Consider the following 115,343-nt stretch of genomic DNA (forward strand, 5'->3'; position numbering starts at 1 on the left):
AACACAGCACTCTGCAAATTCGTAAGAAGACGTATAGGGTGTGACGCCTGCCCGGTGCTGGAAGGTTAATTGATGGGGTTATCCTTAGGGAGAAGCTCTTGATCGAAGCCCCAGTAAACGGCGGCCGTAACTATAACGGTCCTAAGGTAGCGAAATTCCTTGTCGGGTAAGTTCCGACCTGCACGAATGGCGTAACGATGGCCACACTGTCTCCACCCGAGACTCAGTGAAATTGAAATCGCTGTGAAGATGCAGTGTACCCGCGGCTAGACGGAAAGACCCCGTGAACCTTTACTATAGTTTTGCACTGGACTTTGATGATAACTGTGTAGGATAGGTGGGAGGCTTTGAAGTATGAACGCTAGTTCATATGGAGCCGACCTTGAAATACCACCCTGTTATTATTGAGGTTCTAACTTGGTCCCCTAATCGGGGATGAGGACAGTGTATGATGGGTAGTTTGACTGGGGCGGTCTCCTCCCAAAGAGTAACGGAGGAGCACAAAGGTACCCTCGGTACGGTCGGACATCGTACCAAGAGTGTAAAGGCATAAGGGTGCTTGACTGCGAGAGCGACGGCTCGAGCAGGAACGAAAGTTGGTCTTAGTGATCCGGTGGTTCTGTATGGAAGGGCCATCGCTCAACGGATAAAAGGTACTCCGGGGATAACAGGCTGATACCGCCCAAGAGTTCATATCGACGGCGGTGTTTGGCACCTCGATGTCGGCTCATCACATCCTGGGGCTGAAGCAGGTCCCAAGGGTATGGCTGTTCGCCATTTAAAGTGGTACGCGAGCTGGGTTTAGAACGTCGTGAGACAGTTCGGTCCCTATCTGCCGTGGGCGTAGGAAAATTGAGAGGAGCTGCTCCTAGTACGAGAGGACCGGAGTGGACGAACCTCTGGTGTACCGGTTGTGACGCCAGTCGCATCGCCGGGTAGCTAAGTTCGGACGGGATAACCGCTGAAAGCATCTAAGCGGGAAGCCTCCCTCAAGATGAGTTTTCCCATGAAGCCCGTTGAAGACTACGACGTTGATAGGCAAGGTGTGGAAGCGCAGTAATGTGTGAAGCTAACTTGTACTAATTGGCTGATTGTCTTGACCATATAATCTGAGTTGCTTTGGGAACAAAGCACTACAGAATAGCGAGTGTTACGAAGCGCAAAAAAAAGCGCACTCTTTATTTACCTAATGCGAAATTGCGGTATAATGGCTGCAATGAGCATAAAACGAGTTTTCCTGGCGACAATAGCGGTCTGGAACCACCTGAATCCATCTCGAACTCAGAAGTGAAACAGACATGCGCCAATGATAGTGTGAGGTCTCCTCATGTGAAAGTAGGTCATCGCCAGGGTTTTATTAAGAACAGAGAAGCGGCTTTTAGCCGCTTTTTTTGTTTCTGAACCATCAAAAAATCAACACCAACACAATTTAATTCCTTTTGACACCACACGGCGCGACAATGACGCGTAGGTTAGCCATGGCCCAACATCGATATCCCATACGGCACATAGCCCCATATGGTTGCACACACAACGCAATTAAAATAAAATCTGGGTCATAAGGAAAACCTGGTTACAAACAACCAGGCCACCTTTTGCCAATAATCCAAAACCTCCGTCATGGCAAACGCAGTGAAGCAAGCCAGAGTACGGTACCTCAAGCTATCTGCAATATCAGGGCGCAAGTTATATTGATTTAACACCAAGCCCAGACAGAAAAAAAACCTGGCTGCAAGCAACCAGGCTAGATTGGCTCAAAAGCACTAATTAATAATAATCAATAGTAGTAGTCGTCACATCAATAGGCCCTTGACGATAGGGAAATACCATAACAGGTTCTACAACAGGAGTAACAGCGACTTGCCTATAGGCAACAACTTGGGTACAACAACAACCAGACATAAATATCACAGCCCCCAGCAGAACAATCCATTTCATTATTAGCCCCTATTTCTATTATTAATCAAAGTGTAGATTAATTAATCATTTGTCGCCAATTAGGATTGTGATTTTTTTATCAAAACAACACGGGTTTCCTGCTTCCGGATCATTTTGAATCCGTATATACTCATCATCTTGATATCGACAGCAATTCAACAGGACGTTAGGATGTTAGATAGAGCCAGTGTAGTTGATGAACAATTTATTAAACGGGTACGGCAAGCAGATTTCCCCATACCCAACAGCTCAATTAGCTTAGAAACGGCCGAGTTAGATAAAAAGAGCGCCATCGAGTTGTTTGACTCTCAAATTAAATCACGCTTACTCGATTTAATTGCCAGACAGCTTAAAGAAAAGGGTTTATCTTTTTATACCATTGGTAGCAGTGGACATGAAGGAAATGCGGTTTTTGGCCAGGTTTTCCGACCAGAGGATATGGCTTTTTTACATTACCGTAGCGGTGCCTTCTATCTACAACGATCGAAACAAGTAAAAGGCATCGATGGAGTTAAAGACGTTTTACTATCCCTAGTTGCAGCTTCTAACGATCCAATTTCCGGTGGACGACATAAAGTATTTGGCTCAGTACCCCTAAATGTTCCTCCCCAAACGTCAACAATAGCATCACATTTACCCAAAGCTTTAGGCGCTGCCTTATCAATTAAACGTGCGAAAGAGTTAGGAATAGAAAGCCATTTAGATCCCGATTCAGTTATTCTTTGCTCCTTCGGTGATGCCTCCGCAAACCATGCAACAGCGCAAACTACCTTGAACGCCTGCTCCTGGATTGCCCAACAAAATTATCCACTACCGATCGTGTTTATTTGTGAAGATAATGGCATAGGTATCTCCGTACCAACCCCCGCGAATTGGATTGAACAATCAATTAATTCGCGCCCAGGATTAAATTACATCGCCTGCGACGGCCTAAACCTTGCTGATATTTATGCGAAAGCACAAGAAGCAGAATACTTGGCGCGCTATAAAAAACAACCCGTATTCTTACACATGCGCTGTGTACGCTTATTAGGTCATGCCGGATCAGATATTGAGTCACAATATTTATCCCAAGAGCAAATAGAATTTACAGAATCTCATGATCCCTTATTACATACTGCAGGAATGCTCTTTCGTGAAGGCTGGATGAGTTTAGATGGAATCATCAGTCTTTATGAAAGCAATAAGCATTTAATTGAAGCAAAAGCAGCTGAAGCAATTAGCCAACCAAAAATGGATAGTGCCGAAGCAATCATGGCTTCCATTGTTCCTAAAATCACAGTAAAGCCAAAGCATGCGATGCCAAATGAAGTTACTCGTGCGGCAGTATTTGCTAATGCTTATCCGCAATTGAAGCAAAAGCGTAACCTCTGCCAGCATATTAATTTTGCACTCACTGATTTGATGATGCAGTATCCGAATATGGTGGTTTTTGGTGAAGATGTTGGTAAGAAGGGTGGGGTATATCGCGTCACCGCTGATTTGCAATTTCGTTTCGGTAAACGCCGCGTCTTTGACACCATCCTCGATGAAACTACAATTTTAGGTACAGCAATTGGTATGGCTCATAATGGCTTTATCCCAGTTCCTGAAATCCAATTTTTAGCTTACCTGCATAACGCAGAAGATCAGTTGCGTGGAGAAGCATCGACACTGTCCTTTTTCTCTAGTGGCCAATACCAAAACCCTATGGTGATCCGTATTGCCTCACTAGCTTACCAAAAAGGATTTGGCGGCCATTTCCATAATGACAACTCAATTGCTGTATTACGTGATCTACCTGGCGTGATTGTTGCATGTCCTTCCAACGGCCCAGATGCCGCTAAAATGCTCCGTACCTGCATGCGCCTAGCTCAGGAAGAAGGCCGAGTAGTAGTATTTTTAGAGCCAATCGCACTGTATATGACCAAGGATTTACATCAAACGGGTGATAATGGTTGGTTGTTTGACTATCCTCAACCCCATGAAATGATTGCACCTGGAGAAGTTGGCAGCCAGGGTGACGGTTCTACGGTGATTTTAACTTACGCCAACGGCTACTATTTATCATGTCAAGCAGCAAAAGTCTTAAAAGATGAACATAACATAGACGTAAAAATTGTGGATATACGCTGGCTTAGTCCTTTACCTGCTGAGGCTATTGTAAAAGAAGTCGCTCAAGCAAAACAGGTACTCATTGTCGATGAAGGCCGCCAAAGTGGTTCTATCAGTGAAGGCTTGATTACCTTACTAGTAGAAAAAGCATCATCGAGTTTGCAAATCAAACGAATTACCGGTAAAGATTGTTTTATTCCATTGGGAACTGCTTGGCAATATTTATTACCAAGTAAAGAAAGTATTATTGAAGCGGTAATCGCCTTACAGTCAGAGAAAAGGGAGATAGAAATTGGACGACTTGTTGTTTCTTGATGAACAATTGCGAGATGACGAACGAATGATACGCGACAGCGTAGCTCGTTTTGTTACTAACGATGTAGTGCCTTTAATGGCTGAATCCTATGAACAGGGATATTTTCCACGTGAACTGATTCACAAGTCTGCAGAATTAGGTTTATTAGGACTGACTTTGCCGGCAGAATATGGCGGGGCAGAAGCATCCTATGTTTCTTATGGTTTGGTATGCCAGGAATTAGAAAAAGGTGATAGTGGTTTACGTAGTTTTGTTTCAGTACAAAGCTCCCTATGCATGTATCCAATTTTCCGTTATGGCAGTGAAGAACAAAGAGTACGTTATTTACCAGGAATGGCCACAGGCGAAATTATCGGCTGTTTCGGTTTAACTGAGCCTGATGCCGGTTCTGATCCATCAAGCATGCGCACCAACGCTAAAAAAGAAAATGGTGGTTGGCGTTTAAATGGCGCAAAAATGTGGATTACCAATGCACCAATCGCAGACATTGCTATTGTGTGGGCTAAAACAGATGCGGGTATCCGTGGATTTATCGTGGATACTAAATCTGAAGGGGTACGTTGCCCAGAAATTAAATTAAAGATGTCCTTACGTGCTTCAATTACAGGCGAGTTAGTTTTCGATAATGTATTTGTTCCAGATGAAAACTTACTTCCTGGCACAGAAAAAGGTTTGGGAGCCGCTTTAAGTTGTTTAAGCCAGGCTCGTTATGGCATCGCTTGGGGAGCAATGGGTGCGGCAATGGCATGCTTTGACATTACCCGCGACTACCTTTTAGAGCGTAAGCAATTTAATAAGCCTCTAGCTTCGTTCCAGATCATTCAAAAAGACCTGGCAGATATGTATACTGAAATTATCAAGGCACAATGCCTGAATTTACAGATAGGTCGTTTGAAAGAAGAGCAGCGCGAAACACCAGTAATGATTTCATTAGCAAAAGGGAATTCTTGTCGCGAGGCATTGAAAATTGCCAGAAAATGCAGGAATCTATTAGGAGCTAATGGAATTAGTCTTGAGTATCATGTTATACGGCATATGCTTAATTTAGAATCAGTCTTTACCTATGAGGGTACGGATAACGTCCATACCTTAGTGCTAGGGAAGCATATTACGGGAATTAATGCTTTTGGTTAAACGTAACTATTCAGCATTACGACTCAATGATCCCTTCTCCCTTTTTTGGGAGAGGGGAGGCATAAGTGAATAGTTGTATTTAATTGTTCTAAGCAGCCATTCCTGCATGTTTAATTGCAACTTACAGGGAGTATCACTATGTCAAAAATGATTTTAAAAAAAGCCTTAATCTTAAGTTTATTTTCATTAAGTATGTCATCGGTACAAGCAGATCAGAACAAAGACCTTTTAGTAAACCGATGCCATGATTTGGCAAAAATAGTTAAGTCATTAGTGGTAAGCCAACACAATCCTACCTGTGTTGATAAGCTAGCATTCGCTGCCAACCAAATGAATGGCGCAGCAACGTTGATTGCGGATGATTCTGCAGAACAGGCAAAACAAATAATCGTAAATGCAATAAAAGATTTACAGTTTGCCGAGCTAACTGGATGCAGCCATTACATTCAAATTTCGCATTCAAAACTAGAAGCCAACAAGTTAAGACATCTGCTTTAACAGAGCAACAATCCTGCTTGAGGTGTTTAAAGTTGAATTTAAACCTTGTCTCAACACCTCAACTACTTGTTATTTTCCCCAGACTTAGTTATCATTTGGGCCAATCGGGGCGTAGCGCAGCCTGGTAGCGTACTAGCATGGGGTGCTAGTGGTCGAAGGTTCAAATCCTTCCGTCCCGACCATCAATCCCCATTTAGAATCAGCAAGTTGCATCTTCTTAGTTAAACCCCTTAAAAATAAAAAATTCTGCTAGGTGTACTTCTGGGTGTACTTTGGTATTTTTATATTGTTACTTTGTATTTATTAATATTGGTGTAGAGCCAACTAATTTAGATGTGTCGGTTAGTGTAATCCCACCATAAATAGCTTCTTTTTTATTTGTTAAATAAGCCCACAATCTATCACCGTATGAAAAATGCCACCATTCTCTAGGATAATTAACAAATTCCTGTGTGCACATAATGTCTAAAAGGATTTGTCTGTTTCTGGTTGCCTCTTCTGAGATTTTTAATGAGTAGGTGTCACAGATATCTGGATCTACTATATTCCAATCTTTGATTGCCATACCAAAGTCAATTAAGTTTCCGCTCTTATCAATCACCTCAATATCGATCGCGCCACCAGTACTATGGGGAGGAATGTTTGTAGTGCCGTTTAAAAAACGAACAGGAGCGACTAACAAGCTCGTTTGCTTAAAAAGCTCTTCTTCAGATAGATCTGTCTTTTTCAATTTTAAGCTGTTATAGAGCGAATCAAATAATATCTTTTGAACATTTAAACTTCTTAATCCTTCATAAACTCTAAATTTCCAATCATTAGGTAGCTCTTTTTGTGCTAGGCATAATTTTTCATAAACTGTTTTTCTTATTTTTGTATAATCGTGTTGGGTTAATGGAGTATCGGGAGGAGGACCGTAAGTAAGTTCATCTTGTTCTTTGAGATCGATCAGAGGTTCATTATTCTCACAAATGGAGATACTGTTTATTTCTTTTTCATTAATAATTAATTTATTTTGCACTTTACTTCATTCTTCCTAGCTTATGGATTGGCATTATAGAAATATTTAATTTATGTCTCAATATAATCAGATACTTTAAATACTCTTTGTTAAGAGGACAAAATGGTCAAACATCAATGATGAAACGCGCAAAAGATATTTGTTAAATACCTATAGAGTATTGCTTACCAGGGCCAGGCCGGGAATGGTGATTTTTTGTTCCAAAGGGCGATCAGAATGATGAAATAAGATTGCCGGAATTTTGAGGGTTTAAATTAATTAATTGATTAAAGTATTCCTGGATAGTTTCTTGCACATTATTTTTAAAATCATTCAAATTCATATTGAGTTTTGTTGGTTCAACAAGCAAATTAAATTCATTTCCAGTAAGATCGCAGATTAAATAGTGTATGCTTTTACTTTTGGCATCCCCATAAAAAGAAGTTCTTGTATCCATATTTTTCTCCAAGAGTTAAATATAGTTTAGAGCAAAAATTGAGCATTTTGCTGAGAGGTTTATGAATTAAGTTCCTAAGAAGGGCTTAATGATAAAAAACAAGGGTAAATTCGAAATGTATCTTGAATCCGATAAAATAATTTTCTCACCCTCCGACCTGACCCAATTTATGGATAGCCCTTTCGCATCATGGATGGAGCACTTAGCAATCACACATCAAGACTTATTGCCTGCGCCTGATAAAAATGATGAATTACTCGGTGTGTTACATGATATGGGTAATCAGCATGAGTCAGAAATTTTGGAGGGATTTGAAGCGAGCGGATTAACTGTAGCCAATTTAGATAAACGAACAGATTCATATCAGGCTACTTTGGAGGCAATGAAAAAAGGCGTCGATATCATTTATCAGGCTCATTTGGAATTGCTGCCGTTCAGAGGATATGCAGATTTTTTGGTTAAAGTTGAAGGTAAAAGCGTTTTTGGGAATTATTGTTATGAAGTTTGGGATACCAAGTTAGCCAAATCTGTTAAACCGTATTTTCTCGTGCAATTATGTTGTTATGCCGAAATGCTTGAAGCAATGCAACATAGTAGCGCTGAGCATATTACTGTAGTCTTGGGCAACAAAGAACAAAAGCGGTTCAGGATTAATGATTATTTTTATTTCTACAAGAATCTTAAACATAAGTTTTTGTCTGAGCACCAACATTTTGAGCCAAATAAATGCCCAGATCCAGCTTCATCAAGAAGTTGGGGAAGATGGGGGGCCTATGCAGAGAGTCTTCTATTAGAAGTGGATCACTTGATTCAGGTCGCGACCATTACCTCAGGGCAAATTAAGAAATTAAATAAAGCGGGCATCAAGACAATGACTGCTTTGGCCGAAGCAACCGTCAACAATGTAAAAGGCATAAAACCAGAACTATTTGAGCGCTTAAAAGCCCAAGCCAAAATCCAAAAAGAGAGTATTGGAAAGGAAATACCGGCCTACCAGTTAATTCGTAATGATGATGGAACCAAGCAAGGTTTATCTTTATTACCCCCACTCTCCCCAAATGATATCTTTTTTGATATCGAAGGCTTTCCGCTTGAAGACGGGGGGTTGGAGTATCTTTGGGGTGTGACCTATTTTGACGATAACAATCAGCGTCAATACATGGATTTTTGGGCACATAACCGAGATCAGGAAAAAGAGAGTTTTAGAGCATTTATCGAATGGGCTTATCAACGATGGCAGCAGGATTCTTCCATGCACATTTATCATTATGCTAGCTACGAAATTACAGCCTGTAGAAAACTAATGGGCAGATACGGGGTATGTGAGTATGAAGTGGATCAATTGCTACGCAATGAAGTATTTGTTGATTTATATAAAATAGTAAAAGGTGCGTTGCTAATTGGTGAACCACGTTATTCGATTAAAAATGTTGAGCATTTATATCGTGCTAAAAGGGATACAGAGGTAGGTTCTGGAGGGGATTCAGTTGTTGTTTACGAACGATGGCGAGAAAATCCTGATGGCGATACCTGGCAAACATCCAAAATATTAAATGATATCCGTTCTTATAATATTGATGATTGTAATTCTACCCAGGAATTAGTGGTCTGGTTAAGAGACAAGCAGCAATCCAACGGTATTCATTTTCTGGGTAAAACAGAGTTAGTCGAGTCTGAAATTGAAGAAGAAACTAATGAGGGCATTAAACTTCGAGATAACTTATTGGCACAAGCCTCACAATTAAAAGAGGCAGGACATGAACAACTAGCAAAAATTAATACGGTGATGGCATGGTCAATTGAATTTCATAGACGTGAATCAAAACCTGTATTTTGGCGTTTGTTTGACAGATTAGGGCTAAGCCATGAAGAATTACTTGATGATATTGATTGCCTGGCTTTTTGTTATAGAACTGAAAAACTGCCTTATAAGCCAACGCCTAAAGCCCATAATTTGGTTTATGAATATTCGTTTGATCCAGATCAGGAATTTAAGGGCAACTCAAAAGACTATTATTTGTTGGGTAAAGAAGCACCGAATGGTAAAAATATAAAAGCGACTTTTAATGCTGAAGGGAGTGATTTGGAGCATGGGATCATTGCGTTGCAAATAAAAGATGAACCTGATAGTCCTCTTACCTTGATTCCAAATGAATATGTTAATCCTAAACCAATACCACAAGCAATTACAAAACAGGCAAAGGCTCTTATAACAGGAAAACTTGAGCAAACAGCTATAATTGATTTTCTAGGTAAATCAGCCCCGAGAATCAAAGGCTACCTTTCAGGCCAAGCAATCGCTCCCAGCCATGCTCCGAAACAACGCTTAAATGAAATCATTCAGGCGGTTATTAATCTGGATAACAGCTATCTGACGATACAAGGACCACCCGGGGCAGGTAAAACATATACAGGGAAACATTTAATTGCAGAGTTAGTCAAACGAGGTAAAAAAGTAGGTATCTCTTCTAACAGCCATAAAGCCATAAATAATTTATTGATTAGCACAGCCAAATACTGCCATGAAGAAGGAATTCCAGGATATTTTGCTTGTACACGCAATACTGAAGAAGCCATTGATGATTTGAAAATTAATGTACTGGATAATAATAACATTGCGGGCTTTATTCAGGCTGGCTGTGTTGTCGGAACTACTGCTTGGGGCTTTGCCAGAGATGATCTTGAAAATGCCTTTGACTATCTCTTTATTGATGAAGCAGGGCAAGTTAGCGTTGCAAATTTGATAGCCATGAGCCGGTCAACCTCCAATATCATCTTAATGGGTGATCAGATGCAATTGGGGCAACCTTCACAAGGAAGTCATCCAGAAGACAGTGGCTTATCAATTCTGGATTATCTGTTGCATTCGACCCCAACTATACCTGATGACATGGGAGTCTTTTTAGGAACAACCTATCGTATGCACTCGGCTGTTAATCGGTTTATCAGTGAGGCTATTTATGAAGGGAAACTGGAAACCGATCCTGAAAACGATAAGCAATTGATCACTATCCCTGTCGGGTACAATGGTTTGTTGAGTAAGGAAGCAGGAATAATTGCTGTACCTGTGATGCACGAAGGCAATACGCAAGCCAGTGATGAAGAAGTGGAACAAATTGTTGCGTTGGCTCATGAGTTATTGGGAAGGACTTTTAGAGATAAGGACGATAAACAAAGATTAATAGATTGGAACGATATACTTTTCGTTGCTCCTTACAATTATCAAGTCAATAAACTTAGAGCAGCCCTTGGAGATAAGGCCAGAGTGGGAAGTGTGGACAAGTTCCAGGGGCAAGAGGCGCCCGTTGTCATTCTAAGCATGTGTGCAAGTAGTGCCAACGAATCGCCTCGCGGTTTAAGTTTTTTATTTGACAAGAATCGCATTAATGTCGCTGTATCAAGGGCGCAATGTATGGCGGTTATTGTTTATGCTCCGGCTTTGTTGGAGTATGTACCGGGAAATATCGAACAAATCTCTATGATGAACATGTTTTGTCAGTTGGTGAATGATTACTGAGTAGTAAAAGCCTCTTTACAGAGGCTATCGGTATTAGCTATGGGGTGGGATTATATAGGACGTGTACGAGGAATCACTCAGTATGATGCAGGAGGCGAATTTTATGCGATTAAAACGGTGTTTTCACAGGCCACGAATAAAGCACGTTACTTAGGATTTTGGGCTATCGCGAAAACCAATGTCCTCCTTCATCATGTGGTCCTTTACAAAGGAACGCCTAAAGGGCGTTATCAAATGACCAAAACGAAAAAACCTGCCCAAGGCAAGGACTCTAGGAAATACAGTGCCTCATGGAGAGAACCTTGGTTCCTTGTGACGTCTTTAGAGGAAGTTAAAGAACACCCTAATCTCGCTCGCATTAAATACACACGAAGAATGACCATTGAAGAAAGCTTTAGAGATACTAAGTCGACTCGATTTGGCTTTAGCTTCGATAACAACATCACCTTCAAACCAGAACGATATACAGTTTGGTTACTACTCGCGGCCATTGCTAGCCTCATTGCCTGGATTACGGGGGCTTCAGCGGAGAAATTAAAATTACATTATGATTTTCAAGCAAACTCTTATAAACATCGGAGGGTCTTGTCTTTCTTTTATCTAGGATGCCAGCTGATTAGGAAAAAAATAAACGTTGAGACTCATTGGGAGATAATTTTAGAGGAGCATAATACATGCTCCTCTTAATTAAAACGAGTCGATACCTCAGGCCATGGGCCCGACCTACTTATTCTATTGTTGTTATGGTAAAATTAATTGCTAAATGGATAAATAAAGCGCTTTCTGGATATGCCTAAATTATTACGTACTCAGCTTGACGAAATTTTACTAGATTATGAACAAATTGCTCACCAAGATCCTTATCAATTAAGGTTAAAAATTCCAGCAAAGGAAATATGGCGTTTTTTCATTGATGGGTGGAAGCAGGAAAAGGGGCGGAATTTAAGCGAGCATCCAGTTTTTTTGTTATCACCCCTATATGCCTTTTTTCAACGTAACTCTCTTTCATGCACTATTCAACACTGCTTAAAACAAGGGCATCTATTATCAAGTGCTTTGGGCAAGTTATTGGATAGTAGAAAGTGGATTTTAAGTGAGAAAGAAAAAGAACAATTTAAATTAAGAGATCTTGTAAATTTAGACAAAGCTTGGATTCCTTTTGAGCGCAATGAACCTGGTTATTTAAAAGGGAGCGGCCAAGGATTTGCAAGTATATTTGCACTATCTACTCCGTTGACTCTCTCCTTTATTAAAAACCTACATGCCTTGGCTGTTGGTAATGTTTTAAATACCAATTATGAGCATAATGAGGGAATAAATGAGTTTAGAACCACTTCATTCGTTTCATATCGTTTAGTTAATTCAAATACTAGCCGTGCAGGTTTATATGAGTTTATAAATGCCATTGCAAGTGATACGACGGAATTAAATGAATTATCTATTTTATGTAATGGAGAAAAATGTAGCTTTAAATTAAACGTAAAATCCTTAGCTCTTATTGAACAATTCTCTCATGAACTAATTGCTCCACCTGATGATGTACTCCAAAATGTTTTTATTTTTGTAGATTCTTTGGATGGGGAGGCAGATAATTTTCATGAGGTTTTACCGCTGATAAAAAAATTAATTAGCGCAAAAAATAGAAAGCAATTAGTTCAGTACTTAAAGGATGAAATACTAAGCGGTAAAGCAACATTTTCCCAAGCCAGTACCCAACATAAAGATCCTAATGAGGTTTTGAATGAACGGATGCAAAGTTTAATTGATGTATATCAAATTCAAATTAGTGTAACGGAAGATCCAATTATGAAATTAATGGCCATCATTAATTTCATTCAATCTTGTGAACAGCTGCATCCATTTAGGGATGGAAATTGTAGAACTTTCTGTATGTTATTGTTAAATCATCTGTTAATGAAGAATGGATTTCCCCCTGCAATATTAGATGATCCCAATAAATTCGATTTATGTGGAAGAAATGAGCTTCTACATTTGGTCTTAGATGGAATGCAAAATACATTAACTTTGATAAACACTGGTTCTTTATATAAGGTAAGTACAGATAAGGTATTGCGTTATTTAGAAACGGAGGACTATTTAGCCCCAATCAGTTCCTACTTTAATGAAGTGGTGGCTGCGGAAGAGCTATCAAGGCAAACTATGCCTCAATATTTAGAGAGAGCTCAATTAACCGTCCTCCAGCCCTGATTCGATGAGATGTATAATTTTGACTTCGTAATCAATGGCTGTAGACATAAGAGGATGGAGTCGAACACATAAATTGGATAATAAATAGTCAATATGTTGGTATTGTAGTCCTTGGTGTTTGGTTGAATATTGCTTGAAAGAGATCCTAATGGTTGATATTACAGGTATTATATTATTGAAGATAAGGGAGTTTTAATAACCCCGGAATTTTTTAATCTTAGGGTAAGTGTCCTACCTAACCTGCAATTATAAGTACCTTATTGAACGAGTTTCATTTTCAATGATTAACGGTTTGATTTTGCAAATATATTGTACTCTATGGTATATTTCAGCTATTTTTCGCTGATTAGACTCATTTAAGCCTAAAATAACGAAAGATTTTCTTCAAAATTACGCCTTTTAAACATAATCATAATGCAATTTGGCCTGTGGGCTGTGCATGACTTTGGATATACTCAATGGAAATCAAAGTAAATTTTCTCGATAATTTAAGACTCGAAGCCAAGTTCGATGATTTTACCGTCATCGCCGATCAACCTATTCGCTATAAAGGTGATGGCTCCGCTCCGAGTCCATTTGATTATTTTTTAGCGTCATCAGCCCTTTGTGCTGCTTACTTTATTAAGGTGTATTGTAAGGCTCGTGATATTTCCACTGAGAACATTCGTTTATCGCAAAACAATATTGTTGATCCTGAGGATCGCTATAATCAAATCTTCCAAATTCAAGTTGAGTTGCCTGATGGTATTTCAGAAAAAGACCGGGAAGGAATTTTACGCTCTATCGACCGCTGTACGGTAAAAAAAGTAGTACAAACTGGCCCAGAATTTAAAATCGAAACCGTTGATGATCTGAGCGCTGATGCGAATGCGATGTTGATGGACCGGCCAGAAGGTGATGCGAACACGTTTATTTTAGGTAAAGACTTGCCGCTTGAACAAACCATTAAAAACATGACCGCCATGTTAGCCGACCTGGGCATGAAGATAGAAGTTTCTTCATGGCGCAACATCGTACCTAATGTATGGTCTTTACATGTTCGTGATGCTGCTTCTCCTATCTGTTTCACTAATGGCAAAGGCGCAACCAAAGAAAGTGCGCTATGTTCTGCATTAGGTGAATTTATTGAGCGCTTAAATAATAACTTTTTCTATAACGATCAATTCTTTGGTGTAGAAATAGCCAACAGCGAATTTGTTCATTATCCTAATGAAAAGTGGTTTGCATTAGAAGAAGACGATGCGCTGCCAGCGGGCATTTTGGATGACTATTGCCTCGATATTTACAACCCAGATAATGAATTAAACGGCTCACACCTGATTGATACTAACTCAGGCAATAAAGCGCGTGGTATTTGTGCCATTCCCTATACCCGTAAGTCTGATGGTGAAACGGTCTATTTCCCATCAAACCTGATTGAAAATTTATTCTTAAGTAATGGGATGAGTGCGGGTAACAATCTGCATGAAGCTCATGTTCAGTGTTTATCAGAAATCTTTGAGCGCGCTGTCAAACGCCAAATCATCGAGCAAGAACTGGTCTTACCTGATGTGCCAATGAGTGTACTCGAAAAATACCCTCGTATTCTGGCGGGCATTAAAGGCCTAGAAGAGCAGGGCTTTCCGCTTCTGGTGAAAGACGCGTCATTGGGCGGACAATTCCCAGTGATGTGTGTCACCCTGATGAACCCTAGAACTGGTGGTGTATTAGCTTCTTTTGGTGCTCATCCAAGCTTTGAAGTGGCATTGGAGCGTAGTCTTACGGAGCTGATGCAAGGCCGCAGTTTTGAAGGTTTAAACGATGTTCCCAAGCCAACATTTAATAGCATGGCCGTTACTGAACCTGAAAATTTTGTTGAGCACTTTATCGATTCTACAGGAGTGATTTCTTGGCGTTTCTTTAGTAGTGTAAGCGACTATGAGTTCTGTGAATGGGACTTCTCTGGTACTAGTGAAGAAGAAGCAAATGAGCTATTTGGTATTTTAGAGTCTATGGGGAAAGAAGTGTATGTGGCTAATCTCTCTGATTTAGGTGCCTCAGCATGTCGTATTTTAGTGCCTGACTATTCAGAAGTTTATCCGGTTGAAGATCTGATTTTGGACAACACAAATAAAGCGCTAATGTATCGTGAAGACATTTTAAATTTGCACTCATTAAGCACCAAAGAGCTAGAAAATTTAGTTACTCGCTTGGAAGAAAGTCAGTTGGATAACTATATCGATATTGGCACCTTGATTGGTATTGTGTTTGATGAAAATACTGCCTGGGGCAAGCTAACTATTATCGAACTTAAAATCCTGATTTATCTCGCACTTGGTGCCCATGAGGATGCTATTGGATTAGTTGAGGAGTATTTACAATATAACGACAATACGGTCAAACGCGGCTTGTTTTATCAAGCGATAAATGCAGTACTTGAAGTCACTTTAGATGAAGACCTTGAGCTTGCGCACTTTATCGAAAGTTTCAATCGCATGTTTGGTGCCGAAGTGATGGAAAATGTGGTTGGTTCAGTCACAGGTACAGTACGCTTTTACGGCCTAACTAAGACAAGCATGGCTCTTGAGGGGATAGAGCCTCATTTACGACTGATTGAAAGTTATAAGAAGTTACACCAATCGCGTAACATTCGAGCGAGAGTCTAATCGCGGGTAGGGGCTTTTAGCCCGTATTTTATGCGTTAGGAATGTCGGGCCATGGGCTCGACGACCTACACGCGTTAAGAATTTAAAGGATTTTATAGATGGTTTTTTTTAAAGTAGAGCAAACGACCAAGTGCCGAACATTATGTCCTTGATATTCCTGCGATAGAGCAGGGTTCTCGTGCAGACAAATACCTTAAGTCACAGTTGATGTACCTCAAGACAGAATTTCTCGATAAAATGCATAGAGCTGCTTATGATAAAGTGCCTTTGGGTAATACTTTTATCGATGATGAGGATTGTTCAACGTCAACTTTGGGTATGTAAGGAATAATTCAGCGACCTACTTAAAAATTTTAAGAAAATCCATTAGATTGAGCGAATGTGATATTATGATCGTAGTTAGGGCCCCTGGGCTGATATTTTCTCAAGTTTAAAAATTGCATAAAATGACAAAATTAAAACAAAACAATCTCCTCTCATTACCTAACAATGTCCTTTTAGACATTCTCAATTACTTCGGGCAAGAACCTCTTGGTAATCAGCATGGGAAAACATCAGAAGCAATGCGCTCTCAACTTGCTGTATATAGTGCAAATAAAGCATTACATCAGTTATCTCATAGCATTTATGGCGTTAGATCGCGGCAATACTCCCTATCAAAAAACAATTTAATGCTGTTTAAATCGTTTCACGATGACATTGACCAAGAAGAGCTTAAATCACAACAACGTAAAATAATCTTTGATAACAAATTATCAAAACATAGTGCAGCACTGAACTCTTTATATACCAAACTAGCCTGTTCTAATGTAATCGCATTAGCCGCTTTTTTTGGGGCGGCACAATATGATAGAGAGCTGGCTTGGTTGATACTTACACTGTGTTTATTGGTATCTGTTTTGAGTTGTATTACAATTTGTTTAGCTCCTCCTTCTTTAAAAATCGCCAAAAAAACGTTTCATTTTTTAGAGGACAGAGAATTGTGCGCTAGAAAAGAAAGAGAGTTTAATTTGCGGCATGAGGTATTTCGAAAGGAAGAAGAACTTGAAACCCAGTGTCAGCATTTAATTCATAATTAGAAGTGAATGTAGCAACAGTCTTGAATTAAACCTAGCTTAATCTCTGCTAATGTCGCGGGCCCCTTTAATACCGTAATTGATTTAAAAATTTTTTAGAACCATTAGTCGAGTTCAGTATGATAAACTCACCCCAGCATTCAATAAATGATTGCATGTCACTGGGTAAGAAATGTCAAGCCCAGGGCCCGGCCTACGTTATCTTTAATTATTAATAATAGATTTCGGTCAAATTTTATTTAAATTGTCTATACTTAAACGCAATAAACCCTGCTTCCCTAGAAAGTTTGCTTTTTGTTGGTATGTGTTTTAGAGGTTTGGATGAACGAGTATTCCTATTATAATAGTTCCCTTAAAATAAATTATGCCGAGGGGCCTAATCATGGGGTTCCCATCTTATTACTTCATGGTGCTACACATCGTTGGCAATCCTTCACACCCATAACAGCTGATTTATGTGTGTATTTTCATGTGTATGCCATGGATTTTCGAGGCCATGGTAAATCGCAAAAGCGAGCTGCCGGTTATGCATTAGAGGATCATTTGGAAGACACCCAATCATTTATTCAAGGAGTAACAAAAGAGCCTACAGTGTTAATCGGTCATTCATTAGGAGCAATGGTGGGAAGTATGCTTGCTGCCGCTCAACCTCATCTTGTGAAAGCGCTTATTCTTATCGATCCCCCTTTGAATTTAAGTTATCTTCGCCAGTTAACAATGGGATTTAAAGATCAAATTAATATGCTCATTCAAGGACTTCGATTGGTTAATTTTGGATTGCCGATCGAGCACTTTATTCCCGAACATGTGAGGCACTGCGATCCGGATATGCTTTCAGCAATGACTCATGAATTTGATGAAACCTTTAAGCATTACAATATAAATGAATTAGTTAAACAAATAATGTGCCCCACGCTGTTACTTTATGGCAGCTCTGCTCTTGGAAGTTTAATTTCTGCCAATGAGGTTGGAGAATTACTTACAATTAAACCTGATATAGTACCTATACACATTGAAAATGCCGGGCATTCACCCATTCGCCAGGATAAAGAAACAACCTTAAACGCTATAATGCAGTTCATGGAAGATAAAAATATAACTCCATTAAAAGTAAAAGGAAAAACTTAAAGTTTAGATTTAAACCTTGTTTGAAAAATTTAGAAATAAACTGATACCAATTTTGGCACCAGTTTGAAATTTAAGAAAATACCTTATCTCAACATGTGATTATTCTATACAACAAGCAATTGGCTTCAAATCAGAGTAGGGAGCTTTGGGTAGAAACTCATTTGTATAGCATTGCGATAAAGCAAAATTTTTATCAATGATATTCAAATGCTGAGTATAACGTCCTACCTTATCCCAGTCTCTTTCTACGTTGTGTAATGTACGTGAGAAAAAGGGAAGGGTATGAGTAAAAATCTTTTGATGCATTGGGGTACGTAATTGTGGTTTTGCTTGACACAATAACTCATAGGCTTCATCGGGCTGTTCCGTGGTAAATGCTGCTCCTCGTTGAGTTGCTCTTAGAAATCCTTGTACTAATTCAGGTTGTTGCAGTGTCTGTTCTGGAATAATAAATTGAATCGAGCAAAAGCAACAGCATCCAAGTCCGGCCAACTGATCAAGGCGCAAAAACACGGTTTCCCCTTTTCTTTGCTCTAACTCAATACGTTGAAAATTAATAAATCCAATGCCTGTATCAATAATATCGCGACAAATCGCATCAGTCACATTCATACCGATTCGAATGGTTTGATAACTTGTGGGCTCAATACCAGCCAGTTGTGCCAGATCATCAATAATTTTCTTACCAAATTCACCAATGTAACCAACCCGTTTACCAACAATATCGTGAAATGAATTAATGCCACTTGATTTCAGTGCAATCAATCCTGTTGGCGGCTCATCAAGTAAGGTGCCAATGGATGTCACGGGATATCCTTTTGCCTTTGCGGCAACGGTATGAATCATGGCTTTTACACCAAAATCAACAGTTCCTAAACCAACAAGCTCCGTCACATCGCTAGGATCTGCTGGCTCTAAAATAGCAAGTTTAATGTTTTCCTCTGAATAAAAACCAAGTTGATGTGCCACAAAAATTGGTGTGTGATAAGGATTAGCGTACCAATTTAATAATAAAGTGGTTCTTGTAGATAAATGAGATGACATAGCCATAGCTCCTCTATAAATGTGAATAATTCCGGAGATGGCAAAAGGGATCCCTGCCCCATAAAGTAGCGGAACACGGATTTATTGAGGGCGTCCTTACGCTGATATGACTCAGATCAAGTTCGACGGGTAATTCTCAGTCGGTTTCCCGACACCCCGCGCCATCTAAAAAGCAAAGTCATGCTATATTTAAATTTTTTATTTGTCAAAGCATGTTTGAGGCAGGGAAAACGCACAGAGCATTTAAACTATTTTTATGTAGCAACTGCCCTGAATTTTAATTCAAGACAGTTGCTACACTTCGTCTTTAACTTCAGTGGAAGTCTATATCAGCATGCTCACCGTTTGCCAGCCGTAATAGTTCTTTTTAACAATGTGGTGCAAAACAGTTCCCTCGCCCTTGGGGAGAGGGGGAAAAGGAGAGGAACTATGCATGTTTTTTATTGCGTTTGTGGTTACAATATCTAACTTCTTGCCCATTACGTGAGAGCGTCTAAATGTTAGCTGATCCTAATCTATGTGGAAAATACAGGCATTATAAAAACGAAAAATTATACGAAGTCATTGGCCAAGCTCGTCATAGTGAAACAGAGGAGGAGATGATAGTGTACAAGGCACTTTATCATTGTGATGAATTTGGGGAAAATCAGCTTTGGGTTCGTCCTATGCAAATGTTTTTTGAGAATGTCGTTCATAATGGGAAAACAGTTCCTCGATTTCAACGAATAGAATAAATGACAAATACTTTTTCCAACAAAAAGGGGGGGCGGATGCCATAATGAATCTATTGGATTTTGGTGAGCGCGATGAGAAAAGTCAGGTCATGGGCCCGACCTACACTAGCATTGGTCATAAATAGCAATCCAGATTAGTATGATCGCCATTATAGACTATAATGATAGTAAGATGCATTATCGAGAGAAATGTTATGGCTAAACAACCACCTCAATCTAACGTAGATAACCTCCATGCACCTGTTGATACTGCGGGAAAGGCCGGCCGTTTGTATAATAATACACAACTAGGTAGTCCTATTGATACAGTTGAGGAGTTTGATGCACAACTTCATAACCTTGGACCATTAGATTCTAAGACGGAAGTAGCAGGCTTGGATCATGATGAGCCAGAGCAACGCTCTACGAACAAACCTAGATAGGTGGGCTGAGCATTTCATCTTACTTTTTTCGCTATTCATGAGTTATCCTTAGCCAGCTTCCAATCGGAAGTTGGATTAATTTCCTCTTAATTAAAATTAAGCCCAGACATCAATCAAGCTTGATGCAGTAAAGCCGTGCCAGCCAGATTTAGGAGGTATGGACAAAACCTGGTCTATACTTACTGTATATTAATTGAACATGGCTTATTATGCCGAACTTAAGAGCTCTTAATGATAAATTAAAAAGCGAATTTGCAATAAAACATCCTCCACCTGAGTTTACTTTGGAAGAGATGCAACTTATGGACGAAGTTGCCGCCCAATGGAGAGATCGGTTTAATAAAATAAGCTTTTCGGGACGTGATGCAATTATGCTTGGTTTTTTTAGAAGCCCGGAGTTTAAGCAATTGTGCGAGTCTCCTGGCTTAATAAAAAAGCTCATCGCAGCTGAGAGTAATTTGAATCACTTAGATGATACTGCCTACCCACGAATTCAAAGTGGCAGTATCAATTTGACTTTGGGGTCTATTCTAAAATTCGGTTTACCTATGGCGGCTAGTACTGACTATTTACGTATTGGTACGGAAAATATAGATAAGGGCATACTGAATAATCATCCTGACCCCGCAAATGCTCGGTTAGGGTTGGCAGTCAATAGAGAAAAACGATACCAGGAAAATACACTGCCAGCTTTGCAAGCAATAGCTAACGAGGTAAACATCAGCCATGAGTTTGCTCAAGAGGAGTCTCAGCCTGAGTGGAAGAAAAATCTTGCAGGACGTTGGGGAGCTATCTGCGGTTCTTTATTACCATTAAACGATACAATGAAAGGCCAAGTAATCAATGTTCCCGGCTATGCAAATAGCTCGATGATTGATCAGGCTCATTGGTGGATGAGCAAGACACTGGGTGCCGCCGATGGCAATTCAAAAGTGCCCGTTAATCGCTTTTTCATAGAACAAAAGAATGAATCTGAATGTTATGCAGGCCCGCCAATAAAAGAATGTACTGAAGCATGCTTTATACCGAGTAAATATAAAAATTTAAATGCATTAACCGCTCATTTTTTAAATGAGCATCTTTTATTAGATGAGTGGTTTGGCCATATGGTGACGGATCGTGCTCACCTTGAATCATTAATTTTTGCAGAATATCCTGAATATGTTTTTTCGGATGGTTCCAAATATAAAATGCGAGATATCATCGGCGCTTTATGTGAAAAGGCTCAAGCAAATCCAGAGCAATATAAAGATGCTATAGATCAGTTGAATTTACGATTAGGCCGAGTAGAGGACCATTTAGCCACACTAAATGTCCCTTTGTTAAATGTCCAGGCAGAAGTATTGCAGCAATATCATCTTAAAGCGAAGGCGGAGCCCTCTCTTGCTGGTGCCGCACGAGAAGTGTCTTTAGTCGTACAAGGTCAAGCGAATACCTCTAGCAAAGCACTTGTAATCTCTGAGGAGCAGGCTTCTGGTATCTTAGCAAGCATCACATCTATATTTAACGCTTTTGGCAAAGCAGTACAAGCTGCCTGGGAATCAATGAAAGAGTTTGCTTTTGGTTCAGAGAATGACAGAGGATCCAAATTATGACGCAATTCAATATGGTGAATACTCAAGTTACTGATAATCCAAATACCCAACGACTTATGCTCTTACTTGATGCGGTGAAACCACTTTTGAACGATCTACGAATAATTCTTACTACCTCGAAAAGTTTGCATTCAAAATATCAGCACGAGCTAAATCATTTAAATTTATACTTAAAAATGAGTAATGCTAAAGAACCTGAGCTGAGTGAGAAAGAATTAGATGAATGGGTTAACCATATTGGTTCCATCTTAGAACGCATTGGAAATATTATGGTTGAAATTTCACATGATAAAGAAGAAAGCACACTCTATCTTGAAACTGGCATAATAAGAAAACTTCAAGAAATAGCTCAAAAACTGGTGCAGTTAGTTTCTGAGTAAATTTATGTACTCTGGATAACACTCTATGCCAAGGTAGCAGATTTCGATGGTAAATGATTTGAGCGGGATTTCTGTGCATAATTAGTTCTTTTGGTGTGTTATGATAGCAAAAAAAGTGTTTGATTTTTGGAAAAAAAATGGCGCAAAATTTAATCACGGTTGACGATTTTTACCATAGGTCAGGTCATTGTTACATTAAAGACCACAAGAGTATTATTTTGGAGTCTAATGAAATGATGGCTGTTCGTACGAACTTTTCAAGTCTCTCCGAGATTATCGGCTTAAAAGATATTGATATTGCACTTAATCCGAATGATGCGAATAAATGGCATGAAAATGATAAATTAGCCTTATGGAAAGGTCAGCCACAGATTTTTTTGGAGCATATGGAGTTGGTACCCAATCGCGCAGGATTTTCTTCTATTCAAACCGGGTTAAGTTATAAGTCGCCTTATTATTCTCGTTCGGGTAAGGTTATTGGTGTGATTGGGATTTCTTTTTTTCAAGAGGATTTAAAAGACTTAGCCTCTTGGGATGACCAGCCTTTATTGCGGTCTGTTTTATCAATGACGGCACACCATTTTAATTTGTTTGAACCCTCACAAAACACGCCTCAATTGTCTCAACTTTCTACTCAACAAAAAGCGGTTTTTGAGTTCACTATTCAGGGTAAAACAACAAAAGAAATTGCGATGCTCATGAGTTTATCAGTTAGAACAGTGGAACATTACATCGAGATTATTAAAAACAAATTGGAATGTGAGCGCAAAAAAGATTTTTATAATTTTTTAAATCATCCTCCGTTGCACTCGTAAGAGCACATTACGAGAACTCAATGAAATATGCATGTTTGTTTTTGTTGAGGATGCTTCGGCGAGGGGCTTCCTGATGTAGACGCAGCCATTATTAATCCACTTCTCTCCCAAGAATTTGCTATTAATGAAGCAATTGGTTTCGTTCCTTCGATCTTTATAGGAGAAAGTAATGTGATCATTTCTGCAGATAGTTCCAATTTGGCACCTATTTTTGCAAAATTAAGCTCAATGATTGTCGTTTGACTCTCCTCGGCCGCTGTTATAATTTCTGCACGTAAATTATCACCAAGCGTCCACGAGGACATGTTATTTAGCTTATATCGATGTGTATTAAAAAATTGTATCAAACTTCATGAAGTCATGAAAATAGGCTGGGAGTTTGGTAAAAGTAATCACATAAGTTACTTATTTAATTAACTTATGTTGTAAATTTTTCTCTCGCAAGCACGTTTTGTATCACCAGGAGTGTTTGATTTGGGTATTGTTGTTGGACAAAATAAGGTCTTTTAGATAAAGTATCGGGCTTTATTCGATTAGTACCACTATAAGGGATTTACATGCCTCGAATATCACAAAATCCTTATTACCATAAGATTTATATCCCTCAGACTAAAAAAAATTCATATTATTTTAGAAACATGAATTCACAGGCTCAAAGTCGTAAGCTGAATCAAGAGCACAAGCAAGCGCAACAGAGATTTGAGCTTTTAAATGAATTTGTATGGGTGAAACAATTTTCATTATTTGATCAGCTCGCTTTATTTAACCGTTATCCTCGCAATGCGGTAGAGTATTTAATTTTTCTTAGTCTAGTGTGTCTTCTTGGTCGTTTACCTACTTCCGAAGCAAGTTCAGACATCCCTCAAGAGAAGTTTAATAACTATAAAACGCTTAAACTAGGTACTGTGCAACAATTTAATATGGCGGTATCTCTGGTGGATTCAGCATCAGTGCTGACTCCTGCTCAGCACTATCATGTCTGCTCTAGTGCGCTATTAGGTTATGAGGTTTATGGTTATTCTTTAGCCCCGGCTTATTTGAAGCATTGTGTTTTAAGCCTATCTAACATTAGAAGCTCTTTAAACGTTATTGGACCCTATGTGGGGTTTGGTAAGTTTATCGCTGATTATCGAAGTGCGTATGAGGAAGGTGTGGCCACAACCGATCTATTTCAGTATGCAGGGGCTTTGTTTGAGCTGGAAGCAGATCGACGTAAGCCTACATTTAGCACTCTTGATCCGTTGTTATATATTAAAAGCTCAATACAGTTTATGTATACGAGGCTAAGTGAACAATCAAGACGTGAATTAGATGAGCATTATCAGCCTGCTCTCATGCGATTACATGATCGACATGCAGTTTATGATCTCCCGCACAATATAGAAAGTTACACCTCAAAGCCATGGGGAAGTCTTGCTCAGTATAAGGCTGCTTTAAGGTTGAGTTCCCTGTTAACAGTATCGCGGGTTCCGCGCGAATTACAGGAAGGTGTTTGCGGCATAATCGAGATTGGCAAAATACATAATCACATTGATAAGATTAAGAATGTCGGGGATCCTCTTTTTTCTACTCTCGAGCGTTTTCCATTGCGTGCAGGTGACTATGCAATTGCTCATTGCCCCTCAATCTTTTTAGAATATTATCGGACTGTGCAGGCGCATTTAAGAAACCCTAAGACGCAAATTCACTATGGCCTTTTTGTGTATACGGTAGGGGAGTTAGATAAAGCGCTAACTCTTGATGAGCGACTTCTAGCTAGTTCAATTTTTACCTTCACAGAATGGATGGATTTGGAGTTAAAGAACTCAGGAAAAAGTTTTGTTGGGGATACCTTCATTAAATTTGCAACGCGCTATTTAAACCAATATGGAGAGCACGTTCATAAATTTGATTTTGAGTTGCCAAAATTACAGCAACAATTTGAGTTAGTTAAAGCGAAGTATTCGGATAATATCACTAGTGATGCAGCAAAGGCTGCATATACCACTTTGTTTGTGTCTCTTTTGGTGATTTTTGTGGCTTATTGGCGTAGGCAAAATAATATTGAGCCCAACAAAAAAAATGAGCAAAGAATAAAAGTTCGTCCTGAGAAAAAGGTAGAAAAAAAACGGAAGATGTCACGCATAGAAGATACTGCGCAAATTATAGTTGAAGAGGAGCATATTGATGCTTCAACTTTATTAAGAGACATTGATGCAAACCTTAAAGAAATTGAGCGTCTAATAAAATGTGATACTTTTAACGATGAAGAATTAAATAGAAAACACGTTGTTCTTAAGAAGCGCCAAGAACAAATACTTTCTTTAAAAGATGCTCTAGAAGCGCATGAAGAACTAAATAAGCTTAGCCTTGCAGCCTATCAAAGCAGATTTGACGCTTTGGTAATCGACAGTCAGTTTATCTCAAAATTTGAGCAATGGGCTAAAAAAATAAGTAATCATTCCGCTCGTGTTAGCCAAAAAGAAAGAGAGGCAGAGCTTCAAGAAAAATCGGATAAGCAAGCAGAAACCTATGCCAATAATCAACGGTCTTGGCGCGAGGGACATAATTCTACGCGAGCCAGGACTAGTCCAAAAGAAGATACTGTAACGCGGGGATCAGCGAGGGCTTTGGTTGCAACCTCATCAGCAGCGACCAGCCCAATTCCAAGCTCTATGCGAGAGAAAGTAGATCTAAGCCCTAGCTTTTTTAGACCGCGTCGTCCTTCGGAACCGACCTTTAGTTTTGCAGAATTATTTCCTGTACGCCCTGATATGATTTATCTGCAAAATGCGCGTAGATCCCTTGAGTGTATGCATGTTTTATGTGCTCAAGAGAAGCAGGACCTTTCACAGAAACAAGTGCAGTTGGGGCTTTTATATAATTTAATGCGTTTCCACCATGTGCTTGGGATTTTTCAGCGTAGATATTTTATCCGTAATTTACCGATTGATGCTGAGACAGCTTATACCATTCGCAATATGATCCGACATGGTTATTTTATAGAGGAATACAATGATTTGCTTGTTCCTTATGCAACGGCTTTGTACAAGACTTTTTATACACATTTAGTCGCAGCTATCGAAAAGGGTACGTCATTGGTTTTTCCCTCTTTGAAATATGCTGAGGCTCTGCCTTTTGCAGAGATTCGCAATGAAGATATTAGAGCTTATCAGCAAAACTCAGCGCTGATAATTGAGGATATTAGGGCTAGCCTAAAGATTATGGGTGCTTTATATAAATTTAGAGCTGCAATTCTATTTGATGAGGATATCTCTCTTCATAGCGCAATTAAAATGCTTATTAATATCATTGGTGAAAATCTAAAGTTAGCGAAAAAAACGGATATTTTCGATATGCCAGAATGGAAGTGTTTTAATAGGAAGCAAAGAGATATTTTGTTAAAAACAAAGCATTACGCCAATTTAATTGGCCATCACTTTGATAAAGAAGGTGAAGCTATAAAAGAGCAGCAAGCCCAACCAAGTACGATAAGTGATGAGCCTGAAGAGCATATATTTGAGGAAATTACGTTACCTCAGTTAGAGGAGATTGCGCAAATGGCAATGAGTTTAATGGAGGCATTTATTCCAGAAATGGATACAGATGAACGCAAGGGGCCATCTTTTGCTAGTTAGCAAATAGGCTGGGCTGCTGCAGTACGGCCTACATACTCCATAAGCCAGTTATGGAAATTTATACCCATAGGTTAGCTAAATCCTACCCTGTAACTCGGATTTCGTTGTTAATGTTTTCTCATCTTGAATACGATCTAAAAATAAATAACCATTCAGATGGTCAATTTCATGTTGCAGGATTCTCGCCTCTAAGCCATGCGCTTTTTTGCAAATGAAGTTTCCATTGATATCTAAACCAAAATATTCAATTTCCATTGCTCTTGGTACTTGCCCCATGACTTCACCGCAATTGAGACAGCCCTCATAACCAGTTTGAATTTCCTCTGACAAAATATTTAAGGAGGGGTTTATTAGTGCTGTATCCGGTATTGAGTATTCCAGGTTTTGACGTTTTGTATAGGCGGTGCTAAATACAATAACACGTCTACTGATACCTATTTGAGGAGCCGCGACCCCTACAGCACATTGCTCTTTCATGATAAGAAACATGTCCTGAACTAATTCGTTTAGCCATACACTCCCAAATTCTGATTTTAGAATAGGCTCAGCAACTTGTCTTAAAACAGGATCATTTTTGTCCAATAACTGCTTCATAATTCACTCGGCCCTTAATAAATAAAACTACTCCAAAGCCCTGCCTTTTTATACACTAATAGCGTGCGTTAAAAGACATAACAAGCGCTCATTATGTGCTTTTGTTTATCGATATCCATATTGCTTCTTAGCACATTTCTTTATTGTAGTTTTTTATCTTAATGGAAATTTGGAAAAAAAGCAGTGATTCATTTTTTTTGGACTTTTTTCCTCAAAATTGAAGCAAAAAATAATTTTTAAAAAACTTTGAGTAGTTAATCAACCCTTAAGCTTAAGTGTTTTACACTAATGAAAAGCCAAGAGGAGAAATACTATGTCAAACAAAAAACTAACTGAACGTTTGAATCATGAACTTGACGAGCTAGGTGTTCCATCCTTGATGACTGAGCGGGTGCAAGTATGCTCTAAATTATTTGAACTGCCTAAGTTTAAAATAGAGGCTTTATTAAATGGTGTAGTTGCTTTAGATGCTTATGCCATGAAAAAAATTGCTGATGAACTTGAGGTCAGTTTTGATTGGTTATGTGGTAAGTCCAAGCATAAAACAGAACACTAAAAATTATTATATTGTCCCTAATGGTCTTGATTTTTTAATGTGAAAATCAGGCCATTAGAGCTTAAGTTTGCTAATGTAACGCACGAAGCCTGTTTTATTAAGAAATACACTATACTTATAGGATAACCTTAATGGACAGGAGGTTTGGCATGACTCGTGCAGCGGCCCGCACAATGGTTCATTCTAGTGTGAGGGAAGATAAAAATTTAATTTATCATTATGCTGAAGTTTATGGCGTGCGCATTTTTTATTGTGAAGCGGGCGACAAAAACAAACCGACCTTATTACTTCCACATGGTTTTCCAACTTCCTCTCATCAATATCGCCAATTAATTCCTTTATTGTCAGCTCACTTTCATATTATTGCTCCAGATTTTCCTGGATTTGATTTTACTGAGGTACCTAATAAGAGGGAGTAGATTAATACTTTTGATATCTGGCAGGTACGCTTAAGGATAATTAATGAGTAAAGTAAATATTGTTATAGGTAATGAGCAAATCAAACCAGGACAGCAGAAAACAGTTTTTTTGCCTTTACCTAAGTTATATGATTGGACTCCCATGAGCTTACCAATACACGTTATTAATGGTGTAGAAGAGGGGCCTGCACTTTGTGTGACGGCTGCCATCCATGGTGATGAGATAAATGGTGTAGAAATCATTAGGCGCCTTTTACATAAAAAAGGTTTGAAACGCATCAAAGGCAGCATCATTGCTATTCCTATCGTTAATGTTTATGGTTTTTTATACCAAGAACGTTATTTAATGGACCGCAGGGATTTAAATCGCTCTTTTCCTGGAGGTCCTAAGGGATCATTGGCATCTATTCTTGCAGGGATTATTAGTAGGGAAATTCTTTCTCAATCTCAATATGTTATTGATTTACATACGGGCTCAAATCATCGTTTTAATTTACCGCAAATTCGTGCCAATCTGGATATGCCTGGTCTTGAAGCCTTGGCTCAAGCTTTTAATGTTCCAGTTATTTTGCATTCCACTTTTAGAGATGGGTCGATGAGGGAGTATGCGAATGAGCAAGGGGTTGCTATTTTAGTTTATGAGGGAGGAGAAGCGCTACGTTTTGATGAGCTGTCAATTAGAACCGGACTTAATGGCATTTTAAGTGTTATGTCAGCCTTAGGTATGATTAAACCTGGACGGTTCGGTCTAAAAAAATTTACGCCCACTATTTCAAGGAATAGTTATTGGTTAAGAGCGCCAATTAGCGGCATTCTACGGCATATTAAAAAGGCAGGAAACCGGGTTAGCAAAGGGCAAATCATAGCGATTATTGCTAATCCTACCAGCACGGAAGAATATAAACTTAAATCGCCAATTTCAGGTATTATTATTGGTGAAAGCATGTTACCGCTGGTTCATGCCGGCCAAGCTTTATTCCACATCGCAAGTTTTGAAAAATTGAATGTTGTTGAAGAGCAGCTAGAAAACATTCAAGAAGTATTTAATTTGAATGATGAGGATATACAGTAAATCTCTCCGCGAGTTATAATGTGTCCTCATTCTGGGTAACTAGATTCCGAAGGATTATCGCGTGTTTAACAATCACCTCGAGCTGCGTTCCTATCGTTCCGAAAGTTGCAGCCATGTTCATGATTTTGCTCAGTTGGTGTTGCCTTTGTCCGGTTCTATGGAATTGGAGATTAATCAATATTCTGGTGTTATTCGTCAGGATGTGGGGGTTTATATTGCACCTGAAGAGCGGCATTGTTTTTCTGGAGGTGGGGATAATCTTTTTTTAGTTATCGATATTCAAGATAAATGTTCTTTATGGAATGAGGGCATAATTCCCAGCCTGATTAATCTATCAGACAGTGCGAAGAAATTGATGCAGTTTAGCCACCATTATTTAACCCACGATGAACGGGATGTATTTACCGATGCTTTAATAAACCAGTTGTTGCTGCAAATTACTACTAAATCCTTTGTTCCGGATGGAGATGCTCTAGTGCAACAAGCGAAACATTGGATTGATGTGCATTTTGCTGCTCCCGTCATGCTCAGCCAGGTGGCAAAGCATTGTCATTTGAGTGTTAGCCAATTACAGCGACGTTTTAAGGAGCAGATGGGGTGTGCCCTTGCTGAATATTGGCGCATGAAGAAGCTAGAACAAGCGCAGATTTTATTATCTAAAAGTACTCTTTCTATCGAGGAGGTGGCCTTTAAGGTAGGGTACGAAAATTTATCTGCATTTAGTCGACGTTTTACCAAGGTATACGGGACATCCCCATCACAATGGCGCTTAACGGCAAAACAGATGCATGAAACGGATAACTGATCTTGCTCTTAAGTCTGCTAGACTTGCTCGTACTTGGATATAAACAAAGTGATACGCGATGCAAAAAAGTGATTCTTTTTTCAAAGGCATGTTCTTTCTTTTCCTGGCCCAAATTATGGTAGGGATTAATATTGTATTGTCTAAATACATACTTGCATCTATTCCTATCCAATTCATTCTAGCTCTTCGTTTCAGTTTGGCTGCTGCGAATTTATTCATGCTGCATCAAGTGTCGCCTGCAAGAAAACAGTCTATCGCTTATTATTTTTCACAATTAAAACGACGTGATTGGTATTTCATTCTGGCCCAGGCTTTATGCGCCGGAGTTCTTTTTAATGCCTTGATGCTCTTAGGCTTGCATTATACTGATGCTAATGTAGCCGGTATTATTACTAGTGTCTTACCCGCAATCATTGCGCTTATGTCCTGGATTGTCCTAAATGAGAAAATTTCTGGTAAAACGGCGATCTGCATTGGTTTTGCTACCTTTGGGCTCTTAGTTATTGCTAGAGAAAAGCTTGGTGGGGCGGTTGTAAGCCACTCCTTTTTAGGTGATGCAATTGTTTTAATTTCTTTATTTCCAGAAGCTGCATACTACATTTTAAGTAAAATGTATGTGAGCTCGCTGCCAGTGTTTTTAGTGTCTTCGCTGCTAAATGGGATCAATGCCATTTTATTATTATGTTTTGTCAGCCTGAGTTCTTGGAGTGGCATTCATATTGATGCTTTTGGGTGGTGGATATTAATGATTTTAGGCTTAAGCTCGGGTCTATTTTATGTATTTTGGTACTTTGGTTCTCAACGCGTTGATGGAGTAATGGCCTCGTTATCTACCGCGATCATGCCTTTAGCAACAGTAATGCTTGCTTGGCTCTTATTAGGCGAGAAATTAACGATGGGGCAAATGATTGGAATGGGAATGGTCCTCTTGTCCATTATTATTTATGCAAAACGTTAGAGTTTATTTGCAAATAATGTCCTAAATGTGGTCTTATATGTCAGTTTTTTTCATCAGATAGGATCTGATGCATCAGGGGAAAGGATCTCGTGGCTGGCAATACAATAAAAGAACCAATATCAGAATATTCTTCATTGGGAACAACCGCTGTCGTCGCAGTAGTCGCTTCCGCTGCTGCTTATGGTGCGATACGTACGGGCAATTACCGAGTCGCCTTACAACTTTACGCGAAAGGTGGAGGGGGGCTAAACCTATACAAACAAATAGGTAATCATTCTCAACGGGTTTTTGCCCTTGATTATCACCCCTTCTGGAATAAGACCACTCAAGCCAAAGAATGGAAACTCCATTATCATCGTGGTAAAACAAAGCAAGAGATCAAAGAGCATCGGCCTTATGATGGGCATTGGTAACAGGAGTAATTTATGCGTGGAAAAAATGTAGTAGTTGTTGGCGGTTCGATTGCAGGTTGCACTGCAGCAATCTTGCTTCAGCGTTTAGGGGCAACCGTTACTATTTTAGAGCAATCATCAGGACGTATAGGTCAAGGAGCAGGAATTACACTTCCAGAAGTGGTTGTGACTCAATGTATAGAAAATGATTTATTTGATGCTGATATTCCTCGTCTCCTAGCTACCAGCCGTTCCTTCGTTCGCAAAAATGAACAAGATGAGGTTGATGCCCAAGTTTTCTGGAAGCAGTCTATTCGGGTTATGGCATTAAATTGGATGGATGTTTATCAAAATCTGCGTAAACGAGTCGAGTCGTTAAACTACCATACCAATACTGAAGTTTGCCGTTTTGAGGAAATACACGATGGCTGTTTGGTGGAAACCTCTGATGGACAGGTTTATAACGCCGATTTACTTATTGTTGCTGATGGTGTTGATTCGACGATACGGGCTCATTTATTACCAAATAGCCAACCAGAATATGCAGGCTATGTGGCTTGGCGTGGGGTTATTGATAATGAGCATTTAGCTTCTAACAATCTTTTTCACGAGCATGTGCCGTATAGTGTTTATCCTCATGGCCATATCCTTTTGTATCGAATTCCTGGGGCTGACTATCAAAAGACAGGGAAAACATTGTTAAATTGGGTGATGTATGAAGATCGTAGAGGATTGTCTTTAAACAATTTACTGATCGATAATGAAGGTAGGCAACGCACCCGCTCATTGCCCGCAGGAACGTTAACTGTAGAACACATGCAGTATCTTCATAATTTTGCTCAGGTATTACCTAGCGCGATTAAACAAATCATCATGGAAACCCCACGACCGTTTATCCAAGCTATTTTTGACTTTCATTTGTCTGCCTATGCAAGTAATCGAGTAATTTTTGTAGGGGATGCTGCAGCAACCTTAAGGCCACATACAGCCTCAGGAGTATTTAAAGCCTTGGCTAATGGATTTGAATTAGTACATCTTTTTGATAGTAATTCTAATCTTAAACTAACGGATTGGGTTTCTTTGTGGAAGAAAAATCAGCAACTGCAGTTAATTGAAGAAACTCAGAAGGCAAAAGCTATGGGCGAAGCCCTGGTGAGTTACACTCCCGATTGGCACTCGATGGATCAAGAATCAACAGACGCTTGGTGGGCTAAGGTGATGCAAGGAAAGGTTTGGTATGCTACGTCTAAATAATATGGGTGGAGGCTAGGAATTTGCTGCGCTCATGGTTTTGAAATTTGAAAGTAGACCCAGCGAATGGTGACAAAGAAAAGATGAAAAGCGTCGGATCATGGGCTTGAGCATTAGAGAGTAGTTAAGGAGCGAGGTATGAATTCAATTGATTTTCGTAGTGATACAGTGACTAAGCCTTCGCAGGAAATGTTAAAGGCGATGATGAATGCTGAAGTAGGTGATGATGTTTTTGATGAGGATCCTACGGTTAAAAAATTGGAGGCTATGCTGGCTGAGTGTGCAGGGATGGAGGCGGCTCTTTTTGCTCCCACGGGCACGCAAACTAATTTATTAGGGATTATGGCGCATTGCGAACGAGGAGATGAATATATTGTTGGACAAACTGCTCATACCTATATGTGGGAAGGGGGTGGTGCTGCAGTATTGGGTAGTATCCAACCGCAACCATTGGATTTTGAATTAGATGGAAGTTTGTCCTTACCCAAGGTAGAGATGGCAATTAAGCCTATTGATAATCATCATGCTCGTACCAAACTGTTATGCCTGGAAAATACAACTAATGGCAAAGTTTTACCCCTTTCTTATTTAGATGACGTTCACGCTTTTTGTCGAGAAAAAAGTTTAGCGGCTCATCTTGATGGGGCTCGTGTTTTTAATGCAGCAGTGAAGCAAAAGGTGGATTTAAACCGTATTAGTCGAGGTTTTGATTCTATTTCTATTTGTTTATCTAAAGGATTGGCAGCTCCTATTGGTTCGGTATTGTGTGGTCATAAAGAGTTAATCAGTAAAGCAAAAAGATGGCGTAAAGTATTAGGGGGCGGTATGCGCCAGGCTGGGGTTGTTGCTGCAGCTGGAATTTATGCTTTAGAACATAACGTGATGCGCTTACAAGAGGATCATGAGCATGCTGCTTTATTAGCTCAGGGTTTGGCTGAGGTGGGAGACTTGCTTGTTGATCAGCAGTCATTGCAGACAAATATGGTATTTATCAAAGTGGGAAGTAATTATCCTCAATTTCAGGCTTATTTGGCTGAACGAGGTATTATTTTTCCCAAAAACCCAAATAAAATGAATTCCATTCGTCTTGTTACCCATAGGGATATTTCTAGAGCGGATATTGAACGAGTACTCGTTACGGTGAAGTCTTATTATCAAAATACAACCAAGGTCCCGATTTAACCAGGACTGTGGTGTGAAGAGAGGTTGGACTGAATCCTGGTCTTATATCCAGGAAAGGATATCAGGCTCAAAACGGGGGACTGGCTCAACAGAACGAGCTGGAACTCCGACAATAATGGGTGCGATTGCAATCATTTCACTCCCAATATGTAGTTTTGATTTCCATTCAGGGGTATTTAATGCAGGGACAGCAAGGGCCACAACACAAGTACCCAAGCCATTAACGCAGGCGGTGAGCATCAAGTTTTGGGCAGCTAACCAGCAGTCAGCTACAACAAAAGGTCTTTGAAATCTACTGTAAATCACAATGAGCGTACCGGCATTATAAAATGCATTAAAATCCGGCTTTTCTGTGAGTTCTTTGACACGATTCATTAGCTTTGGATAATTGCGGGCTTCATTATAGATTAAGCCTTGAATCGTTTCGTTCAGTTTCTTAAGCGTCTCTTTATCTTGGATTATCGCAAAGGCCCAGGGTTCTTCACGTAATGCTGTCGGCGCTTGAACCGCGGCATTAAGTAAAGCATTTATCATTGGGGCTTCGATTTTTTGCGGTTTGTAATCACGTATCGTTCGGCGTTTATAGATTGCGTCTATTTCGCGCGCAGGGCGAGCTTCCCTAGGTCTTTTTGATGTAGCCATCATGTTCTCCGTTTCAGGTCCTGAACAATAGAGTATAAATTAACGGTAATGAGTAAATTTTGGTCTATCCTTGCGGTTTGTCAAGTTCATCAGTATATAAATTTCATGCACGTACTTTTCTGTTATGGGCGTCTCTTAACAGTTTTTCAACATATTGATAAATAAATTGTTTTTTAGCTTGCTGATAATCTAGCTCATTAATTTCTCTAAATCGTTTAAAATCAAGGTTGCCGGATTGAGCCATCAGGAGCGAGATGCAGCTATTTGCTATCGCCAGCATTTAAATATAAAAGAAATGGTATTGGCAGTAATGATGCGCATCATACGTGCAAGTCCTTTATCACTGCCTATGTAAATATGGTTAATGATTATATACTTGCCAATAATGTAACCCTCATGAAAGATCACTGAGGAGTCTAACTAAGGTGCTCATAGCCTTGATATGTCCTCAGGTACCACCACACCACAAACCTTAAGCAAACATTCATCGCTCATTTGATTAAAAGGTTCATGTTATCGGATAAATTTATAAATTTGCTGGGCTGAAAGTAGACTTCATGGGCTACTAACCATAATGCATTTATGTTTTAGTATAGTCTTAATTTAGGCCCTTACTTGACAAAATTTAATATTGCTTTCTAAAATGCAAGTGGCCAAATTATTATTTGGTATCTCAAGTGCTTATCAACTAAATTAAAAGGAATCAATCAAATGAACAAAATTAAATTAACAGGTGCTGCACTTGCTGTTGGCGCTGCTTCTATGTTCGCTTTGGCTCCTGCTTTTGCTGATGATACAGCTTCTTCTGCACCAATGGTTCATTGCAAAGGTGGTAATTCTTGTAAAGGTCAAAGCTCTTGCAAAACTGCTGATAACTCATGCAAAGGCCAAAATTCTTGCAAAGGAAAAGGCGTTGTTAAAATGACTAAAGAAGAGTGCGAAAAAGCTGGCGGTACTGCTCAATAATTTTTGCCTTCTGCCAGGCATGAGCCTATTGCCTGGCGCTATCTAGGTTTATTATGTCTCAATATAAATCCATACAAAAAATGCCCTTTCTTGGTTTTGGTCTTGGATTAAGGCCTGACTACTATGAAGAAATTCTCTTACAAAAGCCCGCAGTGGATTGGTTTGAACTAATTACTGAAAACTATCTAATTCCTGGTGGAAAACCCTTATATTACCTTGATAAGATTCGCGAACACTACCCTGTCGTTATGCATGGAGTGTCCCTTTCTCTTGGAAGTAGTGACCCTTTAGATAATGATTATTTGCAGCAAGTAAAAAACTTGGCGGCGCGAGTCGAGCCTAAATGGATTTCCGATCATTTGTGTTGGACTGGGGTTAATGGTCTTAATGCTCATGATTTACTGCCTATCCCTTATACTCGCTATGCTGTAGAGCATGTTGTGGCTCGTATCCAACAGGTACAAGATTTTCTACAACGCCCACTTTTAATTGAAAATGTGTCGAGCTATCTTACCTATAAGCAATCTGAAATGTCTGAATGGGAATTTCTTTTAGAGATAGTTAAAGAATCTGGTTGTTATATCTTATTGGATGTAAATAACGTGTATGTGAGTTCGGTGAATCACCAATTTAATCCTATAGATTATATTCATGCTATGCCTAGAGAGCGGGTTTCTCAAATTCATTTAGCAGGGCATTCTAATCATGGTGATTACATTATTGATACTCATGATGCTCCAGTGGTACAAGCGGTATGGGACCTTTATGCTGCAACGCTCCGTCATTTAGGAATAGTATCCACCATGATTGAGCGCGATGACAATATGCCTGCTTTTAGCGAGTTAATAGCCGAAATGAATCAGGCTCGTAGTATTGCTGAATTCGTATTATGCGATGAGGTATTGGTATGAATGAGCTGAAGCAATTGCAAGAGCAGTTTCACCAATTCTTATTATCTGGTGATAATCAAATTCATCGTTCTATCATACGAACGAAGCAGGTTTCAGTCGAAACGCGTTTAAGCATTTATCGCGATGCTTATGAACTCCGCTTAATCGAAAGCTTGGCGGCCAATTTTCCTTGCTTGTATGCATATCTTGGTACCGAGGAATTTAATCATCTTGGACGAGCTTATCTTAAGGAGTATCCCTCTTCATTTCGCTCTATTCGTTGGTTTGGCGATAATTTGGCGACTTTTATTCATACTAATTATTCCCAATACGCTTATTTAAGTGAATTGGCAGATTTTGAATGGAAGATGACTTTGGCTTTTGATGCTCCAGAGGCGTCGCTAGTATCTGTTGCTGATATGGCAGCAGTTCCACCGGACGCTTGGGCCAATTTGCAATTTGTGCTTCATCCTGCAGTACAGCGGCTTAATTATCTATGGAATAGTGTCTCTCTTTGGCAAGCATTGGCTCATGAGCATGATTTGCCTGAAATCCAGCAGCAAACGGAAACATCCGCTTGGATTTTATGGCGTACTCCTGAATTAATGATTCAATTTTGTAGCTTATCACCTGAGGAAGCCTGGGCGTTAGATAGGCTAGCTCAAGGTGCTTCTTTCGGAGCACTTTGTGAAGGTTTTTGTCAATGGATAGCAGAGGAAGAGGTGGGAATGCATGCTGCTTCTTATCTTAAGAACTGGATTCAGCGCGGTTTTTTCTCTAACTTATTAATAAATTCATCGTCTTAGCTCGATAAGTGAACTACTTTTGCAGTTTAAATTGATTCCCCATTGAATGGTTTGCTCTCTCGTAGTATAATAAGTATACACAGTGGAGTATATACTATATTCCCGGAGGGGCGATGACTGGCGGCAAAACTAATACATCTGATTTAATTTTAGACTCTAATCAAGGCTCTCAGAGGCTTCAAAAAACTATTGAGTCAGTGGATCCCAATAATTTGCCTAAACAAGTAACGGCTCCTGTTCAAAAAACGGTAATAAAACGCATTGATAATCCAGGGCTTGGAAATTGCGCTTTTTATGCTTTTTCTATTGGTCTGATTGATATCATCAAAAAAGAACGTGCAGCTAATAGCAATGTGCGTAGTCCTACGTTTGAGCGCTGGCTTGCTTTAGATCCTTCTCTTGCTAATGATTATTATGCTATTTGTGCATTTGATTTCAAGAATCCTAATAGACAGAAACCATTATTAGATCGCATGCAAATGGGACTCAGAAAAATTACCTATCAATATAAGATGAACGAATTGCGCACGACCTGTGCGCGGTCGCGCGCTGAAGATGGGTATAAAGCTCTTGTTGCTACGAGTAGTTTCGTCAATTTTTCTTATATATTTTTTGGCTTAAGAAAGGACAATGACCCCCGGTATAATGAGTTTGCTGACGATAAAATTAAAGCCCGTATAGTCGGCGAGCGTTATTTCCACTTGATGTCTGAACTGCCTGAGAATCCTAACCAATTCAAAAACAGTTACATATTTTGTAAGAACGAACTCTTTTATATTAATGTGACTGGTGAGCTTAAAAAGTTAAAAATCAATAAGCTAACTTCGTTTCAAGAGGAGTTGGCCAAAATAAATGAACATGGCTCTAGCTCATTGAAGTTGACGACAGAACAAATTAAAAAGTTAATCACATCAAATGGCGGTCATGTTCCTACTGCAGCATTCAAAAGAATAAGTATTGACGAAGTCTTAGCGAGGAAAGATACAACTAAGCTGGAGCTGAAAAAAAGGATTAGCCAAAGCGTGTTACCCAGTTTATTAGAACGTGTTCTAAATATTACTGAAGCTGAACAACAAGAGGTATGGCAGACAATATTTGATGAAACTTCTTGGAATGTAAAAAAACCGGATATATTACAACTTTTGGCAACACATCGGCCTGACCTTACTGAAGAAGCATACGATTACCTACGAAGAGAAATATCGGATGGACTCTACGAAGCTGTTTCTGACGGATTAAAAAATCATGTATTAGCGGCACTTCAGGAAGATAATACTTTATTTGTTGAAGGTTTTGAAAATTATACTTTAGCACCATTATTTTTGCGCTTATTGTATGGTGATGATGTTGCTCTTGATCTGATTAATGAGGAAACGCCGATAGCACTTGGTTCAGCCATTCCTGTAGCCATCCAACGCATCATGCAAAACTTTTTTTGGGGTACTCATTTGGATTTGGATTATCTAGCCTATCCTTTTCAGATTAACCTACATACCTTAGAAAATAAAATACAAAAATATCCTTTTAGTGATCTCCCTGAGCGTCCAACCATTACGGTAAATAATGAAGGTAATGGGCATTGGACAACATTTATTGAAGAAGTTCAGACTGTTGTGGCTCGTCCAAATGAGGATACTAAAACAGTAAAAGCAGCGGAAACAATAAAAAAAACTGAAGGTAAAACAGAGCTTTCGGGAAAAGTAGAATCTGAGAAGAGTCAGATAGAAGCTGAGCCAAAAGCTTTTGTACGACGTAAGCTTGTCGGTCGTAAAAAACTATTTAAAGAAATAAATGATGTTGAGGTATTGCAGCGTGTAATAGGTGATACTGTGACACGTTATTGTGCATATAGCGACAGCATTACTTTTTCTATTTTTCACCGTCATGGAGGAACAGGGAGACGCCGCGCTCAAGATTTTCTAACTCAAATCAATGATGAGAAAGACTTAAATGAAGTTAGGAAACTCTTGATTGGTTATCTTGATAATGACGAGAATGGTAATACTCATCCTCATTCATTCCGTACTATGCTGTTACATGGGTTAACCAACGCAAATTTGAACTGTACTTTGGCAGAAACCTCAAAAAATTACGATTGGCAATTGACCCAGCTCAAAAAGCAAATGCCAATATCAACAGAAAAACATACCGCGCTTGTAACCCCATTATAAATGAGTAACTGTCGGGCCATGGGCCCGACACCTACGTTTGTTCGTAGTTAAACCTTTTTCTTATTAAGCAATGCGAGTAAAGCGGGTAATAAAGAAATGAAAATAATCCCATAAATTACCAAGACAAAATTAGCTTTAACAAGTGGGATTGAACCTAAAAAATACCCCAAACTGAGTAAGCCACCGATCCAAAGTAGGGCACTGACTACATTATAAAGGGAGAAATGTACTACTTTCATAGTACCAACTCCTGCAACAAAGGGGGCAAAGGTGCGAATAATGGGAAGAAAGCGCGCAAAAATAATGGTTTTTCCGCCGTGTTTTTCATAAAAAACATGGGCCTCATGCAAATGTTTTTTATTTAATAACCAGGATTCGTTGGCTGAAAAAATACGCGGTCCTAATGCTCTCCCAATAAGAAAATTAAGTTGATTTCCTAAAACAGAAGCAATAAAAAGAAGCACAAATAAGATAATTACATTAAATGAATTATCAGGTTGGGCTGCGATACTTCCGGCGGCAAATAACAGTGAGTCTCCTGGCAAAAAGGGCGTGACAATGAGTCCTGTTTCGCAGAAAATCACCGCAAATAAAGCAAGATAAGTCCAAAATCCATAAGTAGTAACAAAGGTATTTAAATAAATATCAATGTGAAGGATGTAATCAATAAGTTGATGTAAGTAGCTCATTTTATCCCTATGTTTAGGTTAAGGTAGCGTTTTGCATCCGCCATTACATACCCTGTGAATGGTACTCTATATAGAGCGGAGATATGCTTTCGCTGCATTTGCAGCGGTCATTTTCACATACTTTATACTTATTTGTCGATGCTGTACCATGTGAGTAATGCAGTGTCATATAATTAAGAATAGTTTTTAATTTGCATCATTTCCGTGTGAACGGGAGTGCATTTATCAAACTATTTTATTCGGAGCCCTCTATGAAGACCTTGTTTCATTTGGCATTCCCAATTCATGATTTGGCTTTAGCCAAGAATTTTTACCAAGATAAATTAGGGTTTATTTTAGGGCGCGAATCGGAACAGGCATTGATTTTTAATTTTGGGACTCATCAAATTGTCGCGCATAAAATTGAAGAGCCACTACCTGAGCAAGAGAGTATTTATCCTCGGCATTTTGGTTTAATTTTTCTTGAACAGGAAGAGTTTCTTGCCTTTATTGACAGGCTGCATGCACAACAGGTTCATTTTGAAATTCCAGTAAAAACGCGATTCACTGGTACGCGTATCGAACACCAATCTTTTTTCTTGAAAGATCCCAGTAATAACTTATTGGAATTTAAATATTATTCTTATGAGTCTGCAATTTTTGGTGAGCGAGATTATAAAAAAATTGGGGATACGCTCCCCTAAAGAGTTATTCTAGCGTAATAAAAAATAAAGGGTTTACCTTGGGGGAACGTGCAAATTTGTTGGCTAACCTACAATTTATATCTCCATTCTAGTTTGTTACAATAGTGACCTTTATAGAACTTAGGTAAACCAAGGACGCGTGGTGCTACATTTTCTATTCCCTGTTTGCTTATTCCTAAGCGCGGTTTTGTTGTTCAGTATTCAACCCATGGCTGCGAAAGCTTTGTTACCTGTTTACGGTGGGACTCCTGCTGTTTGGACTGTGTGCATGCTCTTTTTTCAGGCGGTTTTGTTGGTTGCATATGGATATGCTGCCTTGTTGAGTGCTTTAAAAAATACTAAAACCTGGCGGATAATTCATAGTATTGTTCTGGTACTTAGCCTTAGCACGATTCCTCTTTTTTTGCGGCCAGTGGCCGTACCAGGGGCTCCTGAGTGGAGTATTTTGTATAATTTATTAACCCAATTGGGTTTGCCTCTACTGGTCTTGGGGGCGTCGGCTCCTTTATTACAATTTGCCTACAGCCAGACTAAGGCGAAGGGGGCTACTGATCCCTATTTTTTATATAGTGCTTCTAATTTGGGAAGCTTATCTTCTTTAATACTTTATCCATGGGTAATCGAGCGTTTTATCGGATTAAAGGGGCAATTTCATTGGTGGGGAATTGGCTATCTAGTCTATATAGGTCTTTTGTTATTAGTGTTCTGTACTAACCGATTTTATTCTTTGGTGTCAGACTCTCGGGATAGCACTCCATGGCCTTGGCGACAGATGGCATATTGGGTATTTTTAAGTTTTGTACCATGCAGTTTAATGTTAGGCGTAACCTTATATATTACCACGGATGTTGCCGCGACCCCTTTATTTTGGGTGTTGCCTCTAGCATTGTATTTACTAACCTTTGTCTTTGCATTCTCATCTAAACCGCTTATATCTTTAAGTTGGCTTGCTCAAAATTTTGTTTTGTTTTTAGTGTTTACTGTGCTTGGTTTTATATTGGGTGCAGGCCAAATCCGGGCATGGCAGAGTATCTTATTTAATTTAGCGAGCTTTTTTATTTTGGCAGTACTCTGTCATCGGCAATTATTTTTAAAAAGACCCAAACCGCAACTACTGACCTTATTTTATTTTTGTTTGGCTCTTGGAGGTGTTTTAGCTGGAATATTTAATGGTATTTTGGCACCGCACTGGTTTAATCAAGTTTATGAATATCCTTTAGCGATCTTACTTAGTTTAGTTGCTTTACCCATCAGTTGGTTTGCAGAAGGGAATGGGGAAATAAAACCTGTTTATCATCAGCAATCAATGCTGCAGACAATAGGTATTCCTGCTGCCGTCCTGGCTATTTTATTGTGTCATTATTTTATTCCGGCTATTCAATGGCCAGGAGGATTCTCGAATTTTCAAATAGGTGCCATTGTTGCCTTGATGATTGCCGCTGTTTGGGGACGAAGTAAGGCGAGCCTATTGAGCTCATTGTTTATTTTATTTGGTTTTATTTTTTCTCCCTATTTGCAAGGAGATAAGATTTTAGTGCAAGAGCGTAATTTTTATGGGGTGAAAAAAGTTGTTGATAAAGGGGCAGATAAAAATGCAGTGCATGCCTTAATTAGCCAATCCACAGTACATGGCCTGGAGGCAATGAATGATGCAATGCCCTTTGGATTTAGCTCTTATTATGGGGCGATTCAATCGGTTGTGATGGATTTTCAACAAGAGTGGCCATCCATGTCGGTCACGATTATTGGCTTAGGTATTGGTACCATGGCCTGTCAATTTCGCCATACGGATGAAGTAAAGATTATTGAAATCGATGAGCAAGTGATTAAAATTGCCAAAGATCCACACTATTTTACCTATTTACGTGATTGCCCACCTAAAATCGAACTCATCAAAAATGATGGCCGGTTGGCTGTAGAACAACTAATGGATGGCTCCCAAAAGCTGTTAATGGTTGATGCCTTTAGCTCGGATGCTATTCCTATCCATTTAATTACGTTGGAAGCTTTTTCTTTATATCGGCAGAAAATCAGCGAAGATGGAGCTATTCTGATTAATTTGAGTAATCGACATTTGGATTTATTACCTGTTGTGACTGCAGCAGGGCGTGCTTTAGACCTTATGGTATTTAGTAAAGTTGATCAGGGCAATGCAGCATTAGGTCAATTCGCTTCTCAATGGGCTTTGCTAACAATAAATCAGGATTTGGCCGCTAAATTAATGAATGCTAACGATTGGCATTTTGTGGCTAATAATAAACAGTTGTTATGGACTGATGATTACTCAAATATAATTCCGTTGTTAAAATGGTAAGGTTGGTATGTCATCTGTAGTCCGTATTAGCGCAGTGTAATATGGGAGCAAAGCCTGATTTGTGTACGCTCTCGGAGTGCGCTGCGCCATTCAGGCTACAATCGAATAGTTATGCCACTGTCATATTATTTATAGCGGGTTCTTCAATTTCTTTTGGTTCAACTCCAGAGAAAAACCAATCTCTTAAAGAAAATTTCGGAATAATTTCTTTTTTCAAAGTACATCGTTGAGAGGGAGGTTCATTGTTTAGAGGATTATTTATTCGGGCATCAATTAATATAGTTTCATTATCGTTTAGTAAAAGGCTTATGGTTTCAATAAAATCAGTTTTTTGCTCTTTAGTACACATCCATTCTCCTATGTTACTTACATAGACCGTATCTATTGGGATCGAGTTTTCTGTTAATAAGCGGCGGATGCGGGCAAAGGTTTCATGTTCACATATGCTTTGAGTAATTACAGCGATTTTATCGGTTAATGCTAAAGCTCTAATGTAGTCGTAACGTTCATCAGTAAATAGCCAGCTTGTTTCTCGTTGTTGTTCTAAAGCAATTTCTTCAATAACTGCATAGTGATCAGGATATTCTTCACTAATATTTAAACTAAATTTTATGCTTTTAGGTTTAACGATACTGTGATATGAACTCTTTTCAAAATTGGTTCTAGAACCTTCATATTGATTTTTTTTAACGAACTGCGTCATTTTTTGAATGAATTCATCTTTATTAGCACACCTTATTAAATACTTTAAGGTGTAATGCATAAATAATGCGTTTTCTGGGTTAATGTCACAAATAATCCCTCTAGATGATTTTCTTTGTACCATTATATCGAAATTATGCCAACCAGAAAAACCGATATGCATGGCATCAATGACCTGAGGAAATAAGCCTATCTGATCAAAAACAGGTTTAACGTAGTGTTCATTGGTATTTATATACACGCCTGTTTGATTAGGGAAAGGGAATTTGATTTCCTTATTATCATGCTTGCGTAGGTGTTTGGAAATAGGGTCTTGGCGCAGAAAATGGGGTGGGTGATGGGGAACAGGAATGTGATGAGGCAATCCGTCACTTAGTAATTTATATATTCGAGCAGTGGACATGAATAATGTACTCTTTGCGTTAAATTTTTTCATTTAATTTAACATAAGATACTTAAGAGAAAATTAATTGGGGAATAAACCGATTGTTACTTGATTGGCAATGAGTGTAGGCCGGGCCTCAGCCCGGCATAGATCTTAAATCTCTGCTAAATTACCTTTTGTTTCTAACCAAACTTTACGATCTCCGGCACGTTTTTTGTTGAGCATCATATCCATTACTGCTTCTGCATTTGTTTCGTCATCTAGGGTTAGCTGGACTAAACGGCGGGTATTGGGATCCATTGTTGTTTCACGCAATTGAATAGGATTCATTTCTCCCAATCCTTTGAAGCGTTGCACATTAATTTTAGCTCTGCTCGTTTGTGTCAAATGCGCTATTAAGCGATTCTTTTCCTCATCATCCAGTGCATAATGAATCACTTTTCCTGCGTCAATACGATAAAGAGGGGGCATCGCTACAAATACATGTCCTGCTTGAACTAAGGGTTTGAAATGACGTAAAAATAAGGCACAGATCAATGTTGCAATGTGCGCACCATCCGAATCCGCATCGGCGAGAATACAGACTTTTCCATAACGTAGACCGCTGAGATCAATTGAGCCTGGATCAACACCGATCGCAACAGAAATATCATGAATCTCTTGTGAGGCTAATACATGAGATGAATCCACTTCCCAAGAGTTTAGAATTTTTCCGCGTAATGGAAGTATCGCTTGATAGTCTTTATTACGAGCTTGTTTGGCAGAACCACCTGCAGAATCCCCCTCAACCAGGAATAGTTCGGCTTGGCTGAGATCTGTTTGCAAACAATCAGCCAGTTTACCCGGAAGAGCTGGGCCTTGGCTTACACGTTTACGTGCTACTTGCTTGGCTTGTTTTAAACGACGCTGTGCGCGGTCTATCGCTAGCGCAGCAATTGCTTCACCCTGATTTCTATGTTGGTTTAGCCACAGTGCAAAAGCATCCTTTACCACATTACTGACATAGGCGGAGATTTGTCGTGAACTTAAGCGCTCTTTAGTTTGTCCTGCAAATTGTGGTTCTTTCATTTTTACTGAAAGAACATATTGGCACGAATCCCAAAGATCATCTGCGGTTAGTTTAACCCCACGTGGTAATAAATTTCTGAGTTCACAGAATTCATTCATAGCATCAAATAAGCCAGAACGTAAGCCATTAACATGCGTTCCACCCTGAATGGTAGGAATTAAGTTCACATAGCTTTCACTAAAACCAAGGCTGGCACCATCGGCCCAAACCAAGGCCCAATCTACTGTTGCTTCATCGCTTTTGAACTCACCCGTGAATGGTTCTTCAGGTAAGTAAGTTCCATCGCTTAAGGATTGGTTTAAGTAATCAACCAGCCCGTGCTCATAACACCAGTTAGATACTTCATTGCTCGTTTTGTTAACGAACGTCATTGATAAGCCAGTACATAGTACGGCTTTGGCTCTTAAAATGTGAGAGAGATGTTTGACGGAAATACGGGTAGTATCGAAGTATTTCGCATTAGGCCAAAAACGAATGGTTGTTCCAGTGTCTCGCTTTTTAGCTACGCCAGTCTCGTTTAATTCACAGAGCTTATCCCCATTCGAGAAGGACATTTGATAAACAATGCCATTGCGTTTAATGGTGACATCAAGGCGTTCCGACAAGGCATTAACTACGGAAACTCCCACACCATGCAATCCACCAGAGAAGCTGTAGTTTTTATCAGAAAACTTACCACCCGCGTGTAGGCGCGTCATGATCACTTCAACGCCACTTAATCCTATTTGTGGATGGATATCGACAGGCATACCACGACCGTCATCTTCTACCTCAACAGACCCATCTTCGTGAAGGGTGACGGTGATGTGGCCAGCAAACCCAGCCAATACTTCATCCACGCTGTTATCAATGACCTCTTGAGCCAAATGATTTGGGCGTGTGGTATCGGTATACATCCCGGGTCGACGTTGAACTGGCTCAAGTCCACTAAGGACCTCAATGGCCTGGGCGGTGTAATTTTCTGACATGGCACTCACTCAAATATATATACTAGGGTTTATTTTATCATAGATATGGTAGAGTAGAGGAATATTCATGAGTAATAAAAAGATATGGAACATCGGGTAGAAGCACATTTATTGTCAGTAGCATTCCAAGAATCACATAAAACGGTTTCTGCATTGGATAAGTTAAGTTTCGTGCTCCATCCCGGAGAAACTTTAGTCTTGTTAGGTGAGTCTGGTTGTGGGAAATCATTAACTTCCTTAGCGTTGATGCGTTTATTGCCAAATAAAGGCGCTTATGGTCTTGATAGTCAAATTAATGTCGATGGCACAGATATTCTCAATTTGCCAGAGCAGATGATGCGGCAACTAAGGGGCAAGCGGTTGGCGATGATTTTTCAAGAGCCGATGACGGCTTTGAATCCAGTGATGACGATTGGCGAACAATTAGCCGAGGTATTGAAAAGAAAACAAGCCTATTCAAAACAAGGCTTAGAACAGGCTATGTTGGCATTGCTTAATGAAGTAGAAATGCCTCAACCGCAAATCAAAATGCATCAATATCCACACCAGTTATCTGGGGGGCAAAAACAGCGAGTGGTTATTGCGATGGCTTTGGCCTGTAACCCTGAGATTTTAATTGCTGATGAACCAACCACTGCTTTGGATGTAACGATTCAGGCACAGATACTTGCATTATTGAAAAAGCTACAAAGAACTCATCAAATGAGTATGTTACTCATTACCCACGATTTAGGGGTAGTGAAAGCCATGGCTGATCGCGTTTGTGTGATGTATGCAGGCCAAGTTGTAGAGCAATCGACCGTCCATGATTTTTTTTCACGAGTGAAACACCCTTATGTGCAACAATTGCTTGCTTCCTTGCCTTCATTTGCCAAAAGAGAAGAGCGCTTATCAGTGATTAAAGGCTTTGTTCCTGCTTTAGAGGCTTTACCCTCGGGTTGTCGTTTTCATCCGCGTTGTCTTTATGCCTTTTCACGGTGTCATCAAGAAGAGCCTCAATTGCAAGAACAAGATCAACGGATAGTACGTTGTCATTTATATCCCGAGCGTCATGAGTTACCTCTGTTAGATGCAAAGAAAATTGCGTGGAATGTTGCAACTAAGGAGACAGAAACCATCTTGCAAGTCACTGACTTATCTGTTGATTTTATTCAGAAAAAAGGATTGTTTAGCCGAGCTAAAATATTATTTCCTGCAGTAGATAAGCTTTCTTTTTGTTTACAGCAAGGAAAAACGCTAGCCTTAGTAGGGGAGTCAGGTTGTGGTAAGACAACTACCAGCCGTGCTCTGTTGCGTTTATTAAACGTTTCTGGCGGTTCGGTGCATTACCGAGGTCAAGATATTTTATCCTTGCGAGGCAGGGCCTTAAGAGAGTACCGTAAAAAGGTACAAATTATTTTCCAAGATCCCTTTTCCTCAATGAATCCGAGGATGACTGTAGGCGAAATCATCGCTGAAGGTATGCGTGCTCAGGGAATGAAACGTTCTTTAATTAATAAGCGCCAAAAAGAACTTTTGAACCAGGTTAATTTGCCCGCAAGCAGTTTGCATCGCTATCCGCATCAGTTTTCAGGTGGGCAGCGACAGCGAATTTGCATTGCCAGAGCTTTAGCTACGGATCCGGATATTTTGATTTGTGATGAACCAACAAGCGCTCTGGATATCTCAGTTCAAGCACAGATTCTTAACTTATTAAAAGAGTTGCAGCAAGAGACTGGTATTTCCTATTTGTTTATTACCCACAATATGGGCGTTGTTTCTTACATTGCTGATGATATTTTAGTAATGAAAGAGGGGAGAGCGATTGAGTTTGGGTCTTGTGAAAAGATTTTTCATCAACCCGAGCAAGCGTATACCCGACAATTGCTTAATGCGGTATTGGATATTGTTTAGAACATCCTACATTTTAGAAGCAGTGGTCAAGCCGCGGTAATTCCTCCCTTAAGAAGTTAAGTAACGTCTATTTGGATGACCTGAATTTGAGATGAACTTCTTCCTCAAAATTTAAATTTATTGATTTAATAAATCATTAATAAAGATGATATATGATAGCCCTGCATTTCTAAAAGAGGCATCAATTGTCTCAAACATAAATTTAACTCATAGGAGTATGTAATGCGTAAGTTATTTACCTCATGTATGTTCTTCTTGTTTGCACTTGTTTTTGCAACAGGCGCTAACAGCTATGGTGTTCATGAAGATCATCCTTATGATTTAGTATTAACCAAAGATATTTATAAGTTTTCAGAGGTGTATCAAATCAAATCACCACTTAAAGAAACTTATCCTGGTTCAATAAAAAAGAGCGCATTTCGTATTCGTACCAACTATGATTTATCCAATAAAGATGGTTGGCAGGCTACAGGGATTACCCGCGTAATTTCTATAGGGTCTATTTATCCTTGGGCAACAGATATTGATATTTATGATACTCGCGGAATAAGAATTGGTCTGATTGATGGTGACATGGCTACTCTCGAATCAGCTAAATTTAATCTTTATGAATATGATGAATCAGGCAATGCAAAGTACATAGGTAGTGCTTACGCAAATGCAAATTTTGACCGCTTTGTTATTCTCGAATCTAATACTAATCCTCATCCAATTGCTGAGTTAAATCGTAATAAGAGCGAAAATAACTGGAGTGTTTCAGTTCATTATCCTGAAAAAATTGATGACCGAATTGTGCGTATTTTTGCCGGGTTTGTTATCGATTTTGAAGATAAATTCCTAGCCACTCCTGAAGAGTTAGCTAAAATGAATGCAGAGAAATAATTCAGTGAGCCTCAGGATGGTTATGCCATCCTGATGATTTTTTAATTTACATCTTGCAAAAAATATAAATATCACAGAATATCCCTCCTAGATAAAATGGATTTAAATAGGTTGTATGTATGGACAGTGCAGCAAATGCGGTGCTAAAAAATTATTTAGCGAATTATACGGATGTTCCCAAAGGCACAGGAAAAGTGATTCCCTTAGTTGTTATTGAATCAATAGCGATGTGCGTCTCACATTTAATTTCAATTTATTTAGTTCATTCCTTACATTTTACAACCTTCCAAGTCGGGAAATTAATGTCCGCCTTCTCATTAGGAACCTGTGTTGGCTCATTAATTAGTGGTTATTTAACAACCAGAATTTCTGTTGTGAAAGTATCTGCTTTGGGGATATTCCTTTATGCTTTGGGTTTTTTCCTACTCTCGTCCATAACTACCTATTCCTACCTGCTCGCCATATTATTTTTATGTGGTATTGGTGGGGTCTTTATGATGATTGCAAATCTCACTGCCCTCATTAAATTGGCTGATAGCGATGCAATGAAAAATCGAATTATTGTTATTCAATCTGTCGTATTTAATCTATCCTTTTCTATCAGCAGTTTTTTTATGAGTTATTTTCAGGCGGAGCGTTTGAAGAGTTTATTTCTACTGTTTGGGTTTCTCCTATTATTCTCAGCCATTTTTTTGCTGAGCAAGGATGATGGTTTTGTCATGGAGAAAAGAAAGACGGACTATTCAGTTAAAAAGAATTTCGCAGCACTAGGAATGATTATACCCGTTGTGTTTGTTTATGGGGTAATTTATTCATTAATTAGAATCTATTTTCCTTTAGAGGCGGTCTCTCGTTTCGACAATCCCTTTTATTCATGGCTGATTTTATCGCTTAACCCCATGATGCTTATATTTGTACAGCCAGTGTTGATTGGTAAATTGCAAGCTAAGGGCAATCTCATGTTGTTAGGTACAGGGGCTTTCTTTTTAGGGGCTGGATATTTTCTATTTGGGATCACCAGCTATCTGGTATTGAGTTTAATTTTTATATTCTTCGCTTCTATTGGCGAAATGCTTTTCTCACCAATCTCAAAAAAAATAGCAGCAACGTCATTCGGCCCAGGCAATGAAGGTTTAGGTCTTGCCACCTGGAAAATGACTTATTATTTGAGCGGTGTAATTGGAGCGATTTTTGTAGGATTTGTCGGTGAAAATTATTCGCATATAAACATTTGGACAATCTGCCTTCCTTTATCGTTGTTTATTGTTTTCTTTGTATTTTGCTGTGGCAAGCATGTGCGGGCCGGATGGTAGTTGGAAATAAATTCCTTTATTCATAAGATTGAGGAGACTTTCTTAATATTTTAATTGCACCCTTTTTAGATTTTTCATCTAACATTTTTTGTTTGGAGCGTCTGCTTCGTTTTTTCTTTTGACGTTTTATTTTTTCAATTTGTTGTTGGGCTTTGCTTTTTTCATTACTCACTAAATAATGTATTTTTTCACACAGCCGTACCCTGGCGAAATATCGGTTGTCTTCTCGACTTCTGGATTCCTGGCATTTTATTTCCAGGCCGGATGTGGAATGTTTTAAGTACACTGTTGAGGCGGTTTTGTGTAGCTTTTGGCCTCCTTTGCCACTGCCCACAATAAACTTTTCAATGAGCTCTGCTTCACTGATATGAAGTTTGCGCATTAACTCCACGAGCTTGTCCCATTTTTCTTTGGTAACCATGAATTGTGTTTTATTTAAAAATCTGGCTTTATAGTACTAGAATAAGGGAGCTAAATAAAATAACTTTATTTTTTATAAGCGCATGTTCTTCCAATTAACTGAGGTTTCTCGCTCAAGACTCATTAGAAAGGTATGCCCTAAAATAATTACAGATTATAGAATACATAGTTATATTAGTGATATACAATGGTTTTTCCTCTATTTAATTAGGTGGATAATAATTAAAACGATGGGCATTTTTATGGACAGAATAAGTTGTTCTTTTGGGATAAAGATAATAGTTAGTATTTTTCTTTGTATTAGCATGCAAACCGCCAATAGCACCAGAACTTATAGTAAGGATTGGGCGGTTGTAAATATTATTGGCTCTATATCCGAAAACTCACCCTTTAAATATTATTTGGAACCACAACTGCGTTTGATTGATAACAGATCGGTTTTTAATCAGTTTCTTTTTTTAGGGGGATTAGGTTATCAATTTAATCCAAACCTGATGTTTTTTGTAGGTCCGGGTTGGATTTTAATAAAACCACCAACAAATAATACACATACCGAAAAACGATGGTGGCAGCAGTTAAATTGGCGAATAGTGAATGATTCAAATTTTAGTCTTCAAAGCCGAACTCGCTTGGAACAACGGCAACAAAGCAACCAATCGCAAACGGCTGTTCGCTTGCGTGAACGACTTTGGTTAAGAATTCCTTTTAAATGGCACAATTATTCTTTGTCTACTTTCAATGAGTTTTTTTTCAATTTGAACCATCCCCAGTGGACCTCGCCATATTTATTTGAACAAAATCGAGCATTTATCGGAATTGCCAAGCAGCTTTCTAAATCAACTATTATGGATCTGGGTTATCTACATCAGTCAATCTACTCGCATAACCATGAGACGAGTAATGTGATATTACTTAGTTTCACTATGATTAACTAATTTGCACTGAAATTATTCATTCCTTCATATTATCTTAAGGCTATTTGTGCTATATTTTCGCACTCAATGAACAATAAGATCTAAATATTCGTTATTTGAAGGGGATGGCTTGCATGAAGATCACTGTAGATACTCTGAGTTTTGATACCGTCCAAGAGTTTACTGCCCATTTAGAAGACACTTATGGAGAGGCCCAGCCTGCATCGAAAGAAGTACTTATTCGCTTAAAATGTGAGGCACTTGAAACAGAGCATGTGGAGCAGATTGTCGAGTTTCTTTTAAATCCTGAGCACCCTCATACTTATAAATTACAAATAGCATCTTTAAAGAATAGTAGTGCTCAATTAGCTTTTGATGATGCGTATTTGGCAAGCAAAAGACGCAGATTATCCATTGATTTTCAACAAAAAATTGCAGAATTACCTCAGCCAGTCCGATCTTTTCAACCACTTGTCTTTCCTCTAAGAAAATCTAAGAAGAATTGGCTTGAAGGAACACAAGGGGCCAGTTTAAATATACAAATCCCGGCAGGGGAGCCCGCACTCACGAAACAACCGAGCCTACCTATAGTCGCAAGCTTAAGAAAGCAAAGAGAAGCTGTTGTCGGTGATGTGGTTCAGAAGCAACCTGTGCCAATGGATACACTTGGTGAGCTTGTTGATCGTGAGACGATTAATGCAAAATCAAAGCGTTTTGCTAACAAACTTTTTAAAGATAAAGCCCCTGATTTACAGCTCTTATGGGACCGATTGGTAGGCGTATCTACCGAAAAAGGTAAGAAAATAACCCATGTGCAGACTGGGGCCATGGAGCAAATTATTCGTTATTACCCTGAATTCGCTTATGGGGTCGTTTTGGATAATTTACCAGCAGGGTTTTCTCTTCAACCTACCAATGAAGAAGGGCTGGTTTTATGTTATAGCCCCGATCTGGAAGCACAGCATCTGGATACGATTACGCCATTAACTATTCTTCCCGAGTGGATGAATCCAACGGTTAATGGTTCATTTCAGCAATTTAAACTAATTGGAAATGAATCACCGAATAGCGTACGTTATGAGACTGAATTTGCTCATTTATTTGCTCCCAAAATCGCAACAGCAACACGCCTAAACGCGTTAAACTTTTTTCTTTCCGAGCTAGAACGTGAGCCACTGAAAATACGACGTATTCAGAATTTATTGAAATTTTTACCTTTAACTAATTCACATTACCACGGCTTAGCTTATGTATTGGCTAATGCAGGCGCTGATGGGGTCGTCTTAGTTTTACAGCAATTTAAAACGCTTCATGAACAAGAGCTTTTTAACGATTTGCACACCTTATTTCTGGACAGCCCTCAAAGTTATGCTGACTTGGCAACACCTAAGGGGCTTGAGAATCTTCAAAAATTATCTGAGTTGACCTCTGAACAATACATGTGGTGGTCCTCATTAGTTAGTCAGCATAAAGCAGCTGGGGCACGAGCTAATTTTAATGAACTATTTGATGCTTATTCTTATTTTCTCGCTGAATTAGGAGAGCTTGCTCAAGAGTTACCTGCAAGTTGTCCTCTAGTAAATATTCAGCATATGAAACCAGCTTTGGATAGAGCTTTGTTTATTATTCAAAACTCAGCTGATCCCAAAGAGCAATTGGCACATCTTTATGGTTTGGATTTTACTGCTGATTATGACCAGGAATATCGTATAGTTTCTCACCACATGGGATTAGTTTCTGGGCAGGTCAATGCACTCGAGTTTCATACCTCCCAAGAGCTGTCTACCTTCTTTGCAGAAGAGCATACAGATGAAGAATTACGTACCCAATTTTATCGCTTTATCGGTACACAGGATTGGGCTTATAGTTTGGATGTTTATGAAGATATTGAAGCCCAAATAAACAGTCAGTATGGTCATCTTGGCCATGATATTCGCTCTGCATTACTTGGGATTGTTCTTTTAACTACAACCGGAATACGTTCTTGCACTGAAGAATGCGATCCTTCTACGGCACTTCAGAACTTAATCAATAAGATGACGACTGTTGCCAAAATGATTACTCCTGATGCCGATGTGAAGACAGGGTTGATGCCTGTTCTCTTAATGTGTTTGGGGGCATTAGGGGCTTGTGATCAAGAGCACATGCCTTCTTTACATGAGTTAAACGTTCTCTTCGATACATTATTACTCAATCATGGTTCAGCAATCGAGATACCTGAAGATGAGAAGGCTAATTACATTCCTCTTATTTCAGCAAATAATGTACATGCTAATAATGAAACATTAAAGGCGCTTCTGGATGGGCTGGTTATACCTGCTGTGGAGCCCCAGGAAGAGAATGTTGCAACTGCTTCTGATGCACGAGTTAATATGCTTGTACTCATGGCTCTTTCTCTAAACTCGCTACATGCTTATGGTCATATTGGCGCATTCTTGATTGATAGTTATAAAGCACGTCTTACTCTCGCTCAGGCAAAAACTACCGAGATTAATTCGTTTAATATCAATCTTTTATTAAGGCACTTACAACTGACGTCTAAGTTAGGTCGACACTTATCAGAATGTTTTGCAGAAGAGCCTAACTCTTTAGCACAATTTGTGAGGTTGCTAGCCCTCATTAGTGATGATATTCCTCTATACAACGATGCGGCTGAAGTACCTGATTCAGAGTTTGAAGCTCAAGTTAAAACCTTAGCACGGAATATTTTAGCTCTTCCTGAAGAGCCGCGGAGCTTATTATTAGCTTTGCTTGCTGATATTGATATTAAGACCTCTTACCATTTACCATCTTTAACGCAATTGATTGAAATTGTTCATGAAGTAAGCATTGAGGCAGTTAATATAGCAGCTATGGAGCCTGAGTACCAAGAACATACTATTTTAAATTTAATTCAGGAAGTGTTACCTAATACAGCAATAGGCAATCTCCCGGTAATGGGGCTGAAAAAGCCCAGTAATCCTGAAGATTATGAAGAGCATATTATTGAGGCCATAAGCTCATTGCAAACAGCAAACCAAGAGTTTGATGATTATTTACTAGGCCTAATTCCTGATTTTTCTGACAATGAATTTGATGATGATTTCGTATCTGATACAAGCAAACAGTTTGATGAGCTCGCGCTACTCATTAACGCGTTAATTGACCTCAAAAATAACTATCATAATGATTTTCGTCGTTGTATTAGTCGCTTAGCTAATGAGGTAACTTCATCTAATGAGCAACGATGCACATTTACCCTTGCGCAGATGGGAGAGTTGCTAACAGGATTTAGCCAAATAGCAGAAGACAATGTTGTTGAGCAATTAGATATTTTATTAAATGCGATGCATGCCGCTTCGGAGTATTCTGATGAGCAATTCGATAATGCCATTCAGCAGGTGTCTAATTTAATGCAATATCGAATAGCAGGCCTTGTTGATTTTGCTACTTATATGAAACTATTGCAGTTGTCATTTGGACATAATTTGTCTATGACTACATTATTCCCATTTGAGCAATTAATAAAGATCTATGAGCTAGAAGGGAGTAAGCCAGCCCAGGCTTATGCTTTCTTTGATGCATGGATGGAGTTGATCAAAAAACTTGATGTGCAGCAAATAAATAGTGTGTTATTGGAACAGATTATTACTCATACCTTTGCTGTTCTTGAAGTTTTTTCTGGTTCAGAAAGAACAATATTGCCTTTAATGACCTCATTAATTAAAGCCTGTAGCACAGGTAGTGCCGCGGAACTACATCACTATGATACGTTGTTAGCTAAGTTTTTTGGTGCCAGTGAGCCGGTTTTAAAGGCTTGGGTCAAGATTCTCAACGCTTATAGCCAAAATGTTGCTGACGATAAATTGCCATTGCTGTTTAAATTACATGAAGGTCTTGAAATACAAGAGTTTAATTTAAGCGAGATTGCTTCTTTATTTGAAAGTCCTCCTTACCCTGATTTAGAGCAGTTTATCATTCTATTAAATGGAAGCGCCAAAGAGTTAAAGGTTGATATTGAGCAGTTTGATAAAGATCCTAAGAAAGGGCGTGCGGATCAACACGATACAGAATTCGGCATTACGGTAACAAAGACTGCCGAGCAGGTGGTACAAGAACAATTTGATATGTCACAAGTAGCTCGGGTTATTGCTGAAGTGAAAAACCTGCTGGAAGGTGCTGATTTAACTTCCCAGGAGCAACATGACTTAGCTCAACAAATTACCTATATCAATGCTATTGGCAAAGAAGCACCTTTAGCGATTAAAGGGATGGATACACAATATAAGGATTTAACCGCGATTTCTCGAGCTGAGTTACGATTGATTTCTGATCATTTGATTGTAACGATACGCCAACCGAATAGTTCGCCTGCAGACAAATTAAATGCTCAATTAAACTTAATTGCTGTATTGCGTGAACAATATGAACGGGCAACTGGCCAAATTATTTATGCTCCGCAATTGGCAGCGGTATTGTTGTCACTAAAAAATGAACGACGTAATTTGTTGATGCAGATTGCGCATGACCAAGATGCACGAGTTATTAATACATTACTTGCTGTGATGCAATGGGTTGAGGCTGACGGCGGTACAGTTGATTTGTGCTATGCAAATTTTGAGCAAATAACAAAAGATTATTATGTTTTTGGCCATAAAGATTTCTTTGCCTCTGTGGGCATTGATTCCAGTTGTCTTAAGGCTGATTCAGCTTTCGGAACTTACACTACAGGGGGCATCAATTGCTCTACGATGGGTGATTTAGCGTTGTACCGTCAACTTGCGCAGCAAAGGCAAGAGACTTTAATTGCTGAAAAAAATGGACGCTCATTATCAACAAACTTAATTCTTTGTGGCACCGATCTTTCGGCTCTAAATGACAAACAAGCATTTAGTTTGACCGTTGATAAGCTTGGTGAGCACCCAGATGCTTGGATTTATCCGTTAGTTAATGAGTTTATTAATCAGCCCCAGTTCAAAAATTTAACTAAACTTAGCGCATGGAGCGAACGCCAAGATTTTATTCAGTTAAGAGGATTTTTAGAACAACATGCTTCAACTGGAAACCATCGGGCAAAATTAAAAAATATATCTACAGATCGATTAAATCAGTGGATAGACTCTGCTGTAACGGCTCAGCGTATGGTCGAAGGGAAAGACTTTGAGATCTTAGGTCATGGAGCAAATATCTATACAGCGGTACCTTATAGTTTGATGGCGGCTCAGACGGGAGCGAGTATTGCTCAAGAAGTACAGCCCTTTTTACATGTTCGCTTAGAAAAAGAATATCTGGATTTGGGACGGAAATTTCCTCTTAATCCAGTACGTAGCACGATAGTTCAGGCCTCGGTAAAAGATTTTGTTGATGATTATAAAGCTCAGGGACGCATTATTGGGCTGTCTAAAACAATGAATGCGAATAAGTTAAAAGAGTTATGTGAGCAGTTAAATGTCACTGCTGCGAGCGCTATACCCTCATGCCAGCATGATGCTCAGAACGAATTGGTAGTAGCTCCTACGAAACACGAAGAACAGTATTGTAGGATGGTTCAAAACGTTCTTGCTACTGCTGTAAATGAGCAGCCTATTGTGTTAATTGCACAAGATGCGAACGAGGTTCGTTATCTTCAAGAAATGTTAACTGCATATTATGGTGAAACACGTACGATTGGCGTGTTGGATATGACCAATAAGCAATCCTGGTTGAGAATGGCGGGTAAACCTAATACGGTGACGATTACTACTGCCTCTTCACTAGGCAGGGGTACTTTTTTTAATACTGACCTTTCTGAAGGATTTTTAACAATACAAACGTATCTTGATTCTGCAAGTCATGTGCGGGAGTTTTTACGTCGAATTTCCACATATGAAAAGCCTGGTAAATATACCGCTATTTATGAGGCTCAAGACCTAGTACGTGCTAGATCTTGGAATTATTATGACGATGCTGAACGTGAGCTAATGTTTACAGACCTTGATGTAGTGCGTCGTAAACGAAAAGAAGTTACGGAAATTCAAGATCGTTATAACCAGTCTGCTGCTGACATGCGTTATGTGGTAATGAAGCAATTTGATGGCTGGCAAGCATTTTTATATTCTATTTATTCGAAAGCTGAATTATCGCAATTAAGTAATGAGTTGTTAGGGCTAAAAGATAATTTGGCCCGTGCCTTAAGTGAGAAGTGGCAAGAATGCATTAATCCTCTCGGCCGGCCAGATCTTTATCTTAGCGTTTATGAACGCCAAGATCCTGAGGGAAGAAGCCTGTTGCTTACTGGTTTTCAGGAAGCCGTGCTGGAGTTTGAGCAAGCAGCTGTAGACATATGGAAGACAACCTGTACGGCATTGCAAGCAAAAGCTGCAGTAGTCATTGATCATGATTCACTCGATGAGTTGCGAAGCGAATATTTTGCGAATGTATCCATCCGTGATCAATTCCGTTTTCATGAAGTCGAAGCGATTAAGAATGCAAAAACAACGCAGATGAAAAAAGAACAAGCACAGCGTTATGTTGCTTCAGGATTGGACGTAAATGGCGCGATGATGCGTTACTCTGACGGTGATCTCGATACGTATCGGACAGCATTTACTAAAAATCAGGCTAAATTATTGCAACAACATATTAGCAAGGTGATTGCTAATGAAACTGCATTAAGCAAATCTGTTCGAGAGAATTTGTTAATTCAAATAAATTATGCAGATACTTTGAGCGCGTTAATTTTATTTTTAAATTCTTACGTAGACTGGTTTGCTGATAAAGATTTTGAAAAGAAATATGCAATGCAACCCGTTATTCAAGAATTGCTTCACGTGGCTCAGCAGGTAGATTATCCAGAAGATGCTGCTTTGGCTGACTTAAAAGATATTTACATTAATAATGTGGTCGATGAAATTACTGATGAATTGGAACATAAACTTTCCTGGGCAGCTAAAGGCAATCGTGGCCTAGGATACTTTTTAGAGCGTACTGCCGTTACTGATGCAGCCAGTGATATTTTAACCGCAGTTACCTCATTAAAAGCTCAGACTAACCCGGATCGACGTCTAGCAGCGATTAAAAATCTTTATAGGCTTCTAATGCAGCACCAGGCGCGGTTGGAGGGGTTATGGATATTTCCTTTAGGACATAAAAATACGCGCAATTTGATCCAAGAAACCTTGGCTACCTTAGATGGCTTAACTCTGATCGGCAATGGGCCGAACATTTTGGATAAGACCTTTATTCAAGAGAGTAAAGAGGAGGCTATCTATCAGGTAATGCGCGATAAGTTTAATGTTGCACTACATCGATTAGAGCAAGAGAATGCGATGTTGTTGAATGGACATAGCGGGTGGAGGACAATTAAGTCGCAATTACTGGAGATACAAAGAAATAGCGATAGTGTTTATGCTCTTTATGAAATGAATGATGTCATTATTAATAAAATAGCTAAACTTAGTAAGGCCGATGCGGGTCTTCTGGCACCACTAACCCAGTTACGTGGCGAAATAAATAAAATGTGGCATGAGTGCGAACAGAATCATCAAGAGTTAATGGATGAAAGCAAATATTTCAAGCTTAAAGCAACCAAAATTGAGACTCAATTAGCAGGCATGAAGAATTTCCATGTTATGGATGTTCGTTTAAAACCTGGCCACAATGGGTTTAATGATTATTTAGATTTAGTGATTGAGGGCAGAGGAGAGAATCCAGCACTTAAAGACTTCGTTCGCTATAATTCTCAAATCCCTAAATTAAAGCGAATGCAAGTAGAACATAAAGGGCAATTAGCTGGGGCTCGGGAGTTATCTATACAATTAGAGCAGCTTAAACGTGAACAATTACCGTTGTTAAGTCATACGGCTGTTAATCCCACTGATTCGAAATTATTTCCTGTTCAGTTCAAAGGACAGGTCGATGTCATTTTGCAATTAAATGCTTATGTCCGCGGGGAAACCCCAGGCGATTTAAATGGTTTTTCAGAGGCAGTGCGGCATTGTTTTCAAGATAGAGATCGAATCAAAAAATTTACATTAGCTAATTTAGATTCGAATGAAATAGATCAAATTCACGATGAAGATTTAAAAGCAGATTTAATGCTTTTACACGAGAAAGTTACCCAAGCAGCTAAGCCTAAATCTTTTTGGAAAAACGCGATGACTTTAGTCGTTAGCACCGTGTTTTCTCAGGAATCTGAACAGGATCGAGAAGATCTACTGGATGATTTTAAAGAGCATTGTAACAATCAAGTGCGACGCCACTTATTGCCTGTAATTAAAATACAACAAGCTGAGTTGGCGAGTGCACTAGATGACCTCCAGAAACAAACATTAACTCAGATAGATACGCTTAATGCGAAGTTAGAGTTCCTCGCTCAAGAAATTGACCGGGAAGAGGCAAAATCCGGAGTCTATTGCAAACGTTTTGAATCGGTAGCTGAATTTTACCAATTTGAGGCCCAGTTCCAGTCAAGTCTAACAAGTCAAATGCAAGAGCAGTTTGATGATGAGATTGAGCAAGGCGCTGAGGAATTTTTCTTTGATGATGTAGAATTTGGATTTGAGAATGCCTCTTTAGGTTTGTAGCCAATACAGCTTTAGGGTAAAGACTAAAGGCGCTACTTAAGTTTTTTGCCAATCGAAAGGTTCGAATTACCGCGGTCAATTCGTGGTAATTCGATCTTCTATACCTCACAATATCACACACCAGGATTTAGATTCAGGTTGCATGCAATCCTGACGGGTAATAGCAATCCACGATAAACAATATAACTGATTAATTTCATTATAATTTCTATGGTATGCTTTTGATGGATACGTGTGGAAAGATAAACCTGCATCTAAGAGTTGTTGCATGAGGTGTAATTGTTCTTCTGGGTACGACAAAAGACACGAGCTCAACAATTTTAATCCGATCTGGCAGGCCTTTTGGCTGGTATATAACAACTCCTGATCAAGATGTTGCGGATAATTATTGCTAGCATCCATCCATTCTAGTAAAGGACGAATAGCTTCTTTTGCTGTTTCTTCATTTTGCAGATAATTATACAAAAGCTGATCCCATGCTTGCAGCATATTTAATAGGATGGAGCGCTCTGTTATGTAAACTGTCCGTAACAACTCATGCGGAGAAGGGAGAACTAATAGCGGTCTTGATGGTTCATCCATGTCTAATCCATAACCTTTTAAAAGCTCTACTAAGGATAAGGGTAAAGGAGTGACTGGGGTGGTTGCCATACAAAAGGCCTCGCAAATAAATCGAGCTTCAGGCCGTAATAACTCTTCGTCTGTCTCAGAGAGTGTAAATAATATTTTTTTTAATCCTTCACCAACCAGCTTTTGGCTCTCCTCATGATCCTGAGACCATAAGCTTAATAGGCGTGCATAAGCCTCCATTTTTTTTAGGGGGATTGCTTCTCTATGTTCCCGTATGCTGTTATAAAGCTGCTGTAAGTAAGCCAACTTCTGGTGTTCGGGTAAGGGGATGGACAAATCAAGGAAAAATTTATCGAGACAATCCTTAAATCCTTTCTTCTTAATCCATGTGTCTAGTAAAGCCAGGCATTTTGGAAGTACGCGTACGGATAAAAATGCCCATGCTCTGTGCCGTTGTTTACGATTTAAGTTTCCAGGACATAAATAGTGTGAGGCAATGAATTCTAAAGATGGCTTATCTAAATAGGGCATGAGGTTTAGCCCCAACTCTGCATGCTTATTGGAAAACTTCACATCCTTCTTAAAATAATTTAAAAAATTGTTTATAAGTTGATTAATGGATGCCTTATCTAGATAAGGTAGTGCGGCGATTAGGAATTGGTTCGAAAAGGGTTTCCAGTTCCGGTCGCTCTTCGCATAGTTATTTAAAAAATACGCCGCATGCTTATTAAAACATAGTGTTCTTTTTTCAACAGAAATCGACTCCAGAAAAAGACTTAAAACATTATCAAGTAGGCTTAGGTCAAATTTTTTATATGCTTTGTAGCTTCTTAAATTTGCATCTCTTAGAAAGGGGAGAGAAAGGAGTTCGTCAATAATGGTCAACTTATCCTCATCAGAAAGCAAATTAACCAGTGCATATAAATTTTGTAATGAGCATGTGGTCAATAAAAGAGGTGTATGCTTTAGCGCGCTGGTAATTACAGAAAAAAATGGTGTATTTTCTTTAAAATAAAGAAAATTAATCATATCACCGAAATATTGTATTCTCCGATTTTCTTGTAGCTCATTGCTTTCCATGGCGTCTTTTGCCAAGAGATTGATTTCATTCGATAGAGCAGTAAATAATTTCTTATGTTGGTGCTGATTTGCCCAAGGAAAATGCCAAGAGCTAATGGTATAGCTATCTTGGATGGGATAAGACAATTTTTTTCTCTTAGCCATCAATACAAGCATAAATAACCGTTCGGGTTCAGCAAGAGCAGGTAAGTAATCTTTTAATTTATCATCCTCTGGAATTAACGTATTTTCAGGATGTTTTATCCATGAAGTGAGAACAAATCTTTGAAATGCTCTAGCTTCAGCTGTGGATTGTTTAAAAAGCACATCAAGGGCGTTAGATTGAATCCATGGGGCACCCGATAAGGCTAAGCGATAAAGCGTTTTAGGGGCTAATGATTGAGCTAGGTTTTTATTTTTTAAAGCTAAAATAAGGGCATCTCTTCCTGAGTGAAAAATGCTTGGGTTCATGATAAGTCCTTTTATTAAAAAATTTATCATAAACTACACAAAACTCAAAATACACTCATTTAGTATTGATTAGCCGTGGTTTCAAGGCTACATGGGATCCAAGCATCATAGTATCGTACACCAAGATTTCGGTTCTTGCCTCATGCAGTCCTGGCTGAACGAAGTAACCCATGATAAACAATTTAGCTGATCAATTTCAGCATAGTTTCTATAGAACTCCTCTGAGTGGTAAGGGTAAACAGATAAGCCCATATCGATGAGTTCTTTCATAGGGCTTAATTGTTCTAAAGAGCACGACAAAAGATAAGAGTTCAACAACTTTAGTCCGAATTGAAATGCCATTTGACTGGTATGTTGTAGGGCTAAATCGAGATGCTGTGAAAAATTGTTGCTCGCCTCTGCCCATTCTAACAAAGGACTTATTGCGTTTCTTCCTGACTGTAAAAAACCAGGATTCATAATATACCTTGTTGTTCTATTTTAATCATTCCAGCATAAATTCGTTAGGTGCGGAGATTCTCTCTTTATGCTCAGCAAAGGGTTTTTAAAAATCATTGAAGTCAAAATAAAATCTTTATGGATATAATGTAGTCATTTTTTGGGAGTTACTACTATACTGAAAAATATGAGCAAGGAATGCATCAGAAGTAATTATCGTGAGTTTGAAACAGGGATAGCGAATGGAATTGACTCGGTTGAAACAGGATGTGTCTGTAAAAGACGTCGTACCGTTTAAGCCAGTTATCAAGGAAAAAACGGAGTTACATGAGACGGCGTATCCTTTATTAATTGCTTATTTACATGCGCTTCGTAAGCATAATTCGGTGCACCATAAAATCGATGAGCTTAATGAAAGTGCCTATGCTCGTCATAAATATAATTATACCTGTGAGCATAATTTATTATTTTTTCTTCTTACCACAGAACAGTTTAAAAAGATTCGCGAACTGTTTCAAAATCACAAGGCAGAATTGGCTCGAGCATACATGGTGCTTCATTATATTAAAAAGCGAAGACACCATAAAAAAAGAGCCGCAAATCATCATTTTTTTCAGCACTTAAATACTGCCAATGATGAATTGTCTAGGTCTGAACATAAGAATGGATCATCCAATTTAGTTACAAATCCACATTTATTTTTCCATAAACGTAGCCTTGGTGCAGCACCGCGTAACCAAGGTCTGGAATGCTTAGTGGATTCTGCACTCCTTGATTACATTGCACTGCCTCAAGCCTATAATTGAGGTTACATTGCCAGAGATGGCTCAGTAGTTAGTTCCACATCCATATCTGCAGTTACTTTTCTTGCTGATGTATTTGTGGTTAATAGACTGTTCCTTCTTAAGCCCTCACTAACCGTAGCGCGGTTAGCTGGTATCTGCCAAGCTGGCTGTGTGGTAACAGGGATTTGCACGGGTAGCACGGTTTGTGGCAACGTTTGAATTGGTGCTCTTCCGGGATTAAGCATCGTTTCTTCTTCCACAATAGTTTGCAGTTGCGCAGAGCTGAGTGGCTGGAGTTTGCCTTCGTAAAAGAAGGATAAAACGCGTAACTTAAATACCAAACTAAAAGCATCCCATTTACTTGCTATCTCGGTATAGCCATTATTTTTCGGATCAGCAAAGGTTGCTTTCAATTGCGAAGGAGATAAGGTATTAATCTCACTTAAGTGGGTACGGCGATAAACCTTATTGTCTTCACCAAGGATAATTAGTGGCTGAGGTTGGCGATATTTATCATCAACATCTGGCATGTGTTCCAACCCACCATATTGAGTTTGCTGTGGTATTTCGCTACCTGTAAATACCTTATGAAGATCTTCTAATGAACTTTGCATACCCGCGATACAAGCTAATTTATTAAAATGGTTGTGGGGGGCATCAAAGTCACCATCTCCGCCAGCCATAATGGGAGGATCTTGGGGATTTGGGGTTGGGTCATAAGGTTTTGTAGTATATACCCCGACCCGATTTAGTTCGTCATGTAGATTATTAACTAAGATATTGCCAAAGGTACCGTAGCGTTCAGGTAAAATGGCCCGTAAATCACCCACGAAAGCACCATGACCTGCTGCAAAATAGTCTGAAAAATGATGGAAGCCAAAATATTCCATGCTCAACGAACGTGCTTGATAGCGGTAAGATAGATCTTGTAAATTTTCGGTTGTTAAACCATTTGTATTTTCTAAGATGCCGCGAATAATATTAAATTCCTCACTATCAGATTGATAAGCGGGATTATCAGCGAGTTGTTTTAATTCATATGAGAGGCGTGCATATTGCAGAGCCAGGTGATGGCTAATGGTATAAACACGTACTGACCATGGAGTAAAATGAGATAAGTTTCGGGTTAATATCTCACTATAATTGTTTACGCGCAAGGCAAACATCCCTTGTTGGGCGTAGGAGTTTAATGTTGAGGAAAAAGGAACATAGGTTGCGCTATTAATTGTTAAAATCGTATCGATGTTTTTTTGAGTAACATTTTCATTAGCGAATCGTTTATAAGCGCGAATAAACTTTTGAGAGTGTTCATCAGTAATGGGGAGCCTGTTTAAAAAATGTCCTAGAGTTTTACACGTGCTGTCGCTAGTAAATGCTGCTTTACTTTGTTTAAAATCAGTAAGCATTGGTAATTCATAAACTACTTCCTTACCACCATAATAATCAGCCATGGCTAAAATGATTCCCACAGGTACATCTTTTAGATTAGTTGATATGGGCAGGCCATTCACATCAAAACCCTGAATATCTATAAGTGGAGTGCCATCGGGAGCAGATTTGACATACGGGTTATCCTTAAATAATTCCATCCGTAGTCTCGTCGCATTACCTACTTCAATATGTTCACCTGTTTCCATAGTAGCAATCTCCTTATTGTGTCTATTTCTTCTTCAAAATACCGTACTTTTCGGGCAATTGCTATCGTAATGGAACAAACAAACCAAAAGTACTTCATTGTGAAATGAAGTACTTGGAAAATCTTGATTGTTTTGCGGCTGTGAACGTTGGCCCCCTTCCTTCTAAAGGTGAAGGAGGGGCTATTGAAATAAAACGGAGGAGTGTATCAAATCAAAAACGGAACGATTTTGTATGGAACCAACTCACAATATTTACTCCAATAATGACCGTATTTCTCAGAGCATCGTTGATCATCACGAAAAGCACGATCGACTAAAAGAACGGTTAGAAAACAAATATAGAAGTAGGGAGAGAAATTTTCAAATAAAGCAGGCACCGACCAAAAGAATGTACCAGCAAGTTCGGGAATGTAGTGAAAATGCCGCGCAACACCCCACCAGCCTGAAGCGAGTAATATCGTTTGTTTTTTATCGCCCTCAGTGGTTTGGTAATGAGCCACTAAAGTAACCGGTTTTTTACCCCAAACTTTACAATCGCCATCAGTTGCTCGAGTTACTAATCGTTGCTTGTCTGCAAGATAATTAATAATAATTCCGGCTGCGCCTAAAATGAAGAAGGTGGCAGCTAACCAAGGGCTTAGTTGAATTGGGTGTAATACTAAGTACATGCTTGGCGAGGTGTAGATACAAGGAACCCAAACCAGACAACCCCAGCAAATATAAAAACCAGCACGATCGTGCATGATGTCTAGAGAGCGTAAATAACCTTTTTCCCAGAGGTAGAATTTGCCTAAATAGATGAACTGTAAGGCTACAGAGACCAGCATGGAATTTGATATGCCACTTAATTCACTTTGTTTAGCACAGTAAGAAATCAGGAATAATCCCCAGCTCATCATACCGAAACGGCAGGTAATAAATTTCTTAATGCTAAAACCTAGCACTTTTGGATAAAGCTCGGTACCCCAGTAGTAGTCAAATATAAAGTTATTAGTAATACCTGAATCGGTGCTTGATGGAGCAAAACGTCCTTTAAGGTATAAGAACAGACAGAAGACAAGGCTGAAAATGTTTAATGCGCCGAATAGGGCTCCCAAATTATCGTAGAGAATGGTTGCTGGGAATAAATGTAAACCAAAACTGGCCACACAAAAAAGCCCCATGGTGGTAATAAAGGCTAAGGGACCATTTTCTTTATAGGTAGGCACATTTCCTTTAGGAGTAATCGGGCCATCAAATGCTTTACCTGGTAGTAAACGCATTAATGCTAATTGAAAAATGATGAAGGAAAAAATAAGTTTCCAGGCTGTGGCTGATCCCCAAAAATAAGGTTGCCAGACGTTGTAGATGGTTTGAAAAAAACCTTGCTCATTCATCAGGCTCCACAGTGCTGATAACGAGCCTTTAAGTTCAGTATTGGTATACCACATTAACATGACAAAAATAGGGCAGGTAAGAATTAACAACAAAGGCCCTAGGGTATTCCGAATTTTAAAATACATATGCGTCCCTACATTAGTTATGGAGGGATAAGCGTATCATAATAGAGGAATTTTAGGCTACAATTTATGGCGTTAACTTTTTAAGGATAGCTTATGAACAAAATTAAATATAAAGGAGTATTCGCTCTAGGATTTCTTGCTTTGTTGGGATCATCGATAAGCCAAGCAGCTACGGTAATTAGTGAGGTAACTAATACGGCCGGTGCGGCATTAGGGACAATTACTTTTGAAGACAGTAAATTTGGTTTATTAGTTAAGCCCCAGCTCTCTGGCCTTCCGGCGGGACCTCGTGGTTTTCATATTCATCAACATCCTGATTGTGGCGATCATGCAATGAAGGCGGGTGGGCATTTAGATCCCGCAGGAACCAATAGCCATCAGGGTCCTTATGGCCAAGGTCATTTAGGTGATTTGCCGGTATTGGTGGTTGATAGTAAAGGCATGGCCAATACACCTACTTTAGCGCCTCGTTTAACCACAAAAGATATTCAAGGTCACTCCGTTATGATTCATGAGGGTGGAGATAATTACAGTGATAATCCTGCTTTAGGTGGCGGGGGCGCTCGTATTGCTTGTGGTAAAATTTCTGGGTAGTGGTCTGCTTAATTGTGCCAATTTAAAGAATGTAGTTTTTGGGAATCGAAACTTCTCATCCATTCCCGAATTCTCGCGGCTAAGGGCGAGAATTCGGTTCGTGCAGCTTATGTCGAGCCTCTACGTTTTAATGCTTTACTCGAAGTACTTTCAACAGAGGAGTGATCATAAGCAGACTCCCCATGTTCAATAATGTCAGTGCCTTGAATTTCTTCTTTTGGACTAGTACGGATGTTCATGATGCTTTTTAATAAAAATAAAATTAATGCTGTACCTGCCACTGAAATCGCAATGGCGACTAAAACCGCAATCAGCTGATGCCACAACAGCATATAATTTCCTGCAAGCAATCCATCTTTGCCCGCTGGATTTACTACGGAGGTGGCAAAAACGCCTGTTAATAATGCCCCCACAACTCCAGCAACTCCATGACAGGCAAACACATCTGCTGTGTCATCGATTTTTTTGATGTTATTTATATATAACAAAACGAGTTGGGTTGTAATCGCACTGAGGCTGCCAATCGCAATAGCACCCATTGGGGTAACGAAGCCGCAAGCGGGGGTAATGGCAACTAAACCAATTACGGCTGCAGCAGAAGCACCTACTGCGGAAGGCCGAGCTTTTCTTATCCAGGTGAGTAAGGTCCATGATGTAACGGATGCACTTGCGCCAAGCATGGTAGTAATGGCTGCATTAATCGCAATTCCATCAGCAGCTAAGGCTGAACCTGCATTAAAACCAAACCAACCAAACCAGAGTAATGATGCACCAAGCACTACAAAAGGGATATTATGGGGTTTGTCTTTGTGGTGTAATGACTTAAGTCGGGGGCCCAAAAATAAAGCGGCAACTAACGCTGAGAAACCAGCACTGATATGGACGACCACGCCACCGGCAAAATCAATAGCCCCAATTTGTGCTAACCAACCGTTAGGCCCCCAAACCCAATGTGCGAGGGGAACATAAACGAACAAACTCCATAAGCTGACAAATAAAAAATAGGCAGCAAATTTCATGCGCCCAACAAATGCTCCGGAGATAATGGCAGGAGAGATGATTGCAAACATCATTTGAAATAACATAAAGAGGGGAGGTGGAATACTGCCATCGGTTGGATGAGCATCAACTAGATGGGACAGGCCAAAATAGGTTAAGCCCCCAATCCATTGGTTATGCTCACTAAAGACTAGCGAATATCCTAGAATGGCCCAGATTAAAGGGATAATGGCTAGACAAATAAAGCTCATTTTAATTGTATTCAATACATTTCTTTCGGGGACTAGTCCAGAATAAAAGAATGCTAATCCTGGAGTCATGAGCATGACTAAAGCACAAGAAATTAACATCCAGGCGATGTGACCAGTATTCATAATTTACCTTGAAAAATCAGCGGTAAGAATCAACTCACGCCCAGACAAGTGAAAATTGAACAACTATTGATCAATATAGACTAATAATTTAGTTTTACCATTTTTTTTAAGCCTGATTGCATGCGCGTAGTTAAGGAATTCGCCGCGCTCATGGTGCATCCAGGCTACATTAAAATTGTCTGGATGTTAAAAGTAGCCTGGATGCAGCGCAGCGAATTCTTCTGTTTTTTCTTAAGTAAGTGCCATTAGTTGCTTGCAACCAGGATCCATTTATTCGCCTTAAAATCCGGCAGGTTTATTCGTCATTAAATAAAAAACAATAATCAAACTAATAAATGCAGGCCAGCCTAAGCAAAACCAATACTTAAAATAACGATAATAAATTGGAGGGAGTACGGTTTTATTCTCTTCTGCTTTAACAGCAAAATCCCGCATTTTAATCTGCAGATACACAACAGGGAACCAACAACAAGCAGCAATCACATACCCAATAATGGAACCCATAACCCATAAAGAGGTCCATGCATAACCCGCTAAATAAACCATCCATAAGCCAGTGAGGGGTTGGAGGAACCCTGATGTTCCTGTAAAAATCCAATCGGCTAAAACCACGTAACGTGTGGTCGCAGCGATCACTTGGGTGTTTCCTGTGCGATGACCATAGAGCATTGTGCAGGCAGTGCCTATGCCAGTACCAAAAAGTATGGTCGAACTCAAAACATGAATGAATTTAAGCCAAAAATAAAGCATTATCGATCAGACTCCAAAGACATAGAAACCAATATAGCTGCCAATAGTGGAATGTTTTTTGCCAATGGAGCAAAAGGTTCAAACCATAACGAGGGCAGCTTCCACGTAAGTATGACACTATAGCTTATTATCAATATAATTTGTAAGAGTCCTACTTTCGTGGATTTGGAATACAAGACTGCTATACCTAGTGCCGCATCAAGAATGCTCGCCCCATAAAAGAGAATGGGTTGCCAAAATGCGCTGACACCAATTTGTGCCAATAGTTCATAAGATGAGGCTCGAGGATAAATAAATAAACAACAAAAGGCTGTAAATAACCAAATAAAGGCAATGCTAAATTTTAGTAGTGGCTTGAGAAAGTAAAGTCGCGAATGCCAACGATCTTGTATTGAGCTGGGATGGCTATAGAGACCAGCAGTGAACTCTCTTGGGGTAAAACCAATATGCTCGTGAAACTTTTGTGTTTCTTCATTACTGGTCACATTGTTTTGAAACAGTAATTTATATGAGTTGGTATTAAAAATAGAGTAGGGGATGCGATCACCAATTAAGGCTCCCAAACGAATTAATTTTAAAGGAATATGAACTAATTTAGTTTTTGAAAAACCTAACCAAGTACGCATCTGAGTTAAAAGCTTAGCTAAGTTAATGCGTTTCGCACTTACGGCATTTAAGATCAAATTGTGGTCTAAGGGTTGTTCCATCAGTCTGACGACGGCCTTTGATAAATCGTCTAGATAAATGGGTTGAAATTCTTGATTGCCTTTATCGGGTACGGGAGTAATCCAAGGAAGTCCTGCTAAGCCTCGAAATAAGGAAGAACCACCGTAGGAGCCACGCCCATAAACCAAAGAAGGTCGTAAAATAATTGATGGGATCGGCAGTGTTTGTAAATAATCGTCAGCAGCTTTCTTACTGGTTGCATAAACCACATCTGATTGCTCAATACCCAAAGCAGAAATTTGTATAATCTTTTTGGCCCCAGCACTCACGCAAGCATCGAATAAGGCACGAGGAGTATGATAGTGAATCGCCCAGGTTACTTGATCATTAGGATGGTAAAGGATTCCGACACTATTAATTAGTACATCAATATTACTTAAGCGTTCACTCCAAAGTGTACTGGATTGATCGTGAATAAAATCACAAGGAATGATGGTTGCTGTTGGAAATAAATTTTGAGTATAGGCAATATCACGGACACAGCAGGTAACTTGATGCCCCGCGGCAATTAAATCGGTAACAATTTGGGAAGCAATAAATCCTGAGGCACCAGTAACCAATACATTCATCGTTTCTCTCCTTGGACTATAAAAAAGTAGAGTATATACAGCAACAGTTAAGAAATATATCTTATGATTTGGTAGCTAACGGATCAGAGATGGTCTATGCTCAGTTAAGAATAATTATTAATCAAAGGAGTGATACATCATGAGTTATTCTTTATTGAAGCGCACAGGAATAATCGCTGCTGCGGCTTTGTTTTCTTTTTCTGTATTTGCAGACAATGCGAATTCGAAAGAAGACTTTGCAACAATTTGTACTAATGCTTGGATGGAAAAAGCAGATGCAGCAAAAGATAAAGTGGACTTCAAAAATTTTGGTGAAAAATATTGCGCATGCGCTGCAGCGCAACCCTTAGGTAGCGATGAAGCAATACAAAAAGCAATTCACGTATGTATGTCACGTACTTTATTGCATGATGCATTAGATGCAATGGAAGATGATGTAGGTTTAAGTAAAGCGCAAGAAAGTGATTTTCTTCAATTTTGTCAGGATCGATGGAACCTTATTTATCCTAACTTAAGTGACGAAAACAAAAAGGTAACTATGGCTTATTGCGAATGTGCTAAGCCTAAAGTTATGGCTCTGATTAAACAAGCAGATAATCTGACTGATAAACAATATGATGAAGGTGTTAATGATATTGCGGCAGCATGTTCTGAAGATGCCTTAGCAGAAAAGCCAAAAGCATCAACTTCTGCTCCAGCAGCACCAGCACCAGCATCAGCCCCAGCAGAGGCACCTGCTCCAGCAACCACTGAATAAGTTTGTATTGCTGAGCTTTACATGAAGCAACCCGGAGATTCAACTCTGGGTTGCTTTTTTTATGAGCACTGCTGCATTGGAACTCGCATAAGCAGTTTTTTGTTAAGCTTGACAGACCAACCTACGGTATCATTATGAGAGCGTTTGCTTATGATCTTACAGTAATTTAAGAAATATCTTACAAATAAATTAGTGTTTTTGGAGCAGTATTCTTTTAGATCGTGGCTATACTGTATCTGTTTGGCGCGGCTGGGATCTTGGCTGGATATTAACCTGCAAAAGATTGCAGCTGTCGCACAAACACGAATACATATTATGCACTTTTCATTGCCTCTTACCAATTTGTAACATTGAGCTGTTATTACTGCAGAAAACAGTTTAGCCTATCGTTTGCCTTTCAATATAAAGCCTTGCGCCCCTGGTTCTGAGTAAATGTCTTCTTCAGGTTGGTTTGTCTTAACGAAATCTTCGACGTGATAAAGTTTAAGGAGATTAATATTATTAAAAAACTCTATCTGACTTCGTTGACCTTTTTCCTGAGCCATTGCCTTTCTAAGGATTGGGTCATTAGTTAGTTCTCCAAAATATTTGCATGCGGTCATCGCTTTTAAAAGGGTGGGAATGGGTAATTTAATAAAGATGCGAAGCCAAATTTCTACGGGGAGTTTAGTTAATTGTTCATTATTTTCTTCAGATGGATTATCGAATACTTGGGGAGGTAAGGGGGCTGGTTGGGGAGATTGTGGCAATAGGATTGATGGTGTTGTCAAACTGCTTGATACATCTATTAAGCGGTTAAATGCCATCCGTTGAAGATCTAAATTACGTTGGAGTTGGTTTACATCGATAGTAAATTCAGGAACGTATGGCGTAAAGAGTTCTAAATTAAGATTGTTGTCTAATTCTCGAGTGCGCAGTACAACCCCATCCATATCATGGATATCATTTGTTGTTTGGGCGTTGAAACCCAAAAGGCTCCAAAAATATTTCAATGCATTATATAATTTTTCCAACATGCTTTAGATTTCTTATCATTATTAATGATGTAGAGATTAACACCTTTTTTTCACCTATTCAATAACAGATCATGTTGGCTTAAGTTAATGCAAAAGCATGGGCCGGACTACATCACTAATACGGCCTGCATCGGTTAATATTGAAATGTATGTCCGTTTTGAAAAACTGGTTGATGGTTATGCTGCTCATTAGCAGCAAACAAATTCACGACCATGGGTTCTTCTTCAAGGGTTGTTGTTACTTGAGGACGAGCACCCAGAAGTTGAGACATTACTGATGGTGAATTACCCCGCATATAGTCAACGGTATTGGTATTTTGTGTAGCTGTAGACACAACTTCTTGTTGTTTAAAACGATATAAATTACTTAGAACGATTGTTGTCTCAAGCACCATCAAGGCAATGCCGATTGGTGGTGTTAGGGTAAAACCTAGAGCGATAAATAATCCAGATGCAACTAGAGTAATTGACGAGTTATAAGTTAAGCTTACAAAATAGTTTTGAATTATATTTTGTTTTCCTTTTTGAGCCAGATCAAATGCTGTTGCAATAGGGAATAATAAACCTTCGTGTACTACGATTCCGGCAAATTGTTTGGCGCTGTTATCACCAATCTTTGATTCAACGGCAATACCTATATGAGCACCTGCAATTGCTGCAGCATCATTGGCTGCATCGCCAACCATCGCGACTTTATATCCTTTATCTTTTAATCGTTGAATATAACTAATTTTAGATACTTCATGTGCTTGAGTGTTTACTCCCACTGCATTGGCACAAATATTTTCTTTAGCAATACCTAATAAAGCGGCATACCGTTCCGCAGTTTCTTGAGCTGCCCCAGTACAAATATGTACGGTTTTACCAAGGTTTTTTAATTGGTTGACGGTTTTAATTGCATCTTCACGCAAAGGATCTATCAAAGCGATTTGTCCTATTACCGTGTTGCCGTACACGATATAAGTAGAACCATTTTTGGGATCATTATACGGTTCATCAATTGTTGTAATGTCATTTGCTAACAGCATGTCCTTATTGCCTATCAGGAATCGCTCGCCATTGATCAAAGCTTGTATCCCTGAGTGATGGCTTTGATCGATGTTTGTTATTTCTAATGCCTCATCGTTAATATCTTCATGGCTAAAAATATAATCAGCGATGGTTTTGGCTGCGGGGTGATCGGCGTTGCGTTCTAATAATGCGACTTGAGCTAATAAACGTCTATCACTAATTTGCAGAGCCTGTACCTGCATTTTACCCTGGGTAAGGGTGCCGTTTAAATCAAAAACAATCGTATCAACGTCCGCTGCTGCCTGTAATGCGGCACCATTGCTAAACTGAATTCCTTGTTCAGCGGCTTTATTCATGCCGATTTTAACCGCCATAGGGGTAATTAAACTTAGGGCGCAAGGGCATGCACTTACAAGAACAGAGATGACACATTGAATTGCAGGGGCAATACCAAACAGTGAACTAATAACGACACCAGATACCGTTGCAGTTATGAGTAAACCGGGAATAAAATAATCCAATATTTTATTCGCAATTAATTCAATGGGGGCTTTTTCCTCATTGGCTTTCTTAATATCTTTGGCGACTAAAGAAAGATAAGAGTTTTTATAGGTTTCGCTAACACGCATTTCTAGCGAAGGGATATGATCAGCTAAGCGCATGCCGGATTTTACTCTATCCCCAGCTTTAAAGGGTTTAAGCTCAGGGGAACCATCAATTCGAGTGGTGTAAAGCAGGGCATCTGAGGCTAATACGCCATCCACAGGAATTACATCGCCTTTTTGAATAACAATTAGATTCTCAGGTACTAATTTCTTAACAGATACTTTTTTATCTTCTTCGCCTCTTAATAAGACTTTTGCAGGAATACAATCAAGGATATCTAATTTTTTATTGATTTGATCAATTAGGGTATGTTCAATACCTTCTCCCAAATGCCAAAAGCCCAAAACTAAAGGAGCGGCCTCAAACATCATTGGTAGCCCAGGGATCAGGATACTGGCAATCGATACAACGAGAATGCTAAGGGTGCTAATGGTATATAAAGTCGTCATGTCCCATTTGCTGTTACGAAATGAGTGCCAGGCTGATTGGTAAACGGTATGTCCCAAGTATAAGGTCATCAGCGAAGTAAGCCCGGTAATCGCATAGTAGGCGGCAATGGGGAGGCTAAACCCTGCAACAGATAAAACCAGTAAACCTACTCCCCAAAGCAACCCTACAGCAGCTTTGAGCCAATGGTTTTCATGGTGATGATGCTCATGGTGATCGTGACTATGGCCATGGTGGTCATGACCATGACTATGATGATGGTGGCCATGTTCGTGGTGGCCGTGGTGATGCGTTTTATTTTTCTTTTGTTTACTCATATGATCACTTAGTGGGCGGTTAGGGGTAAATGAAGTCATATCAACTTTGAAAGTGTTATAGTATAACATTTTAGTGTTGAAGGACAAGAAACATTGAATAATTTTTATATTAAAAGTAATTTTTACAGCAGAATTCGTAACTTAAGAGTGTGGTTGTTATGTTTAAAATGACATTTGGCAGTCACATGCCACTTTAAGTCAGTAAAAAAACGTCATTGCGAACGCAGCGGAGCAGACTTGCATTTAAAGAGGTGTGTATAAGATTCAGTTGCTTGCAAGCGGGAAGGCATCTGTGTAGCGAGTTCCTTAAGTAAGTACTTACGTTTTGGGGCTGAGATGTATTCCCGCTTGACGCGGGAATGACAAGGCATGGATTATTGTGAAATTAATTTAACTAGATCTGCAACAGCGGTATTTAGAGAAATTTGCTGTGTTTCTCCAGTAGCGCGTGATTTGTATTCCACACAATTCTGTTCAATGTTGCGGTCACTAACTACCAGACGATGCGGTATACCAATTAAGTCATGGTCTGCGAAGAGGGCACCCGCACGCTCATTTCGATCATCAAGTAATACTTCAATTCCTGCATCATTAAGTTGTTGGTACAGTGCTTCTGCTTGGTCTTTAACCACCTGAGATTTATGACCATTCAAGGGAATAATCACGATTTGGAACGGTGCAATATTTTGTGGCCAGATAATTCCTTGCTCATCATGATGTTGCTCGATTGCTGCAGCAACGACACGAGTGATACCTAAACCGTAACAGCCCATCAACATTGTTTCTAATTGCCCTTGCTCATTAATTACAGAGGCATTCATTGCTTTTGCATATTTATCGCCTAATTGGAATACATGCCCCACTTCAATACCGCGGCAAGAGTGCAGTGTGCCTTGGCCATCAGGGCTTGGATCCCCGTCTTTCACATTACGTAAGTCATATGCTTGGTAAACATCGATATCTTTATCCCAGGCTGCATGCTGATAATGTTTATCCGCTTGATTTGCACCGCAAACAAACTCATCCATAGCAAGTGCTTGGTGATCTGCAATTAATGGAATGGATAAGCCAATAGGTCCTAGTGAACCAATCGGAGCATTTAATGTTTTTAGAATGCTTTCTTCATCAATAAATTGTAATGGAGAAGCAATAAGAGGGTGTTTTGTTGCTTTTACTTCGTTAAGCTCATCATCCCCACGTAAAATCAACGCAACCATAGGATGTTCTTTACCGCGTACAATTAAGGTCTTGATCATCTGACTGTTTGCGATATTTAAGAATTTTGATACTTCAGCAATGGTTTTTTGTTTTGGTGTATCAACCAACACGATTTCTTTGGTCGTTGGATTAGTTGATTTTGTTGGTTTTAGGCTAATTGCCTGTTCTATATTCGCTGCATAGCTGCTTGCATCACTATAGAAAATTAAGTCTTCACCTGAATCAGCAAGAACTTGGAACTCATGGGAGGCAGAACCGCCAATAGCGCCTGTGTCTGCTTCTACTGCACGATATTTTAGGCCCATGCGATCAAAAATACGGCAATAAGCTTGGTACATATCTTGGTAGGTTTTTTGTAAACTTTCTATGCCTAAGTGGAATGAATAAGCATCTTTCATAATAAATTCACGGGCACGCATCACACCAAAGCGTGGTCTGATTTCATCGCGGAATTTAGTTTGAATTTGATAAAAGTTTGCGGGCAATTGTTTGTAAGATTGCAGTTCATTACGCATAATGTCCGTAATTACTTCTTCATGAGTTGGGCCGTAGCAATATTCTCTGTCGTTAGAATCTTTCATGGTGAGTAGTTGCCCACCAAAGGTTTCCCAACGTCCGGTTTCTTGCCAAAGTTCTGCAGGTTGTACTGACGGCATGAGTACTTCCATGGCATTGGTGCGATTCATTTCTTCACGAACGATTTGTTCTATTTTACGAAGTACCCTAAGTCCTAGCGGCATCCAAGTATAAAGGCCTGAGCCCAGTTTACGGATCATCCCAGTTCTCAACATTAATTGATGAGAAACGATTTCAGCATCGTTAGGAGTTTCTTTTAGGGTAACTAAAAACCATTGTGACGCACGCATTTCTGCTCCTGAAAGTAATTTCGTAAATTCAGGCATTATATACCCAAGAAACGCCAAAATACTATTAAAGCAGGGTATTAGGAATACTGTTTTTCTTGATTTTTAAGGTTAGTTACAGGAGTATTCGTTTTTTTGTATATCGCCTCAATGAAACCTTGTACTGAGTTTATTGGGATGCTGCGCTAAAAGGATGTACTATGCTAAATTCTTCAATGAGTATTTATTATGCCCCCATTAATTACCGAACTGTAACACGTGTTGCGGGCAATACTATTGCCAATGACGGTTTACTGAAGGCATTAGTTAAATATGGTACTCGTTCTACATTATCTCCCTATATTGCGCGGGCTGATTTTTTTGATGACTTTAAAAAAAGTTATGAGCTTGATTCTCCGCTCAAAACTTTTTATCCCATTATGCAAGGGGATATCCCCGCATTGAAACAATCTGGTCTTTATATGCAGCCGGATGTTTTGATTAATAAAATGGCTTGGTCTAGGGCGTTTATGAGTCCTGATTCATTTAGTATTTGCGGACTAGTACATGCTTTAGCAGGGATGGATACAGCAGAGGAAGTGGCACAATTAGTGCAAGCACCTTTACATGATTGGGACGCAATAATTTGTACCTCTATCGCATCTAAACGGGTGATGGAGAATTTATTTAACCAATGGTATGACTATCTAAAAACCCGTTATAAAGAGCCGCTAAAGAGTAGCTTACAATTACCTGTACTTCCTTTGGGGATTCATCCTGAAGAGGTTTCTGCCCCAGAACTTCATGAAGTTCATCGTAACGCGTTTCGTAAACAATACGGTATTGCGGAGCATGATTATGTTGTACTCTTTGTTGGTCGTTTATTCTTTTATGAAAAAGCACATCCTATTCCTATGTATTTGGCCTTGGAGGCTTTGGCCCAACGCATAGGCTCTCAAAGCCGAGTTCATTTTGTGCAAGCAGGGTGGTTTGATAAGGAAGAACATAAAGCTCATTATCATAAGGCGGCCCAATTATTTTGTCCTTCAGTGAAGGTACACTTTATTAATGATTTGGATACAGAAGCAAAGAAAAAAGCCATTTGGCCTGGAGCAGATGTATTCATGTCTTTATCAGACAATATTCAGGAAAGTTTTGGGGTTACTCCTTTAGAAGCCATGGCGAATAGACTACCGGTAATTGTTTCTGATTGGGATGGTTATAGAGACAGCGTTCGTCATGAGGTAGATGGTTTTCTGATTCCTACTGTTTTGCCTCCATCGGGTTGTGGTGTGGATTTAAGCTTAGGTTATTTAGCTAAAGGGATTAATTGGTTAACTTATGCGGGATTGACCGCACAAATGGCTGCTGTTGATGTGGGGGCTTGCGTGAATGCATTGTGGCAGTTGTATCTAAATCCTGAACTCAGGCAGCAAATGGGGGCTGCTGGATATCGCCGTGTTCATGAGCATTTTCACTGGAATAAAGTCTTACCACGTTATGATGCCTTGTGGGATGAGCTTTCAGCAAGACGTTTTGCTGCCACAAATGAAGCGAAAACAGCAATCGGAGTTCCTCCCTTGCTTGCCGATCCTTTTCATACGTTTTCCGGCCATGCCAGTACAGCATTAAAATCCAATGATTACTTTAAACCAGGTCAGACAGCGATTTCTCAATTAGATACATTAATCGCAAATCATTTAGGCGGAATAGGGACACAACAGATTGTCTCCCTTATGTATTTACAGCAAATTGTTGCCGCTGTTCAGCATAAAATGATAAGTACTCAAGATGTTGTCCATTTTGTTACTAGTCGGGATCGAACGATTTCCTCAGGAGTGGTTGTGCGTAGTTTAACGTATTTAATAAAGTATGATTTTATTAGGATAGGAGATGGGGCTGTTGAACAGCAACTAATGGCACTTACATAAGAAACAGAAGAATTCGCTGTGCCCATGACTCCCCGAATTTTGTTGCGCTGCATTCAGGAGGCGATGAGCCTAGTGAATTTTTTTGTTCTTTTATTTTTCTATTGATTTGGGAACGAATCCTTTCTTCCAAGCGCTATAACAAATTGATTTTAGTTTTATCTCAGGCTAAAGAGAAAACACCGAAAACAATATGCTTATTATCATTTCCGGTGTCTTGACAAAGCAAGCTTGAAATTTTCACTTGCTTTAATGAACTGTACCTACATATTTGGGACTATTAGGGAGCCGTATTACTTGTTGTTCCATCAGTTCCATTCTGACCTGCAGCTCCTGGAGCCCCTGCTTGTCCATTGGGCGCTCCGTTACCTGTACCTGCTGCACCGCCAGTGCCAGCCGTACCTGCACTTGCTCCAGAAGAGGCGGTTAGCGTTTCTTCAAAGTTTGCATTAATGGTTCCACTATTAGATTGTATGCCGTAAGCATCACCACCATTACCACCATTACCCGCAGCGCCACCATCACCACCATTACCACCCGCAGTACCTGAGAGGAAAGCATCACCTCCGTCGCCACCTGCACCTCCATTACCGCCAGCGGCGGCTGCACCTGCACTATAAGACCCACTTAAAGTGACTCCAGAAGCGGATATGGAGGAGGTATCAATGATTGAAATACCTACAGCACTTCCACCATTACCGCCATTACCGCCATTACCGCCATTACCCCCCATACCACTAATAGGAGTGGGGAAAAAGGGTTCAGTACCTACACTGCCTGTACCACCTGTACCACCTACTCCTGCATTACCTCCCGTAAGGGTTCCGCTGATGTTTAACGCATTGATGGAAATAGAAGCACCGGAATTTAGTGATAATCCTCCAGCATTTCCACCATTTCCACCATTACCTGACCCACCACCATTACCTGCTGAGAATATGTCACTAGATAAACCACTCCCACCAGAACCACCTAAATTACCATTGCCGCCAAGTAGGTTAGAAATTACAACCTGGTTTAAAGTAACTAAGCTGCTGTTATTAATAGCAATACCCCAAGCGTCACCGCCACTACCACCATCAGCACCAGATCCGCCATTAGTGGAGTTACCACTGTTCGGGCCACCATTACCGCCATTACCACCAAGTCCACCATTACCGCCATTAATATCAGTTACAGTAACGTTGCTAATCAGCACATTAGATGAGTTGCTGATGAAAATACCATAGGCATTAGTTCCATTATTTCCTGATGTTCCATTAGCTCCATCAGAACCATAATCCCCGTCTGCCCCATTAGTTCCATTAGCCCCATTAGGTCCTGTATAACTGTAAATACTGAGGTTACTAAGCGTAACATTCTGTCCTGAAACGATTACACCCGCATTTTGAGTAGTTCCAGTCCCTGTAATATTGAAGTTAGTTAGCTCATTATTTCCTGGAAGATAGAGGCTACCCACTAAAGTAGGTCGTGCATTTCCACATAAAGAGGGTACGGTTATATTATTGTAAGAAAAGCTTCCACCTGAGCCAATGAGCTTGGTATTCGGTCCTATGTTTAATTGCCCACCTAAATCATAAGTATAGCTAGATGTGTTACTGCAATTGCATACATAGACATAGTTATTGGTGTTTCCACCGGAATTCGCTGCGGTTATTGCTTCTTGAATCGTTCCATAGGGCGTTTCAAAGGTTCCGTTGCCGGAAGTTGACTGGCCAGCAACAAAATAAAAGTTTTCTACAGAGGTAAACGGTACACTGTAATTACTGGTGTAAGTAAATACATTACGACGTCTTACTGAGTAATCAGTCATGCGTTGTTCAGCAGTTAAAGGCACTGTACCTTCGAGGCTGCCGATACTCATTCTCACCCCAATGGCAAAGAAATTACCTTGAAAATTATCGTAGGCATCACTTAGGGTAAAGGTAAAGTGGTTATTATAACGGTATTCAAAACGTCCATAACCGCCATTAACATTCTTCCTGTCGTTGCCTATACCATTACGATAGTATCCTGCAAAACCTCGTAGTTTAGGAATCCATGGAACTACTCGTCCAACTTCGACATCGGCGCCACCCTCTGCATGTTCATAGGTTGTCGTTTGAATACCTAATAATTTGTGGCCCTGAAAACTGAATCCTTCTGAACGTGTACTTACAAATTTATTTCTTCTGCTTGTGGGTTGATATAAATGTGCTCGTCCTTCCCAAATCGTTCCAAAAATCTCTGTACCGAGAGTTAATTGAGTAAACATGTTATGGTAATTGGTTTGATAGCGTCCCATGAGGGCATAACCACCAATTACGTATTCATTGTTGAGTATAATTTGACGATAACCAAGTCCGAGATCACCACCAGTTTCATGATGAGTGCCTGCAAACGCTCCGTTAACGTAAAACATTCTTTCTGCATCACCAGAAATAGGCAGAAGAGCATCGTAATAATCTTGGAGGCCGTGGCCACCCTGAATATTTAGCGTTTGTCGTGGTTTCCATGGGCCGCCAAAAGCCCACACCGAGTTTATTGGATTTACTGTGGTGGCGATTAGTATACTGGTTAAAACTAAAGAGGGTACAGGTTGAGATATTTTTCTTCTAGGGTACTGCATCGACAATCCTTGTAAAAATCTAAAATTCTAATGCGTGTGGCTCAGAGGCAAATTTTATAATGCATTTCTATTGATATTGCTAGCTTTTTATAAAAATGTTTTTTTATAAATTCTCTTACCTTCCGCGTTGCTCTGTACTATGATAAGGCGTTTGTAAAAATGTGTGAAGGATACACCGATGAAAAAATGGTTATTTGTATTTTTATTTATCTATCAAGCCGTAGCGTTTTCAGAATCTGCAGGAAAGGTTTTATTTACTAGCAAAGAGGTCATCGCTAAACGAAATAATCAACAACGAACATTAACGCGTGGAGCAGAGTTTTTCGAGGGCGATGTGATTAGTACGAAGGATGGTGCACTTGCTCAACTTCAATACTCCAATGGAACTTTAGCCTCATTACAACCCAACTCTGAGTATTCCGTAGTTTCCTATCATAAAGAAGCAACGGTAGGTAATTCTGCTTATTTGGCGAAAGGTGGTTTGGAATCGTCAACAGCAACATCTGATTCCAAACGAAAATCTCTTTTGAGCACCCCTTTAGTTGCTTTAGCAATTGCTGGAACTAAATATCGGGCGGCAATATTTTGTAATACTGCTACGTGTAAAAAATTTGCAATTCAGGTTACTGAGGGATTAGTAATTGTTGATAATCGCTATCCGCTAGGGCCGGGCCAGCAACAAAGTAGTGGAATTTATAATGCAAGTACTAAGCAAATGACTTATGGCCCGATTAATTGGTCAGCAAATAGTTGGGTAGATTTCCCATCATCTCTGGCTGGAAATAGCCCAGACTTTATTGACCCCAGTACGTTAACGCAAGTTGTTAATGCAACAATTACTAATTCTGCGACTCATACAGTGACGACTACAATTTTACCTATCGTAGGTTCAGGCGCTTGCCCTTGTTGTTAGTTATCGTATTTTTTAAAAATTAATTAGTAAAGTATTACAGGAATTACGAATGAATGGAGTTATGATGAAAAAGCAGGCGTTATTTATCTCCCTATTGTTGGCTCAGTCTGTTGCCACTGCAAACCAAGAGCAAGTACAAGCGCCTAATGTTTCCAGATATAGTGTGAATGGCGTTTATGCCTATAATGATTTTAATTTTAACTCGACGACACTTACAGGCGGGTTTAATCGTTATAAAGGGCATGCAAATTTTTATAGCGTAGGCGGCAATAATGTTACTTTGAATGAGTATTTTTCAGCAGGGCTTTTTGCTTATTGGATTAATACAAGCGTAAATTCAAAGTTATGGCTACCCGGATTTTCTTTTTCTGATACCGATCAATCCATTACCAATAATAGTATTTATGGACATGTACTCACGCATATTAAGCCCTCTTTCTTTGTGGATGTTGCGGGAGGTTATGGACAAAATACTGGGCATTTTCGGACTAGTGTGGAATTTCCAGGAACGGGAACCAATTATGCTACTGGTAATAACCGAGGTAATAACTGGTTTATCAGTGGTGCGGCTTTATACAGCAAACAATGGAATAAATTGATTATTAATGCCAACGTTGGTGTATTACATACGGAAGTAAATCAACGCCCTTATAATCTTAATTTTGCAAACTTCATCGCAACACAGTTTGTTGATAGGCTTCGTACTGACGCAACCTTTATTTTGGAAAATGCTGAGATAGGTTATCAAGCAACACCCATGATTCAACCATTTGTTAATGGTGGCTTTTTGCAAGTAGCCAACTTTAATACAAACCAAAGTGGGGTTCCTGTTGAGTTTATAGGGGCGGTTCCTGGACTTAATTTGGATAAGAATGGGTATAAAGTAGGTGGGGGAGTGAGTCTATCTTATAAACAATATTCTCTTCGTGTTGAACAACAATATTTTAAACGTGGAAGTATTTATAGTAGTAATCAGACCACGGTTTCATTGACAGCTAATTTCGCATAAATTAAGTCAATTTTTAACGAGACGTATGTTGGGCTAGGGCCCAACATACGTTTATCTTTAATGGTGTACCTTAGCGTCTTTTAATACTTGAGCGATTTTAGAAGCCAAATGATCGTTCTTATCACCATCTAATTGTGCTAGTTCTTCTGCATAATCACTATAGTGTACAACACCACTTTGAACATTATAAATCGCCCCAACAACGGCAACATCATCCTTTTCAATCATGTCTTGTAGCGTTGGGCTACGCTCATAAATATTTTGTAACGTATTCGCTACATTAAGCTCCGTAACGTGTTTCACAAAATTGGTATTTTGGCCATCACGATCGGAAGTCGTTTGGGTTTCGGCATTAATTGCGGGTTTTATTTTTGCCAATAATTGTGTGATGTATCCTTGCTCTACTCCATTGCAAGCAGATTGAATCGCACCGCAACGTGTATGACCTAAAACCACAATTAGTTTAACACCAACCACATTACAGGCGTACTCGATACTCGCGAGGACATCATCATTCACTACGTTACCTGCCACACGCACACAGAAAATATCACCAAAAGTCATATCAAAAATGGTTTCTACAGGTACACGTGAGTCAATACAACCTAAGACAATAGCAATTGGATGTTGTTCTTTTGCTGTGTATTGAACATCAAGATGAGTTAATCGGTGAATACGCTCATCCGCTAGAAAGCGATTATTTCCCTCATTTAAAATATTAAGTACTTGAGCTGGAGACAGGTTAGATTGCACATCATAAGTAGTGACATTAATAAAATTAATGTAGTTATGGATCTTATAATGTTCTTTGAAACCCGTGAGGTTTATTGATATTTGCTTCAGTGGTGCTTGTTCCTCTTTAAATTCTTTGAGCAGCTCAGAAATTTCTTTATCAATATACTGGGTATAATGAGCGTCAATAATTAATTGTGAACCATTAGGAATAGAGTCAAGTTCTGCAACTAACGTCGCTTTGTTTAAGAACGTTACTTGCTGTGGCAGTACTAGCCTGCTGGTTATTCCTTGAGGATAAATCTCTTGAATAATATCAATACGTGCCTGGCTGTTTGATTTCAATATGAAAAACAAACTCACAGCCAGACCGATTAAAATACCAGCCAGAAGGTTAAATACAATAATACCAATTACGGTCACGATAAATGGAATAAATCGATCGAGACCTTGAGCATAGATTGAACGATAAATCGCAGGTTTATTTAATTTATATCCTGTATAAATAAGAATTGCTGCTAATGACGATAAGGGAATTTTGTTTAGTGTTCCTGGAATTAACATGACGGCAAAAAGAATAAATAGTCCATGCAAAATGATGGACATTTTAGTTCTTGAACCCGCTTGGATGTTAATCGAAGTTCGCACAATCACGGAAGTAATCGGGATACCACCGAGTAAACCTGCAGTCATATTTCCTATACCTTGAGCTACTAGTTCGCGGTTGGTAGAGGCATGACGTTTTTGTTTATCTAATCGTTCTCCTGCTTTAATGTTAAGTAAGGTTTCAAGTGACGCGATAATGGCAATAATAACCGCATAAAAATAGACTTTTGCATTACTCCATGCTGCCCAGTTGGGATGTACTAATTTATCAACAAAATCTGAGATGCTTTCACTATGGGGAATATTAACCAATTGAGGTGTATCTTGAATCAATTCTGAATCACCCCACATATAGAGTTCATTTAAGAGCACACCTAGAATTACTACAATAATTGGAGCAGGTATTTCTTTAAGCACTTTATTTTTGGTTTTATCAAAGTAAATTAAAATGGCTAAAGAACAGAGTGTAATGAGCATTGCTCCGTTATTAAGATGATTGTAGAGGGCGAGTAGGGGACTTAGGGTAATAACATCCGTAGTTTCCATTAAATGGGTTTTCAATTCATTAAAATCACTCGAGTGAGTAAATGCTAGTGGCAATTCTTTGATAATTAATAAAATACCGATTGCACATAGTAAGCCTTGAACCACGTTAGATGGCACATAATCCGCAACAAAGCCTGCTTTTAAGCAGCCGATAATGACTTGCAGCATCCCGGCAAGAAGTAAGGCGAATAGGAAGGAGTTGAAATCTCCTAGCTGGGCAATGGCGGTGACTACAACGGCGGCCATACCGGCTGCGGGACCACTCACGCTGACTTGTGAGCCACTTAAAACACCAACAACAACTCCTCCAACAATACCACTTATGATTCCGGAGAATATTGGTGCTCCGGAAGCGAGCGCGATTCCTAAACAGAGTGGAATTGCCACGAGAAATACAACTATCCCTGCGACTAGATCAAACTTTAAGTAACGTTTGCCGTAGATTCGAAATTTACGTACATCAAACATCGTTTCTGCTTGCATGAATAGTATCCTATATTGAAAATTATTTATCAGACTTTGCTTTAATCTACTTGCTTTTATAAGCCCTGTAATTTTAGACTAAAGTGTAAGCTATTGAAACATAAATGTTACAGAAACGTAACTATTATGTAACGATTTTGTTAAGCTGTAGTTTTTTCAGAGTTTCCGAACATAAAAGTTTTTTTATGAGATTCTGATTAATGCCTTAGGGCAGATTTAAGAGAAAACCTGGCTGCTCGCAACCAGGTTACAATAGAAAAATAGTGAGAATTTAGCTTAAGATTCTTCAGATGTTTCAAATTCTTCAGCAGAAAAAAGTTCATCTGCTTCGTTTCTATTTTCAGTAATCAATTCATGTTCTAAGTTTTTAAAGTTCCACATGCTTTGATCCATTAGCTGACTTGGTTTAATACTTTGTAATGCATGCAACATATTGCTTGGGACTTTGGGGTTTTCTTCTGCAAGTTGATCAATTAAACGCGCTACTTTTTTACGCATTAAATTTTCTTGTGAGCCACAAAGATTACAAGGAATGATTGGAAAAGCCTGTTCATTAGCAAAGGTAATAATGTCCTTTTCTTGTACATAACTTAATGGGCGTATGACGATATGCTTTTTATTATCACTTAGCAGTTTCGGCGGCATAGAACGAACGTCACCATTATATAAAATAGACATCATCAGCGTGCGGATTAAATCATCACGATGATGGCCCAAAGCAATTTTGTTATAGCCATTTTCTTCTGCATAACGATAAATAATACCGCGGCGTAAACGTGAGCATAAAGAACAATAGGTTTTTCCTTCAGGAACCTTTTCTTTAACAATGCTGTAGGTATCACGTGTTAAAATTTCGTGTTTAATTGAGCGATCAGCGAGCCATTGACGCAGAGTTGAATCATCCCAGCCTGGTTGTGCCTGATCCAACGTAAACGAAAATAGTTCAAATTTATTACCTGAACGACGACGTAGTTGATCAAGAATAGTTAAGAGTGTGAAGGAATCCTTGCCTCCAGATAAACAGACCATTACGCGGTCACCGCGTTGGATCATATTAAAATCTGCAATGGCCTTGCCAGTGTAATGCAGTAATTTTTTTTCAACTTGAGACGGATTGGACATGATAAAACCTTGTTATTTGCTTGTCTTATTGGCGATATGAGTGTTAACGCGCATCGTTGCCAGCCATGAATTGACGAGTTGCAGATCATTAACATTTAATGAACCGGCAAAGTATTTTAAAGTCAAAACAGAATTAATCAAGTTGTATTGATCATTAGCTAATTGCTGTTGGGCTTCGAATAAGCGTTGTTGAGCGTTTACTACGTCCACCATAGTACGGGTACCCACTTCAAATTGGGCTTCGGTACTTTCTAATGAATTTTGTTGTGAAATAATTGTTTGTCTATCTGCTTTTACTTTGCTAATTCCATCAATTATTGTATTGAATGCAATACGACTATTCACCACCACGTTGCGATAAGCTTGCTCCATTTGCTCACTACTTCCTTGGAAATTATGCTGAGCTTGGCGTGTTTGCGAGCGAACCAGGCCACCTTGGAACACCGGGAAGTTTAAGGCCAAAGCTACATTTGCTTGTTTCTGATTTTTGGGGAGTAGGGGGTTGTTGTCAACATTAGTTACCTGGTTAAAGGTTTGTGAGCTGTTTCCCTGAAGCGCAATGGTCGGCCAGTTACCTGCTGAAAGCGCTTTGACATTTTCTCGAGCTACTTCGAGATTATATTTTGCAGCGAATAATTTGTAATTTTGATTTAAACCGGTATCGACCCAAACATTAACATTGTTCGGTTCAGGTTTTATCAGTGGGATCTTACCATCTCGTAGAGGGGCTAATGATTCATAAACGTGATTGGTTAATTTTCTTAAATTTTCATACTGGTTTATTTTATTATTACGAGAAGCAATAACAGTCGCTATAGATTGATCGTAGGCGGCTTTTGCTTCATAAACCGAGGTAATTGCATCCAGACCAACTTGAAAACGTTGCTGTGCTTGCTCGTATTGGCGTTTGTTTGCTCTTTTTTTCGCTTCGGCAAATTCTAAAGTATCTTGCGCATACAGCACATCAAAATAGGCTTTTGCTGTTCTTAAAATTAAATCTTGGGCTGAGTCGTTAAATGTGGCTTGTGCAGCTTTAACATAAGCTTTGGCCTGGCGTACTTTAGCCCATGACTCATAATTGAATAATGCTTGTGATGCAGTTACTTGCCAAACTGCTGAATTGTAATATTGAGCAGTAGCTCCAAAGCTAGGCGAATTATACTCAAAATAATTACGATTTCCCTGGCCGGAAAGAGTGAGCTGTGGACGTAATGCAGCTCGTGCCTGAGGAACCGCTTCTGCATTTGCCATGTAGGTGTCATAGGCATTCTTGAAAATTGGATCATTTGCAAGGGCCTGCTGGTAAACATCCATCAAGTCTGTTGCATATGCAGATGAGGACAGTCCCACGGTTATGAGAGAGCAGAACAGCAGCTTTTTCATTATAAGATTCACCCTAAAAATACAGAGTCCGTCTTCCTGCGGCTTTGTGTTGAATAATTGTTTTCGATCACCTACTGCCATTAGTTTAAAAATCCGGTCATTCCCATACAGATAGGGAACGACAGACAATAAATTAATGGCAGTACTAATTCTTGATTTAGAATGTAAATTCTTTTGGCTTGAGCTTATCAATTAATGATGGAATTCCAGTTTCCAAAATCACTGATTTTTGCCAATTTCCTTGGTGATCTAATTGGTATAACATGCCTTTCATTACAGGCATTTTTCCTTCAATTGCAAATAATTTTCCGCCTGGTAGTACTTGTAACATATGGGTTTCAGTCAGTTTTTCCAGAGCACCAGTAAAGATAACAACATCGTAAGGAGCTTTTTCTAACCAACCCTGGCAAGCATCGCCAGTAATCAATTCTACATTCTCACAATGATGTTCTTTTAATTTACCGGCTGCATTAGCAGTGAATTCAGAATAGTAGTCTACGCTAATTACTTGTTTGCATAATTTGCTAAGTAATGCAGTAAAAAAGCCGCTACCTGTACCAACTTCAAGAACTGCTTCAGTACCTTTAAGCTCTAAAGACTGAAGAATGATTCCTTCTTCTAAAGGAGTAAGCATACGCTGACCATGCCCTAGAGGAATCTGCATATCTGAATAGGCAAACTGAGTATACTGCTCAGGGACGAATTCATGTCTTGGTATTAAATCATACAAGCTCAGAATAGACTCTTCTAAAACATCACCAGTTCGTAACTGTTGTTTCACCATGTTCGTGCGTGCGTGTTGATAACTCATTTGCTCTACCGTATTCATTGTGTTTAATGGGTTAAAACTCTGCGACCATCTTAGCAAAAAATTAGCTTATGTGCTAAGAAATAATGTCCGAATCCTTAATTTCGTGGTGACTGTGGTTAAAGTTTGTTATGATCCGTAAATTTATCGTAATTCACTTCGAAAAAGCAAATGTATTCTTTGTTTGAGTAGGAGCGATGCAACTGTTGTTTCTAAGATAATGTATAGGAGAGAACCGTGCTTGACCAATTTAGCGATTTTTTGCAAGGCGAGTTAGAACAGCTGAAAAGTGAAGGACTCTACAAATCAGAGCGTATCATTGATAGTCAACAACAGGCTGATGTGACCGTAAATCATAAAGAAGTGATTAACCTTTGTGCGAACAACTATCTAGGTTTAGCAAATGATCCTCAATTAATCGCTGAAGGACAAAAAGCACTCGAGCAATATGGTTATGGTATGGCTTCAGTACGGTTTATTTGCGGAACTCAAACACCACACAAACAACTGGAACAAAAAATTAGCCAGTTTTTAAGTAAAGAAGATACTATATTATATTCTTCTTGCTTTGATGCGAATGCTGGTCTGTTTGAAACTTTGTTAGGTGAAGAGGATGCGATCATTAGCGATGCCTTGAACCACGCCAGTATTATTGATGGCGTACGTTTATGTAAAGCAGCACGTTATCGGTATGCAAATAATGACATGAAAGCCTTAGAAGAGCAGTTAATTGCAGCCAAAGGCGCGAGTTTTCGTTTGATTGCCACTGATGGCGTGTTCTCTATGGATGGTATTCTTGCCAACCTACCCGCTATTTGTGAATTAGCAGATAAATATGATGCGATGGTTATGGTAGATGATTCGCATGCTGTTGGTTTTATGGGGAAAACAGGTCGTGGTACTCCTGAGCATTTTGGCGTTAGTGAGCGCATTGATATTATTACTGGTACCTTAGGCAAAGCTTTAGGCGGCGCTTCTGGTGGTTACACTTCTGCAAATGCAACGATTGTTGATTGGTTGCGTCAGCGTTCCAGACCTTATTTATTTTCTAATACCCTTGCCCCGGTAATTGCACATACTTCCTGTGTGGTTATAGATAATTTAATGCAAGATAGTCATTTATCAGAAAAATTAAAACGTAACAGTAAATACTTCCGTGAAGGAATGTCAAAATTAGGCTTTAAGCTAATTCCTGGTGAGCATGCAATTATTCCTGTGATGTTAGGGGATGCTAGTTTGGCGGGGCGTATGGCCAATCGTTTACTGGAGTTAGGTATTTATGTTGTTGGTTTTTCTTATCCTGTAGTACCTAAAGGTTTAGCACGTATTCGTACGCAAATGTCTGCAGCGCATGAATTGTATCATTTAGATAAAGCAATTGCTGCGTTTGAAACAGTAGGTAAAGAGTTTTCAGTTATATAAATAGGGACATAATATTGGAGCGTCTGAAGGATAATTCACTATTTTGAGGTAATTAAATGAAATCATTAGTCAAAGCTAAAAGAGAGCCTGGAATTTGGATGGAAGAAGTTGCCATTCCTGAATACGGCGTTAATGATGTTTTAATTAAAATTAATAAAACAGCGATTTGCGGTACTGATATTCATATTTATTCTTGGGACGATTGGGCACAAGCGACAATCCCTGTTCCTATGACTGTTGGACATGAGTTTGCAGGCGAAATCGTAGCTTTAGGCCAGGAAGTTCAAGGATTGAGTGTTGGGCAGCGCGTTTCTGGTGAAGGGCATATTACTTGCGGTTATTGCCGTAATTGCCGCGCGGGAAAACGCCACTTATGCCGCAATACTCTAGGCGTTGGCGTAAATCGCCCTGGCTGTTTTGCTGAGTATTTAGCATTACCGGCATCAAATGTCATTGTTCTTCCGGACAATATTACTGACGATCAAGCATCAATTTTTGACCCATTTGGTAATGCGGCTCATTGTGCTTTGTCTTTTGATGTGGTCGGTGAGGATGTTTTAATTACTGGAGCAGGCCCTATCGGTATTATGGCCGCAGCAATCGTCCGCCATATTGGTGCTCGTCATGTTGTGATTACAGACGTGAATGATTTCCGTCTCGAGTTAGCACGTAAAATGGGTGTTACACGTGCAGTGAACGTTAAGTACGAAAAACTTTCTGATGTTGTTGCCGAGCTTGGTATGATTGAAGGTTTTGATGTAGGCCTGGAAATGTCAGGTAACCCATTAGCCTTAAATGAAATGATGAAAGCCATGACTCATGGTGGTCATGTTGCAATGTTAGGTATTCCGCCACAAGAAACTCCTATTGACTGGAACCAGGTAATTTTTAAAGGGCTGGTTATTAAGGGTATTTATGGTCGTGAAATGTTTGAAACCTGGTATAAAATGATTGCCATGTTACAAAGTGGATTAGATATTTCACCTGTAACCACGCATCATTTTCCAGTAGATGACTACCAAAATGCATTCCAAATTATGGCGTCAGGTCAATCTGGAAAGGTTATTTTAGACTGGACCTAAGATTTTATAGAGTTAAAGTAAAGCGGAGTTTTTATGTCACAATATATTTTTACCATGAATCGTGTCAGCAAAATTGTTGAAAATCAGCGGTTTATTTTAAAGGATATTTCATTAAGTTTTTTCCCAGGCGCAAAAATTGGTGTGCTGGGGTTGAACGGTTCAGGTAAGTCCACGCTGTTACGTATTATGGCGGGAGTAGATACCCAATTTGAAGGTGAGGCAAGACCACAACCAGGAATTAAAATTGGTTACCTAGAGCAAGAACCACAGTTAGATTTGGATAAAACAGTGCGCGAAGTGGTTGAAGAGGGCGTATCTGAGATGAAGCAGCATTTAGTGCGCTTCGATGAAATCAGCATGCGTTTTGCGGAGCCTATGAGCGATGATGAAATGAATGAGTTACTTGCTGAACAAGGCGAGTTGCAAAACGTCATTGAAGCTGGTGGTGGTTGGGACTTGGATAGAAAACTCGACATCGCTGCTGATGCATTAAGACTACCTGAGTGGGATGCAATTGTTCGCAATCTGTCTGGTGGAGAGCGTCGTCGTGTCGCTTTATGCCGCTTATTACTTTCTAATCCAGATATGTTACTCCTTGATGAGCCAACCAACCATTTGGATGCTGAATCAGTGGCATGGTTAGAACATTATTTAGAAGGTTTCCCTGGAACCGTAGTCGCGATTACCCATGATAGATACTTCTTGGATAATGCAGCTGAGTGGATCTTAGAATTAGACCGCGGAGAGGGTTTCCCTTATAAAGGTAATTACACTGCTTGGCTTGAGCAAAAAGAAGCCCGTTTAGAGATGGAAAAGAAACAGGAAGATTCGCATCAACGAACAATTAAGTCTGAGTTAGAGTGGGTGCGTACTTCTCCGAAAGGACGTCATGCTAAAAATAAAGCACGTTTGCAACGTTTTGAAGAGATGAATTCTAAAGAGTTCCAAAAACGTAATGAAACCAATGAAATTTATATTCCACCAGGTGAGCGTTTAGGTGATTTAGTATTCGAAGGCGAGCAAATTAGCAAGTCATTTGGCGATCGAATCTTAATTGATAAATTTGACTTTAAACTACCTAAAGGCGGTGTTTTGGGTATCATTGGTCCAAATGGCGCAGGTAAATCAACATTTTTGAAAATGATTACTGGTCAGGAGCAACCTGATAGCGGTACTATTCGCATTGGTGATACAGTGCAGTTGGCCTATGTGGATCAGCTTCGCGATGAGTTAGACCCGAATAAATCCGTATGGGAAGAAATTTCTGACGGTCATGACATTATGCAGGTGGGTAGCTTCCAAATGCCTTCACGTGCTTATGTAGGCCGGTTTAACTTCAAAGGAACAGATCAGCAAAAGAAAATGTCTCAACTTTCTGGGGGAGAGCGTAACCGCGTGCACTTAGCAAAATTGCTAAAAAGTGGTTGTAACGTGTTATTACTTGACGAACCCAGTAACGATTTGGATGTTGAAACCTTACGTGCTTTGGAAGAGGCTCTTTTAAACTTCCCTGGTTGCGCGGTGATCATTTCGCATGATCGATGGTTCCTGGATCGAATTTGTACCCATTTCATGGCGTTTGAAGGTGATTCGCAAATTGTCTTCCTTGAAGGAAATTACAGTGATTATGAAGCAGATAGAAAACGCCGTTTAGGTGATGCTGCCAATAGACCTTCGCGGATTAAATATAAGAAATTAGAGTCTTAAGAGTGTTTTTTATTGCTGTTAAGTTAAGAAGATGTTAACTCTATCGACCTCCCGTGGCCAAGCTGCGGAACGTCGAAGAGGGTTCGTTGGCAACAAGCTCGGGCTTAAAATTGATATGAGTTAGTCCTTCCTAAGCAGGGAAGGGAGTTTATTTTTTGGAGAAAATATCTAAATGAAGAAGTTATTTTCGGCAGGTTTGCTGCTATGCCTTGGGTTAACATCCTGCGTAGAGTTAGATGAATCTACTTTAATTACTGATGATGCAGGTTATGTGCACCGAACCATCCATTACACAAAAGACAAACGTGGCCGTAGCTATTTTCCCATGAAAATTAAAGCAACTGGTGAAAAGCGTTTTGTGTTCGACCCTAAAGCCTCTGCTTGGGCTGCTTATGATGAAGAGGGCAACCGTTTATTAACTGGAGCGGGCTCTGCCGGGGTTGATACTTGTGAAGAAAATTCAAGCCAGTCATGCAGAACCGTAACTGGGATTTTCCGTGTTTATAATAAGCAAGGTATTAACTGTCGTTCAGGAGAATATCCTGTAGATACACGTGGTGGTGCTAAAATGCCTTACTGCATGTATTTCTATCAAGGATTCACCATTCATGCAGCCTATGATGTGCCTGAGCGTCCATCAAGCCATGGTTGCGTACGTGTGTTCCCAAGTGCGGCAAAATGGTTAAATGAAAACTTTATGAAGATTGGTACTAAAGTAATCGTTTTAGCTTATTCAGACCAAAATGGTGTGAATCATTCACAACCTCGTTCATTTTAAAGAGTGTACACTCAACCTGTATTAGTTTTAGCTGATACAGGTTGTATCTCTTAGTGCTTGGTTGCTTGTAATTGGGCCTTCTTTGACTTCGCCCTGTGGCACCATCGGCACTGTCTTAATTTGGTTTAAAACTCAAGCGGGTCGGTATTGTTCACTGGAGTCTGGTTGAGCGATTGCATATTCCTTGGTGTCTTCATCTATTTGATTTATCGCAAAAAAACTCAAGAAACGCGGATATTTTCTACCGAATGTAGGTCGAGCGAGATTGGATTCTTCGCTTGTGGTATTTGCAAGTTCATGCGTGCTGTGGTCTATATGCTCGGGTTCTAAATGAGATGGGTATGCTAGTACATTTGGTTTATCGCTTGTCTTGGAACCGGTTTCTTGGGGCTCATCCGGAATATCAATTAGAATTGGATTATGTGGAGCAAGATCTTGTGCTGATAAGCGCGGTAGTTTTGAAGAGTTTAACCCTTTCAGTGATATAGGGGATGCTCTTTTTTTACTGTTCGGAGGAGTTTTAGTTGTAAAGTGATATTTGGGGCTTAACTCAATATCCTGGTTATAATATTCAGGCTGAATTGTCGCAGCATCAATGATTACATCTTTGAGTAAAGGGGTAATTGCTTCACAAATAATACGCCCAAAACCGAGGATGTAGCCGATTTTATCCTGATATTTACGTACGACTCGTCCTACCATTTGTTCTAAACGTTGAATGTTATCGTGTTGCCGTTCTACGGCTAGTATAAGCCAGGAAAGGCTGGGATCATCAAAACCAATGCCAAGCATATTTACCGCCAGTAACACTCCGGGCTGATTACTGTTGATAAAACTCTCTAGTTCCTCTTTATAGCGGGAGTTTCCTGAATGGATTGCATAAGCATTATAACCGTGGGTTTTTAATTGTTCTTTAGCTGCATCGCATTCTTCAATCGACGCAAAATAAATCACTCCTCGACTCTGCTGTAATGTTGTTTTTTGTCGAAATCCAGGATGTATTATTTGTTGTAGTAGCTGTGGTAGTTTCTTCATTAAGATAGATAAATTGTTTTTCGTGTAGGGAAGGCCAAGGCTATCTGCGATTACCGGAGCTAATATGCCATCACTAATACCTTGCTTAAACGTATAATTGAATATGCTGGGCAATGCATTTTTAAGTGGTGGGGTAGCGGTACTCCCTATTAACAATAGCTCTGATTCCCATTGGTTTAATTGATTGATGAGTTCGGGGATTCGTTGTGCATATTCATGATATTCATCCAACAACAATAAACAGCAACGACTAACAAGCTCGGGATTTTGCTTCATTAATAAACTAAAACTATCCTCACAAAAAATAAGAATACATTTCTGTTGCTTTATGCGTTGATTATACTGCAAATGAGCCACAGTGCAGCTGTTTAGAGCACTGGAAATTTTAATAATGTTTTCTTGCGGGATTTGCAAGTTAAAGGCAGAGCTACTGGACTGTTTATTATAGGCAATAAAATTGTCATAGAATTGTTCCATGAGTTGGATAAAGGGGGTGACAATAATAATGCACTCATCATCTAAAGCCGCATGGTAGGCGAGGCGGGCTAATTCTATTTGTACTCGTGTTTTTCCGGTACCTGTGGCCATCATGAGTTGGCTTTGTGGGGTGTTCATGGTCAATGCAGCAATAATTGCTTGTTGTTGATAGCTTCGCAAATAAGAGGCATCAAATGGTGCTTTTCCATGAATTTGTTGCCAGCGTTGTTGAAAAGGATAGGGATTCTCCGGTAGATGGATGGTGGTGAGTTGTGAATTTACTTCCATACCGTTAAGTTGCGCATGATATTGTACGAGATCCGCATTCGCCAGGCGTGTTTGTTGTGCTTGGTAGCGTAGCTGATTTGACCGGATAAGATCATTAAAGCTGGCAATTGTTTTGTTAGCTAAATCGAGTTGTGCTTTTTCTAATGCCAGAGCATACTCTTCGGATAAAGATTCAAGTGGCTCTGCCAGTTTATTGGTAGCTCGGAAGGCATTACGATGTGTTTTTGAGCGTAACAGATTTGCTTCTTGTGGCGGAGCAATTGCATAGCCGTTTAATTGTGGTTGAGCCAAATGATGCAACATAATTTGTAAATAATAATCCTCACCCCAACTACTGTTATGCTTGGGTTCGGGCAATAATAAATAGAGTTGTTCGTCGGGTAAATATTCTTTGATTTTGGCGAGATTTAACATAAATAATTTAGAGCCGAGTTGACCACTCTTTAGGTTTGTATTGAATCCGGTACTGATTGAAATACAGAGTGCTTCATTTTGCTTGTCATATAGATAGTCAAATAAGGAATAATCAGCCCTAAAGGTGGTGTAATTGACCACCTTTATGTTGTCATCCAGCATAAGAACGTGGGATAACTTGTTATGGGCGGCAAAGAGAATGATTGCTAAGCGACGGCTGGTAATCGTACCCGGTGGTAGTGCCTGACCGGAGCTATGAATTTCTTTGATTACCAGTACATCATAAGCAGGTAAAACTCCTAACGTTGCAAATTCGTTTTCGGTAAGCACCAGGATTACGCGCTCTCCCGGAGCTATTGGTGGCAAAAACGCATTTTCTTTGCGTCCAGCACAAATAAAAGTGACTTTTGCTTCAGGAGTAACTGGTTGTTCTTCGGCAGTATATAAATCGGCATAAAGTCCCAATGCATTAATCATTTGGGTATGTTTCAGTGGATTTCGGGGATTTAAACTGCTTAAACGCTCAAAGGGAACTGAAATAGTACCCAGTGTTGGCTGCATTATCGTTGAAGATTTTGCTATAGTTAGTGACGGTAAATTCGCGCCTAAATATTTATCTTGAATTCCCGCTCTAATCACTAATGAATTATTAAAAACAGGTTCATCTACCTGCATTACAAATTGATCTGCGAGCGCTTCGGTGTGAGTATGCGTTGTCGCAAGTGGTATTAGGTCTGCTTCTGTTTGGGTGAATAGTTGGTCAATAAACTCATCCATAGTTCCTTGTATTAATTGCTTCGGTGTGCTCTGAACAAATTCTTCTTGAGGAGCGGGAATAAACTCATATTGAGGCAATAAGGGGATGGCTTGCTTCTCTTCATCCAATAGCAGATGCTCGGGGAGCCTTCCTTCTGCATCAAAAATCTCAAGGGAATAAAAATTATCCATAGCGTCGTAAGGCAAGAAATCAGAATTTAAATATGAGAAAGGAGCCAGTACTGGTGCTATTAAATTTTGTTGATTGGTCTGCTGTGCTTCGTAGGCTGGTGTTGGATTCTTATGCTCCAGGTACTGCCTAATAAATGCACTTAGCTCCTGGTCAGGGGTTTCATATTCCTTTAATGCAACAAATGATCTTATGTCATTCCAGCTGTCGAGTAGTTGGCACAGGATACTTTGTTGCGAATTATATTTTTGATAGTTATAAGCTGCCAAAATAATCACTAATCGTTTTTTTGGGGAGTGCTCAAACAATGAAATCAGCTTGTTTGCTTCTTTAGTACCGGAATGAAACCAGCATGCATGATTTAATTGATTTTTTCCTATAATCTTAGCTAAAGCCACGAATGGACTCTCTTTAGCAGATGAGGCTCGTAACTTTTGTGTGCCGGTATTATATTTAAATGTGTGCTGGTAATACGGATGTAGTATATCATCGCACACACTTATTGCGTTATTAATGTTTAATTCATCCCGGGAAAATTGCTCTAAAAGTTGAATAATTACGTATTCATAATGCTGGTCGGAAGTTTGCTCCCTCTGGGAACCGGAGGCCTTTTTGCCAGACCTGCTTAAAGCAGTAGCTAAAATAGTTTCTTTTTCTTGTTTGTTTAATTGGCTAAACAGTTGTGTAATTTCATTTTGTTTACATTTATTATGTAACCATTGGATGTAGCGAGGATAGTTATAATAAGCAAAAGCTTTTATAAATTTTATTAAGGAGGAGTTGGAGCTCATCAATTCACTATCGGGCTTGTTTCTAAATAACTTAATCAACTGTTCTTCCGTTATATCTACCCAGTAATGCTGTAATAAATATTGGAATAGTTTTCTTGCCCAGAGAGGATTTTCCTTAAAAAATGTTGTGTGGAATCCATAAAACTCTCTCGAGCCATAAAATAATAGCTCCGTACACTCTTTAAGTAATAATGCGACATTTAGTGTTAAATTGTTTGTGGGCCCGGGGAAAACTGCTTGCAATGAATTGTAGTCCGATTTGTTTATGTGAAGCCGATTGGCGAATCGTTTATTTACAATAAACATGGCATTGAGCAAATGATGTAACAAGGAGAGATTCATTTCGTCCGGTTTATGCCATATATCTTGAGGAATGTTTTTTGCATGGCTACATAGAAAGGTAATACTTAATAGCATTCCGGATGGATTATGTATCAGAGCTTTACGAACTAGCTCTACTCCTTCTTGTTGGCTTTCCTGTTCTTGGCTTTGAAAAAACAAAGGGAGGAATTGTGTGTAATCTTCCAATTCAGGCCAATTAAAAGAAGAGTTTCCTTGGCAAAACAACCAGAGTTTTTGTAATGATTTTTGCACTATATCTAATAGGGGAGTATTTGGCATGAATGAAACAAGCTGAGAATAATTGCGAGAATATAGTTCTTTCTATCCTTTAAGTCAACCAATTGTTTATTTGTTGACCGCTTGTTCCTTGAATTAAAAGTATATTTCTTAAAAATTCTTGCGAGAGAAATCTATTGCTTTCCCACGCTACCAACTTTGGTTCTTTATAAAATAGATGCTTTTTCAATTACCCTATTTGGTGGGTAAATCGCGTCAAGCAGCATCGGTTCGTAGGCCCAGCATACGCGGGTGAGTGGGCATCGAAGTAAGCATAAAGATCTGTTCATGAACTAAATTTGGTGGTGTGTAAAAATGCTTCAGGAACGTTGCCTATGGATTTGAGCTGCTTGAGTGAATACGAATATCCAGGTCATTCTTAGAAAACGGTGTGTTGATTAATCAAATGATTACTTCCTTGACCACTGTGCTGTGATGATTTTGAGTGACTATTACGGTTTTGATTCAACTTGTTCGTATTTTGTTTGAAAAAATACTGTTCATTACAAGCTAGAGTTTTATATAGCCCGTATTAGATGTAGTAATAATACGGGACTTAGTGGCATTGGGCTTGATTAATGAGGCTTACCTATAACAGGTTGGTTTTGCGGAGCATTAGGAGTGCTTTCATCCGCTGGGCGAGTATCCAGATTTGTATTCTCAGGATTATTTACCAATATAGGTTTTTTCGTTGTCACCGTACCGCGTGGAGTTGCAATCATTTGGGTAATTCCCAGGTCTCCTGTTGGTTTACGATTAACCGTTAAATCAACACTCAACAGTTGGCTAACTTTTTCTTTCTCATTTTGATAAACTACTACTAAAGGCAATGTGACCTTCCACTGATTGTCTTTGGCATTTGTAATAAATCCTTGGCCATCAACATGACTGCTTACAGTTAAACTTTGTGACTTAATCGCTTCGATATTACCTGATTTTTTCAATGCAGTACTAAAACCAGTCCAACCTTGTTCAGTAAAACAGGCCTGTAATTTCTGCATTTGTGCATCTAAGGTATTTGGGTCGAAGCTAAATGATTGGATCACTGCTTTTTCAGACCAAGCTAAAACCACAGATTGTTCTACGCTTTTTACTTGAGCAGGAATTTTATAATTGCAATCAATGACCGCACTCGGTGCTGGGGCAGGTACGACTTGAGCTGCTGGTGCTGCTGGAAGCGTAGTAGAGCCTGGTTGTGGGGGTGTTGCTGGAGTTGCTGGTGACGCTGGATCAGCAGCATATACTTGAGTGCTAATTAGAGTAGCTAAGGCACTCCAAAGTATGGTTTTCTTCATGAAATAACTCCTTTAAATTGTGTGCAGCAATTCTGCGATAATAAGCGCTGCCAGCCTGGCTGTTTTTTGATCCTGATCCAAAGGTGGCGAAAGCTCAGCAATGTCTAAACTGACTACTTTGCCACTTTGCATGATGTATTTCAAGAGTGGCAATATTTGCCATGGGGTTAACCCCAGTGGCTGTGGGGCGCTTACCCCTGGGGCGAAACATTCAGCTAAAACATCAAGACAGATAGTTAAATAAATATGGTCCATATTTAGCATAAAATCATCAAGAAAAGCCAAATGCCAAGCGAGGCTTTTCTCATAAATATCTTCTGCCGTTAAATAGCGCACGTTTAATTCCGCTGCACGACGAAACAACGAAGGAGTATTACCCATCCGTTGTATACCCAGGCAGCAATAATCAAATTTACGTCTGTTGTCTTCACACCAGGCGGCAATTTGTGAAAAAGGAGTACCTGAGGTTCCAAGCTGATCTTTGAGGTAAGGGCGCAGATCAAAATGTGCATCAAAATTAATAATACCCAATCGCGTATAATTAGCAGCTAACCCTTGATGATGAGCCCACGCAATTTCATGGCCTCCTCCTAAAGCAATGGTTTGGTGTCCCTGCTGATGGCAAAAATTAATCAAACTGGAAAATTGGCTTTGTGCTAATTCCAGCTCATCCTGTTCACAAATGATATTTCCTAAGTCGACATAAACTTTATTATTGGAGCAGGGGAGCTTTGCCAATTGAGTTTTTATTTGATCAGGCCCTAGTTTTGCACCGGGTCTGCCCTGGTTGCGGCGCACTCCTGCATCGCTAGCAAAACCAACAAAAATGGTTTTTTTCTCTTTGCTAATTAAATCGGTTTGTTGTGTAGGAAAGGTTATTTTTTGAAAAAAACGCTCTGCATTGGGAGTATCTTTTCTACCCTGCCATAAGAGCGGGTCAGCATGCCGATAATTGGACAGATTTTCAAACATTAAATTCTCCCTGTATTAGCGATACATAGTGAAAGTTATTGATTCTATAGTACTTGCCATAAAAAAAGAAATTTTGTCTTTACCCGGTTAAAATATGCCAACTTAGTCTAATGTCTGGTATTATCTGTGTACACTTAGATAGAAGATACAGAGGATATTGTGTTTATTATTACTGGCGGTGGAAGTGGTATAGGAAAAGCTTTAGCCTTATCTTTGGATAAACGCGGTAAAAATGTATTAATCATCGGGCGTCGAGAGCAGTTATTGAAGGAAACAGCAGCTGCCGCAACAAACATTCAATATTTCTGCGCTGACGTTGCTACCCCAGATGGTTTAGCAGCTATAAAAACACATCTGGATTCGGTATCTCAAATTACTGCATTAATTAATAATGCGGGTACTTTAAATCCCCTGAGTTTATTAAAAGATATTGAACCTCAAGAATGGCAACATGCGCTAAGTACTAATTTAAATGCCCCACTATATTTATCACAAATGCTATATACCAAGTTAAATCAAGGTCGTGTGTTAAATATTGGTTCCGGAGCTGCTTATTTTGCAATAAAAGGTTGGGGGGCTTATTGCGTTTCAAAAGCCGCCTTAGCAATGTTGTCCAAGTGCTGGCATTTAGAGTCCGAATCGGTTGCTTTTGCTAGCGTAATGCCAGGCATTATTGATACGGATATGCAGGTTTTGGCTCGCAGTGATGAAAATCCAGATCATGATCAAGGTAATTTTTATAAGCGTCTGAAAGAGAAGGGGCGTTTGGTTGCACCAGAAACTGTAGCAGTATTTTTAACTTGGTTATTGTTGGATGTTGATGCAGCAACCTATGGTTCTAAGGAATGGGACATTTACGATACCAGCCATCATGCAGCATGGCTTAAACCGCCACATCAAGTTCTTCATTGGGATTTTTAATGTTAACTTGCGATAAGTTATTGCTTAATACCACGACTATTGATGCTTTAGGCAAGCAACTAACACAGCAAGCAATTGCTATTAGTAAGGGTATTATTTCTTGGTGTGGTCCCGAAGCAGAATTACCCTCGCAATTTAGAGAAACTAAAGAACGAGTGGATTGTCATGGCCAATTAGTTACTCCAGGCTTGATTGATTGTCATACGCATTTGGTTTTTGCGGGAAATCGGGCTGCGGAGTTTCAGATGAAACTCTCTGGAGTAAGCTATACAGAAATTGCTAAAGCAGGCGGTGGAATTATCTCTACCGTAAAGCAAACTCGTGCGGCTTCAGAGGACGAGTTAATTCAGCAATCGTTGCCGCGAATTTTAGCTTTAAAAAACGAAGGGGTAACTACGGTAGAAATTAAATCAGGCTACGGTTTGGATTTGTCTTCTGAGCTAAAGATGCTCCGTGTGGCTAAACGCCTGGGAGAAATGACTGGTTTAAGAGTACGCAAGACTTTTTTGGGTGCGCATACAGTTGGCCCTGAATTTTCAGGCAACAACCAAGCCTATGTGGATCTGTTGTGCGAAGAAATGTTACCTGCTTTATGTGAGATGGATTTAATTGATGCGGTAGATGTCTTCTGTGAATCAATCGCTTTTTCGCTGGCACAAACAGAACAAATTTTTCGCGCTGCACATGCATTGAATTTACCGATAAAATGCCATGCGGAGCAATTGTCTAATCTTGGTGCCAGTGAGCTTGCTGCCGAATTTGGCGCTTTATCTTGCGACCATCTTGAGTTTTTAGATGAGAGAGGGGCGCAGGCCTTGGCTAAGTCCAATACCGTTGCGGTATTGCTTCCAGGAGCCTATTATTTTTTACGCGAACAACATAAACCACCAGTTGATTTACTACGCCAGGCTGGAGTAGGTATGGCTATTGCTACTGATTGTAATCCAGGTTCCTCACCAACGGCATCATTGCGATTGATGATGAGTATGGCATGCCAATTTTTTGCTTTATCTGTTCCTGAGGTGTTGGCTGGAGTGACGAGTCAAGCAGCGAAAGCGTTAGGTTTAGACAAAGAAGTCGGCCATATTGCTGCTGGTATGGCTGCAGATTTGGTATTATGGTCTGCCACTGAGGGGGACGCACTTTGCTATTACTTTGCATATCCATTACCTCACCAAACAATGATAGCCGGTGAGTGGGTATCTATGAGGGATCTTTGACTTGGGAATTAAATTATGATGAACCAATTGAAATTCGTTTTATCGATGTTATTTATTGTTTCTTCTTTTGCTGTTCAGGCAGCGACCTCGGCATCACTTAAAAAAGAAACATCGACTTATATTATTGATGTAAAATACCCACAAGGCTTCAAAGATGCCAATGTGAATACGGTAGTAAAGGATTTTATTGAGCAAACGCAAAAAAGCTTTTTTAGTGAACTATCTGAAGATGAAAATGTTGCTTTAGATGTTTCAGGTAAAAGTGGACTAAATATTACATACTCTATTGCGTACGAACAAAATGATGCGTTAAGTGTTCGTTTTAATATTTCTATTTATCACCGCGGTGCTGCACATCCATTAAATACGACTGCGGTGTTGAATTTTGTTAATAATCGTCAAGTAGAACTTGCTGGGTTATTTGTTAATGGGGCTGATTATTTAAAAACAATTTCAGAACTCAGTAGCAAAGAGATTACCGCAAAGAATATTTCTGATGCGAAATGGATCAAGGAAGGGACTAAACCGGTCGCAGAGAATTACCATGTTTGGTCTTTCTCACCAAAAGGACTTGAGATTATTTTTGATAGCTATCAAGTGGCTGCTTACGTTTATGGACCACAAATAGTTTCAATTCCTTTATCTGCTATTTCAGCGATGTTGAAACCTGAAATACAAAAAACAGTTTGGAAGTCTTGATGAGTGATACACCTTTTATAGCTGCCGATAAAAAAGTAGCCGAATTAACTTTTCGGGTCATTATTTTGGCCATAATATTGACCGTATTATTGGCCATGTCAAATGCCTATTTGGCATTAAAATTAGGTATTTTAACTTCGGCATCTATTCCTGCAGCTATTATTTCTATGGGAATTTTACGATTTTTTAAAAACTCTACTGTTTTAGAAAATAATGCGGTGCAAACTGCTGCCTCGGCTGGAGAAGCGGTCGCTGGTGGTATTGTGTATACCATTCCTGCCTTGATCATTATTGGTTATTGGAATCATTTTGATTACCTCACTAACTTTTTTATTGCGGTGAGTGGGGGAATTCTTGGGGTTTTGTTCTCAATTCCGTTGCGTCGTCTTTTAGTTAATGATCGTAATTTAAAATTCCCTGAAGGACGGGCTATTGCTGAGGTATTGAAATCCTCAGTAGAAAAAGCCGGAATCAGCGATATATTGATGGGGGGCGCGATTGGTGGCTTAATTGAATTGCTGCAGACTGGCTTTAAACTGATTGCAAACAGTTGGGGATATTGGTTTGTTGTTAAACGTTCCTTATTTGGTTTAGGTGCTGGTTTTTCGGCAACCATGATTGGTGCTGGTTATCTAGTCGGACATGATATGGCGATCAGTATCTTTTTGGGCGCAGTCATTTCCTGGTTAGTTGCTTTACCTATAATAAGTCGTTTCTATCCTGAATTTTTAACGCATTACAATCCAGAGCAGGCTGCATCATTCTTATGGAATAGTGAGATGCGTTATCTGGGGATTGGAGCTATGCTATTTGCTGGCATGTGGACTTTTCTGAAATTAGTTAAACCCTTGTCTAAGAGTATTCAAACTTCTTTTAATACATTTGTATCGAAAAGCCGTATGGATTTGGAAGTACCGCGTACAGATAAAGATATTCCTCTTCCTTACCTGCTCATGGGAATAGGGGTGATGGCTTCGATTTTATTCTTATTTTTCCAATTAGTCTTACCTTTAGCACAAGTAGGATTAGATAATGATTATTCGCCTACGCTGGTATTTCTCGCCGTGCTGTATGTCTTATTTATTGGCTTTATCTTTTCGGTAATTACGGCCTATTTTTCGGGAATGGTTGGGGTTACTGCCAGCCCGGGAAGTTCGGTGGTTATTTCTGGGATGTTATTTGCTGCATGGTTGTTATTAGTTGCCATCGATCATTTTCTGCCGTTGCCCTTAAGCCCTCAGCAAATACAAGCAGCTGAAGCAATTACGATTATGATTGGTTCGGTAGTTACGGGGATTGCAGCTATTGCGAATGATAATACTCAGGATTTAAAAGTAGGGCAGTTGGTTGGTGCTACACCCTGGAAACAACAGCTTATGCTCTTACTCGGAGTTGTGGTTTCCTCCTTGGTAATTCCACCTGTAATGCAGCTTCTATTTAATGTATATGGTATTGCTGGGGTCATGCCGCACTCAGGGATGGATGTGAGCCAATCCTTACCTGCACCAACCGCTGCTTTGATGGCTGCAATAACTGAAGCAGTGTTTCAAAATTCATTGCCTTGGAATATGATGTTTTTTGGTTCTTGCATTATTTTAGTAATTATTTTCTTGAACCATATCTTTAAAATAAGACGTTACCTTAATTTGTCCATCCTTGGGGTTGCTATAGGCATGTATTTACCTCTTTCATCCTCTTTCCCCTTATTCATTGGCGGAATGATTGCGTTATTTGTGCAAAGGCATTTACGCAGGCTTCAGAAAAATAAAGAAGAACAGGTTACGAGAAAACAAAAGGGAACGTTGATTGCTTGTGGTTTAGTTGCGGGTTCAGCGATTATTGATGTATTGCTCGCTATTCCCTTCTCCATTGCGAAAAATCCTGATGCACTGCAATTGGCTGGTGCTGGTTGGAAAAATACCAGTGTATATTTAGGTGTCTTATCCACTTTATTATTAGCCTGGTGGATCAATCGCCGCGTTTGTTCTGGAAAGATTTAAGCATTATATTTATAAATTGTAGGTTGGCCCCCTTGGGTCAACAAGAGTATCAAGCCACAGCAGAACTCAAGGTTGGGCCATGGGCCAACCTACAAGTCATTTTATTATGAATTAATTAAAATCAATTTATATTTATTTTGAACTTTTGTGGTATAATTAATCTTTTTGTTTAAAAATATCATGATTAATCAGAATGTTATTAATTTTTTAATTGATTTATGTAGGATTGATGAAGCAAATATTCCTTCTATCTTAGATACGATTACCTCTATTCGTAGCAACATCAAGCAATATGCAAAGCACTCCCCTGCGAGCCATCTCGAAATCTTGTTTAGCCTACATAAATTGGAAGAAAGTTTAACAAGTACTAGTCCGGATCGCTGTGAACAACTCGTTACCTTTTTGGTAAAACGCTGGGAAAGAATCATAGACAGCGATGCACAGTATCTTCATGATTTTGAGAACCCTATTAATGAATTATGTATTTCTATCGCTCAACTATTAAATAATCAGCATTATTTAGCTTTTCTGATGCCAACACTTCTCAATGATCAGGTTTTGTATCTTACGTCAGGATATGATGAGGCAGGGGTAGATTTAAAAGAAGTTATTTTATCTGATGATAATTCAGCACTTATTCATATTGGGGATGTGCTTGATTTTTGCCAGCTCGACGGAACACTAAAACATAATAGTTTATTAAATGGAAAGCAACGAACGTTGAGCAAAGGAGAGGCAACCAGGCTATTAACTCGCGATACGGCAGTTGCTGACTATTACCTTAGTTTATCAGCAAGAGTAAGGTATCGCCTTAATGGTGATACAGTTGGTGCTGCTTTAAATCGTTTAATTGATGGTTTATGCCAAGGTGGCCGCAGATTCAATGGGGAAGAGTATAATGCAGGTGAGGCAGCTAATATTGCAATTATTGAATTTTTTGATTTTTTTGCGCTCCTTCCTGAAGATGTTCAGCAACAGGTGAGAAAAACTTATATTGAAGATGAAAATACAGAAGAAGATGTGATTAGCTTAGGTAAGCTTTTTCAGTATTTGTCTCATCAGGATACATTAGTGAAATATGAAAGAGATATGGGGCTTGAGTCGGAATGGAGAATGAACTCTATGGATGTGAGTTTGGAAGAATATATAGAGGAAAATGCTGCGGTTGAAGGCCATGCTGAAGAAGAGGAATCAGAGGAGGATGATGAGCTTTCCGTTGCTTTCTGTGTGGAGTTGATAGCGAATGATATTGAGAGGGTTTTGAAAGAACATCCAGAACTATATGAAATTTCGCCACAAACTGATTTTGTAAAACAATCTTTAGAGCAATTAGATGACAATATCAGGATAAACAGAGAACAATATCAAATCGCAATTCAAACCTTGTGCAAACATCCCGCTTATAAAAAGAAAGAATTTGATTTGAATGCTCTTATCGAAGAGATAAGCGTTTCTCCTAATTTTAAAATGATTAGTGAGCAAGTTTATTTTATTATCAATAAATTGTTTTTAAATAAACCACTCGGTGAAGATAAAAGCGCTGTTACGAGGGCTTTTTTTGCTCATCTCATCCAGAATTATAACGAGCAATTTCTAAAAACAGTTTTTAGCCGATTAACAAAAACTACCAAGATTTTTTTTAATGCCCAATCAGGTCTTGATTTTGATCCAGACGATAATTATACGCCATATTTTTTAAGACCAAGGAAAACTAGAATCCCTCGTCCTCTAGATGAGGTTGATAATGATTTGGATGCAGGTACCATGAGAGATGATATCTTCAGACACGGGCGTTAAGATTTGGTTGCTGGTAGCATAAGGAGTTTGCTGCGCTGTCGAGTAGTTCTATTGTAAGATGACAGTATCGCTCATCACAAATAAGTAATAGGCTTTGTTTTTTTGCTCAAAATTATAAGATGAAGGTATTAAAATTCTATTATTAGTTTCGGAATTAGCAGGTGATTGGAAGTGTATAATTTTTATTAAAATGTAGGCCGGCTGTTGTAGGGCCCTGCATTGGGAGTAGTTCACGTTGTGTTTGCTGGGCCTGACGGCCCAGTCTATGCTCTAAAAGGGTAGTGTTTAAATAACTGTGTCATCTCTTTTAACTTGTTATAATTTAACACTTAAAAGAGGTGCATATGAGTAAGAAGACAATTGATTTATCGAATTTTGATTTCAACGAGTTCAAATCAGAAGCATTAGCGCAGTTAAAATTAGGACAATCGCTCACAGGAAAAGACGGAATCCTTACCCCCTTAATTAAAGAGTTATTAGAGTCTGCCTTAGAAGGAGAAATGGATTCTCATATGATGGACTGCTCTGAGACAGGTATCGTCAACCGTCGTAACGGTAAAACGACTAAAACGATTAAATCGACCACTGGCGTTTTTGACTTGGAAACGCCTCGAGATAGGGATGGTAGTTTTGAGCCTGAGATAGTCAAAAAACGTCAAACAGTACTCAACGAGTCACTCGATAATAAAGTCTTGGCACTTTATGCGATAGGCATGAGCTACGAGGCAATAAGCGAGCATTTATCGGAGATGTATGGATTAGAAATCTCCAGCGCTAAAATCAGTTTAATAACCGATAAGCTCTTACCGCTGATTACTGAATGGCGCAATCGCTCCTTAGAATCGGTATACCCCATCGTATTTCTTGATGCCATGCACTTTAAAGTACGTGTTGACGGCAAGGTCATCAGTCGAGCCTTTTACACGGTTCTCGCTGTTAACTCAGAAGGTAAAAAGGATATTCTAGGACTCTATTTATCTGAGGCAGAAGGCGCTCGTTTCTGGCTTGGTGTCTTAAATGACCTTAAGGCTCGCGGGGTAGAAGATATTCTTATTGCCAGCATCGATGGGCTTAAGGGATTTCCTGATGCCATTACCGAAGTATTTCCTCATACTGAAGTGCAGCTTTGTGTTGTTCATCAAATTCGCAACTCATTGAAGTATGTGGTCAGCAAAGACCAGAAGGCCTTTATGGCTGATTTAAAACTTGTTTATAAAGCGTCAAGCAAAGACTTAGCGGAGCATCATCTGCTTGAGCTGGAAGAGAAATGGGGAAAAAAATATCCTGCTGTAATAAAGTCTTGGAATAATCACTGGGAAGCTCTATCACAGTACTTTAAATATCCAGAAGAGCTCAGACGTATCATTTATACGACCAATATTGTCGAAGGTTTTCATCGACAAATTCGCAAATACACTAAAAATAAAGGCGCATTCACCAGCGAAAACGCCCTTATCAAACTCATTTACTGTGCTGCTCAGAAAGTACTGGAAAAATGGAATCAGCCCATGCACAATTGGGCGCTTATCGTGTCCCAACTACAAATCTATTTTGAAGACAGACTAACTTTGGGGCTTAGATAAGCAATGAGGTGACACAGTTAAATGAACACTCTCTCTAAAAGATTTACGTACAATTATAATGATTCAATCCGAATCTTATGTTGTAACAGTTTTTCTTTAGCTTGTTGTGCTTGTGCCAGTTTTTCCTGCTCTTTCGCAATAATGTCAGCAGGTGCTTTATCCGTAAATTTAGGATTAGTTAATTTACCAGAAGCTAAGCTGATGTCTTTTTCCAGTTTTCCTAATTCCTTAGCTAAGCGGGCTAATTCTGCTTCTTTATCAATTAAATCAGCCATTGGAATTAAAAGCTCAATTTCTCCTAGTACTGCAGTTGCAGAAACAGGAGGCTTTTCGCCAGCATCCAAGTAGTTAATTTGTGTTAACTTGCTTAAAACTTTTAATGTATGCTGATACTTTTCCATGCGCTCTTTGAGTTCAGGAGTATAGTTACGAACAAACAGTGGAATTTGCTTTCCTGGAGAAATCGACATTTCACTACGAATAGTACGTATTGCCTGGATTGCTGATTTAAGCCATTCCAATTCTTCCTCAATGGTATCATTAAGAAACTCTTCATCTACCTGAGGGTAGCTACTTAGCATGATGCTAGCGCTGCCATTATCACTGGTAAGTTTTGAGGTACGTTGCCAAATTTCTTCGGTAATGAATGGCATTAATGGATGCAGTAATTTAAGGATTTGATCCAATACGTGGAACAAGGTTCTACGTGTGCCACGTTTTAATGGAGCCAGTGCATGCTCATCCTGGAGGATAGGTTTGGATAATTCCAGGTACCAGTCACAGTATTCATGCCAGACGAATTCATAAACGGTATTAGCTAACAAATCAAAGCGGTAGGTTTCAAAATAATGATGTACCTTGCTAATGGTTCGTTGCAAGCGCGATAAAATCCACTCATCTGCTGGGCTGTATTGGAATGGACCATCTCCAAAATCAACCTGCTCTTCATCGGTATTTAATAATACATAACGGGCAGCATTCCATAATTTATTACAGAAATTACGATAGCCTTCTACACGGCCCACATCAAAACGGACGTTACGTCCAGTGGATGCTAATGAGCAATAAGTAAAGCGCAACGCATCAGTTCCATAGGCGTTAATGCCTTCAGGAAATTCTTTGCGAGTCGCTTTAATAATTTTATCATGAACAGACTGCAGCATCAGATTTGAGGTACGTTTTTCGATGAGCGAATCCAAATCAATACCATCAATCAAATCAAGCGGATCCAACACGTTGCCTTTTGATTTAGACATTTTATGGCCTTCGCTATCGCGGATTAAACCAGTAATGTATACGTCTTTAAAAGGAACTTTTCCAGTGAACTTCAGGCCCATCATAATCATACGGGCAACCCAGAAGAAGATGATGTCAAACCCAGTAACTAATACTGAAGTAGGGTAGAATTGTTCGAGTTCAGGAGTACGCTCTGGCCAGCCTAAGGTTGAAAAAGGCCATAGGGCAGAGGAGAACCAAGTATCCAGAACATCTTCATCTTGCTTTAACAGTGTGCCTTCTTTAATTTTGTACTTAAAGCGCACGTCATTTTCACTGTAACCTACATAAACATTGCCGTTGCTGTCGTACCAGGCTGGGATACGATGTCCCCACCATAATTGACGGCTAATACACCAATCTTCAATGTTTTCCATCCACTGAAAATAAGTTTTGCTCCAGTTTTCTGGGATAAAACGAATGTCACCATTTTTAACTGCAGCAATAGCTGGTTCTGCTAATGGTTGGATTTTTACATACCATTGATCGGTTAATAGCGGTTCAATGATTACATTAGATTTTTCGCCCCGAGGTACTTTTAGTTTATGCGCTTCAGTTTTAACCAGGAAGCCATCAGCCTCTAAATCTTTAATAATTTGTTCACGCGCAACAAATCGGTCCATCCCTTGATATTTTAAAGGCGCATTTTTGTTAATCGATGCTTTTTTGGTGAAGACATTGATTACGGGAAGTTGATGGCGTTTGCCAACTTCGTGGTCATTAAAGTCATGGGCTGGAGTGATTTTAACGCAGCCACTAGCAAATTCTTTATCAACATAGTCATCGGCAATGATGGGAATGGTGCGATCGCAAAGAGGTAATTGTACCTGCTTGCCGATTAAATGTTTAAAGCGCTCATCTTCTGGGTTTACAGCAACGGCAGTATCACCGAGTAAGGTTTCAGGACGAGTAGTTGCCACAATTAATGACTCATTCGTGCCTTCAACAGGGTAACGAATATGCCATAAAAAACCATCTTCTTCTTCAGACAATACTTCTAGATCGGATACCGCAGTCCCTAATTTAGGATCCCAGTTAACCAGACGAGTTCCACGATAAATCAACCCTTCGTCATGAAGCTGTACGAATACTTTTTGGACGGCAGCTGATAAACCATCATCCATGGTGAAGCGTTCTCTAGTCCAATCAACGGAAGCACCTAAACGTCGCATTTGTTTGGTAATAGTGTTACCGGATTCCTCTTTCCACTGCCATACGCGCTCTAGGAAATCTTCTCGACTTAAATCTTTTCTATAAATACCATTCGCTTCTAGTCGGCGCTCAACAACCAATTGCGTTGAAATACCGGCGTGGTCAGTACCAGGTTGCCATAAGGTTTTGTCGCCTAACATACGGTGGTAACGAGTTAAGGCATCCATAATGGTATGTTGAAAACCATGTCCCATGTGTAGGCTTCCGGTCACATTCGGAGGGGGGAGCATAATACAGTATTTTTTGCCGTCGCCTTGAGGTTGAAAGTAGTGATGGCTTTCCCATGTTTTATAACATGCGCTTTCAATCGCTTCGGGAGAGTAGATTTTATCCATGATATAAACCTGTACTGATAAAACCAGAGATAGTACCACAGGTTAGGGGGGATTTGGTATTTTGAAATGATTAGATAGGCACAAAATATAGCTCATATTAGACGTAGTTGCTCTACGTCTAATATGGCTACAGATTACTTAGTTTTAGGTGCCCTCGGGTATTAGCGCATCTTCCTTATTGGTACGATGATCTTCAGCAATATAAGTGTACATAGTAGGCACTACAAATAAGGTGAAGCAGGTACCAATTAAAAGCCCGGCAGCAATAACCAAGCCTATATCAAAACGGCTAACTGCTCCTGCTCCACTAGCAATTAATAATGGCAATACCCCAAAAACCATGGCTGCAGTAGTCATAAGAATGGGCCTTAATCGAATTGCCGCTGCTTCCTCTACTGCTGCACGACGATCCAGATTTTTCTCACGTTGCAATTGGTTGGCAAAGTCTACAATCAGAATTCCATGTTTGGAAATTAATCCAATTAAGGTAATCAAACCTACTTGAGTGTAGATATTAATGCTTGCCAAACCTAAGTTTAACGGGATTAACGCACCACAAATCGACATAGGTACGCTGATTAAAACGATTAATGGATCGCGGAAGCTTTCATATTGAGCCGATAGAACCAAGAAAATGATGATAATTGCGAAGACAAATGCAAATAACAGAGCATTACCTTCCTGCATAAATTGTCTTGAGGCACCACCATAGTCGGAAGAAAAACCTTTGGGCAAGGTTTCATTTGCTGCTTCTTGTAAGAAATGCAAACCATCACCTAAAGTTTTTCCTGGCATCATCACAGCTTGGATCGTTGCTGAGTTGAGCTGTTGGAAATGGGAGGCTGCGTTTGGGGCAGTCTTTTCTACGGCACTCACTATGGTCGAAAGAGGGACCATCGCACCATTAATGCTTTTCACATAAATACGACCAAGCTGCTCAGGTGACATGCGGAATGGGCGATCTAGTTGAGGAATAACTTGATAGCTACGTCCCTGCAAGTTGAAGTAATTCACGTAATTACCTGAAAGAGCACTGGTTAAACTGCTTCCTACCGCTTGCATATCTAATCCCATTTCGGATGCTTTGGAGCGGTTAATTTTTAATTCGATTTGCGGTTGGTTGAATTTCAGCGAGTTATCAACATAAATAAACATACCACTTTTTCTTGCTTTATCTGCAAGTTGATTAGAGATTTCAAAGAGACTCTGGAAATCATTTGTTGTTTTAATCACAAATTGCACTGGTGTACCACTACCGCCGCCAGGCAGGGGAGGGGGGATAATGGCAAACGTATTTAAGCCAGCCACTTGTGATAATTTATCTTGTAATGGTTGTTTTAACTCAAATTGGCTTTTCGTACGTTCATTCCAGGGTTTGAGCACCATTCCAGAAACGGGTTGGCTGCTATTTACAGTAAAATAGTTTCCAGTTTCTGGGAAGCTTTTATAGATGTCATCAAATGGTTTTGTAAAGGCTTCTATGTAGTTAATTGTTGCAAATTGTGGTGCAGTTCCGATAACAAAGAAGAAACCTTGATCTTCCTCAGGGGCAGTTTCTGCTGCACTATGCGTATAAAGATAAGGCAGCATTAAAATCACCACGGCTGCAAATGGCAGCATAATGATTCGGGTATCTAATAGACTGTGCAGAATACGTTGGTATTTTCCTTTGAGTTTATTAAAAAAGGTGTCAAGGAAATGGACGAATTTGCCACTACCAATATCTGCCGTCAGCACTTTAGAGCACATCATTGGCGACAAGGTGAGCGCAATAATTCCAGAAATGATTACCGCAGAGGCTAGAGTAAATGCAAACTCTTTAAATAAGGCCCCGGTTAATCCCCCCATAAAGCCAATCGGCGCATACACTGCAGCCAAGGTAATCGTCATTGCAATAACCGGAGTGGCGATTTCTCGGGCACCAATAATCGCTGCGTCAAAAGGTGTTTTACCTTCTTCAATGTGCCGGTGGATGTTCTCCACGACCACAATTGCATCATCGACTACCAAGCCAATTGCGAGCACAAAGGCGAGCAGGGTCAGCAGGTTTATACTGTAACCTAACATGAGCATTAAGGTACAAACACCAACAAGTGATAATGGAATGGTTACAATAGGAATAAACACTGAGCGGATGGAACCTAAGAATAAAAAGATTACCACAATAACAATAGCTGCCGCTTCAATAATGGTATGGATTACTTCATCTAATGAGGCACGGATAAAGTCCGTCGCGTCATAAACGATGGTGCCAGTTAATGAAGGTGGAAATTCTTTAGTAATTGAGGGCAATAAGGTCCGTACATCACTGATTACAGTCAATGGGTTTGCTGTAGGGGTAGGCGTAATCGAAATGAATACCGCTTTTTTGCTGTTAAAGGTTACTGAGGAGTCATAGCTTTGTGAGCCCAGTTTAACTTGAGCGATATCGTGTAAACGCACAATAGAACCTTTATCGCTTTTCACAATAAGGTTACTAAATTGTGAGGCATCATTCAGGTCAGTTTTGGCAGTGATGCTCAGTGCTACGTATTCCCCCTTAGTATTTCCTGCTGCGGTTAAGAAATTATTTTTCGCAAGAGCTGCGGAAACATCAGAGGGGGCCACGTTTAATGCAGCCATTTTTACAGGGTTGAGGAATATCCTCATGGAGTAGGTAGATCCTCCAAGAATTTCTGCTTTAGCTACCCCATCAACGGTTTGCAATTGGGGTTGTACTACACGAGTTGCGTAGTCAGTAATTTGTTGGGGTGTCATTTCTGTACTGTCTAAACTGATGTACATCAAGGCGGTTGAAGAGTCTGATGCTTTTAAAATGACTGGCTGCTGAGCCTCTTTAGGCAACTGGTTAATGGTTTGCTGAACTTTACTCATCACATCAGTAAAGGCAATTTGCGGATCAAAGTTTAATTTGATATTTAGGGTAATGGTACTCATGCCTTGGGTACTCGATGAGGTCATGTAATCAATCCCTTCAGCACTGGCAACGGCATTTTCTAACGGTGAGGTGATAAATCCAGCGATTAGATCGGCATCTGCTCCTGGGTATCCGGTCATAATGGTAATAACCGTGTTATCCATACGTGGGTATTGGCGAATTTGCATGTCATGCATGGCATTAAGGCCAAACAGGAAAATAAGCAAACTAATTACCATGGCAAGCACAGGCCGTTTGATAAAAAGATCGGTAAATTTCATAAATTATCCTGACAAAAAGTAATTCATCTTCTGGGTTAGGAGCCTAACTCCTAACCTAAGTCTTAAGGGGGCTTTACGCTATCTTTTATTGCCCCAGTAGATTGGGGTTACTGGTATCATTAAGTTTGACTTCATTATTGATGACAACAGGAGTACCGTTTTGTAATTTAACTTCTCCGGCGCTAACAACTTGTTGTCCTGCTGTTACCCCTTTTTTAATTACGGTATAATTTCCACGTTGTTCACCAATAGTGACAAAAACACGATTTACAGTAAGTACGTCGGATCCATCTTTATTTTTCTTGCCTTCTTTATCTTTTTCGATGATATAAACCGAGTTACCGTAGAGGCTGTAGGA

83 protein-coding genes, 1 tRNA gene, 2 rRNA genes and 1 riboswitch (2 of these 87 running past the window's edge) are annotated in these 115,343 nt (G+C 39.5%); of the genes, 54 read left to right on the top strand and 32 right to left on the bottom strand.

Features of this window, described 5'->3' with window-relative positions; all coding sequences use genetic code 11:
* Together J2N86_RS04870 and rrf are read left to right on the top strand one after the other, a co-directional pair.
* Nucleotides 1-1,104: ribosomal RNA gene (locus J2N86_RS04870) — 23S ribosomal RNA — on the top strand (it extends 1,796 nt beyond the left edge of the window).
* A 132-nt stretch (nt 1,105-1,236) separates the two neighbouring features.
* Nucleotides 1,237-1,352 (top strand): 5S ribosomal RNA (gene rrf, locus J2N86_RS04875).
* Between the two features lie 415 nt (nt 1,353-1,767).
* Here the strand turns inward: rrf and J2N86_RS04880 are convergent.
* Nucleotides 1,768-1,938 carry a hypothetical protein gene (locus J2N86_RS04880; protein WP_252581265.1) on the bottom strand — a complete coding sequence of 57 codons (171 nt, stop codon included), beginning with the start codon at nt 1,936-1,938 and terminating at the stop codon, nt 1,768-1,770.
* 171 nt (nt 1,939-2,109) lie between these two features.
* Between J2N86_RS04880 and J2N86_RS04885 the strand changes: the two genes are divergently transcribed.
* The 4 genes from J2N86_RS04885 to J2N86_RS04900 all read left to right on the top strand — a co-directional run bounded on the left by J2N86_RS04885 (nt 2,110) and on the right by J2N86_RS04900 (nt 6,162).
* A complete protein-coding gene (locus J2N86_RS04885; protein WP_252581267.1) occupies nt 2,110-4,347 on the top strand; it encodes a dehydrogenase E1 component subunit alpha/beta in 2,238 nt (745 codons plus the stop codon).
* The gene (locus tag J2N86_RS04890; RefSeq protein WP_252581269.1) at nt 4,325-5,482 is read left to right on the top strand and encodes an acyl-CoA dehydrogenase family protein; all 1,158 of its coding nucleotides are present in this window, start codon (nt 4,325-4,327) and stop codon (nt 5,480-5,482) included. The genes J2N86_RS04885 and J2N86_RS04890 overlap by 23 nt, the downstream gene beginning before the upstream one ends.
* A 138-nt stretch (nt 5,483-5,620) precedes the next feature.
* A complete protein-coding gene (locus J2N86_RS04895; protein ID WP_252581271.1) occupies nt 5,621-5,980 on the top strand; it encodes a hypothetical protein in 360 nt (119 codons plus the stop codon).
* Between the two features lie 105 nt (nt 5,981-6,085).
* Nucleotides 6,086-6,162, top strand: a tRNA-Pro gene (locus J2N86_RS04900).
* A 107-nt stretch (nt 6,163-6,269) separates the two neighbouring features.
* On the opposite strand, the gene J2N86_RS04905 is transcribed toward J2N86_RS04900, so the two are convergent.
* A complete protein-coding gene (locus J2N86_RS04905; protein WP_252581273.1) occupies nt 6,270-6,998 on the bottom strand; it encodes a M15 family metallopeptidase in 729 nt (242 codons plus the stop codon).
* Between the two features lie 139 nt (nt 6,999-7,137).
* Between J2N86_RS04905 and J2N86_RS04910 the strand changes: the two genes are divergently transcribed.
* Nucleotides 7,138-7,218: a DNA/RNA helicase domain-containing protein gene (locus J2N86_RS04910; protein ID WP_252582370.1), complete on the top strand. Its 81-nt coding sequence runs from the start codon at nt 7,138-7,140 to the stop codon at nt 7,216-7,218.
* Here the strand turns inward: J2N86_RS04910 and J2N86_RS04915 are convergent.
* Complete coding sequence (locus tag J2N86_RS04915) at nt 7,210-7,434, bottom strand: hypothetical protein (RefSeq protein WP_252581275.1); 225 nt, start codon at nt 7,432-7,434, stop codon at nt 7,210-7,212. The genes J2N86_RS04910 and J2N86_RS04915 overlap by 9 nt on opposite strands.
* A 115-nt stretch (nt 7,435-7,549) precedes the next feature.
* Here J2N86_RS04915 and J2N86_RS04920 point away from each other — a divergent pair, with 115 nt between their 5' ends.
* From J2N86_RS04920 to J2N86_RS04945, 6 genes are all read left to right on the top strand, one after another.
* Nucleotides 7,550-10,951 carry a TM0106 family RecB-like putative nuclease gene (locus tag J2N86_RS04920; protein ID WP_252582372.1) on the top strand — a complete coding sequence of 1,134 codons (3,402 nt, stop codon included), beginning with the start codon at nt 7,550-7,552 and terminating at the stop codon, nt 10,949-10,951.
* 39 nt (nt 10,952-10,990) lie between these two features.
* The gene (locus J2N86_RS04925) at nt 10,991-11,638 is read left to right on the top strand and encodes an IS4 family transposase (RefSeq protein WP_252581277.1); all 648 of its coding nucleotides are present in this window, start codon (nt 10,991-10,993) and stop codon (nt 11,636-11,638) included.
* Nucleotides 11,639-11,740: 102 nt separating this feature from the next.
* Nucleotides 11,741-13,159: a Fic family protein gene (locus J2N86_RS04930; protein WP_252581279.1), complete on the top strand. Its 1,419-nt coding sequence runs from the start codon at nt 11,741-11,743 to the stop codon at nt 13,157-13,159.
* Nucleotides 13,160-13,617: 458 nt separating this feature from the next.
* The gene (locus J2N86_RS04935; RefSeq protein ID WP_252581280.1) at nt 13,618-15,804 is read left to right on the top strand and encodes an OsmC domain/YcaO domain-containing protein; all 2,187 of its coding nucleotides are present in this window, start codon (nt 13,618-13,620) and stop codon (nt 15,802-15,804) included.
* A gap of 446 nt (nt 15,805-16,250) precedes the next feature.
* Nucleotides 16,251-16,883 (top strand): hypothetical protein, encoded by a 633-nt coding sequence (locus tag J2N86_RS04940; protein ID WP_252581281.1) that lies wholly within the window; start codon nt 16,251-16,253, stop codon nt 16,881-16,883.
* A 318-nt stretch (nt 16,884-17,201) separates the two neighbouring features.
* Nucleotides 17,202-18,008, top strand: a complete 807-nt coding sequence (locus J2N86_RS04945; protein WP_252581282.1) for an alpha/beta fold hydrolase — start codon at nt 17,202-17,204, stop codon at nt 18,006-18,008.
* A 99-nt stretch (nt 18,009-18,107) separates the two neighbouring features.
* On the opposite strand, the gene J2N86_RS04950 is transcribed toward J2N86_RS04945, so the two are convergent.
* Complete coding sequence (locus tag J2N86_RS04950; RefSeq protein ID WP_252581283.1) at nt 18,108-19,058, bottom strand: ABC transporter substrate-binding protein; 951 nt, start codon at nt 19,056-19,058, stop codon at nt 18,108-18,110.
* Nucleotides 19,059-19,128: 70 nt separating this feature from the next.
* A riboswitch (TPP riboswitch) is annotated at nt 19,129-19,221 on the bottom strand.
* A gap of 328 nt (nt 19,222-19,549) precedes the next feature.
* Between J2N86_RS04950 and J2N86_RS04955 the strand changes: the two genes are divergently transcribed.
* From J2N86_RS04955 to J2N86_RS04975, 5 genes are all read left to right on the top strand, one after another.
* Nucleotides 19,550-19,786, top strand: coding sequence for a DUF1653 domain-containing protein (locus J2N86_RS04955; RefSeq protein ID WP_252581284.1), 237 nt, complete (start codon nt 19,550-19,552; stop codon nt 19,784-19,786).
* A gap of 194 nt (nt 19,787-19,980) precedes the next feature.
* Nucleotides 19,981-20,208 carry a hypothetical protein gene (locus tag J2N86_RS04960; protein ID WP_252581285.1) on the top strand — a complete coding sequence of 76 codons (228 nt, stop codon included), beginning with the start codon at nt 19,981-19,983 and terminating at the stop codon, nt 20,206-20,208.
* 209 nt (nt 20,209-20,417) lie between these two features.
* Nucleotides 20,418-21,803 carry a hypothetical protein gene (locus J2N86_RS04965; protein ID WP_252581286.1) on the top strand — a complete coding sequence of 462 codons (1,386 nt, stop codon included), beginning with the start codon at nt 20,418-20,420 and terminating at the stop codon, nt 21,801-21,803.
* Complete coding sequence (locus J2N86_RS04970; protein WP_252581287.1) at nt 21,800-22,183, top strand: hypothetical protein; 384 nt, start codon at nt 21,800-21,802, stop codon at nt 22,181-22,183. The genes J2N86_RS04965 and J2N86_RS04970 overlap by 4 nt, the downstream gene beginning before the upstream one ends.
* Before the next feature lie 137 nt (nt 22,184-22,320).
* Nucleotides 22,321-22,998 (top strand): helix-turn-helix transcriptional regulator, encoded by a 678-nt coding sequence (locus J2N86_RS04975; protein WP_252581288.1) that lies wholly within the window; start codon nt 22,321-22,323, stop codon nt 22,996-22,998.
* A gap of 17 nt (nt 22,999-23,015) precedes the next feature.
* Here the strand turns inward: J2N86_RS04975 and J2N86_RS04980 are convergent, their stop codons facing one another.
* Complete coding sequence (locus tag J2N86_RS04980) at nt 23,016-23,303, bottom strand: hypothetical protein (protein ID WP_252581289.1); 288 nt, start codon at nt 23,301-23,303, stop codon at nt 23,016-23,018.
* Nucleotides 23,304-23,555: 252 nt separating this feature from the next.
* Here J2N86_RS04980 and J2N86_RS04985 point away from each other — a divergent pair, with 252 nt between their 5' ends.
* Nucleotides 23,556-26,615 carry a hypothetical protein gene (locus tag J2N86_RS04985; protein WP_252581290.1) on the top strand — a complete coding sequence of 1,020 codons (3,060 nt, stop codon included), beginning with the start codon at nt 23,556-23,558 and terminating at the stop codon, nt 26,613-26,615.
* 75 nt (nt 26,616-26,690) lie between these two features.
* On the opposite strand, the gene def is transcribed toward J2N86_RS04985, so the two are convergent.
* Nucleotides 26,691-27,209, bottom strand: a complete 519-nt coding sequence (gene def / locus J2N86_RS04990; protein ID WP_252581291.1) for a peptide deformylase — start codon at nt 27,207-27,209, stop codon at nt 26,691-26,693.
* Between the two features lie 313 nt (nt 27,210-27,522).
* Between def and J2N86_RS04995 the strand changes: the two genes are divergently transcribed.
* The 8 genes from J2N86_RS04995 (at nt 27,523) to ltaE (ending at nt 33,844) form a co-directional block, all read left to right on the top strand.
* Nucleotides 27,523-27,765 (top strand): hypothetical protein, encoded by a 243-nt coding sequence (locus tag J2N86_RS04995; protein ID WP_252581292.1) that lies wholly within the window; start codon nt 27,523-27,525, stop codon nt 27,763-27,765.
* Nucleotides 27,766-27,914: 149 nt separating this feature from the next.
* Complete coding sequence (locus J2N86_RS05000) at nt 27,915-28,184, top strand: alpha/beta fold hydrolase (RefSeq protein WP_252581293.1); 270 nt, start codon at nt 27,915-27,917, stop codon at nt 28,182-28,184.
* Nucleotides 28,185-28,227: 43 nt separating this feature from the next.
* Nucleotides 28,228-29,256, top strand: a complete 1,029-nt coding sequence (locus J2N86_RS05005) for a succinylglutamate desuccinylase/aspartoacylase family protein (protein WP_252581295.1) — start codon at nt 28,228-28,230, stop codon at nt 29,254-29,256.
* Between the two features lie 61 nt (nt 29,257-29,317).
* Complete coding sequence (locus tag J2N86_RS05010) at nt 29,318-30,061, top strand: AraC family transcriptional regulator (protein ID WP_252581297.1); 744 nt, start codon at nt 29,318-29,320, stop codon at nt 30,059-30,061.
* A gap of 58 nt (nt 30,062-30,119) precedes the next feature.
* Nucleotides 30,120-31,019: a DMT family transporter gene (locus J2N86_RS05015; protein ID WP_252581299.1), complete on the top strand. Its 900-nt coding sequence runs from the start codon at nt 30,120-30,122 to the stop codon at nt 31,017-31,019.
* An 89-nt stretch (nt 31,020-31,108) separates the two neighbouring features.
* Complete coding sequence (locus J2N86_RS05020) at nt 31,109-31,432, top strand: hypothetical protein (protein ID WP_252581301.1); 324 nt, start codon at nt 31,109-31,111, stop codon at nt 31,430-31,432.
* 12 nt (nt 31,433-31,444) lie between these two features.
* Nucleotides 31,445-32,665: an FAD binding domain-containing protein gene (locus tag J2N86_RS05025; RefSeq protein WP_252581303.1), complete on the top strand. Its 1,221-nt coding sequence runs from the start codon at nt 31,445-31,447 to the stop codon at nt 32,663-32,665.
* 135 nt (nt 32,666-32,800) lie between these two features.
* On the top strand, nt 32,801-33,844 hold the full coding sequence (gene ltaE / locus J2N86_RS05030; protein WP_252581305.1) for a low-specificity L-threonine aldolase: 1,044 nt from the start codon (nt 32,801-32,803) through the stop codon (nt 33,842-33,844).
* 42 nt (nt 33,845-33,886) lie between these two features.
* Here ltaE and J2N86_RS05035 read toward each other — a convergent pair whose 3' ends face one another.
* Nucleotides 33,887-34,489 carry a nitroreductase family protein gene (locus J2N86_RS05035; RefSeq protein WP_322790910.1) on the bottom strand — a complete coding sequence of 201 codons (603 nt, stop codon included), beginning with the start codon at nt 34,487-34,489 and terminating at the stop codon, nt 33,887-33,889.
* A gap of 708 nt (nt 34,490-35,197) precedes the next feature.
* On the opposite strand from J2N86_RS05035, the gene bufA2 reads away from it, so the two are divergent.
* The 4 genes from bufA2 to J2N86_RS05055 all read left to right on the top strand — a co-directional run bounded on the left by bufA2 (nt 35,198) and on the right by J2N86_RS05055 (nt 39,319).
* Nucleotides 35,198-35,452, top strand: coding sequence for a BufA2 family periplasmic bufferin-type metallophore (bufA2, locus tag J2N86_RS05040; protein ID WP_252581307.1), 255 nt, complete (start codon nt 35,198-35,200; stop codon nt 35,450-35,452).
* Between the two features lie 53 nt (nt 35,453-35,505).
* Nucleotides 35,506-36,363 carry an MNIO family bufferin maturase gene (gene bufB / locus J2N86_RS05045; RefSeq protein WP_252581309.1) on the top strand — a complete coding sequence of 286 codons (858 nt, stop codon included), beginning with the start codon at nt 35,506-35,508 and terminating at the stop codon, nt 36,361-36,363.
* Nucleotides 36,360-37,148: an HvfC/BufC N-terminal domain-containing protein gene (locus J2N86_RS05050; protein ID WP_252581311.1), complete on the top strand. Its 789-nt coding sequence runs from the start codon at nt 36,360-36,362 to the stop codon at nt 37,146-37,148. Before bufB ends, J2N86_RS05050 begins: the two co-directional genes overlap by 4 nt.
* 113 nt (nt 37,149-37,261) lie before the next feature.
* On the top strand, nt 37,262-39,319 hold the full coding sequence (locus tag J2N86_RS05055) for a hypothetical protein (RefSeq protein WP_252581312.1): 2,058 nt from the start codon (nt 37,262-37,264) through the stop codon (nt 39,317-39,319).
* Nucleotides 39,320-39,366: 47 nt separating this feature from the next.
* On the opposite strand, the gene J2N86_RS05060 is transcribed toward J2N86_RS05055, so the two are convergent.
* Nucleotides 39,367-40,008 (bottom strand): DedA family protein, encoded by a 642-nt coding sequence (locus J2N86_RS05060; protein ID WP_252581314.1) that lies wholly within the window; start codon nt 40,006-40,008, stop codon nt 39,367-39,369.
* Between the two features lie 251 nt (nt 40,009-40,259).
* On the opposite strand from J2N86_RS05060, the gene J2N86_RS05065 reads away from it, so the two are divergent.
* Both J2N86_RS05065 and J2N86_RS05070 read left to right on the top strand, forming a co-directional pair.
* Nucleotides 40,260-40,691, top strand: a complete 432-nt coding sequence (locus tag J2N86_RS05065; protein ID WP_252581316.1) for a VOC family protein — start codon at nt 40,260-40,262, stop codon at nt 40,689-40,691.
* 142 nt (nt 40,692-40,833) lie between these two features.
* Nucleotides 40,834-43,005 (top strand): spermidine synthase, encoded by a 2,172-nt coding sequence (locus J2N86_RS05070; RefSeq protein ID WP_252581318.1) that lies wholly within the window; start codon nt 40,834-40,836, stop codon nt 43,003-43,005.
* A gap of 109 nt (nt 43,006-43,114) precedes the next feature.
* On the opposite strand, the gene J2N86_RS05075 is transcribed toward J2N86_RS05070, so the two are convergent.
* Both J2N86_RS05075 and parE read right to left on the bottom strand, forming a co-directional pair.
* Nucleotides 43,115-44,143, bottom strand: a complete 1,029-nt coding sequence (locus J2N86_RS05075) for an LIC_10091 family protein (RefSeq protein ID WP_252581320.1) — start codon at nt 44,141-44,143, stop codon at nt 43,115-43,117.
* 102 nt (nt 44,144-44,245) lie between these two features.
* On the bottom strand, nt 44,246-46,129 hold the full coding sequence (parE, locus tag J2N86_RS05080; protein ID WP_252581322.1) for a DNA topoisomerase IV subunit B: 1,884 nt from the start codon (nt 46,127-46,129) through the stop codon (nt 44,246-44,248).
* An 84-nt stretch (nt 46,130-46,213) separates the two neighbouring features.
* On the opposite strand from parE, the gene J2N86_RS05085 reads away from it, so the two are divergent.
* The 3 genes from J2N86_RS05085 (at nt 46,214) to J2N86_RS05095 (ending at nt 50,217) form a co-directional block, all read left to right on the top strand.
* Nucleotides 46,214-48,022 (top strand): ABC transporter ATP-binding protein, encoded by a 1,809-nt coding sequence (locus J2N86_RS05085; protein WP_252581324.1) that lies wholly within the window; start codon nt 46,214-46,216, stop codon nt 48,020-48,022.
* A 222-nt stretch (nt 48,023-48,244) separates the two neighbouring features.
* Entirely contained in the window at nt 48,245-48,904 is a 660-nt protein-coding gene (locus J2N86_RS05090) for a hypothetical protein (RefSeq protein WP_252581326.1), read from the top strand.
* Between the two features lie 302 nt (nt 48,905-49,206).
* Nucleotides 49,207-50,217, top strand: coding sequence for an MFS transporter (locus tag J2N86_RS05095; protein WP_252582376.1), 1,011 nt, complete (start codon nt 49,207-49,209; stop codon nt 50,215-50,217).
* Between the two features lie 16 nt (nt 50,218-50,233).
* Here J2N86_RS05095 and J2N86_RS05100 read toward each other — a convergent pair whose 3' ends face one another.
* On the bottom strand, nt 50,234-50,638 hold the full coding sequence (locus J2N86_RS05100) for a peptide chain release factor family protein (protein ID WP_252581327.1): 405 nt from the start codon (nt 50,636-50,638) through the stop codon (nt 50,234-50,236).
* Nucleotides 50,639-50,879: 241 nt separating this feature from the next.
* On the opposite strand from J2N86_RS05100, the gene J2N86_RS05105 reads away from it, so the two are divergent.
* On the top strand, nt 50,880-51,572 hold the full coding sequence (locus J2N86_RS05105) for a DUF2490 domain-containing protein (RefSeq protein ID WP_252581329.1): 693 nt from the start codon (nt 50,880-50,882) through the stop codon (nt 51,570-51,572).
* A 113-nt stretch (nt 51,573-51,685) separates the two neighbouring features.
* On the top strand, nt 51,686-60,094 hold the full coding sequence (locus J2N86_RS05110; RefSeq protein ID WP_252581330.1) for a hypothetical protein: 8,409 nt from the start codon (nt 51,686-51,688) through the stop codon (nt 60,092-60,094).
* Nucleotides 60,095-60,199: 105 nt separating this feature from the next.
* Here J2N86_RS05110 and J2N86_RS05115 read toward each other — a convergent pair whose 3' ends face one another.
* Together J2N86_RS05115 and J2N86_RS05120 are read right to left on the bottom strand one after the other, a co-directional pair.
* Nucleotides 60,200-62,194, bottom strand: a complete 1,995-nt coding sequence (locus J2N86_RS05115; protein ID WP_252581332.1) for a hypothetical protein — start codon at nt 62,192-62,194, stop codon at nt 60,200-60,202.
* Nucleotides 62,195-62,299: 105 nt separating this feature from the next.
* Nucleotides 62,300-62,653 carry a hypothetical protein gene (locus J2N86_RS05120; RefSeq protein WP_252581334.1) on the bottom strand — a complete coding sequence of 118 codons (354 nt, stop codon included), beginning with the start codon at nt 62,651-62,653 and terminating at the stop codon, nt 62,300-62,302.
* A gap of 221 nt (nt 62,654-62,874) precedes the next feature.
* Here J2N86_RS05120 and J2N86_RS05125 point away from each other — a divergent pair, with 221 nt between their 5' ends.
* Entirely contained in the window at nt 62,875-63,438 is a 564-nt protein-coding gene (locus tag J2N86_RS05125; protein WP_252581336.1) for a hypothetical protein, read from the top strand.
* A gap of 2 nt (nt 63,439-63,440) precedes the next feature.
* Here the strand turns inward: J2N86_RS05125 and J2N86_RS05130 are convergent, their stop codons facing one another.
* A complete protein-coding gene (locus J2N86_RS05130) occupies nt 63,441-65,054 on the bottom strand; it encodes a hypothetical protein (protein WP_252581338.1) in 1,614 nt (537 codons plus the stop codon).
* A gap of 206 nt (nt 65,055-65,260) precedes the next feature.
* Nucleotides 65,261-66,556 carry an ERG4/ERG24 family protein gene (locus J2N86_RS05135; protein ID WP_252581340.1) on the bottom strand — a complete coding sequence of 432 codons (1,296 nt, stop codon included), beginning with the start codon at nt 66,554-66,556 and terminating at the stop codon, nt 65,261-65,263.
* A 93-nt stretch (nt 66,557-66,649) separates the two neighbouring features.
* Here J2N86_RS05135 and J2N86_RS05140 point away from each other — a divergent pair, with 93 nt between their 5' ends.
* Entirely contained in the window at nt 66,650-67,150 is a 501-nt protein-coding gene (locus tag J2N86_RS05140; RefSeq protein WP_289781846.1) for a superoxide dismutase family protein, read from the top strand.
* Nucleotides 67,151-67,257: 107 nt separating this feature from the next.
* On the opposite strand, the gene J2N86_RS05145 is transcribed toward J2N86_RS05140, so the two are convergent.
* The 3 genes from J2N86_RS05145 to J2N86_RS05155 all read right to left on the bottom strand — a co-directional run bounded on the left by J2N86_RS05145 (nt 67,258) and on the right by J2N86_RS05155 (nt 70,568).
* Nucleotides 67,258-68,523 (bottom strand): ammonium transporter, encoded by a 1,266-nt coding sequence (locus J2N86_RS05145; protein WP_252581342.1) that lies wholly within the window; start codon nt 68,521-68,523, stop codon nt 67,258-67,260.
* Between the two features lie 279 nt (nt 68,524-68,802).
* A complete protein-coding gene (locus J2N86_RS05150) occupies nt 68,803-69,273 on the bottom strand; it encodes a DUF2269 family protein (RefSeq protein ID WP_252581344.1) in 471 nt (156 codons plus the stop codon).
* A complete protein-coding gene (locus J2N86_RS05155) occupies nt 69,273-70,568 on the bottom strand; it encodes an NAD(P)H-binding protein (RefSeq protein WP_252581346.1) in 1,296 nt (431 codons plus the stop codon). The genes J2N86_RS05150 and J2N86_RS05155 overlap by 1 nt, the downstream gene beginning before the upstream one ends.
* Nucleotides 70,569-70,707: 139 nt before the next feature.
* Here J2N86_RS05155 and J2N86_RS05160 point away from each other — a divergent pair, with 139 nt between their 5' ends.
* Entirely contained in the window at nt 70,708-71,325 is a 618-nt protein-coding gene (locus tag J2N86_RS05160; RefSeq protein ID WP_252581348.1) for a hypothetical protein, read from the top strand.
* 383 nt (nt 71,326-71,708) lie between these two features.
* On the opposite strand, the gene J2N86_RS05165 is transcribed toward J2N86_RS05160, so the two are convergent.
* The 3 genes from J2N86_RS05165 to J2N86_RS05175 all read right to left on the bottom strand — a co-directional run bounded on the left by J2N86_RS05165 (nt 71,709) and on the right by J2N86_RS05175 (nt 76,806).
* Nucleotides 71,709-72,341, bottom strand: a complete 633-nt coding sequence (locus J2N86_RS05165; RefSeq protein ID WP_252581350.1) for an F-box protein — start codon at nt 72,339-72,341, stop codon at nt 71,709-71,711.
* 134 nt (nt 72,342-72,475) lie between these two features.
* Nucleotides 72,476-74,722 (bottom strand): heavy metal translocating P-type ATPase, encoded by a 2,247-nt coding sequence (locus tag J2N86_RS05170; RefSeq protein ID WP_252581351.1) that lies wholly within the window; start codon nt 74,720-74,722, stop codon nt 72,476-72,478.
* A gap of 374 nt (nt 74,723-75,096) precedes the next feature.
* Nucleotides 75,097-76,806 carry a proline--tRNA ligase gene (locus J2N86_RS05175; RefSeq protein WP_252582380.1) on the bottom strand — a complete coding sequence of 570 codons (1,710 nt, stop codon included), beginning with the start codon at nt 76,804-76,806 and terminating at the stop codon, nt 75,097-75,099.
* A gap of 197 nt (nt 76,807-77,003) precedes the next feature.
* Between J2N86_RS05175 and J2N86_RS05180 the strand changes: the two genes are divergently transcribed.
* Complete coding sequence (locus tag J2N86_RS05180) at nt 77,004-78,713, top strand: glycosyltransferase family 4 protein (protein ID WP_252581353.1); 1,710 nt, start codon at nt 77,004-77,006, stop codon at nt 78,711-78,713.
* 277 nt (nt 78,714-78,990) lie between these two features.
* On the opposite strand, the gene J2N86_RS05185 is transcribed toward J2N86_RS05180, so the two are convergent.
* Nucleotides 78,991-81,318: an inverse autotransporter beta domain-containing protein gene (locus tag J2N86_RS05185; protein WP_252581355.1), complete on the bottom strand. Its 2,328-nt coding sequence runs from the start codon at nt 81,316-81,318 to the stop codon at nt 78,991-78,993.
* Nucleotides 81,319-81,496: 178 nt separating this feature from the next.
* On the opposite strand from J2N86_RS05185, the gene J2N86_RS05190 reads away from it, so the two are divergent.
* The gene (locus tag J2N86_RS05190) at nt 81,497-82,231 is read left to right on the top strand and encodes a FecR family protein (RefSeq protein WP_252581356.1); all 735 of its coding nucleotides are present in this window, start codon (nt 81,497-81,499) and stop codon (nt 82,229-82,231) included.
* Between the two features lie 49 nt (nt 82,232-82,280).
* Nucleotides 82,281-83,240, top strand: a complete 960-nt coding sequence (locus J2N86_RS05195; RefSeq protein WP_252581357.1) for an autotransporter outer membrane beta-barrel domain-containing protein — start codon at nt 82,281-82,283, stop codon at nt 83,238-83,240.
* 57 nt (nt 83,241-83,297) lie between these two features.
* Here the strand turns inward: J2N86_RS05195 and J2N86_RS05200 are convergent, their stop codons facing one another.
* From J2N86_RS05200 to J2N86_RS05215, 4 genes are all read right to left on the bottom strand, one after another.
* Nucleotides 83,298-85,607: a bifunctional SulP family inorganic anion transporter/carbonic anhydrase gene (locus J2N86_RS05200; protein WP_252581358.1), complete on the bottom strand. Its 2,310-nt coding sequence runs from the start codon at nt 85,605-85,607 to the stop codon at nt 83,298-83,300.
* 276 nt (nt 85,608-85,883) lie between these two features.
* Nucleotides 85,884-86,729, bottom strand: coding sequence for a tRNA 2-thiocytidine(32) synthetase TtcA (ttcA, locus tag J2N86_RS05205; protein ID WP_252581360.1), 846 nt, complete (start codon nt 86,727-86,729; stop codon nt 85,884-85,886).
* A gap of 12 nt (nt 86,730-86,741) precedes the next feature.
* On the bottom strand, nt 86,742-88,112 hold the full coding sequence (locus J2N86_RS05210) for a TolC family outer membrane protein (protein WP_252581362.1): 1,371 nt from the start codon (nt 88,110-88,112) through the stop codon (nt 86,742-86,744).
* Nucleotides 88,113-88,269: 157 nt separating this feature from the next.
* Nucleotides 88,270-88,923, bottom strand: a complete 654-nt coding sequence (locus tag J2N86_RS05215) for a protein-L-isoaspartate O-methyltransferase family protein (protein ID WP_252581364.1) — start codon at nt 88,921-88,923, stop codon at nt 88,270-88,272.
* 234 nt (nt 88,924-89,157) lie between these two features.
* Between J2N86_RS05215 and J2N86_RS05220 the strand changes: the two genes are divergently transcribed.
* The 4 genes from J2N86_RS05220 (at nt 89,158) to J2N86_RS05235 (ending at nt 93,909) form a co-directional block, all read left to right on the top strand.
* The gene (locus J2N86_RS05220; RefSeq protein ID WP_252581366.1) at nt 89,158-90,342 is read left to right on the top strand and encodes a glycine C-acetyltransferase; all 1,185 of its coding nucleotides are present in this window, start codon (nt 89,158-89,160) and stop codon (nt 90,340-90,342) included.
* A 56-nt stretch (nt 90,343-90,398) separates the two neighbouring features.
* On the top strand, nt 90,399-91,424 hold the full coding sequence (gene tdh, locus J2N86_RS05225) for an L-threonine 3-dehydrogenase (RefSeq protein ID WP_252581368.1): 1,026 nt from the start codon (nt 90,399-90,401) through the stop codon (nt 91,422-91,424).
* Nucleotides 91,425-91,457: 33 nt separating this feature from the next.
* The gene (gene ettA, locus J2N86_RS05230; RefSeq protein ID WP_252581370.1) at nt 91,458-93,131 is read left to right on the top strand and encodes an energy-dependent translational throttle protein EttA; all 1,674 of its coding nucleotides are present in this window, start codon (nt 91,458-91,460) and stop codon (nt 93,129-93,131) included.
* 172 nt (nt 93,132-93,303) lie between these two features.
* Nucleotides 93,304-93,909: a L,D-transpeptidase gene (locus J2N86_RS05235; RefSeq protein WP_252581372.1), complete on the top strand. Its 606-nt coding sequence runs from the start codon at nt 93,304-93,306 to the stop codon at nt 93,907-93,909.
* 132 nt (nt 93,910-94,041) lie between these two features.
* Here J2N86_RS05235 and J2N86_RS05240 read toward each other — a convergent pair whose 3' ends face one another.
* The 3 genes from J2N86_RS05240 to hutG form a co-directional block, all read right to left on the bottom strand.
* Nucleotides 94,042-98,481: a DEAD/DEAH box helicase gene (locus J2N86_RS05240; RefSeq protein ID WP_252581374.1), complete on the bottom strand. Its 4,440-nt coding sequence runs from the start codon at nt 98,479-98,481 to the stop codon at nt 94,042-94,044.
* A gap of 572 nt (nt 98,482-99,053) precedes the next feature.
* Entirely contained in the window at nt 99,054-99,773 is a 720-nt protein-coding gene (locus J2N86_RS05245) for a DotI/IcmL family type IV secretion protein (RefSeq protein WP_252581376.1), read from the bottom strand.
* A 12-nt stretch (nt 99,774-99,785) separates the two neighbouring features.
* Entirely contained in the window at nt 99,786-100,745 is a 960-nt protein-coding gene (gene hutG, locus J2N86_RS05250; protein ID WP_252581377.1) for a formimidoylglutamase, read from the bottom strand.
* A gap of 159 nt (nt 100,746-100,904) precedes the next feature.
* Here hutG and J2N86_RS05255 point away from each other — a divergent pair, with 159 nt between their 5' ends.
* From J2N86_RS05255 to J2N86_RS05280, 6 genes are all read left to right on the top strand, one after another.
* The gene (locus J2N86_RS05255; RefSeq protein WP_252581379.1) at nt 100,905-101,666 is read left to right on the top strand and encodes an SDR family NAD(P)-dependent oxidoreductase; all 762 of its coding nucleotides are present in this window, start codon (nt 100,905-100,907) and stop codon (nt 101,664-101,666) included.
* On the top strand, nt 101,666-102,886 hold the full coding sequence (hutI, locus tag J2N86_RS05260) for an imidazolonepropionase (RefSeq protein WP_252581381.1): 1,221 nt from the start codon (nt 101,666-101,668) through the stop codon (nt 102,884-102,886). Before J2N86_RS05255 ends, hutI begins: the two co-directional genes overlap by 1 nt.
* A 15-nt stretch (nt 102,887-102,901) precedes the next feature.
* Complete coding sequence (locus J2N86_RS05265; RefSeq protein ID WP_252581383.1) at nt 102,902-103,585, top strand: RsiV family protein; 684 nt, start codon at nt 102,902-102,904, stop codon at nt 103,583-103,585.
* A complete protein-coding gene (locus J2N86_RS05270) occupies nt 103,585-105,585 on the top strand; it encodes an OPT family oligopeptide transporter (protein WP_252581385.1) in 2,001 nt (666 codons plus the stop codon). The genes J2N86_RS05265 and J2N86_RS05270 overlap by 1 nt, the downstream gene beginning before the upstream one ends.
* 345 nt (nt 105,586-105,930) lie before the next feature.
* On the top strand, nt 105,931-107,382 hold the full coding sequence (locus tag J2N86_RS05275) for a hypothetical protein (protein ID WP_252581386.1): 1,452 nt from the start codon (nt 105,931-105,933) through the stop codon (nt 107,380-107,382).
* Between the two features lie 344 nt (nt 107,383-107,726).
* On the top strand, nt 107,727-108,965 hold the full coding sequence (locus J2N86_RS05280; RefSeq protein ID WP_133138134.1) for an IS256 family transposase: 1,239 nt from the start codon (nt 107,727-107,729) through the stop codon (nt 108,963-108,965).
* Between the two features lie 53 nt (nt 108,966-109,018).
* On the opposite strand, the gene J2N86_RS05285 is transcribed toward J2N86_RS05280, so the two are convergent.
* The 3 genes from J2N86_RS05285 to J2N86_RS05295 all read right to left on the bottom strand — a co-directional run.
* Nucleotides 109,019-111,787, bottom strand: coding sequence for a valine--tRNA ligase (locus J2N86_RS05285; protein ID WP_252581388.1), 2,769 nt, complete (start codon nt 111,785-111,787; stop codon nt 109,019-109,021).
* A gap of 144 nt (nt 111,788-111,931) precedes the next feature.
* On the bottom strand, nt 111,932-114,985 hold the full coding sequence (locus tag J2N86_RS05290; RefSeq protein ID WP_252581390.1) for an efflux RND transporter permease subunit: 3,054 nt from the start codon (nt 114,983-114,985) through the stop codon (nt 111,932-111,934).
* Between the two features lie 85 nt (nt 114,986-115,070).
* Nucleotides 115,071-115,343, bottom strand: the 3' portion of a protein-coding gene (locus J2N86_RS05295) for an efflux RND transporter periplasmic adaptor subunit (RefSeq protein ID WP_252581392.1). Its footprint extends 990 nt past the window's final position; 273 of the gene's 1,263 nt are visible here — the last part of the coding sequence; the start codon falls outside the window, past its right edge — the gene reads right to left on this strand; the stop codon is at nt 115,071-115,073.

Origin of the sequence: Legionella lytica (assembly GCF_023921225.1) — a bacterium.
Taxonomy (GTDB): domain Bacteria; phylum Pseudomonadota; class Gammaproteobacteria; order Legionellales; family Legionellaceae; genus Legionella; species Legionella lytica.

Excerpts from the sequence above, each read along its gene's own strand:
- J2N86_RS04880 (WP_252581265.1), bottom strand. The coding sequence starts at position 1,938 with ATGAAATGGATTGTTCTGCTGGGGGCTGTGATATTTATGTCTGGTTGT.
- J2N86_RS04885 (WP_252581267.1), top strand. The coding sequence starts at position 2,110 with ATGTTAGATAGAGCCAGTGTAGTTGATGAACAATTTATTAAACGGGTA.
- J2N86_RS04895 (WP_252581271.1), top strand. The coding sequence starts at position 5,621 with ATGTCAAAAATGATTTTAAAAAAAGCCTTAATCTTAAGTTTATTTTCA.
- J2N86_RS04915 (WP_252581275.1), bottom strand. The coding sequence starts at position 7,434 with ATGGATACAAGAACTTCTTTTTATGGGGATGCCAAAAGTAAAAGCATA.
- J2N86_RS04920 (WP_252582372.1), top strand. The coding sequence starts at position 7,550 with ATGTATCTTGAATCCGATAAAATAATTTTCTCACCCTCCGACCTGACC.
- J2N86_RS04925 (WP_252581277.1), top strand. The coding sequence starts at position 10,991 with ATGGGGTGGGATTATATAGGACGTGTACGAGGAATCACTCAGTATGAT.
- J2N86_RS04930 (WP_252581279.1), top strand. The coding sequence starts at position 11,741 with ATGCCTAAATTATTACGTACTCAGCTTGACGAAATTTTACTAGATTAT.
- J2N86_RS04935 (WP_252581280.1), top strand. The coding sequence starts at position 13,618 with ATGGAAATCAAAGTAAATTTTCTCGATAATTTAAGACTCGAAGCCAAG.
- J2N86_RS04940 (WP_252581281.1), top strand. The coding sequence starts at position 16,251 with ATGACAAAATTAAAACAAAACAATCTCCTCTCATTACCTAACAATGTC.
- J2N86_RS04945 (WP_252581282.1), top strand. The coding sequence starts at position 17,202 with ATGAACGAGTATTCCTATTATAATAGTTCCCTTAAAATAAATTATGCC.
- J2N86_RS04950 (WP_252581283.1), bottom strand. The coding sequence starts at position 19,058 with ATGGCTATGTCATCTCATTTATCTACAAGAACCACTTTATTATTAAAT.
- J2N86_RS04955 (WP_252581284.1), top strand. The coding sequence starts at position 19,550 with ATGTTAGCTGATCCTAATCTATGTGGAAAATACAGGCATTATAAAAAC.
- J2N86_RS04960 (WP_252581285.1), top strand. The coding sequence starts at position 19,981 with ATGGCTAAACAACCACCTCAATCTAACGTAGATAACCTCCATGCACCT.
- J2N86_RS04965 (WP_252581286.1), top strand. The coding sequence starts at position 20,418 with ATGCCGAACTTAAGAGCTCTTAATGATAAATTAAAAAGCGAATTTGCA.
- J2N86_RS04970 (WP_252581287.1), top strand. The coding sequence starts at position 21,800 with ATGACGCAATTCAATATGGTGAATACTCAAGTTACTGATAATCCAAAT.
- J2N86_RS04975 (WP_252581288.1), top strand. The coding sequence starts at position 22,321 with ATGGCGCAAAATTTAATCACGGTTGACGATTTTTACCATAGGTCAGGT.
- J2N86_RS04980 (WP_252581289.1), bottom strand. The coding sequence starts at position 23,303 with ATGTCCTCGTGGACGCTTGGTGATAATTTACGTGCAGAAATTATAACA.
- J2N86_RS04985 (WP_252581290.1), top strand. The coding sequence starts at position 23,556 with ATGCCTCGAATATCACAAAATCCTTATTACCATAAGATTTATATCCCT.
- def (WP_252581291.1), bottom strand. The coding sequence starts at position 27,209 with ATGAAGCAGTTATTGGACAAAAATGATCCTGTTTTAAGACAAGTTGCT.
- J2N86_RS04995 (WP_252581292.1), top strand. The coding sequence starts at position 27,523 with ATGTCAAACAAAAAACTAACTGAACGTTTGAATCATGAACTTGACGAG.
- J2N86_RS05000 (WP_252581293.1), top strand. The coding sequence starts at position 27,915 with ATGACTCGTGCAGCGGCCCGCACAATGGTTCATTCTAGTGTGAGGGAA.
- J2N86_RS05005 (WP_252581295.1), top strand. The coding sequence starts at position 28,228 with ATGAGTAAAGTAAATATTGTTATAGGTAATGAGCAAATCAAACCAGGA.
- J2N86_RS05015 (WP_252581299.1), top strand. The coding sequence starts at position 30,120 with ATGCAAAAAAGTGATTCTTTTTTCAAAGGCATGTTCTTTCTTTTCCTG.
- J2N86_RS05025 (WP_252581303.1), top strand. The coding sequence starts at position 31,445 with ATGCGTGGAAAAAATGTAGTAGTTGTTGGCGGTTCGATTGCAGGTTGC.
- ltaE (WP_252581305.1), top strand. The coding sequence starts at position 32,801 with ATGAATTCAATTGATTTTCGTAGTGATACAGTGACTAAGCCTTCGCAG.
- J2N86_RS05035 (WP_322790910.1), bottom strand. The coding sequence starts at position 34,489 with ATGATGGCTACATCAAAAAGACCTAGGGAAGCTCGCCCTGCGCGCGAA.
- bufA2 (WP_252581307.1), top strand. The coding sequence starts at position 35,198 with ATGAACAAAATTAAATTAACAGGTGCTGCACTTGCTGTTGGCGCTGCT.
- bufB (WP_252581309.1), top strand. The coding sequence starts at position 35,506 with ATGTCTCAATATAAATCCATACAAAAAATGCCCTTTCTTGGTTTTGGT.
- J2N86_RS05050 (WP_252581311.1), top strand. The coding sequence starts at position 36,360 with ATGAATGAGCTGAAGCAATTGCAAGAGCAGTTTCACCAATTCTTATTA.
- J2N86_RS05055 (WP_252581312.1), top strand. The coding sequence starts at position 37,262 with ATGACTGGCGGCAAAACTAATACATCTGATTTAATTTTAGACTCTAAT.
- J2N86_RS05060 (WP_252581314.1), bottom strand. The coding sequence starts at position 40,008 with ATGAGCTACTTACATCAACTTATTGATTACATCCTTCACATTGATATT.
- J2N86_RS05065 (WP_252581316.1), top strand. The coding sequence starts at position 40,260 with ATGAAGACCTTGTTTCATTTGGCATTCCCAATTCATGATTTGGCTTTA.
- J2N86_RS05075 (WP_252581320.1), bottom strand. The coding sequence starts at position 44,143 with ATGAAAAAATTTAACGCAAAGAGTACATTATTCATGTCCACTGCTCGA.
- parE (WP_252581322.1), bottom strand. The coding sequence starts at position 46,129 with ATGTCAGAAAATTACACCGCCCAGGCCATTGAGGTCCTTAGTGGACTT.
- J2N86_RS05085 (WP_252581324.1), top strand. The coding sequence starts at position 46,214 with ATGGAACATCGGGTAGAAGCACATTTATTGTCAGTAGCATTCCAAGAA.
- J2N86_RS05090 (WP_252581326.1), top strand. The coding sequence starts at position 48,245 with ATGCGTAAGTTATTTACCTCATGTATGTTCTTCTTGTTTGCACTTGTT.
- J2N86_RS05095 (WP_252582376.1), top strand. The coding sequence starts at position 49,207 with ATGTCCGCCTTCTCATTAGGAACCTGTGTTGGCTCATTAATTAGTGGT.
- J2N86_RS05100 (WP_252581327.1), bottom strand. The coding sequence starts at position 50,638 with ATGGTTACCAAAGAAAAATGGGACAAGCTCGTGGAGTTAATGCGCAAA.
- J2N86_RS05105 (WP_252581329.1), top strand. The coding sequence starts at position 50,880 with ATGGACAGAATAAGTTGTTCTTTTGGGATAAAGATAATAGTTAGTATT.
- J2N86_RS05110 (WP_252581330.1), top strand. The coding sequence starts at position 51,686 with ATGAAGATCACTGTAGATACTCTGAGTTTTGATACCGTCCAAGAGTTT.
- J2N86_RS05115 (WP_252581332.1), bottom strand. The coding sequence starts at position 62,194 with ATGAACCCAAGCATTTTTCACTCAGGAAGAGATGCCCTTATTTTAGCT.
- J2N86_RS05120 (WP_252581334.1), bottom strand. The coding sequence starts at position 62,653 with ATGAATCCTGGTTTTTTACAGTCAGGAAGAAACGCAATAAGTCCTTTG.
- J2N86_RS05125 (WP_252581336.1), top strand. The coding sequence starts at position 62,875 with ATGGAATTGACTCGGTTGAAACAGGATGTGTCTGTAAAAGACGTCGTA.
- J2N86_RS05130 (WP_252581338.1), bottom strand. The coding sequence starts at position 65,054 with ATGGAAACAGGTGAACATATTGAAGTAGGTAATGCGACGAGACTACGG.
- J2N86_RS05135 (WP_252581340.1), bottom strand. The coding sequence starts at position 66,556 with ATGTATTTTAAAATTCGGAATACCCTAGGGCCTTTGTTGTTAATTCTT.
- J2N86_RS05140 (WP_289781846.1), top strand. The coding sequence starts at position 66,650 with ATGAACAAAATTAAATATAAAGGAGTATTCGCTCTAGGATTTCTTGCT.
- J2N86_RS05145 (WP_252581342.1), bottom strand. The coding sequence starts at position 68,523 with ATGAATACTGGTCACATCGCCTGGATGTTAATTTCTTGTGCTTTAGTC.
- J2N86_RS05150 (WP_252581344.1), bottom strand. The coding sequence starts at position 69,273 with ATGCTTTATTTTTGGCTTAAATTCATTCATGTTTTGAGTTCGACCATA.
- J2N86_RS05155 (WP_252581346.1), bottom strand. The coding sequence starts at position 70,568 with ATGAATGTATTGGTTACTGGTGCCTCAGGATTTATTGCTTCCCAAATT.
- J2N86_RS05160 (WP_252581348.1), top strand. The coding sequence starts at position 70,708 with ATGAGTTATTCTTTATTGAAGCGCACAGGAATAATCGCTGCTGCGGCT.
- J2N86_RS05165 (WP_252581350.1), bottom strand. The coding sequence starts at position 72,341 with ATGTTGGAAAAATTATATAATGCATTGAAATATTTTTGGAGCCTTTTG.
- J2N86_RS05170 (WP_252581351.1), bottom strand. The coding sequence starts at position 74,722 with ATGAGTAAACAAAAGAAAAATAAAACGCATCACCACGGCCACCACGAA.
- J2N86_RS05175 (WP_252582380.1), bottom strand. The coding sequence starts at position 76,806 with ATGCGTGCGTCACAATGGTTTTTAGTTACCCTAAAAGAAACTCCTAAC.
- J2N86_RS05180 (WP_252581353.1), top strand. The coding sequence starts at position 77,004 with ATGCTAAATTCTTCAATGAGTATTTATTATGCCCCCATTAATTACCGA.
- J2N86_RS05185 (WP_252581355.1), bottom strand. The coding sequence starts at position 81,318 with ATGCAGTACCCTAGAAGAAAAATATCTCAACCTGTACCCTCTTTAGTT.
- J2N86_RS05190 (WP_252581356.1), top strand. The coding sequence starts at position 81,497 with ATGAAAAAATGGTTATTTGTATTTTTATTTATCTATCAAGCCGTAGCG.
- J2N86_RS05195 (WP_252581357.1), top strand. The coding sequence starts at position 82,281 with ATGAATGGAGTTATGATGAAAAAGCAGGCGTTATTTATCTCCCTATTG.
- J2N86_RS05200 (WP_252581358.1), bottom strand. The coding sequence starts at position 85,607 with ATGCAAGCAGAAACGATGTTTGATGTACGTAAATTTCGAATCTACGGC.
- ttcA (WP_252581360.1), bottom strand. The coding sequence starts at position 86,729 with ATGTCCAATCCGTCTCAAGTTGAAAAAAAATTACTGCATTACACTGGC.
- J2N86_RS05210 (WP_252581362.1), bottom strand. The coding sequence starts at position 88,112 with ATGAAAAAGCTGCTGTTCTGCTCTCTCATAACCGTGGGACTGTCCTCA.
- J2N86_RS05215 (WP_252581364.1), bottom strand. The coding sequence starts at position 88,923 with ATGAGTTATCAACACGCACGCACGAACATGGTGAAACAACAGTTACGA.
- tdh (WP_252581368.1), top strand. The coding sequence starts at position 90,399 with ATGAAATCATTAGTCAAAGCTAAAAGAGAGCCTGGAATTTGGATGGAA.
- ettA (WP_252581370.1), top strand. The coding sequence starts at position 91,458 with ATGTCACAATATATTTTTACCATGAATCGTGTCAGCAAAATTGTTGAA.
- J2N86_RS05235 (WP_252581372.1), top strand. The coding sequence starts at position 93,304 with ATGAAGAAGTTATTTTCGGCAGGTTTGCTGCTATGCCTTGGGTTAACA.
- J2N86_RS05240 (WP_252581374.1), bottom strand. The coding sequence starts at position 98,481 with ATGCCAAATACTCCCCTATTAGATATAGTGCAAAAATCATTACAAAAA.
- J2N86_RS05245 (WP_252581376.1), bottom strand. The coding sequence starts at position 99,773 with ATGAAGAAAACCATACTTTGGAGTGCCTTAGCTACTCTAATTAGCACT.
- hutG (WP_252581377.1), bottom strand. The coding sequence starts at position 100,745 with ATGTTTGAAAATCTGTCCAATTATCGGCATGCTGACCCGCTCTTATGG.
- hutI (WP_252581381.1), top strand. The coding sequence starts at position 101,666 with ATGTTAACTTGCGATAAGTTATTGCTTAATACCACGACTATTGATGCT.
- J2N86_RS05265 (WP_252581383.1), top strand. The coding sequence starts at position 102,902 with ATGATGAACCAATTGAAATTCGTTTTATCGATGTTATTTATTGTTTCT.
- J2N86_RS05270 (WP_252581385.1), top strand. The coding sequence starts at position 103,585 with ATGAGTGATACACCTTTTATAGCTGCCGATAAAAAAGTAGCCGAATTA.
- J2N86_RS05280 (WP_133138134.1), top strand. The coding sequence starts at position 107,727 with ATGAGTAAGAAGACAATTGATTTATCGAATTTTGATTTCAACGAGTTC.
- J2N86_RS05285 (WP_252581388.1), bottom strand. The coding sequence starts at position 111,787 with ATGGATAAAATCTACTCTCCCGAAGCGATTGAAAGCGCATGTTATAAA.
- J2N86_RS05290 (WP_252581390.1), bottom strand. The coding sequence starts at position 114,985 with ATGAAATTTACCGATCTTTTTATCAAACGGCCTGTGCTTGCCATGGTA.